Origin of the sequence: Paenibacillus monticola (assembly GCF_009664975.1) — a bacterium.
In the GTDB taxonomy this organism is placed as follows: domain Bacteria; phylum Bacillota; class Bacilli; order Paenibacillales; family Paenibacillaceae; genus Paenibacillus_AQ; species Paenibacillus_AQ monticola.
Genome location: NZ_WJXB01000012.1, coordinates 1 through 115,343 on the forward strand (window position 1 = coordinate 1; position 115,343 = coordinate 115,343).

Consider the following 115,343-nt stretch of genomic DNA (forward strand, 5'->3'; position numbering starts at 1 on the left):
CAGGGAGCATGGAGACCACCAGCCTTTGATTTGATACTTTAAGTATACCGAAAAAGATAGACATTCTCCTCAAAAAAATGAGGAGAATGTCTATTTGAGATCCTGAAGGACTTTTTCAGTGGCCTCGCCTTAAGGGTGGCGTTTTTTTTTGCGATACGCCACCAGAAAAGATCCTCAGTTTCCCGATACTGCTGTGCACCCAAATGCTTCAGAACTTGATGTGAAGCCATATTATCCTTCTCGGTATCGGCAATTATAGATTGTGCTCCGGGATGGCTGAATATCCATTGTATGAGGGTTTGTAGTGCCTCTGTAGCATATCCCTTTCTTCGATATTCTTCATCTACCACGTACCCAACGATGACCTCACCCAACTCATTTGGACCTCCCTTCAGGATGATGAAGCCTATGATACATTGATCTTCTTGATGAATAATTGCCCAATTGGTCAACCACATGTAGTTCTCCTGATCCTGCAGTACTTTGGTATGTCTTACTCTCATTGCATATAACATCTCTTCGTCTAAAGGTGTGCTTATACATCTAAGGCCTAGTTGGCGCTGCAGCTCTTCATAATCATTAACAGCTAGCGAAAGCTCGGTTGCAGTTAACGGCGATAAATCGAGGCGACGGCTCTGTAACTTCATACATTTCCTCCATTTCTGTGTGAAGAAATCCTATTATAATGCCTTCCATATTTTAAACCTATTGGAGGTTTTCGGCAATCCAGAACTTACCGACTTCCCCTAGCACCGTCAGGGCTTCTGTCGCATATGCTGTATTCAGGGCGTTTGAGCAAAGGAGACATGAAGGTGCAGAGTAAAATAACCAAGGTCCTGCAGCACATGGCCCATACGCACGAACAGATGGCACGGATTCTCGACGCTGAACGCCACGTGGCCGTCCGTATGTCGCAAATTGTCCACGATCTGCCAGATGCGGACCCTGATTTTGGTGATTTCAGCGGGTTGGTCGAAAGCTCAAGTCAAGTAAACAAGAATATTATTGCCTACTTGAACGCGCTTGCTGATCTGGAAGAGGCGATGGCTGAAGGGGTAGGAAGAGTCATTAAGGAATTGAACGGACAGGAAGAAGAGTAACGCTAAAGAGCAGGAGGCGGAAGATGAGCAGAGAAAAGGCTTATCTGCAAATGCTGGAGTCGACCGCAACCATCCAGTGGAACATCGCGATGATTCTGGAAGCCAAGGCGGTGGAAGCGGAAAAGGTGAAGCAGTGGACACAGCATCATATCCACGCTAGAGCGTTCGATTCCCATGAAGAGCAACTGAAGGAATCTCTCTCCATTCACGAAGTGATCGTGGAGCTGGTGGAGGGTCTGACTAAGCTGGAGAACGGGCTGTATAGTAATTTAAAAGCAGTGCTGGGCAGCGGTGAGGATGACGGTGGCGGAGAAGGCTTTGGTGGCGGCTCGGGTGATGGATTCGGCTTTGGAGATGACAGTAAATGAGCGGCAATAAGCTAACGGAACATGCAGTTAAGCTGGAGATGATCCGCTCCATAGCCCGCAGTCAGGCCGCTTTGGCAGCTATATTGGAGAGCATCGCCGAGCTTACGGGGCAATCCGAGCTGACGGCTCGCAAGCTAAGTGACAATATTAGAATCCTAAGTCAATATCAGAGCGCCATGTGCCGGATGATGTCCGGTATTTCACTGCATCGGCCGAAACAAGGAATTCCTGCTGCACCATGGCTGAACCATAACATGCGTCAGAGGAAGCTCCAGAGCACACGGAGTACAGGAGGAGTAGAAAAATGAAGAAAATAGGACTGCGTTCGGGCAAAACAACCCGCAGACGCACATTGCTACTGTCGCGGAGGGCTAAAGTCCGTAGAGGCCTTGTCCGTAAAGGTGTTGTCCGTAAAACGCGCAGACGGCTTATCCATAAAGTCGTCCGTTATGGAAAGAGCAAGAAAACTCTGCTGCCGCGCAAGAAAAGAAGAATTCGCCGCCGGGTCATCCGGAGCGTACAAGTGATCCAGCCACCGATCCAGATCATACCCGTTGTTGAGGCGCAACAGGCACCACAGGTTATTCCACTCCCCCCGGATCTTGGCGTCCCTCCGGAAACGCCACCGGGAGACGCCTATCAGCAGGGCTACACCGAAGCCTACAACGTGGGGTTCGACGCCGGTTTCGCCAAGGGTTTCGAGGACGGGAATAAGCTGGAATTGAAGTGAGGCGGACCAGAAGGTAAAGAGAGAGGGAACCCAGGTACGGCAAGCCCAGAGAAGCACTTTTTCTTCCCGGGTTCCCCAACACCACGAATATCTCAGTTTCGAATTTCTTCCCCATATGATAGACTTCATTACAGAATCTTGCGGGGTTCAAATGTCGATATGAAAGTGGGGATTAAGAGTGGGCAATGAGATTCGGAATGCACATAAGGAAGAGATTGCAGAGATTATGGACCTGATTGCCAGATGTGTACAAGTCATGCAGGACGGTGGAAGTGATCAATGGGATGCACTCTATCCAAGCAAAGAGATTATCTCTTTGGATATTGAACGTGGCACTTTATTTGTCTGTGAAGATAATAACGCCGTTGCTGGCATTATTGTGCTCGATGAGAATCAGGCAGAAGAGTATAAGAGTATCCAATGGGTGCAAAATGAAGGGCCCCATCTAATCATGCACCGCTTGGCTGTTGATCCCCAGGTTCAGGGAAAGGGAATTGCCCGGAGGCTGATTATTTTTGCTGAGAATTATGCAGAGCATAACGGGTATAAAAGCATTCGTCTCGATACATATAATAAGAATGCCAGAGCGCTAGGGCTGTATTCCCGTTTGGGCTACGACCGCAGAGGAGAAGTGAATTTCCCGGACCGTGCAGCTAGTTTCCCAGTGTTCGAGAAGGTATTGAATATAGCGAATGGACAAGAACCAGCCTCAAACGAAGTGGGATAATAGAATGATGTCATATTATATTACCTATATAAAGTTTTAATCATATCAAAAATGAATTTTTTGCACTTTTATTGTTTTTGTGTCATTTTAACTAACTTAGGTTGACAATAAAGCTGTCTTTAATTTATGATTAGGTTATTCAGATGGAATTGAATAATCCTTTTTTTCGTATATCCTTAATAATTGGTTTAAGGGTCTCTACCGGAAACCGTAAATTTCTGGCTACGAAAATATGCTCTGGCATATTTTTGTGGCCTTTTTGTGTTACTTGCAGCTGTATGTAAACTGAGCAACGACTAAGGGGGAGTAAGGCTATGGGGAACATACTGATCAAGAATGCGGAGATCGTTACGATGAACAAACAGGAGGAAATTCTGCACGGAGACATAAGAATCAAGGATAGTCTTATTGTAGAGATCGGTACGGGTCTGATCCCTCGGAGTGATGAAGCAATCATCGATGCCACCAATCGCACTGTCATCCCCGGGTTTGTACAGACCCATATTCATTTATGTCAGACGCTTTTCCGTGGCAAGGGGGATGATCTGGAGCTGATGGATTGGCTGCGCAACCGGATCTGGCCACTTGAAGCAGCGCATGATGAAGAGTCGCTTTATTATTCAGCCATGCTTGGCATAGGAGAGCTGATCTCCAGCGGGACGACAACGATTGTTGATATGGAGACGGTGCATCATACGGATTTTGCTTTTCAGGCTATTGCCAAAAGCGGCATCCGGGCCTTATCCGGCAAGGTGATGATGGATCAGAAGGGGGGAGATGTTCCCGCAGCTCTGCAAGAGGATACAAATTCGTCTCTACAAGAGAGCGTAGATCTGCTGGAGAAATGGAACGGGTATGGAGAAGGCCGGATTCAGTACGCGTTCTCACCGCGTTTTGTCATTTCCTGCACAGAACAGCTGCTAATGGAGGTGCGTGATCTGTCGGCGCATTATGGGGTGAAAGTGCATACCCACGCTTCCGAGAATTTGGGGGAAATCGAGATTGTGCAGGCGATGACTGGCATGCGCAATATTGTCTATCTGGATCATTTGGGTCTGGCAAATGATTCTCTGATCCTGGCGCATTGCGTGTGGCTGGATGATGAGGAACGACGGATATTGCGGGATCGGGGTGTACATGTCAGCCATTGTCCCGGCTCCAATCTGAAGCTGGCTTCCGGGATTGCGGATACACCGGGTATGCTGCACGAGCACATCAATTTAAGCCTCGGAGCGGATGGAGCACCCTGCAACAACAATCTGGATATGTTCAACGAGATGAGGCTGGCAGCGATTATTCAGAAGCCGCAACACGGTCCGACCACGATGGATGCCCGCAGTGTATTCCGGATGGCGACCATTGGCGGGGCGAGAGCGGTAGGGATGGAAGACAAGATTGGCAGTATTGAAGTAGGCAAAAAAGCCGACCTGGCCATATTGAATCTGTATAACTTTCACACTTTTCCATCCTATGATGTAGATCCCATCTCCCGCATTGTATATTCAGCTACGCGAGCAGATGTAGAGACGACGATTATCGACGGTGTAATTGTGATGGATAAAGGCCTTATGAAGACAGTGGATAAGGAGATTGTACTGCATGAGGCCAATCGTTCTATAAAGAGACTGCTGCTGCACACTCCCCTGAAGTAATTGCTGGCACGAAATGAAATCCTAGCGATAATACGCTGAGGATTTTTTTGTTTGTTGAATATGCAATATTAATGATAAATATGCATGTGTGAATAGGGTTATTTTTGATAAAGCAGTCAAGTATTGTTATACTAGGAAAATCTGATATTTTAAGAGGTGGAAATATGAACAAGAAAAAATATGGGCCTGTAAGAGCCGCTTTCTATATTGTATTGGGACTTCTGTGTTTAAAGCTGCTGCTGCTGAGATTCCTGTTCTTTGATATGATCGCCTGGGAATGGATTGGAGCGGAGATCGCGCCAGTGCTCCTGTTGATGGGGATCTTGGCTGTCATTACGCCTGCCCGGATCAAAACGGCTGTCTACTGGATCTTTAATGGTGTGCTGTCGCTTTTACTGTTTGCGGCTAGTGTCTACTATAATCACTTTGGCTCAGTGCCGACTTATCAGGCTTTAACAGAGCTTGACCAGGTGTTTCAGGTGAAAGAGAGTGTGAAATCGACGATTCAAAGAATTGATTATCTCTTCTTCGTTGATTTCGTAGCTCTTATCATTGTGCTTGCTGTACGCAGATGGAAGCGAGGACCGGCCGTTTCACGTGAGCGATATCTCTCGCCGCGAGCACGGAGGGCCCATCTAATTGTTATTCTGGTCGCTATTATTGGGGGTTCCTTGCTCTCGGTTTACACGATCCATGCTTCCAAAGGGATTACGAACGAGCTAGTACAAGCGGAAAGCAGTGGATTTCTGAACTATGAGGTAGTGGCGGCGATTAGAGCCAATGAAGACAAAGGTTTGATAGGCACAGGGGATATTAAGGAAACGATAGCGAAGGTTAACGAACTTGAAGCCACGTATTCGTATAGTGCTAAACCAACAGGCACATCCCCGGATTATTTTGGTTCGCAAAAGGGGAAAAATGTAATTGTAATCCAAATGGAAGCCTTTCAGAACTTTCCGTTGCACCAATCGCTCGATGGTCAGGAGCTGACTCCCGTGCTGAATAAGCTTGCCGGGGAGGGTTTTTATTTCCCGCATGTGTTCCAGCAGATTGGTCCCGGCAATACGTCTGACGCTGAATTTATGAGCAATACATCGATTTATCCGATCGCGACGCTGGCTATGTCATCGGGGTTCGGAGACAGAACGCTTCCTAGTCTGCCACGGCTGCTGCAGGATAAAGGTTATGAAGCATATACCTTTCATGTGAATAAGGTGAGCTTCTGGAATCGGAATGAATTATATCCAGCACTTGGTTTCAACGGTTATTATGACAAGGATTATTATGAAAATGATCATTTTAATGCTTTTGGTGCTTCCGACGAGCAGCTGTATATTACAGGTGTGGAGAAACTCGCGGAGCAGCAGAAGAAGGGGAACCCTTTCTATGCACAGATGGTCACAGCATCCAGTCATCATCCTTTTAAAATTCCAGATTCCTTCAAAAAAATTACGATGCCCGATGATTTGAAAGATACCATGCTGGGCGACTATCTGACAGCTATTAATTACACGGACTATGCGATCGGTACGTTAATCGATGGACTGAAGAAAAACGGCCTGTGGGACAATACAGTGCTGGTCATGTACGGTGATCATTTTGGCCTGCAGCCCAAGGATGTTCCGCCAGAGCAGGTGGAGAAAGCGCTTGGTATCCAATATGATGCACGGATTAGCCGCTTTAATATTCCGCTGATCGTTCATGTGCCGGGAATGGTGGAAGGGAAGGTAGTGAACAGAACGGGTGGACAACTGGATGTTCTCCCTACAATTGCGAACCTGTTAGGTGTATCCTTACAAGAGGAAGGTTTTACGGCGTTTGGACACGACCTGCTTAATATTGATCGAAATGTAGTGGGCATGCGCTATTATTCGCCGACGGGTACTTTTTTCAACGATGATATTATGTTCGTGCCCGGCAAAGAGTTCCAGGATGGTGAGGCGGTCTCGCTAACTACACTGGCGCCAGTAGCCGATTTCAGTAAGTATAAAAGTGATTACGATTATATATTGAAGCTAATGAAGTTGTCCGACGAATATGTGAAGCTGCTTCCGCAGCGGTAAGGGGAGAGCATGAAAAGACTGATTAAACCGCAAAATCTCATAGTCCTCGTCGGCTGTGGGCTCATTATTTATCTGCTGTTCTTCCGGCCTTTTATCGGTGTCGCCGATAACGGAGATTTCCTGCGTATGATGAACACGATCGGACTGAATTATTACGATGCGGCTGAGACGTATGCTGACCGTTTTTTCAGCTTCAGCCATTCCCGTTTTTCCTATGAGAACTTATTCAAGGGATTCTATCCTTCCTCACAAATTCTGCTAGTGCTGGTGCCAAGATGGATTGGCGGGTTATTCCATGGCAGCTATTTTGATATCCGTTTGCTGGGAACCGTCTATGCGCTGCTGCTGCTGGCGGCTACCTGGCTGCTCGTTAAGTATAATGCCCGAGGCTCCTATATCACAGGTCTGCTGTTGGGTGCAGTTCTATTATTTGTCTTTTATGATATCGGCTATTTGGCCTATTTCAACTCCCTATTCGGAGAACCCGTGTCTATGGTATTTATGCTGCTGACATTTGCACTGGGCTTGAGACTTACAGGACAGGAGAAGCCGACAACCAAAGGGTTGACGTTGTTTTTCATAGCGGTGCTCTTTCTCATTTGCTCCAAAATTCAGAATGCGCCGATCGGCATTGCTTTTGCTCTGATCTTCCTGCGGTTTGCGACGCTTAAGGGTGTGGGGAATTGGAGAAAGCTGGCGCTACGGTTCGCGGTAGCCGTATGTCTGGTGTCTATTATTATGTATGTGACCGCGCCTAAAGAGCTGAAACATATTAACCTTTATCAGACGGTATTCTTTGGTATTCTGAACGAATCACCGGATGTGCGGGGAGATCTGCAGGATCTGGGGCTGCCGGAGCGGCTGGAGGTTCTGGCGGGAACGAATTATTTTCAGAGTGATACAGTAATCAAGCAAAATGATCCTTCACTAGAGCCGGATTTCTATGAACGGGTTTCACATAAGGACGTGTTGTTCTTCTATTTGAAGCATCCGAGTCGCTTAATCGATAATATGAAATATGCGGCAAGCAATAGCATGTCCATTCGTCCTTATTATCTAGGCAACTATGAGTTGGGGGAGCACAAACCGGAAGGAACATTATCCTATACGTACAGTGCATGGAGCCAGTTTAAAAATAATCATATTCCGCATACACTCGGCTTTTTAGTCATTTTCTACTTGGTGTATTTTGCCGGGGCGCTATTCCAGTATTTCCGCAGCAAAGAGCTTCGCGGACGGATTGCAGGTGAGCTGCTGATGCTGCTCGGACTAATCGGGCTATTCTCCTTCCTGGTACCGATCCTTGGTGACGGTCGAGCCGATATCGGCAAGCATTTATTCTTGTTTAATGTATGCTTTGATATGATGGCTGTGGTTATATTTGGTTGGATTGTACAACAATTGGTTGGAATTGGGAAGCGCAGATCCTAAGAATGATAGGTTTCACAATATCCTTAATTCTTATATCCTTTCGGGTAGTTTTATCAATTGACCACTCTCCAATAATAGAATACAATGTTGTTTGGAACTTTAGTAAATAAATAGAAAATGACTTTAAAAGAGTCTCATTCTATAAGGAGACCGTTATGAGTACTGATGATCATCGGGATAAAATTGAGCAGGCCCGGCGGGAGCTCAATAGATTGGCATTGGAATTTGGAATGAGTGATTCAAGAGTGCTTCGCCAATCTATAAAACTAGATGCTCTCATAAATGAGTATATTGATGTCAGCACAGACAAGGATAGCCAACTGTTTTAGAGAAGGACGTTGTACATAGGTTAATCTAGTATGGCGAGTTAAGGGAACGAACGAGGCCAATAGAATGGAAATGTGAAACAGCCAGTCTCCAGTCACAGGGGACTGGCTGTTTTTCTGACTTTTAGGGTCATAGGAATAGAAATCCTGTCACTCTTCTCCCAGTAACTCGTGCAGCATACTCTCCCGGTTGTTCATGAACGCTTTGGTCACGGTATAATGCTCGGTTTCCTCCAAAGCAACGGAGCGTATGCTCTCTCCCTCCACTAAGAAGATCTCTGCACCGGGGTAGGACATTAGAATGGGTGAATGGGTCGCAATGATAAACTGCGAATGCTGCTGCACGAGCTCATGCATGCGTACGAGTAACGACATTTGCCGCAGAGGGGATAAGGCAGCCTCGGGTTCATCGAGAATGTAGAGGCCACGGCCGCCAAAGCGGTGTAAGAACGTAGCGAAAAAAGATTCTCCATGCGACTGCTCGTGCAGTGATTTGCCGCCATAGGAATCTTTAATACGAGGTGAATCATCATTGGGCTCTGCGTCCAATTGATCAATATATGAGGCTACATTGTAATAGCTCTCCGCACGCAGAAAGAAGCCATCCCTCGGACGTTTAACTCCTCTGGCAATTCTGAAAAACTCATATAACCCCGAATGCGAGGATTTCGTATTAAAGGAGAAATTAAGGGTTCCACCCTCAGGGTTGAACCCCCAGGCGGCAGCGACTCCTTCAAGTAAGGTGGACTTCCCCGTGCCATTCTCTCCTACAAGAAAGGTAACCTGCTGCTCAAAAACAAGCCGCTCCAGAGTACGAACCACAGGCAAATTAAACGGATAATCGTGAAACGAAGGAACCTTATCACGAAGTAGTTCTGCATGGCGCAGGTACAGCATGCTGTTATTCATTGCTTCCTCCTCATACTTTTCGAAGAAATGGATACCGTCCATCAAAGGACGGTGAAGTCGGTTCTTTTTTAATAATAGCAGAATTTGTAAACTTCTTGAAAGAGTTATCTCCTACTTCCAGAATATTAATCCGCTAGACTTCAGTGGATAGATTCTAGAAAGGTTCGGGCAAGCCGGGCGTAAGACAGGGGACATCAGCCAATTTCGGCTGGTTACAGACAGATGTCCATGAGGCGTCCGCTGACTCCGCATATAGTTATACTGTCTTGAGAATATAACGGGGCAGGGTGAAGGCCGTGAGAGTAAAGAAGAGAAAAAAACGTCCGCGGGAATACCGTGACGGTTATCAGGATGGATATCATCTAGGTAGGTGCGAAGCTATACAACGTATGAATTCCACGGACGTGGAGGCATGTCGGTCACTCAAGCTGATGTATGTTCCTCAAGGGTTTGAGGCGATTGATGCAGGTGTAGCAGAGGCTTTGCGGCAGCTAGTAAGCGAGCTTGTAATTAGCACACCGGAAGATATGCTGGAAATTGCAGCGCGGGAATTGCCGGACGCTGTACTGGTGATGAATGGGCTCCATGTATTCCCGGAGAACCATTTAGATCAGATTTCCGAAATGCGCAAGCTGGGGATTAGAACGGCAATCTGGTTTGTGGATGATCCCTATTTTACAGAGTTTACTTCAGTCATTTGCAAGCATTACGATTACGTATTCACGCATGAACTGGGTTGTGTGGATTGGTATCGATCACTTGGAGTGGCGTCCGTTCATTATCTGCCGCTGTGTGTTAATCCCAAAATGTTCTATCCACGCCGCACAGGACCCCAATATAAATACGACATTGTGTTTATCGGAAATGCATTTCGTAACCGGACGGAGCTGTTCGATAAGCTAGCCCCTTTTCTTAGCAGCAAAAAAGTGCTTATCGCCGGAGGATTCTGGGAGCGACTGGCGACCTATGACCAATTGTCACCCTTTATCAGCAACGGCTTTATTCCACCGGAGGAGACAGCAAATTACTATAGTGGGGCCAAGTTAGTCATCAATATTCACCGTCCGTGGGGGGCGGGACAGGATAACCGGAACTCGTTCGATCTTCCTTCGCGTTCCATTAATCCTCGCACTTATGAGATCAGTGCTTGCGGTACCATGCAGCTTACAGATGTCCGTGACGATCTAGGGAACTATTACCGGCCTGGCTATGATCTGGACACCTTTGGCTCGGCAGAGGACCTGCAGTCCAAAATCGAATACTATCTGGAGCATGAAAAAGAGCGCCGTCTGTTTGCTTTACGGGGGTTGCGTACGACGCTGCTGCACCATACTTTTACCGCGCGTCTACCTCATCTGCTGAATGTTATAACTGCGCATGAATGAAATTTAATACGAGATAAAGGAGCGAATACGCATGGAGAACCAATTTATTTTACCTACTCCCCCGCTGCCTCTAACGCCTGCAGAAGAAGAAAAGCTGCGGGGACGGTTAACTGGCTTTAAGGGCGGATATGATGAAGGCTATTTGCGGGGAAGGCTGGCTATTTTGGATGGGCGGCCTGAAGCACCCCTGCCAGTACGTAATATTCACGTCATGTATGTGGCCTCGGGAAAAGGGTATCCCTATTCGCCGCTGGATGATGCTGTTCTCTTTGCCATTCAGAGATTGGCGGCTCAGGTCACGATTACGGATGTGCGTCAGAATTTAGTGGAGCTTGCTGCGGCACAGCGACCAGATTTAGTGCTGGTTCTCGACGGTATGGATTTACCCCTTGAACAAATTACAACATTGCGAGCTGCGGGCATCAAGACAGCAATTTGGCTGACGGATGATCCCTACTATACCGACTTCACTATGAAAATTGTTATGCACTACGATTATGTATTTACACTTGAACGCAATTGTATTGATTTCTACAAGGGGCTGGGCTGTTCCGAAGTGCATTATTTGCCCTTTGCCGCCCATCGGGAGCATTACCGTCCAACCACGACCCGCTCACCTATAAATCGGGATGTCAGCTTTATCGGTTCTGCTTACTGGAATCGGGTAGATTTCTTCCGCGAGATTCTGCCGGAGCTGATGAGCTACAACACAGTAATTAACGGAATTTGGTGGGATCGCTTGCCGGAGGCCCCACTGTATGGCGAACGCATAGAGATTGGCAAGTGGATGTCTCCGCAAGAGACGGCTGTAACCTACAGTGGCTCCAAAATTGTCATTAACCTGCACCGCTCCCATATCGATGAGGTTGTTAACAACAATAGTCTGATGATTCCGGCAGTTTCGCCGAACCCGCGCACCTTTGAAATTGCGGCAAGCGGTACGCTGCAGCTGTGCGATGCGAGAGATGATATGGGTTCCTTCTACAAACTAGGTGAAGAAATTGAGACGTTTGCCAGTCCGAAGGAATTGATGGATAAAATCAGTTACTATCTGACGCATGAGGAGGAACGCCGGGCCATTGTACTGCGTGCCTATGAGCGCACCCTGAAAGATCACACGTATATCAAACGCCTGGATCAAATGTTTTCTATTATTTACGGTTAGTCCAGTTCTGGAGAATGGGCAAAAAAGGAATTGTGCGCTTAACGGGGGACAGGTGTCGTGCCGCATCTGCACACACTCAATATACTGAAGTACAGGTTTCACGGCACTTGCCTGTTCATTCCAAGCCTTCGCAAAACGAAGCGTATGCTTTCGAAGCAAGTTTTACTGCGAAGTAATACAAGTAGACTGGCTTCGCAAAACTAAGCGTATGCTTTCGAAGCAAGTTTTACTGCGGAGTAGCACAGAGTAGGTTGGCTTCGTAAAACTAAGCGTATGCTTTCGAAGCGAGTTTTACTGCGAAGTAACACGAGTAGGTTGGCTTCGTAAAACTTTTAAGGAGGTGAATGGCTGCTCCAGATCCTTGTAAAGGAGCGCCAAGACGCCATGGCCGACAAAGCAACAATTGTCCTCTTTTCCCATGTTTCCAATACACACAGCATTACTGGCGCGGAGAAGCTGCTGCTGTTCTTCGGCCGGGAGCTATCCCTATATTTTAACTGCATTCTTGTGGCTCCGCAGGAAGGCAAGCTGACACGCCAGGCCCGCAAATTCGGCTTAAATATTCAGCTGATGTCAATTCCACTTGTCTATGGAATATACACCCCTTATGCAGGACTGGAGGCGGACGTGCGTAAATTCCAGGAAAGTAAGGAGTATTACGAACTGACAGATTGGCTGGCAGCTTTGCGCCCTGCATTCATTATTACTAGTACCTGTGTGCATTTACTGCCGGCAATAGCGGCAAAGCTGCTGCATATCCCAGTGGTATGGAAAATATCAGAGACAATCACGGAGAATGAGTATACCTCAATAAGTGTGGATTTGATTCATCGCAATAGCGACGAGATTCTTGCTATTTCGCAAACCGCTGCAGCCTGTTTTCCAGAGTATATACGGGAGAGTAAGATTACTCAAATTCCCCCCTCCTGGAATGATCAAGAGATGATGGTTGAGGCATGGAGCAAGCTGCGTGGTGAGCGGCGGCGGGAGCTGAAGGTTCGGCCGGAGGAGCCGCTTATCGGATATATTTCTTCCTTCATCAATAAAGAAAAGGGCTTGGAGCATTTCGTAAAAATGGCAGTTTTTGTGTCAGCCGTTCATCCGAAGTCTAAATTTCTCGTTATCGGTACACCAGGTGACAAGAGTTATTACGAACGCTGTGTGCGTAAGGTGAAGCTGGAAGGACTAACCTCCCGTTTCAAGTTTATTGGATATGAAGAGTGTCTTCCGGCTGCTTATTGTGCCATGGATGTGCTGGTCGTACCCAGCCTCATTCGCGAAGGTTTCGGCATGACTGCCATGGAAGGCATGTCCTTCGGCAAGCCTGTAGTTGCTTATGATTCCGGTGGGCTGCACGAAATTTTGCATACCGTAGGCTGTGGCGATTACCTTGTGCCCACGGAGAATATTGAGATGCTGGCCGAAAGGGTGAATAGTCTGCTGGCCGCACCGGGACTGGCGGCAACCATAGGCGCTCAGGCCCGCGAGTACGTCAATCTTATTTACGGGCCGGCGGCTTACCGGGCCCGCCTGCTTGGGCTGGCGGAGCGGTGGAGCCTCCGCTACTGCACTGCACTGCCGCAGCTTGCGGGTCCCCTCGCAGCGGTGGCAGTGCCAGAGCCGCCCGTTGGCGAAGCCACGGGCGAGAGCAAACCCGCAGCAGTGGCGGTACCACAGCCGCGCAAGGGCAGTTCGCCCCGCGCCGTCCGGCTGCGGCGCGGTAAGCTCCGGCGCGGCAGGCTACGCCGCGCTAAATCTCGGGCGCGCCGGGGCGAGCGCCCGGGAGCCTTGCGCCGCGCTGCCCGCAGGCGGCGCAGGGCAGTTGCGGCCCGGCGGCGGGGCACCGCCGGTGGCAAACGGGCGCGCGGCGGCGTTCGCCGGGGGCGCCGCACCCGAAGCCGCCGCAAGGTGGCTTGAGCTCCGCCGGTCCAGCGGAAGCAATATGAACTTGGCGATGCGTCCGAGTTCAGTCAGTCCTGAGCGTGGGCGGACAATGTACTTTTAAGTGTACCTTCATCAATATAGACACCAATACTCTTACTCAGTTACTCACTATTCTCATAGCGATCCAATGCTCAAACTGGTTACCCGCACCCGCACCCGCACCCGCACCCGCACCCGCACCCGCACCCTTGGTGAGTTAAAACAGGTTCATTACAAATAGCGTAGAAATATGCTGTTAATTAGATCGAAAACACCCTAGTGAGCATTATTAAATGACATTTATGCCTCTAATATTGACATTTATACCGATTAGCGGACAAAAAGCAGGATTTAACAGCATTAAATGCTGCTAAATCAGTCTTGTAACCAAATTTTCGACTATTAACAGCACTAAATGCTGCTAAATTACTGCCTTAAGCCAAATTTTTGTCTAGTATCAGCATATTTTGATATTGTCCAAGTCGGACGACCAAATCGTTTCTTCTCACCACAGCCAGCCCATAAATAACGAAGAGAGGGGAGAGTGAATTCATGAAGATCATGACGATTTTGGGCACAAGGCCCGAAATCATTCGCTTAAGCGTGATCATTCCGCTTCTCGATAAGTATGCAGAGCGCCATGTGCTGGTGCATACAGGACAGAACTTCACTGCTAGTCTCAGCGGCATTTTCTTCGCAGAGCTGGGGCTGCGGGCCCCGGATTATGTGCTGCAGGATAAGCAAGCAGGTCTTGGCGGACAGCTTGCCGCCATGTTCGGCGGCTTGGAAAACATCCTGTTGCAGGAACAGCCGGACAGGGTTCTGCTCTTAGGCGATACGAATAGTGCATTATGCGCGATCTTGGCTGAACGGATGGGTATTCCGGTAGTGCATATGGAAGCGGGCAACCGCTGCTTCGATTTGAAAGTGCCGGAGGAGAAAAACCGCCGTGTCATAGATGCCGTCTCAACCATAAATATGCCGTATACACAGCAAAGCAAAAGACATCTGATCAGCGAGGGTTTTCCAAGTGCACGTATTGTATTAACTGGCAACCCGATTTATGAAGTGATGACTCATTATGAACAGAGAATCGGAGCTTCTGATATTTTGGATCGGCTGAAGCTGTCGCCAAATCAATACTTTCTCGTGACCGCACATCGGGCAGAGAATGTAGATGATCCTAATTCTCTGCAGCAAATTATGTCTGGTTTGAACGCCGTCGCTGAGCATTTTGGAATTCGCCTGATCTGCAGCATACATCCCCGCACTCGCTCCAAGCTTACGGAGCAATCCCACCTTCCTATGCACCCACTTGTTGAGTTTCATGAGCCCTTCGGATTTTTTGATTTTGTCCAATTGGAACAGCAGGCCTTATGTGCCATTTCCGACAGTGGAACGGTTCAGGAGGAGTGCTGTCTGATGGGAGTACCTACCGTGACGATTCGCAGGACGACTGAACGTCCGGAAACGGTGGATTGCGGTAGTAATGTCGTGTCAGGTGTGGAGCAGGATAGCATTCTGCGCTGCGTCAAGTTAATGACGGCGCTGAATCGGAATTGGGAGGCACCGGAAGGGTATCGGACACCGGATGTCTCAATCAAGGTAGTCAAATTTTTGCTTGGAGGGAACCTGCATGTTCAATAATAAACGGATTATGGTCACAGGTGGCACCGGTTCCTGGGGGCATGAACTGATTAGACAGCTACTGCCGCAACAGCCGAAAGAAATTATCATCTTCTCCCGCAGTGAGTCCGCTCAGGTAGCAATGAACCGCGAGTATGAGGATAGCCGCCTCAATTTTATTATTGGGGATATCCGTGACAAAGATGCACTAATTGCAGCATGTCGCGGTGTTGATTATATCTTCCATCTGGCGGCGCTGAAGCATGTTCCTGTCTGCGAAGACCAGCCTTATGAGGCCCTTAAGACAAACGTTGTAGGCACCCAGAATGTTATTGAAGCGGCAATCGTGAATGGTGTGGAGAAAGCCATCTATATTTCTACTGACAAAGCCGCCAACCCGTCCAACTTCTACGGCATGACCAAAGCCATCGGCGAAAAGCTATTCGTATATGCGAACCTGCTCGGTTCCAATACCAAGTTCGTGACGGTGCGCGGCGGTAATGTGCTCGGAACCAACGGCAGTGTCATTCATCTATTTATGAAACAGATCGAGGATAAGGGCCAGGTGCGTATTACCGATATGAAAATGACCCGTTTCTTCTTCACGCTGCGCGATGCGATTACGCTGTTGTTCAAAGCGACAGAGGTCAGTATTGGGGGAGAAATCTTCGTTATGACGATGCCGACCTGTAGGATCATTGATCTGGCTGAAGTGCTGATCAAAGCTTCCGGGAAGCCGAATGTAACGATTCTTGAAGCGGGCATCCGCCCGGGTGAGAAAATTCATGAAATCCTGATGAGTGATTTCGAGAGCCAGACGACGGTCGTTTACGACGATCAGTATCTGGTCATTCTTCCAACGCTGGATATGCCAGAGCTGAAAGCCCACTACAGCGACTATCCTCATGTTTCCTTTAACAGCTTCAGTTCGGAGAATAATCTGATGAATCAGCAAGAGATCAAGAGCATCCTCATCCGGGGAGGTTTTCTGCAATGAAGCTGCTTATTCTCGGCGGAAACGGTATGGCGGGGCATATGCTGGTGGATTATTTTCACCGTCAGGGCAAGCATCACGTCTTCTATACAACCCGGGATAAGCGAGATCTCGGTGGGCTGTATGTAGATGCCGATGATATAGCTGGAGTAGAGAAGCTGGTCGACATCGTCTCCCCCCATTGCATAATCAATGCGATGGGAGTGCTTAACCAATTTGCGGAGTCTGACAAAATAGAGGCGTATCATGTGAATGGCTTCTTTCCTCATCGACTGCGGCGTGCGGCTGACAATATTCATGCCCGGCTCATTCATATTAGTACCGACTGCGTGTTCGAAGGAACACGCGGCGGTTATATGGAAGAGGATATTCCTGATGGAACTTCCGTCTATGCGATTTCCAAGAGTCTTGGGGAGGTAAGACAGCCAGGGCATCTGACCATCCGTACTTCCATTATAGGTCCAGAAATTCGCACGGGTGGGATTGGTCTGATGGATTGGTTTTTGGCGCAGAGAGGGCAAGTATCCGGTTACCGGCGGGTGATGTGGAACGGAGTGACTACCCTGGAGTTAGCCAAAGCTATCGACTCCCTGCTCGATTCCAACGTGTCGGGTCTGATCCATCTGGCGCATCCAATGCCAGTGAGTAAATATGAGCTGCTACAGCATATTCAAGCGATTTTTCATAAAGAAGATGTCACAATCATTCCTGATGACCTGCCTATTCAAGACCGTACACTGGTCAGTACGAGAGAGGATGTTACTATACAGCTGCCAACGTATCCCGAAATGCTTGCAGAACTGGCTGACTGGATGAAGCACTCAGGACAGTCCTCATGAGCGGGCGGAGACTGCTGATTACCGGGGCGGCTGGTTTTACTGGACGTCATGCTGTTAACTATTTTTCAGCTGCGGGTGCCGAAGTTACAGCGGTAGTGCGCTGCGCAACAAACCTCTCTTCCTCTGCCGCCTCTGGAATTTCAGCTGTCTCCGCTGCTTTTCCGGATGACGTGCAGATATATTATTGTGATTTAAGTGACCGACAGGCGGTAAACCAGATGATTAAGGAAATGGCACCGGAGGAAGTGCTTCATCTGGCAGGCAAAAATTCAGTACCGGAGTCATGGAACAATCCATTGCTTTATATGGAGACGAATGTAATAGCCACACTGTACTTACTTGAGGGTATGCGGAGTTTGCCGGCCAGCCGAATTCTGGTGGCTGGCTCCCGCCTGAAGTACAGACCAGGTCTTGCAGCAGGACCGCCGCATCCCTATAGTCTCAGCAAAACGCTGGAGGAGCTAATATCCCTGGCTTGGGGAACCCTGTTTAAACAACAGGTTCTGCTGGCAGAGCCTTGCAACCTGATTGGCCCCGGCCCTTCCACCGGTTTTTGCTCACTATTGGCTCAGCATATTGTACGCAGTGAAGCCGTAGCTAACCCTGACTCTAGCTCTGATTCAGTCACAAGCGATATGTTATCTCCGTTCAGGCTGTCCTCCCGCTCCGCACTACGGGACTTCCTTGATGTTCGCGATTGTATCACAGCTTATGATTATATATTGCGCAAGGGGGAGAACGGAACGATTTATCGAATCGATTCTGGAACACAACGACAGCTGGGCGAAATTGCGGAAAAGCTGCTAAAACAATCAACGGCAACAGTTCCAATGGATTGGGGACAGGACTCTGGCGATCAGCAGGAGGTGAATCCGGTTAAACCTGCTGCTTTGCCATCGGCAACTACACCTGAAGCTGATGTTACTACTCTAGGCTGGAAACCGGAAATCAAACTTACCCAGTCTCTTACTGATATTTTGGAGTATTACCGCGCAAGCAAGGAAGGGAGGCCCATATGACTCCGAAAGTTTCAGTCATTATACCGTTTTACAATTGTCCCTATATCGAACAGGCGCTACAAAGCGTATTTTCTCAATCCAGAAAGGCTCATGAAATTATCGTTGTCGATGATGGATCAACCCTTCATGTTGACCGAATAATGCCTTATCGTTCCCGCATTCATTATTTAGGCAAAAGCAACGGAGGTACTGCCTCTGCACTAAATCACGGCATTACCTTCGCCTCAGGCGATTATATCGTCTGGTTAAGCTCAGACGATATGCTCTATCGTGACAAAATTAATAATCAGCTCCTGTTTATGGAACAGAACCATCTTTTAATTTCCTATACCAACTTCAATTATATTAACGGGCTATCCCAGCTGATTCAGCTTAATGCCGTTGATCCTTTTCCGAATCAGCTGGAGTATCTGCGCAGTTTTCTGTACGGTAATCCCATCAATGGCTGCACAGTTATGATCAAGAAAGAACTATTTGGAGCCATTGGTTTGTTTGACGAGTCACTGCCTTACACGCATGATTATGATTTATGGTTTCGGGCGCTGCTGAATGGTTATCCGCCAGTTTTTCTAAATCAGTCTTTAACCGCCTACAGAAAACATGAAGGTATGGGAACTATTAAGCATTCCGATGCTGTGGCGGCAGAGGCAGCAGCAACCAATAACCGGTACAAACTTCAGCTCAAAGGTCTACTCACCTCCATGGGAGGTTGATGTATTCGCGAGAGCATTATGCCAAATCCTTTCAGGATAGCTTGATCTTAAGAAGGCCATTCTAATGATTGTTACGCTGCACACATAACAACATTAGAGATGGAGGATGAATTCATGTTGCGATCAAAGATCAGCTTGTCAGTTTCAGCCGCATTGCTTCTCGGCATGGTAAGTATTACGGGCTGTGGGACTAACAATGCGGCGAATACTGGTGTTGAGACCAAGAGTGTAAAAGGGATGCACGACGGGCGTATCGGCGTAAATTCCGTTGATGGTGGAATGATTCGGACGAATACCGCGGATAAAATGGAAATGAGTCGAGACTTGGCTGACCGTATAGCGGCAATGCCGGAAGTTCGTTCCGCGAATGTTGTACTGCTTGGCAAAAGCGCTTATGTCGCCGTAACGCTCGATGAAGCAGCAACTGGACCTCATGCCAAGAGTACAACACGTTATAATGCTCGTTCTTATTCCACACCGAATACTTATGGAACTGGTAATGGGCCTACGGGAATGATGTCCGGTACGGGCAGATCAATGACAGGTACAACTCCTGGAACCATGGGTACTACAGGTACAAGGTCTGGAACAACAGATGTTATGGATGGTCGCGGGATGAAGCGTGAAATCGATAGAGGTATAGGCAAAGGAATGGGTACAGGAATGGGTATGGGAACCAGAAGTACCACTCCGGGTTATAACATGACGGCGACTGAAGCCGATACCGTGACCAAGGAAATGAAGGACAAAATTGCTGCTGAGGTCAAGAAACACGCGCCACAGATTAATGCTGTGTACGTCTCAGCTAATGCGGACTTTGTACAACGTGTCAATGTCTATGCGGAAGAGGCCCGCGCGGGTCATCCGCTGACAGGCTTTGCTAAAGAATTCGGTACGATGATCGAACGAATCTTTCCAACGCGCAGTGATAAATAATCAGGCTATAAGATCATTCTATTTAGCTTATTATGTCTGAGAATTATTGGTTGTATTCATATATGGATCAGCAATAAGCGCAGCAACTTCTCCTGGTAATCGGGAGAGTTTGCTGCGCTTTGTTGTTAATTAATAAGTTTTTCCTTAATTTACATCAGTAGTGGTGATTCTGCGGCCACCAATCCATACATTCTGCAGATTAAGTTCAGCATCAAGCAGGAGGATATCGCCACGCTTCCCAGCTTCCAAGGAACCGATACTGTGCTGCATGCCAAGAGATAGAGCTGGAGTTAGACTAGCAGCGCGTGAAGCGTCCTCCAGACTTAGTCCAACTTCTTGAATCAGGTACCGGAAGCCACGAATCATGGTTAGTGTGCTTCCAGCCAGTGCAGCAGGATTATCTCTAAGTGTGGCAATTCCTTCACGGACCACAACAGGTAAATCACCGATCATGTATTCGCCATCACTGAGGCCTGTAGCAGACATGGCATCTGTGATGAGCAATAGATTATTTTCACTCTTGAGGCGAGCCATTATATTAATCGCGGCAGGATGAACATGAATCCCATCAGCGATAATTTCCGCACGTATCCGCTGATCATACATTATAGCGCCTACGGTCCCTGGCTTGCGGTGATGCAGGGGCGTCATGGCATTAAACATATGCACGGATTGATTTAAGCCAGCGTCTGCGGCAGCAATAACTTCCTCATAAGAGGCATCGGTGTGGCCGAGAGCTGCTGTTATGCTGTGTTTGCGAAGCCAGGTAATAGCCTCCAGTGCGCCTTCACGTTCCGGAGCCAAGGTTACTTGCCGGATTAGTCCTGGATATTGCGCTTCCCATTGTTCAAGCCACTCGATGTTGGCAGGGACAATATGCTCAGGATTCTGGGCACCAGACCATTTCGGACTAATGAAGGGTCCTTCCAGATGCAGGCCAGCGATTTGAGCAAAAAGCATATTGCCTGCGGTGCGGAAAGTATTGACCTCTGACAGCACGCGGTCAATTGCGGATTTTGCAGCGGTCATGGTAGTAGCAAGCATGGTGGTTGTCCCATGTGAGCTATGAAACTTGGTAATAGCTTCTAGAGATTCCGCATCACAGTTCATGAAATCGTGGCCAGCTCCACCATGAACATGCACATCTACGAAGCCTGGAATCAATAAACCATCTGTTCCGTGTTGACTAACCGGCCAATGCGCATAACATTCTGGCAGCCAGGCCGCTTCACCGACATAATGAATTTCTTCGGTGGATACCGCGATTACACCCGTTGTAACCAGACCTAGGGGAGTTAGTACTTTACCGAAGAGCAGTTCTCCTGTACCAACGGTAGTTTCTGTGTTTATTTCAGCCATTTTCCTGCACCTTCGTCCAGCAGAACAACTACGTTCGGATGGCTTTGCAGCAAGGAGGCTGGACATTGTGTAGTGATTGGACCTTCCAGCGCATTGCGGACAGCCTCTGCTTTCTCTTCACCGCGCACTAACAATACAATTTGGCGCGCCTTCAGAATGCCGCCAATTCCCATGGTTACGGCTTGGCGAGGAACATCCTCTAGCTTGTCAAAGAAGCGGGCATTTGCTTCCAGTGTTTCTTCCAGCAGATCAACCACATGTGTACCGCTGTTCAGGCTGGCATCCGGTTCATTGAACCCGATGTGGCCATTGCTGCCAATGCCGAGGATTTGCAGATCCACCGGACCATTGTCTTCGAGCATCTTGTCATAAGCGAGACATTCAGCATCCAGATCCGCTGCATTTCCGTTAGGGACATGCGTGCGGGCCAGATCGATATCCACATGGTTGAACAGATGCTCATTCATAAAGCTCCGGTAACTCTGTGGATGGTCCACAGGCAAACCTACATACTCATCAAGATTATAAGAAGCGGCCTTGGAGAAGCTGACCAGCCCTTTATTATGCATTTCAACTAATTTGGCATAGACTCCGACCGGAGAGCTGCCTGTAGCCAGACCTAGCACGGCCTTGGGGTTGCTCTGCAGCAGGCTGACAATAAGGTTGGCGCCTGTCTGTATGAAATCCTCGTCATTGTGGAACTTTAAAATATTCATTAAGATTGACCTCCTCGTTTATGGCGATAATGTTGGACGTTGAGATAAGACTGCTCCAGCTTGGGAATAAAATCTCCAAAACGGGTGCTGACCATTCCTGTAAACAAAATATCAATAATATGCAATTGTGCGATACGTGAGGCCATGTCACCACGCCGCATTCCCTGCTCCAGCGATGAGGAGAACAGCGGGATGTCGGCTAAGGTGGCTAATCTGCTACTGCCGTAGGAAGTTAAGGCGATCGTGCTGGCCCCACTGGCCCCGGCACAGGTTAGCGCATCTATCGTTTCCGGCGTTTCCCCAGAATAAGATACGGCGAACGCGACATCTCCTGCGGAGAGCGTGGAAGCAGAGGTGATCTGCATATGGGAATCGGCAAAAGCGGTACAGTTCACGCCGATGCGGATCAGCTTCTGATAGAAGTCCTGAGCAACAATGGATGAGGTCGCCATCCCGTATAGATCGACCCGCCGTGCCCGGCATAATAAATCCACAGCCGCCTGCAGCCGATCAATATCCAGCAGCGAGGTTGTATCCCGGATAGAAGCCAGATGATTGGCCTGCATGGCCTCCACGATTACCGATAACGGATTCCCGGCCACGATATCCTGATAAGAACCATCTTGTGGTGTTGCATCACTGTGGGCGATTTCGGAGGCTAGCTTTACCTTGAAATCCGGGAAGCCCTTGAAATGGAAGGCTTTGCAAAAGCGTGTGACTGTTGCCGGACTAATGCCGCATTGCTCTGCCAGCTCCGTGATGCCCATATGGACAATTTCGCTAGGAGAGGAAAGAATCCGTTCGGCCAGCTTACGCTCCATCTGGGATAGCTTGGGACTCTCATGCTCTAGGGCATGTAGGATGGGAGACATAAATTCACCTCATATCTTTCGTGAAATGCTGTGATTTGTACGAAATAATTTTCATCTTTTGTTATCATTTAAGGAAAATAATTTTCATATTTAGAATATAGTAAATCCCATGCACATGCAATAGGAAAAATTGCATATAAATGTATGCGTTCTCTTTTTTGTGTTGTTATTTTTATGGGGATATTTAATTTTATTTGAAAGAAATGTCATTTATTAGGGAGATAATAGGAGATAAATACCAAAATATCCATGATAATAGTTGATTTTGGTGAGATATTACTATATTTGCCGAAATCTAATGATTTTATTAAATGATAATAAAAATTTTTTGTAGTAATATCATGCTATTAATTAGTATATATTCCTAAATAATTATTTTTTTCACAGGCCTCGATTATACTTCATCAGCCCGACAGTCATAAGCGAATTTTAAAGTATTGCTAGGAATTCGTAAATGATGCCGGGAAGGTATGAAGGAATTAGGGCCTTTTTTTGATTAAAAAGGGAGGAATTAGATTGTCTCACATGATTGAAATTAGCGGATTAACCAAAGCTTTTGCCAGTGGAAAGGGAATATTTGACTTGAATCTGACAGTTAGGGAAGGAGAAGTCTTTGGATACTTAGGTCCGAACGGCGCGGGGAAATCAACGACTATCCGTCATTTGATGGGGTATATGAAGCCCGATCGGGGCAGCTCCCGCATCGCGGGTAAGGATTGCTGGAATCAAGCGCCTGCCATTCACAGCCGAGTGGGATATCTTCCTGGAGAAATTGCTTTCATGGAAGGGATAGACGGGCTAGAGTTTCTTAACCTCATGAGTGGAATGAGAGGTATGAAAGACAATAAACGCCGGGATGATTTGATAGAACGTTTTCAGTTTGACATCAAGACGCCGATCCGCAAGATGTCAAAGGGAATGAAGCAGAAAGTCGGCATCGTTGCCGCTTTTATGCATGACCCGGATATTCTGATTCTGGATGAGCCTACTTCTGGTCTGGACCCTCTCATGCAGAGACTATTTATTGACCTTATTCTGGAAGAGAAAGCCAGAGGTAAGACAGTTCTTATGTCTTCACATATCTTTCAGGAGGTGGACCGGACCTGTGATCGTGTAGCCATTCTCAAGGAAGGACGATTGATGGCAGAGAAGAACGTCGCCGACCTGGTACTTGTCCAGCGGCGGTTATTCGATGTCGTACTGGCGAGCGAGGAAGCTGCAGCCGCGTTATCCCGTTCAGGCCTTGAGGTCAGCAAGTGTGAAGGGGTGCGGGTGAGGATAGCGGTGCAGGGTGATTATAACCTCTTCCTGCGTGAGTTATCCCAGTACGATGTGTTGAGTCTGGATGTTCATGAATTGGATTTGGAAGAGATTTTTATGCACTATTACGACCGGGAGGAGACCTTGTAATGAACATGGCATTATTAAGAAATATGGCAAAGGTTCACGGCAAGACCTTGGCCAGCTATATTTCAGCGACGGTTCTTTACGAACTGCTAATTATCTGGGTATATCCCTCAATTGCCAATTCCCCTCAGTTAAATGATCTGCTTACGTCAATGCCGGCAGGCTTGATGAAAGCGCTGGGTGTGGAGGGTGGAATTCAAAAGTACAACGATTATCTGTCCGCACAATTTTACGGTACATTGTTTGTCGTGATTTTGATGGTGTATTGCATCATGACTTCGGTCCAAGCCATAGCAAGACTGGTGGATCGCGGCTCCATGGCTTACTTGCTCTCTACACCAGTATCTCGTTCCAAGGTGGCCGTTACCCAGGCTATCGTTCTTGTTTTCGGACTTTTCGCTTTTTCCATCTGCACTACCATTGGAGGTTTGCTTGGAGCACAGTTTCTCATTGATGCACCGGCATATGACAAGGGATTATTCGTACAGGTCAACCTCATCGTATTCTTGCTGTTTACGTTTATTGCTTCGTATTGCTTCCTCATTTCCTGCTTGTGCGACGACGAGAAACGGGCATTAAGCTGGAGTTCTTCTCTAACGGTACTGTTCTATTCACTTGATTTGGTTGGTAAAATGAGCAGCAATCTGACCTGGATGCGTTACCTGAGCCCCTTTTATCTGTTTCGACCGCAGGATATTGTGAAGGGAACGTTCCCAGTCGGTTGGGTATCCCTGGGACTAGGAATCGGCGCACTCCTTATTTTCTGGTTGTCCGTTTCGGTATTCCGGCGGCGGGATTTACCATTATAACCCAAAAATATTTGCAAAGCTCATGGAGGAGTTCTACATATAAATGCAACAGGAGGAATTAATGAATGGCACAGCTGGATAACATTTATGGTTCCATAAATGGATTGGACTGCCTAGAAGTGAAATTACGCGGAGTAGAGGGAGTAGGGGATATAGCCCTTATAGAAACGATGCAGGAACAACAGCTTCCTCCGCTTCATATCCCGGAGGTTCTGGGTTATGATCCCAACCTGCTTTTAGGTGGAGCCGACACTCCACTGGCGGGAGAATCACCCGCCAGTGAGGAGCTTGATATCCTTCCGCCAGCAGTAAGCTATGGCGGTGAGCTTATGGATACTGAAGGCTCCCCGCAGACGCTTGCTGCTGCCCTGTGTCGGGCAAGCCAACTTACAACGGACAGGGGCATTCTGTATTTAATGCCCGATGGTACCGAGCGGCATCAGACGTATGCTGAGCTGTTAGACTGTGCGGAGCGCATCCTGACCGGCTTGCATGCTTTGGGGCTGAAGCCTGGGGATACCGTCCTCTTCCAATTCGAGTTGAACGAAAATTTCATTTCAGCTTTCTGGGCATGCGTGCTGGGCGGCATCCTTCCGACACCCTGTGGTGTTCCGCCAGTCTATGATGAAGGGAACGCCGGTGTGGGCAAGCTGCGAAATGCATGGCAACTGCTGGGACAACCGATTATTTTAACGGATGGGTCTCTGTGCGCGGCGGTGGCGGAGTTGGCAGTACCGTGGCATACGGATCAGCTTCGTGTGGTTGCGCTAGAACCATTGCTAGACTATGAGCCTGATCACCTATGGTATGATGCAAAACCTGAGGATAGAGTTCTTCATCTTTTGACATCCGGAAGTACCGGCATTCCCAAATGCGTGCAGCATCGGCATCGGAGTATTTTGTCCCGGGTGAAGGCCACTGCAGCCCTTCATGGCTTCACCTCTCAGGAGGTATCCCTAAACTGGATGCCGCTAGATCATGTGGGCGGGCTGGTCATGTATCATATCCTGTCTGTATATCTAGCTTGTGAGCAGATTTTGCCCAAAATTGAGCATTTTATAGCCGACCCGACCCTGTGGTTAACCTGGATTGAGCGGTACCGGGCAACGAAGACTTGGGCGCCTAACTTTGCTTTTGCCTTGGTCAATGAGCAGCAGGCCAAGATTCAGGAAGGCAGTTGGGACCTTTCGTCCATGCGCCATATTCTGAACGGTGGGGAGGCAGTCGTTGCTAAGACAGCTCACACCTTTCTACGGATGTTGACCCCACATGGTTTACAGGGGGATGTGATGTTTCCCTCCTTTGGGATGTCCGAGACTTCTTCGGGAATTGTGTTCTCCAAACTGCTTCACGCTGGTAATGAAGACAATGGAATACTTCGTTTTGAGAAAAACTCCATGGGCGGTATACTGCGGCACGCTGGGACGGATTATCCCGGCAGCGTCTCATTTACGGAAGTGGGAGCGCCCATACCTGGTGTGTCCGTCCGTATTGTAGATCTCGCAGGCGAGCAGGTAACCGAGCGGAGAATCGGGCGTGTTCAGGTTGCTGGTCCTACGATTATGGAAGGGTATTACAACAATCCGGAGGCGAATGCCGAGGTATTTACGGATGATGGCTGGTTTGAAACCGGAGATTTGGGCTTCCTGTACGAGGGAAGGCTAACGATAACTGGCCGTCAGAAGGATATGATTATTGTTAACGGCAATAATTTTCACAATTATGAGATTGAGGTCATCCTGGAAGAAGTAGACGGTGTGGAAGTTACCTTCTCCGCGGTTTGTGCAGTTCCAAGGGAAGACGGGAGTGAAGGTCTGGCAGTGTTTTTCACGCCATCTGATACGGATGAAGAAGGGATTATTCGTGTCATCCAAGAGATCCATCAGCATCTGATCCGCAAGCTGGGCATTCGGCCAGATGAGGTGATTCCGGTGGCAAAAGGAGAGTTCCCCAAGACTAACTCGGGGAAGATTCAACGGGCTGAATTTAGTAAACGGCTGGCGAACGGGCAGTATGCAGATATTCGGAAACGGATCGATCTTCTTCTGAGAAATGAGCGGACAATGCCGGACTGGATTTTCGAGCCTTATTGGACGGCAGAGAAGCTTACTATCGAGGATCAGGAGGGTGAAAAATCTGTTAAGGCTCCGCAGCGGCTTATCTTTGTCGATGAGAGAGGGCTGGGAGATTTGCTGGCTCGTGGAGATGCTGACAATCCGGCAGGGCTGAGTATCCTTGTCCGGCCTGGGGAAGCTTTTGCCCGGACAGGAGCGGGGAGGTACACTCTCCATCCGGCCCGAAGGGAAGATTATATCGAGCTGATCAAAGCATTGAAGAGCGAGGAATACCGGGTGGATGAAGTATTCCATCTATGGAGCTACGGTCAGCCAGCCGAATCGTTATGCGCGGTTGAGGAGATTCAGCTGGCGCAAGAGAGAGGCAGCATCAGCCTTTTATTTCTTATTCAAGCCTTGTTGGGTGGGGATTCTTACCCACATTCCATAGCTGTTGTAACTACGGATGGTCAGAAAATATTTTCTGATGAGCTTGTTGCTTTTGAAAAAGCGCCTATGACGGGGTTCATCAAAACGCTCCCCCATGAGCATCCCGATCTGGTTGCGAGACTTATTGATTTCGAATCGCGTGCAGCAGAGTCAGACGTATACCGGAGCCTCGTGCAGGAAATAGCAGGTCCCCGAAAGGATATTGTGGCCTATCGGGAAGGTCAGCGGTATGTACCGGGCCTGAGAAAGACCAATCTACTGGTGGGACAGGAAGAGATTCCTTTCGTGAACGATGGATTGTATCTCATTACTGGCGGTTTAGGGGGTATTGGCTGCGCCGTTGCTTCTTATTTGCTGGAACACTACCAAGCGAAACTGCTGATATTAGGCCGCAGCAATCTTCATCCGGTTTCAGGCGATACGAATACTGGAAGCGCAGAAGACAAACAGGCTGCTTTGCGGGATCTGGAGCGGCTGGCCACCCGAACTGGCGGTTCCGTCCGGTATGAAACAGCGAAGCTTGGAGATCTGGAAATCCTGCGTAATAAGGTTGAAGTGGTTCAACAGGAGTCAGGAACCACACTGGCCGGAGTCATTCATCTTGCCGGAACGATCCAAGAGCAGCTGTTGATGGAACAGACCCGGGAACAACTAGAGGACATGTACGCAGCGAAAGTTTATGGAACCTTTGTCCTGCATCAGCTGTGTGAGAGCTTCGGAGATGTCCTGTTCGTGACTGCTTCATCTGCCCGGACATTGACCGGAGGCATGACTATAGGAGCTTATTGCGCCGCTAATGAGTTCGTACAGAGCATGGCGGTTGCCCATGCAGAGAATTCGCGGGTCAGAACACACTGTTTCTCTTGGAGTCAGTGGGATGGGCTGGGCATGAGCCGCGACCTCATCGTCGGGGATGTGCTGGAGAGTAAAGGCTTCGCTCGGATCAACAAGACAAAAGGCGTCTTCTCACTGATTGCGGGCTTGAGACAGGCTCGACCGCTTCTCTATGTAGGGCTGGACGACTCAAAGGCTGAAATAAGAACCCGGACAGGTCGTTTAGTCGAGACAGAAAAGGTACTTCAGGTATTCTTCACAGGCCAGCGGCGTCTTTCCCGGCCTTACCTTCGCCAAGCGATTGAGACATTTAGAACGGAACACAGACAGGTTGCCGATCTGATTCGCTTCATACACGTTGATGCCATCCCTATGACCGGTGAGGGAACCATCGACAGAAAACAGCTGGCGTTAATGGCTGCTGAAAAAGACAACGCTCATCAGTATACAGCTCCTCGCACGCAGCAGGAATCGGAGTTATCTGTGATCTGGGAGAAGCTACTTGGCGTGGATAAGGTGGGTATAACCGATAATTTCTTTGCATTGGGCGGCCATTCGCTGCGTGCGACGCAGCTGATGTCTCTGCTGCGGGAGGCTTATGGAGTATCCTTGCCGCTAAAGATATTGTTTCTCCATCCGACTGTTGAAAGTCTCGCTGTTGTTATTACAGAACAACGGCAGGATGGTGCTACGGAGCACGGACCAAGGAGACAAGGACGAGTTGGCGACATCTTGCCGATGTCTTTTGCCCAAAAAAGGCAATGGTTTATGGCTCAATGGGAACCGGGTAATCCATTCTATATCAATACGATCACGCTGCAACTTTCTGGGAAGCTGAATAGAGAGGCGCTTCAGCGCAGCTTGCAGATCATTGTTGACCGCCATGAAACCTTGCGTACCATATTTGACATTGTGAAGGAAGAGCCCAGTCAGATCATTCTGCAGGAGGTAAGCGTGGAACTGCCCTATGTAGATTTGAAAGGGTACCCCGAGCCAATAAAGGAAGAACAGGTCAGGAATTTGATCCGCGAAGAAGCACGGACACCTTTCTCGTTAGCTAGTGATCCAATGATCCGGGCCCAACTGCTCCAGCTTGATGAGGAAAGGCATCTTTTGCTCGTTTCCATTCACCATATTGTTTCAGACGGCTGGTCTATTGGCGTCTTTGTGCGGGAGTTATGCGGACACTATGAAAGTCTATCCTCTGGGCGATTACCGGACTCGTCCGAGCTCCCCCTACAATATGCTGACTATACCTTGTGGCAGCAGGAATGGATGAATAACGGCGGGTTAATAGAACAGCTCGCGTATTGGAAGGAACAATATGCTGACGGAGTCCCTGTCCTTGATATGCCGCTTGATTTCCCACGTCCACCTATCCAGCTATATAGAGGGAAGACGAAGGAATACTTATTGTCCGCCTCACTGACTGCGGGGTTGAGCGACCTGTCTCAGCAGGCAGGAGCAACGTTATTCATGACATTGCTGGCCGGATTCTCAGCGCTGATCCACCGCTATACAGGACAGGAGGATTTCGTTCTGGGCTCGGTAATTGCCAACCGCAATTGGGCTGGAATTGAACCGCTTATTGGTTTCTTCGTCAACACACTGGCTCTTCGTATGAATACGGCAGGCGATCCTTCACTAGAAGAATTGCTGCAACGGGTGAAAGAGACAACGCTGGGCGCTTACGACCATCAGGATGTTCCGTTTGAAATGCTGGTGGACGAGCTGCAGGTAGAGCGGGACTTGAGCAGACAGCCCTTATTTCAAGTGTTGTTAGTCTTGCAGAATGCGCCTGTAGAAGCGGTGGGAATGGGCGAGGTTACCATGAATATGCGAATCGAAAACAATGACACTTCTAAATTCGATTTGGCTCTGCATCTCTTTGAGGAGGCTGGAGGTCTGCGTATTTCGCTCGAATACAACACCGATCTGTTCCTGGAGCAAACGGTCGATCAGTTGGTCCATCATTATGAAACACTATTGGCGGGAGCAGTTGCAGCGCCGTATACTCCCTTATCAAAGCTACCTCTTCTGACGGATGAGGAGCAGACATTGCTGTTGGATAGCTGGAGCGGGACGCAGGCCGATTATCCCCGGGACAGCTGCTTGCAAGAGCTCTTTGAACAACAGGTCAAGATGAGCCCGGATGCTTCCGCATTGGTTTACGAAGACGGGTTAAGCGTTATGACCTATCGAGATTTAGCACAGGATTCAGAAATTCTGGCCGGATATCTCCAGACCCTTGGAGTCGGCCCCGGAATCCTGGTCGGTGTACTGCTTGACCGGTCACCGGAGATGATCATCGCAATTGTTGCCATTATTCGGGCAGGCGGCGCTTATGTTCCTATGGATCCTGAGTATCCTAAGGCACGGCTGGACTACATGCTGTGCGATACGGAATCTCACCTAGTTATCACCCAATCTGCCTTTCTTCCATTGCTTGGCGGCATGAAGGCACCTTGTTTTACTATGGACCCTGGATGGAAGGCTCAGACGGAAGGGACCTATGACTTGCGCAGGTCAGTTTCTCTGCCACTTCAGGCAGCGTATGTCAATTATACCTCCGGTTCGACGGGACAACCGAAGGGAGTTCTGATTCCCCATCGTGCCGTAATCCGTTTGGTCAAGGGAACTGCGTATGTTTCCCTCGGTTCGGAGGACACAGCTCTTCAGATTGCCAACTATGCTTTTGATGCGTTCACGTATGAGTTATGGGGTATGCTGCTGAATGGTGGACGTCTCGTATTGACGGACCGCGATACGATTCTTTCCATGGACAAGCTGGCGGAAGCCTTTGATACCTATCGGGTAACTACAGGGTTTCTTACGGTTCCATTATTCAATCGTCTGATGGAGGAGCGCCCAGCGTGTATCCGGCACTGCACGGCTCTACTTGTGGGAGGCGATGCCTTATCCATTTCCCATATTCGCAAAGGTTTGGAGGTTCTGCCCCAAGGGCTGCTGAACGGATACGGCCCTACGGAAAACACAACTTTTTCCTGTGTATATTCAATCGGATCGCTGTCGAAGGATGCGCAATCGGTGCCGATTGGAAAACCGGTGTCCAACTCACGTGCTTACATTCTTGATACATGGCTGACTCCCGTTCCGGCGGGCGTTCCCGGCGAATTGTATGTCGGAGGAGATGGGTTGGCACTCGGTTATATTCATGATGAAGAACGGACACGGCGGATGTTTGTACCCGATCCATTCCACCCCGAGGGAGCGGGACGGATGTACCGGACAGGGGATCGTGCTAAATGGCTGCCGGACGGAACCATTGAGTATCTAGGCAGACTGGACAATCAAGTCAAGATTCGTGGATTCCGTGTAGAAACGGGAGAAGTGGAAGCAGCATTAATGCTCCACCCTGCTGTAAAAGAGTGTGTAGTTGTTCCGCATCTGGCAGATAACGGGATGAAGCAGTTGGCTGCATATCTGGTGACGAATGATAGCGGACAGACGAAAGATTGGCGAATGCATCTGATGGGGCTTCTGCCCGATTATATGATCCCTCGGTATTTTGTAATAGTCGACCAGCTTCCGCTTAACGCTAACGGAAAAATTGATAAGCGGGCTCTACCCGCTCCACTGGCGCCGGAGGTGAAATCGGAGGGAGTTGTTATACAAGCTCGGAATGAGACGGAACAGGCCTTTGTGGAGATCTGGCGTAAACTGCTAGATGTACAGCAAATCGGTGTCAACGACAATTTCTTTGATCTTGGGGGAGACTCCATCGTAGTCATCCAAATGGTGGCGAATGCGGCTCGGGCAGGATACCGGATATCGCCGAAGCAGGTATTCCAGATGCAAACTATTGTGGAACTGGCGGCATGTGCAGAAGAGGTTGTGTCGAAAGTGGAAATGGATCAGGGTCTGGCAAGAGGAGGGGTTCTGCTAACACCGATTCAAAAGTGGTTTTTTGAGCAGGATCTACAAGACAAACATCATTGGAACCTGCCTGCACTTATTCCTTTGGAGAATAAAACGGAGCCGGATGTACTGGCAAAAGCGCTGCAGCATGTCATCCTTCATCACGATGCCTTGCGAATGCGTTATGTACAGTGGGGAGAAGAATGGCAACAAGAATACGGCCCCCCGGCGGAGATGCCGGAAGTTCGGATTATCGATACCCGCACTTTGGATGCGGGGGAACGGGAAACCGTTCTGCTTAGAGAGTCGGAGCATGCGCAGGCCGGATTGTCACTGGAGCTGGGCAAAGTATTGCAAGCTGTCTTTTTCCAGGGAGAGCCGGGTTCGGACGGGTGGCTCTTTCTAGCCGTTCACCACCTTATAGTAGATGGAGTTTCATGGCGAATTATACTTGAAGATCTGTTGCATGCCATAACCCAAATAGGTTTAGGCCAAACTGTTAATTTGCCTGCGAAGACCGCCTCATTTCAGCAGTGGTCCGAGGCCTTGACGGAATACGCCGTGGAAGAAGAAATAGAGTCCCAGTTATCGTACTGGCAGAGTGTGACCCATTCCATGCACACCCTGCCGTTGCCTGAACTGCTTACCCCCCAAACGGAAGACCAGGCAGTGCAATTTAGGACATCATTTTCCAAAACAGAAACCGATCGGCTGCTTACGGCTGCCAACCAGGCATATCACACAGAGATTAACGATCTGCTGCTGGTTGCGCTCTATCGTACCTTGTCTCCCCTGAACGGAGAGTCCGGTCTGGGGTTGACGCTTGAAGGACATGGTCGGGAATATATCGGGGAAGGCTTGGATATCACTCGAACGGTGGGTTGGTTCACGACATCTTATCCCGTGATTCTGCGAACTCCTGCCGAAATTGGCTTGGAAGAACAGATCAAGACTATAAAAGAAACATTGCGCCAGATTCCCGGCAAAGGCTTAGGCTATGGGCTGCTCCGCTATCTCTCGAATGATCCGCAAAAACGTGAGTCTCTGGCAATGGTATCTCCCAAGGTTTCTTTTAACTATCTGGGTCAGCTGGACCGGGGCGGCCAAGCGGCCTTCTTCCTGGCCGATGCAAGAACCGGACATTATCATACCCCAACTGCAAGGCGTGAGCATGCCATTGATATCCATGGCTTTGTGTTATACGGCGAACTTCAAATGGTATTCACCATGCACCGGGAACATGCAGATCGCCCTGAGCTCGCCAGTCTGGCGGAACGCTTCCGCAGTGAGCTGCTTGGAGTTATTGCACACTGTACCGACAATGGAACCAGAGGTTGGACTCCTTCGGATTTCCCGCTCCTGAAGCTAGAACTACAGGACTGTGACAGACTCCCTATGCATACGGAGGACGCTTATCCATTATCCCCCATGCAGCAAGGTATGCTGTTCCACTCGCTATACGAACCGGATTCGAACGCTTACCACGGACAGATTAATCTTACGATTTCTGGTGCGTTGGATTTGGGCCTATACGAGAACGTTTGGAGGATGCTTGTGCAGCGACATCCGATTCTACGGACACGCTTTCTCTGGGAAGGGCTGAGTGATGCGATTCAGATCGTGCTGGATACACAAGACCTTAGCTGTTCTTATGTGGATTTAACCGGCTTAGAGGATATGAAGCAGCAGGAACAACTGGATCAATGGCTACAGGAGGATCGCCATAAGGGCTTTCAGCTGGACCTGGAGGAGCCCTTGATGCGAATCGCCTTTGTTCAGTTGGCTACGGCGAAGACAATCTTCATCTGGAGCTTCCATCATATCCTGCTGGATGGTTGGAGTCTGTTCCAGGTATTTAATGAATCTCTCAATATATACCACTCACTTGCGGAGGGCAGAACTGAGCCTGTCGTTATTAGAACGCCCTACAAGCGCTATATCCAATGGCTGAACCAGCTGGATAAGACACGTGCACAGGCTTTCTGGAGAAGTTACCTGTCCGGTTTCACAGAGGCAACCCTGTTGCCAGGTGGGCAGACATCGACGGGCGCTATAGAAAGCGTTCATACCGTTAGACAAGAGTCGATCAGACTCTCCAGCGAAGAGAGCCGGACGCTGGAAGCAGGGGCACGTCGCCTCAAAGTAACAGTAGGAACTCTCATGCAGACAGCTTGGGGGCTTCTGCTACAGGGGTATTCCGGCCAGAACGATATATTGTTCGGCGTTACGGTATCCGGAAGGCCGGCAGAACTGGAGCATGTGGAGACAATGGTCGGCCTATTTATTAATACACTGCCGCTGCGGATGGACATTCAGGCCGAACAGACGCTGCATGAACTGCTGCTCTCCACTCAGGAAACCTGCGTCGCGCTAAGGGAATTTGAGCACAGCTTGTTGCCGGAGATTCAGCTGGCCAGCCGAATTCCGGCACGAGAAGCCCTCTTTAACAGCATCGTCGTGTTTGAGAACTATCCAGTGGAGAACATGGCGGGAGAGGAACTGACAGTAAGTGGTCTGCAAAGCTATGAGCAGACGAATTATGATTTGTCTCTGGTTGTTGTTCCCGGCGCATGCTACGAGCTGCGCGTCTCCTACTTGCCGCATCGTTATAATCCCGATGCGATAAGAACTTTGATGGGCAGGTTAACAAGCATTCTTCACCGCCTAACGGAGAAACCGGAGGCCCATGTAGCCTCGCTATGGCTATTGGAAGAGGAAGAAGAAATAAAGATGCTTGAACAATGGGTGCAACAAGCTCGGGTTGTTACCCTGTACGAGGATCAGGAAGAGGTCTACGCAGGGGTGAACGATCTCAAGGAAGACACGGAGCTGTATATTCTGGACAGGTACTTGCGTCCCGTTCCCCCGGGAATACCTGGCAACGTATATATCGGTTCACTCCAACTGAAGAGACATTGTGGTTCTTGGAGCGAATGGATGCAGGAACATGCCATTTCGCACCCTTTCGGGGGGCGGACAGGCGGGCTACTCTATCAGACAGGAGATACCGGAGTTTGGCAAGAGGATGGCACAGTGAAACTTTTGGAGTTGGTTTAGCTAAAAGAGAGATAGGGAGAGATGGCGACTGTGGATAAAAAAGAAGCTGCGGAACTGGTAAGACTGAACGGAAAACGGATTGATCTCAAAGAAGTGGAGGCTTCCCTCATGGGGAAGCTTCCGCTTCGCCAGTGTGCCGTAGTAGCAAGTAAACAAGTGGATGGAGCATCCTATTTGCGCGCTTTCGTCGTTATGGATGAACCGCAGGGGCTGAACTCGGTTCTGATGAATTACGAGCTTCCAGAACCTGTAGGCAGCCTTCCCATTATTCCTTTACCAAGCCTTCCCCGCACTGAAGATGGGACCGTGGACAAACGGCAGCTGGCTTTGTATGAATATAGCCTTCCCCAGCAGGCGGAGGTTTGGGAGAACGGGCTGCTCGCAGTCGAGGGTATCGAGGAGGCGGCAGTGATCATTCGGGAGCAGATAGAGCCGGTGAAAACCTACCATATTCTGGACTTGCTGCCCGCAGATTTGGCCGACACCTCCGATGTAAACAGGGATGAGAACCAAATGGAACATTCACATGCTTCATTGGACACTACTTCAGGGGATTCTCAGGTGCCGTGGGCTTTGGCCTACGGAGGAGATCTGGAGGAGCGGTCCGATTGGCCGTGCACTTTGCCAGAGGCACTTCGACGTTCAGTTCTGGAATCGCCAGATAAGGGAATCCTTTATGTTCGGGATGGTCAGCCGGATGAGCTGCAGACTTACCCAGTACTGCTGGCCGATGCCGAAAGAATTCTGGGAGGAATGCGAGCTGCCGGGCTGCAACCGCACGATGTGGTTATCCTTCAATTTGCCGACAACCGAAAATTCATTTCTGCTCTCTGGGCCTGCTTTTTGGGCGGGATCATTCCGACGCCGATTGCAGTGGCACCAGTATACAGCGAAATGAACGGCGCGGTCCGGAAGCTGCAAAGTTCATGGGAACTGCTGGAGCATCCTGCGATTCTCACCGATCAGGATACAGAACCGGCTTTGAGAAATCTGAGTCAGCTGTGGAATACATCCGAACTCTGGATACTAACTAGCGAATCACTAGGCAATCATGACCGGGATAGTGATTGGTATGAATCCTCACCCGAAGACCCCGTCCTCAATCTTCTCTCATCAGGAAGCACCGGAATGCCGAAATGCATCCAGCACCGCCATCGTAGTCTGCTGGCGCGGATGAAAGCTACAGCGGTGTTTAATGATTTTTCCAAAGAAGAGGTTTCGTTAAATTGGATGCCCTTGGATCATGTGGGGGGAGTCGTTATGTTTCATATCCGGGATGTATTTCTGGGATGCCAGCAGATTAAGCCCCATATTGACAGCTTCATCGCCAACCCTCTGATCTGGCTGGATTGGGCCGATAAGTACAAGGCGACATTGACGTGGGCACCCAACTTTGCCTTTGCGCTCGTGAATGAAAGAGGGCGGGAGATCGGAGAAGGGCAATGGGATCTTTCTTCGCTGCGCTACATCATGAATGCGGGTGAAGCGGTTGTTGCCCGGGTAGCCCAACGATTTCTGCGTTTATTACAACCTCACGGCCTAAGCGATACGGCCATGGTACCGGCTTACGGTATGTCTGAAACATCCTCTGCCGTCACGCAGAACAAATCATTCCGCAGCGAGGGTACACAAGGAATAAGAATTGTGGATAAAACTACGCTTAGCGGCGGTCTGAAAGAAGTAGACGATAGTCATCCCAACAAGATTGCCTTCACAGAGGTAGGGGGGCCCATTCCAACAGTATCCATACGGATTGCAGATAACCTGAACCATGTCCTGCGAGAGAATCAAATAGGCCGGTTGCAGGTGAAGGGTCCAACGATTATGGATGGTTATTATCGCAATCCCGAAGCTAACGAGGAAGCCTTTGTTGGAGAGGGTTGGTTCAATACCGGAGATTTGGCATTCCTGCATCAAGGGGTGCTGTGCATCACCGGACGAGAAAAAGATGTAATTATCATCAATGGTGCCAATTACCACAACTACGAAATCGAAGCAGTCGTAGAAGAAATTCCGGGTGTTGAAGTTACCTTCTCAGCAGCCTATGGGATCTTTGATCCGGAATCGGGAAGCGATAGATTGGCCATATTCTTTGTATCGTCAGAAGGCAGCTTGGAGGAACAGATGCCTGTTGTTCAAGCGATCCGGCAGACGATTGTGCGCAGGATTGGCATCCAACCGCAAGTGATTCTGCCTGTCGGTAAATCCGTATTCCCCAAAACAAACAGTGGGAAAATTCAGAGGGCAGAATTGGGCAAAAGGTATTTGTCAGGAGAATTTGCCGAAGTGAGCAAGAAAATGGATATATGGTTGGAGAATGACCGGACACTTCCAGCCTGGTTCTTCGAACCTGTATGGCGGGTAGAGAAGAAGGGTCCTGCCGCTGCTTCTTTTCTGGAAGAGGGGGTGCTGATCTTTGCCGATGAACAGGGTCTTTCCACTGCTCTGTGTGAACGGTTGACAAGGGAAGGCCGTAAGCCTATTCAGATTCAAAAAGGGCAGAAATTTGCGCGAACAGCAGCAGATACATTCACCATCAATCCCGCCAATTCTATTCACTATTCCACCTTGTTAAAAATCATCCGACAGGAAGGCATCGCTGTCAGGGATATTCTCCACGCCTGGACGTATGACGGGCATACGGTACAGAATGAGCAATCACTGGAAGATCGCGAAGAGGCCCAGCGGACGGGTATTCTCTCTTTGTTGCATGTGATACAAGCGGTCTATGGTGAAGAAGCGGATAGTTGCCGCTTGACCCTCGTAACCTCTCAAGCTGGCAGAGTCAAAGAACACGATGTACCCAACCCTGATAAGGCAGCCCTGACCGGACTGCTGAAAACACTGCAGGCAGAGCATGGGAACAGCCGCGTTCTGTATATCGATCTGGAACTTGATGATCCCGATGTAAATGCCGGCAGAGTATATCAGGAAATGCATCTGTCACTTCCCCCTGAACAAGTCGCCTATCGGAATGGAGAACGGCTGGTTCCCTGGCTGCTTGCAGTTGATCCTTTACGAGAAACAGTGGTGGAACAGCCGTTGGAACAAGGAGGTGCATATCTAATCACGGGGGGACTTGGGGGTATAGGATGGGAAGTCGCACGGTTCCTGCTGGTTCATTATCAGGCAAGACTTCTGTTGATTGGCCGTTCCTCCCTGGATTCGGATGCTGCAAGTCAAACAAAAGCCCGGAAGCTTAGCGAATTGGCTACTCTGGGAGAGGTACTGTATCGGCAAGCGGATGTATGCAGTCAAGAAGAGGTGCGGCAAGTGGTTATCGAGGCCGAGGAGCAATGGCAGATTAGCCTCTCTGGTGCCTTTCATCTGGCTGGTGTGGGCAATGTAGAGGAGCATCTGTTGGCGAGTGAACGGTATACTTTGCAAGGAGAAACGGAAGAATCCTTTCTCAGCCAGCTGGAGGCAAAAGTTCTTGGAACACGTTCCTTGTTCACAGTGTTCGCGGATCACCCGGAGGCTCGTCTTGTCTTTTTCTCTTCGGTTAATAGTTACTTTGGAGGAGCGGCCTTTGGCGCTTATTCGGCGGCAAACGCCTATATGGATGCATTTGTTCAATCCATGAGAATAGCGGGGCGGAGTGCCATCGTCATGGACTGGAGCATGTGGCACAACATCGGTATGAGCGAGCAAACGTCCGCTGAAGCTTCAGTGCAAAAGGGCTTTCATGTAATCTCCAAAAGCCGTGGCATTCATTCTCTGCTGCTTGCCATGCGGATGAATCTTCCTCAGCTGTTGATCGGATTGGACGGAGCTAACCGCTGGATTCGTCCACAGGTTGTTCAGGAACGGCTCCCCCGCTGGACTGCAGCAGCTTATTACACAGGCAACCCCTCAGAGAAGGCCTTGAGTGCATTTCGTGAGAGCGGAACGGATTCTTCATTTGAGGGAAGTCTCACACATCTGGAAAGCATGCCCTACACCGCTTTCGGCGAGATTGATCGGGGCAGACTTCCGCTTTTCGATCAACAGGCCAATCGGTTGGAGCCAGTATATCGTGTGCTTTCTACGGAATGGGAGCATTCCCTCGCGCTGATCTGGCAGGAGGTGCTGGAATGCGAAACCGTCAGTGCGGCAGACAATTTCTTTGATCTGGGCGGGCATTCGCTGAAAGCGACCAAAGTCATTTCCCGCATCAATCATCAAATGGGCATGAAAGTACCGCTACAGATCCTCTTCCAGCATTCCACGCTGGGTGAACTGGCGGCGGCACTGGAAGAAATGAGTCCGATGAATCATGTTTCTTCTCCATCTGCCGATTACGGTATCCCGCAGCTGGCGAAACAGGAATATTATGAATTGTCCCATGCCCAGCGCCGCGTATGGTTTCTATGCCAAATGGTGAGTCAACAAGCGGTGTATAACATTTTGGGCAGATGGGAAATACGCGGGCCACTCCTTGTCGATTATCTTCAAGAAGCGTTCCAGATCCTGGTGGAGCGTCATCAGACGCTGCGTAGCACTTTTGTGAATATGGGGGGAAAGCCACTGCAAAGGGTACATGAGCGACTGGAGATTCCTATTTCTGTGGTCGATCTTTCCTTCCTAGCAGTTGCGTCCAGAACTCGGCATCTTGAAGAAACCGTCGATGCTGAAGCAGCGAGACACTATGATTTGGAGCAGGGTCCCCTTATGGCAGTTACTTTGGTTAAGCTGGGAGAAGAGCATTACGAGCTGCTGATCGCCCAGCACCATCTTATCTCCGACGGCTGGTCCCTTAATCTGCTGATCAATGAACTGGGATACTGCTACGAAACTTTGGCCAATCAGCTGCAGCCCTATTTGCTTCCGCTTCCAGTGGAGTGGACGGATTTTGCGGCGTGGCATAATCACCGGGAGGATACTAATGAAACAGAGCAGAACTATTGGCTGAACCATCTGGCTGGAGAGCTGCCTTGCCTTAATCTCCCCGCTGACCATCCGCGAAAGGCGGTCCAGACGTATGACGGGGACACAGAGCAGCTATTCTTGAGAACGGATGTCCTTCAGCGGATGACGAGAATCAATCAACAGTCAGGAACAACAATGCATATGCTAATGCTTGCCGCTGTTAACTGCATGCTGTACAAGCTGACGGGCCAGACCGACCTGATTGTGGGTACGCCCGTGGCCGGACGGGATCACCCAGCTTCCGAGCCGTTGGTCGGCATGTTTGTCAATACGCTGGCACTCCGTACTCGGATCGAAGGTGACCCAACGTTTCAGGAACTACTGGAGCAGGTGAAACAGACAGCCCTGAATGGACAAGCTCATCAACATTATCCGTTCGACAAGCTAGTAGAAGAGTTGGGGACCCCACGAGATCTCAGTCGTCCTCCTGTGTTCCAGGTTATGCTGGGTTATATGAGTTTGCCGCTTGAATTGACACTTGGAAACCTGGAGATTCAGGAGAAAATGGTACAGCACCGTGTGGCGAAATTTGACCTCAGCCTGCATGTATTCGAACGTGGGGATACTACTCAGATTCTTTTTGAATACAATACCGATCTCTTCGACAAATCAACGGTCGTCCGCTGGATGGGTCACCTTCAAACATTACTGGAGCATATCTCTGTTGCCCCTTCGGCCCGCCTGTCTAAGCTCAGCTTAATGACGGATGAAGAGCTGCATCAGGTAGTATATTCGTTCAACCGGACAGAAACCGATTTCCCTCGTGAAGCAGTCATTCATGAATTATTTGCTGAACAGGTCGAGCGCACCCCGAATGCTGTAGCTGTTGTATTTGACGGGCAAACCTTAACCTATGCTGAATTGGACCGGCGAACGACAGTTCTTGCGGGGCAACTTCAGTCAAGAGGCGTAGGTCCAGATGTGCCGGTAGCGGCGCTGTTCGAACGTTCTTTTGAGATGATTATTGGTATTCTTGGAATTATCAAGGCAGGGGGAGCCTACGTTCCTATTGATCCAGAATATCCGCAGGCGCGTATCGCCTATATTCTGGAGGTGGTAGAGAGCCCCTTGCTGCTCACTCACAATAGGCTGCAAGAGTTGGCAGGGGATTATAGTCTTCCCGTATTGTTCGCGGATGCTCCGTGGACTGAACCGACATGCACTTACAACTCCGGCTTAGCGATCCGGAATTCCAACCAATTGGCCTATATCAACTTTACATCGGGATCAACTGGCAAACCCAAGGGTGTGATGATCCCCCACGTTGGAGTCGTTCGACTAGTGAAGAACACGAAATACGCCGATCTAGGCCCCAATGATCGGATGCTGCAGATCGTTAATTATGCCTTTGACGTCTTTTCCTATGAAATTTGGGGAGCGTTGCTTAACGGAGGTTCGTTAGTGATTGTGCCCCGTGAAGCGATTCTCGATATGTCCCTCTTCTCCCGTGCTATGGTTGAACATGGAATTACGACCGGGTTTGTACCCACTGCCTTGTTCAACCGCCTAGTGGAATCCTATCCGGAGAGCCTTTCCGGTGCTCGTGCATTGCTTGTTGGCGGAGAGGCTCTATCTGTCGCCCATACCCGCAAGGCTCTGGAATATTTACCTAAAGGCTTGCTGAACGGATATGGACCGACTGAAAATACGACCTACGCTTGTGTGCACCAGATCACTTCCCTTCCGGAAGATGCTCTGTCCGTTCCCATCGGTCCACCCTTATCGAACTCTACTGCAATCATTAGAGATGGATACGGGAATCCGGTACCGATTGGCGTAACTGGGGAAATCTATATGGGTGGAATGGGCGTAGCGCTTGGCTACTTTAAAGATCCCGAACGAACACAGGAGTGCTTCATACCGAATCCTTACCACGGACTGCCGGGGGAGAAGCTCTATAAATCAGGTGATTTGGGCCGTTGGCTGCCGGATGGCACCATTGAGTATCTTGGCCGCATCGATAACCAGGTGAAGATTCGCGGGTACCGCATTGAATGTGGAGAAATTGAAACGACGATGCTTAATTTCCCAGGGATCAAGCAATGTGTGGTAGTCCCACGTGCAGATGCCAACGGCCATAAGCGGCTCATCGGTTATGTGGTGGCAGCGACAGCGGATCCGCTCCAATGGACAGTATTCCTGCAGAAGACATTGCCCTACTACATGATTCCCGCAGCCTTTGTTCTTATGGAAAGATTGCCGTTGAACAGTAACGGGAAAATTGATAAAGCTGCACTGCCTGAACCAGTGATTCAAGGGGAGAACGATATCCCCTTTACCGAACCGCGCAATGAACGGGAAGAAAAGATTGCGGCGGTATGGAGAGAGGTATTGGGCAGGGAGCGGATCAGCATTCATGATTCCTTTTTCGACTTGGGGGGAGACTCACTGCTGTCCATTCAGGTGGTTTCCCGCTTGAATCAGCAGGGGATAAAAGCGGACCCCAAGCTTGTATTCCAGTATCCGACGATTGCCGAACTTGCGGAGCGGTTAGCTACTCTTCCCGAACAAGAAAGCGGCAAGGTGCTAACTCCACAGGACTATCTGATTGAACTTCGTGCGGGAAGCCCTGAAGGAAGCAGGCTATTCTTTGCACCACCGGCGGGAGGTACTGTAATGGGCTATTTTGAACTCAGCCGGAAGCTGCATGGAATTGGAACAATATACGCTTTGCAATCCCCCGGTTTGTATGAGGGAGAAGAACCCCGATTCCTTAGCTACGAGCAACTGGTTCTGACTTTTTTAAGCTCGATTGAAGACAGTTTCCGGCCGCATCTGGATTATCTAGCGGGACATTCGATGGGAGGGCATATTGCATTTGGGATGTGCCAGGAGCTTGTTCGGCGGGGAACGCCGCCAAAAGGACTAATTATTCTGGATACAACTCCAGCTTTAACGAACGAGGATAGTATACAGGTAGAAATGAGTGAAGAAGAATTAAAGCTGCTCGTTCTGGTTCTGGGGATGGGAAATCTGGTAGGGGTTCCGCAGGAGCGTCTGAAGGGATTGGACTACGAGTCTGCCAAGGCTATCATTTTGGAAGAGGGACGTAAAGATGAAGCAGTCCGCCAGTTTATGAGTGACGGGTATCTGGATAAGTATTTGAAGTTGCAGATGCACAATTTGATTATGTCACGAATTCTGAAACTCCATCCTATGCCTGTTCCCGTTCCTCTATACGTCTATAAGACCGGGGAGCATCCTCCGGAATATGAGGCCATGTTCCAGGATTGGCATCGATATACTACTTCGGAGGTCGCGATTATACCCATGTCTGGTAACCATGTGACTATGATGAGAGATCCGCATGTTCAGAATTTGGCAGAGCATATGAAGAAGGTCTTACAGGGTGCGGTGACTACAGGGACAAAGGAGAGGGTGAACCGTTGAAGACGATGGTCAAACCGTTGACTAAAGGCGGGAAGCAGGACAATCCACTGCTGATTTGTTTTCCTTTTGCAGGTGGGTACTCCGCTTCATTGCGCCCATTGGGTACATTATTAGAAGGAACGTTCCGAGTGCTATGCATCGATCCTCCAGGTCACGCCAATCCGTTGCCGCTTGTGGATGATCTGGAACGATTGGTCGATTTGTATGAGGAAGCCATAGCACCTTATATGCTGCAGCCTTTCTATCTATTCGGGCACAGCATGGGAGGAATGATTGTCTTTCGCTTGACGCAACGATTGGAGTTGAAGGGGATTCGACCGGAAGGAGTAGTGATCTCTGCAGTCTATCCGCCGCACCGGGAACCGGAACGGGTGGGGCATCTAACCGACAAGGCATTCCTTGACTACCTTGTGCGCCTGGGAGGCATACCTCCAGAACTTGCGGAGGAAAGAGAGCTTCTCGAATTTTTTCTCCCGATATTCCGCTCAGATTTCCGGGCGATGGAAACCTTTGTTCCGACTGCACCCGCCAAGCTCCGCTGTCCCGTTCACATTCTTAACGGCAAACAAGATCGCCGTTATTATGAAATGATGCCGGAGTGGGGGAGATGGGCAGAGCAGGCGGAGTTTCATAGCTTTGAGGGTGGTCATATGTTTGTGTTATCCGAGACGGAGCAGGTGTCGGAACTTCTGCAAAAAATGGCTGCTTCCGACCGTTGCGACTGAGAAATCAATATAAGCTTTGTTTTATAGAATTAACTATAAGTTATAGTCAGCCTGTACGTACATGAAGAATAACCCGCCTCAGACGAGGGCGGGTTATTCTTCATGGGTTAGTGATTATCCTTAGTTGGATATTCGTTTCTTACTGCGCTGTGCGAAGAAAATGACTATCTGGCTGTGCTGGTATTTTGCGGTGTTTTATTGCGCAATAGCTCCCAAATAATAAAAGCGAGAACCAGCAACTGAGGCAGCAGCGTTTCCCAGGTTGGGTACAAGCCGAGCCAGCTTACCGAGGGCAATCCTTCCTGTACATGTGCAGGAATCTTACCGGCTACCTGGAGAGAGTGAATACTCTCGCCGAGAAAGCGGAAGACAAGATAATAGATGAGCACTGTAGCTGTGCGGAAGAAAGCGGCAATCGGCAGTCGCGCACTTAAGGCAATGATTGCGTAGCCGATAATCACGAGGATGAAGAGCGCGCTCCCGATGCCAAGCAGTAGCTGGGAAGTGTGTATAGACGGTGCCATGCCTACATAAAAAATAGTGGTTTCCGCACCTTCGCGCAAAATTGCCAAGGCGGCAATGGAGAACAGTGACCAAAGATTACCCTTGGCCAGCGCACCATCCACCTGCCGTCCCACATAGTTATTCCAAGCCGCTGCACTAGACTTGCTGTGCAGCCAGCGCCCGATGGTCAGCATCATAATTACAGCTAACAGTCCTGTAATGCCTTCAATCATTTCCCGGGCTCCCCCGGATGCCGCTCGGGAAATTGTATAGGTGAGCAGAACGGCTAAGGCGATACTACCGATTAGACCAGCAGCAGCACCGGACCAGACCCATTTCTGAGTATTCGCAGTACCGTTGCGCTTCAGATAAGCAAGGAGGGCAGCCAATACAAGAATGGCTTCCAAGCCTTCGCGCAGCAGGATCAGCGCGGCATCCCAAGCATTGTAGCTAGTCTCTCCGGCCAATGGGGTCAGTTCGGAAAGCATATTGTCCATGACTGTCATCGCCTCAGTAAGCTTAGGTGGAGCGGACAGCAGATAGCCGGTTACGGCAGCGCTCTCATTCTCGATATTGTTATAGACCGCTGGTGAAGCAATCTGTACTTGACCCTCGGCAGAAGGCCAGGCGACAATAAACTGCTCCATAATTACCGCGGCTCCGGCGCTGTCTCCGCCCGTAGCTGCGGTGGAGGCTTTCTTCAAGTAGTTAATGAGTCCTTCAATAGATGCTGGTTCACCGGAGGCGTTACCGGTATCGATTGCTTTGCCCTCGCTGTAATCGGCCAGCAGCTGGTACAGCGCTGCGGCCTCCGATTTCGCCGACTCTGCGCGGAGCGGCTCTGCCTGCAGCGCGATGCGCAGCAGGCTCATCTTTGTCTCCAGCAGGCCGTAGACGGCGGAATTATCCCCCCGGATGTCGCGCTCCGCTGGCTTCCAGCCATTGACAATGTCGCGGTAAGCTTCCGCTGCCGTCGTCCAAGCGGCGCTTTGCGCCGCTGCACGCACGCGCTCCGCCGCGGGCAACAGCTTCGCCGCAGCTTCGCGTCCGGCGAGACCCGTGTCACCGCCTTCGCCAGCGGCGGCGGTGATGTACGCGTCCACGGCTCTGGCGAGCGTGGACAACGCGGTCTTGGCGGGCGTGCCGCCGCCCGCCTCAAGGGCCGCCGCCGCATCTGCGAGTGCGGCGTCCACGGCAGCAGCCGGACCGGCGAGTGCCGGGTCCGGCGTGCCCACGTTCGCGGTGCGCCACAGCGCGGCGAACGCTGCAACATCGCCGGCCGCCGCGTCCCAGCGGCTCTGGCCGGCTTCGACGAGCGCGCTGCCGATCGGCGGCAGCAGCTCATCATGCTGCGGCGTTGCACCCGCCGCGGCCAAAGCTGCTGCTGGCTGGCAGAGCAGCAGCACACAGAGGAAGCTGAGCAGCGCGGCTGCCTTCAGCGCCTGCCATTTGTGATGCGTAAGAGAGAACATCGGGATAATCCCCTTTCAATAGTAGACAGTCATAAGAGCAGCTTAAGATCTGCTCCAAATCTTTCTTGTTCGTGCAGCAAGCTGCACTCAGCCTAGCAGAGATTCACCGATAGTTCCGCCTTCGCGAATGCCAGGGAAACAGGCGAATACCGCGCTGCCGGTGTGTACCATATATTCATTCAGCCTGTCATTCTTCGAGAGCCGCTCCTGAATCGATACGAACTGCTTCACCAAATCCCGCTGGAAGCTGATGAATAACAAGCCTGCATCCAGCTGTCCGGTCGTAAGATCCATGCCGCTGGAGTAAGAATAGGAGCGACGCAGCATTTTGACCGTACCATCACCATGCGCCAATGCGGAATGCGAATCGGGTGGGACAATAGGTTTGCCGGAGTGGTCCGTTGCTTTCAGATTCAGATCATCGAATTCGTCTTTGGCTCCTATGGGAGCGCCGCTATGGCGATAACGTCCAAAGGTCGATTCCTGGTCATTCAATGTGGAGCGATCCCAAATCTCGATACGCAGGCGTACGCGGCGTACAGCCATATAAGTGCCGCCATTCATCCAAGCGGGTCCGTCACCGCTGCTGTTCCAGACAATCTTCTGCATCTCAGCGGCATTGGTAACATCGGGATTGCCTGTGCCGTCTTTGAAGCCCAACAGATTGCGTGGTGTTGTTCCCATTGGATCTGCTCCGCCTGTACGCTGAAAGCCTTCCTGCGTCCAGCGCAGAACGGCCGTGCCACGAGCTATTCGCGCCAAATTACGGATGGCGTGGAAGGCAACTTGCAGATCATCGGCGCAGGCTTGAACACATAGATCACCCCCGGACCATTTTGGCTCCAAGTCGTCTCCTTTGAACGCAGGAAGATCAGCTAGCTTTGCCGGACGCTTCGAGGCCAGTCCGAATCTCCCATCGAAAAAGGAAGGGCCCACGCCGAACGTAAGTGTGCAACGTGCTGGCGTCAACCCTGCGGCTTCACCCGTATCGGAAGGTGGCAGATGGGGATTGTCATTTATGTTGCCAATGAGGCTGCCGGAAGTCAGCGCGGCTGCGGCGGTTGTCCATAACTCCAGCAGCTTTTTAACATCTGCCAGTTTGGTCGTAGTCAGATCGAACGACGCAAAATACAGGAAGTTTTGCGATGGAGTAAGAATTCCAGCCTGATGACTTCCGTAGAATGGGATGGTATCCTCTTTCACTTCTGCAGCTGGAACTTGGGCCGCTGCACCGCGTGTTGCCATAATCCCACCTATACCACCACCACCCAACAGCAGACCAAGACCGCCAACACCGGTGAGCCGCAGCATATCGCGGCGGCTCAGTTTTTTACCTAATAAGGGGTCACTCTTCTTCATATCTGTCACACTCCTAGAATAGTTCCCATATTGGACAAGGGCTCAGCCAATGCGTCCAGGTTCTGGCTCAATGTACGAATTTCTTCTTCCTTTAGCGCTTCGTAGGAAACGTACCCATCCCCAGATTTAAAAGGAGCTAGTTCAGCTTGCAAAGCGGCGAACTTTTCGCCGATCGTTTGTTCCAGGGCCGGATCTTTTTTCGCTAATTCTGGCTTTAATAGTTCATATATTTTTTGTGCCCCTTCGACGTTAGCGACGAAATCATACAGGTCCGTATGGGAATAACGCTCTTCTTCGCCAGTTACTTTCGAAGAGGAAACCTCGTTTAACAGTTCAACCGCACCGGTAACGAGCAGATTGGCATCAATCTCAGCAGTCTCGACTTTGGCACGCAGCAGTTGGGCATCCTGTAATAGTCGGTCTGCTACTTCTGAGGTACCTTCAGTTGTTTTGCCCTCCCAGAGTGATTTCTCAATCTTATGGAATCCACGCCAATCCGCTGCATCTACATCATTCTCACGAGCATCAATGTTAGGGTCCAGATCCCCAAGCGCTTCGGCAATCGGCTCAATTCGTTCATAGTACATGCGGGCTGGAGCATACAATGCCTTTGCTTCTTCAAGCTTGCCCGCTTTAACTGCATTCGTAAATGTTTCCGTTTCCTTCACAAACTGATCGCATTGCTCGATTACATAAGCACGGTACTGCTCAATGGCTGATGTGAAATCGACAGCCTTCACGTTAGCAGCGGGTTCAGCAGAAGCCGCGGGCACATTCAATGCCGTATTGTTGCTTGCTGCAGGTGCTTCATTTCCAGAACTTTCGTTATCATTATTGGCACATCCAGCAAACAAAATGGAGACTGCGAGCAAACCTGCAGGAACTGCATATTTCAACTTCAATCCAAACACCCCTTTTTTAAATTTATGTATTTATGTGTTTTACACTATAAATCATCTTATTTCTCGCTGAAACGGATACCATCTCTTAGAGAACAGCACAGCCGTTTCTCCTTGCCTGCAAATGATAATCGTTATCAATCATGCTTGGTTTATCATAAATCCCTACACAAGGACTGTCAATACAAAAATGTGATATTTCTCATAGCTACAATCAAATGCAGAAAAAATCCCCCGACTGAACTTGAGACTACTGCCTCAAATACTGTCGGGAGAGTGATAGTTTTCTTATGGATCAAACAAGCTAAACGGTTAATCGCTCTATAATGCTGTACTCAAGCTTAAGGTGTACAGGAGGTCCACCGTCGCCATTGATCTGGTCATGGATGATCCGAAAGGCACAAGCCCCCATCTCAAAAAGTTGATTATCGATCGTGGTGATCCCAAGCAATCTGCCAATGGGCTGATTATCGAACCCGATTATTGCCAAATCCGCTGGGATACGGAGATTGTGCTTTTGAGCTTCAATGATCAGACCCGCAGCGACATGATCTCCGGAAATAATGATAGCGTCAGGACGTTTGGTCATATTCAGCAAGCGGTGCAATACTGCCGCACCATCCTCCTCAGTTATACAATCAAAGATCATCCATTCCTCTAGAAAAGGAAGCTCTGTTTCTGCTAGGAAGTCCCTGTAGGCAGATTGTCTGATGGAGCTGCTGCTGCCATGCTTTCTCCCCTCACAGTAGCCGATATTGTGATATCCCTTGGCGGCCAAATATTCGAGACCGTGCCGAAAAGCGGAATAATGCTCAATATATACGGAAGAGAAGCGACGTTCACCGCTATCCTGGCAGGTTACAATGGGGCCATATGCTGTATACTCTTCGATGACCTCAGGCTGCAGCGCTGTAGATACAATGATTACCCCATCAATTTCCTTATTACGCAGCATATCCAATACCTTTAGTTCTTCCTCTGGACGGTAATCGGTCTGGCACAGGATCAGCCGGTATTGAGCTAGCAGTGCCTCCCGGGCAAGACCTTCCACAATGACAGAGAAATAAAAAAAATGGATATAGGGCAGAATCACAGCGATAGCCTTTGTGCGGCCGGTAATTAGATGGACCGCATTCATATTGCGAGTATAGTTCAATTGCTCAATAGTGTGCAGTACTGCGGCTCTTTTTTCCTTGCTGACATAAGGATGATTATTAAGTACACGCGATACGGTAGTTATGGAAACGCCAGCGACTCGGGCGATTTCTTTAATGTTAGCCATATGTAGGAGCAGCCTCCATGGAGTGCGAATTGATAATGCTTATATTTTAGCACATTGTCCACATGGCCTTGCGAAAAAAAGACTTGCTGTGAAATCCATTCCATATTTTATACTAGGATTGCAGTAGCCTACCGGACTAAACCAGCGTGACCGCAAGGGCGTGATGGACCGGATAGGTTTCACACGATAAATTATCCTTATATTTCTCGAAAAACGGCTTCGCCGTCCATAAAAGGACAGCGAAGCCGTTTCTGCTTAGTTCCGCTAACGCCCATTTCATACCTGCAACGTCACCATTAACATCCCCATAACATAATATATTTTGACTGTATCCCTTTACCTTGTTATACCAAACAAACCCGAGCAAGGAGGGGTGACACCATTGAAAGGGAACGAACATCACAGCAAATTTCTCTTGACGCATCGTGAACGCGAAGTATTTGAGCTTCTCGTGCAGGACAAAACAACACGCGATATTGCAGGCCTGTTATTCATCAGCGAAAAAACAGTCCGCAACCACATCTCCAACGTCATGCAAAAACTAAACGTAAAAGGCCGTTCGCAAGCGGTTGTCGAGCTGATCAAGCTTGGGGAGCTGAAAATATAGCTGCCGTGCTTTTGCAGTGAAGAATGCGTTTAAGCCTTCTTTTGCCTTAGGGTGAGGGGAGGTTTTTTGTTGTGTGGATGAGTGAAAATTCGAGTCTGAATTTGGTGCGAAATATCGATTTGAATTCAAAATATGATAAAATGAAGTTATCTAAGCGTCAAATAGCTCTCATCTTGGTCAAGGTGTGGGCTATTTGACGCTCACTAAGATAATAAACATGGAGAAGATCGAAATTCCTTGTGAAAATAGAAATTGTTTTTTCGTTTATTAAAACAAGCTGGAATCTTAGTGGCTTTTAGTGGATGGTTATGTTGATAATTACCGTTATAAATGTAGATATCCCTCATCAACAAAGGAGAATTGAAAATGAGAAAACTCGTTCTATTTCTGCACGCATCGCTTGACGGTTTTGTAGAAGGGGCGAATGGTGAAATGGACATTGGCTGGGTTTCCTACGATGCTGATTTGGAAAAACACGCGAAAGAAATTCTGAGTACTACCGACACTGTCATTTGGGGACGTGGGACTTATCAGATGATGCACAGTTACTGGCCATCTGTGCCTTCGAACCCATCAACTTCGCAGCATGAACGGAATCATGCCGAGTGGATCGAAAAGACAGCCAAAATCGTTTTTTCCACGACGCTGGAGAAAGTCGAATGGAACAATTCCAGACTGGTGAAAGAAGATGTCGAGGAAGAGATCAAGAACCTCAAACAGCAGCCAGGCAAGGATATGGTCATCCTCGGCAGTCCAAGGTTCGCACACTACCTTATGCAGCTTGATTTAATAGATGAGTATAAAATTACGGTTTCTCCCGTCCTGATCGGCAGCGGGTTGCCGTTATTCCAAGGTCTCAAGGAGAAGATCAAACTTAAACTTATCGAAAACAAGACATTTGATTCTGGAGCCATAGGCCTCGTTTACCAAACGCTTAGATGACCTTGTCTCCTAAAGTAGATTACGCTAACTCAAGCTTGGGGAGCTGAAAATATAGCTGCCGTGCTTTTGCAATGAAGAATGCGTTTAAGCCTTCTTTTGCCTTAGGGTGAGGGGAGGTTTTTGTTGTGTTGGAACTTGTGGAGATGATGAGCAATTAGTTGGGAAATTATTTTACTTAGGGTAAATGATTTGCATCGTTTCAAAATCAACCTTCAGAGAAGCCATATGGATCTTGAATGGAACCTAATTGCTTTACAGGCAGTGTTTTCCCATAGATGGTTAAGAAATACTCAACTTGCAACTGATTTTTCAGGCGTCGAATTTACGCAAAAAAACAACGACTCTGTAAACTATATCATTGATAGCATAGAAGTCTTTCATGGTATACTTGCACCTCAGTTTCCAAAATCGACCAAAGGAGTTTGTTGCAATGTCGAAATACCGTATATTTGCTTTATTCTTGATCTTGATCATCGTTATAAATCTGGTGGCTGGTACTGCGTTGGCTGCACCGATCAAATCTGTGAACTTGAAATTTACAGAAGTGTCCATATCCTTGATGAAAGGGGAAAAAACCGATCTGAAAACGAAGCTGAAATCGACGGTCAAAGTCCAGTATCTCTTCTCGACCAGTAACGCCAAGATTGCATCGGTAACTCCAGCTGGCATCGTAACCGGTATTGCTCCAGGCAAGGCGACTGTTACCGCTTCGGTTTCTCAGAAAGGGTATAGTGGTAAAGCGAGCATTGTCGTTCAAGTGGTTGCGTCGACAACGAGCGGAGGCAAGACGTCCGTATCCGCTATACCTGTCTTCTACACGGATAAGGTGTTGCTGGACGCCGACATCCGCAAAGGCTTGCAGAATTTATTCAAAAAGGATTACACAAAGCTGACAACCGAGGAAATCGCGCAGCGTGACAAGCTAATGAATATCGATCGTCAGCAGTTGCTAATTGGTCTACAGGCGATCGTCATGAAAGGTGCGCCGTCTTGGTCGACGAGCATGGTTCAGGATTTCGCCGTACATAACTTGGAAGACAATATTAAAGATATCGCGGCATTGTTCTCGAACGCCGGCTCGGACCAAGCTTCGCAACGGGCGTCCTTGGAGTTGCTTAAAGCTTTCAATTCCGATAAAGCGTTGAAAGCTTTCGGCAAATTGCTGATGTCTTCGACGGACGCGAATCTGAGATACAGCCTCGCTTACTTGATTAGTACATATGAAGGAAACTCTGAAGCACTTTCGATTCTGATCAACGCGACGTTTAAGGAAACCGACGACAAAACGTGGACCAACGAAGCCGCTTCTTTAATCTCGGTGGCCGGAACGGATCCCACAATGATTAATATCGTCATACTCACTTACGGACAATTTTCGGATACGAAAAAAACCCAGTTCGCAGGTTTCTTTGGTTACGACGATCCCGCTCGAGCAGAATTGTTCAAGGCCTGGGAAACAACCTTGAACGGTAACCTCCAGTCCTCCGTTGATGAACTGAAAAACGCTTCTAACACGTTATTGAACGATTTGAAGAAATTTCCGCATTTCAAAGGTTAAATGAATGGTTCAATCCTTTTATGAGAAATCGATAGGATAATTGCTGAATTCATTCTGCCAATTACGCATGGTCAAGGCGAGAATTTTATCTAATGGTTTCGCTCCTTTGTTATTAAGGAGCGAAACCATTATTTGTTTAGGGACCAATCCGCTGCTTACACTGCTGCTCTCTGGTGCTGGCATTCACAATGTTCAATTCATTGTAAAGATTCCACTTATCGTTATGCTTTGCGTTGGTATTATTGTGCTGGCCTCTCTGGTATCGATGTTAGTGGCACGGAGGGTCAAGCATATATCAGCATATGGGTTTATTACAGAATAGTTGATGCGATTCGTTTCTCGACGGCGATTTCCAGCACTTCTCAGCACATAGTTTCTCTAAACTAGCATCGAGTAATAACTGATAACATTTTAGGTATCGAAAATAGATGCTTCTGCTAATCCAGGAGCGTCTTTTTTTCTAGGTCGGATTATCTGACAGATCTCTATCAAGAAACTGGATGGAGGAGTGGGGTTATCAAATGGATGTAATAACGTTTTTGTTTACTCACCAAAACAACGGAGTAGTGAGTTAGATCACAATCTAATTTTTATGACATGATAAATTAAAGCTATTAAGGTAATCCAGGAGGATCTGTTATGACAAGATACGAACAACAAAGGCACTTTCTAAAATCTAATTTTCATGAATTTAAACATATAAAAACAGATAAGATCAAAGGACTTGCACAACCCCCAATTGTTAAGCCCGCCCATTCAGAATCACTAATTATTGATTTGCCAAAGGTCAGCAAAGACGTTGTGTGTAAAGAAAACATTTTTGATTGTATAAATCAAAGAAGAAGTACGAGGTTTTATTCTGCGGAAACTTTAAGTCTGGATGAGTTATCCTATTTATTATGGGCTACCCAAGGAATTACGGGTATGAATAAGAACGGACTTACGCTGCGAACTGTACCATGCAGTGGGGCGACACACACATTTGAAACCTATTTAATTATTATGCGAGTAGAAGGCATTCAACGAGGAATCTACAGATACCTTCCTGTCGAACATAAGCTATTATTTATGTTTGAATTAGATGAACTTGAACATAAGATTGATGCTATTACTTTAGATCAGCCATTTGTCCCTAACTTTGCCAAAAAGGCTTCTGTACTGTTTGCATGGAGTACAACACCCTATCGCTCTGAATGGAAGTATGATATTTCAGCTCACAAAAAAATCCTTATCGATGTTGGACATGTATGCCAAAACCTTTATTTATCCAGTGAATCTATCGGTGCAGGTGCTTGCGCAATTGGAATCTATGATCAAAAGTTGATTGATGAGATTTTAGAATTAGACGGTGATGAAGAATTTGTTATCTATCTTGGTGCAGTTGGAAAGAAACGAGAATAGCTGTAAATTCTATTCTGTTTTGCTTAAATAACAAAAAATGCAGAATAGGCAGACTCGAAAGTCTTGAGCGCCCATGTTAACTTCAGCATGACCGAAGTCGAATAATGGCGAACTGTAGATTCACCACCCGTGAAACCACATTCGTCTACAAGTCTTTCGTTGATTCTTGCAGCCGTAAGACGTTTCCATCACTGGACAGGTGCGATCTTTCGGTATCTCAGTATCTTTTAGCATTTTGCGGATAGTCTGACTAATGCGTTTAAGCCTTCTTTTGCCTTAGGGTGAGGGGAGGTTTTTTGTTGTGGAATTCTTTTCGATGTTTCACTTTTACAATAAAAACAAGCGATTGCCTTATGCGACATCGCTTGTTTTGAGGATGTTAAGTTTGTATCTCAGACTTCCATAAGCTGTTCCTCACAGTTAGTTATCCTGACAAGCTCTGATTTGGGATAGCCCAGACGTTTAGTCTTTTCGCAGCACCACCAGCAGGAGCAATGGATTTTTCCTTTGGCAAAGCTGCCGTCGTGTTTGTAGGCCCATCCCCACTGTGCCACCATTCGCTTTTTGCGCTTGATAATTTGCTGTCTGTAGTAACGAATATAGGCTTGATTTCGATTTGTTCGGTAAGGTTTTATAACCATCACGCTCCCTTGGGATAAGGCTCAGCCCGTAGGAGTTCCAAGGGTAAAAGGATTCTACGGGCAGAGCATGATGGAAATCTTCTCTAGATTCAAATGTGTATACACCACCTTGTTCTAATATATCATAAACATTGAGTGGCAAGGAATTGGAAGAACCTTGTGAATATGCCGCAAGAGCAGAATACGCAATCCTACAGAACATTGAGCCCAATAAAGCGTATTTCAAACTACATCTCCTAGTCGTGCAAAAATTAAATATAAAAGAGCTGTTCATGCTTAGGAGTTGATTGCTTTGAAAAACTACTTTCGGGAAAATTGTGTAAGTGTTATCCGCAAAGCCTTGATATGCCTACATTCTCGATGGTCTGGAAGTCGACTTCGACGAATCCCACATGACCAGCGGCTAAGCCTATCTAAGTAGATTTCTGAATACAGTGAGAGCTTAATAGATGACTCCAAAAGCATTGGAGCCTTTGAGGTTGAACAACCTCGGAGGGCTCCTTTTTAATTCCCAATATTTTGAAAGGCTGATATACTGGAGGAGGAAATGAAATGCAAATACTGCTGAGTATGCGTGACGAGCGGACCATTGCCAAAAGGCTTGAGAAATTCAGTCCAGAGCATATTTTGAGAATATAGAGGGTTAGCTCGTACGACAAGGTAAGGGAAGAAAAGACCGGAATATACTTCTATCCGATGCCGCTTATGAGATTATGCGCAAATATATTGAGCAGCAGAAATCTAAAGAATATTAAAGAGAGGAAATACGTGAATGACAATTATATTAGGTAACAAGATTGGAGAAGGCGGCTGCTCAGAAGTATTTGAAATAGGAAACAATCAAATAATTAAACTTGTCAGAGAAAATACAAGTATTGAAACAGCAAGAAGAGAATATCTTAATAACTGTATCGCTTGGCAATGTGGACTCTCTGTTCCGCAACCGTTTGACTTAATAGAAGTGGACGGTAGGCCAGGAATTATAGTTGAACATATTATAGGCGAAACAATTATGGATCGTTTTGTTAAGCATGCTTTCATTAGCAAGACCCATGAAAATAACCAAGACGATATTCGGCAGACAGCCCAACTATTATACAAAGTACACAATACACTATTTGACGGTTATGAATTACCTTCTCAAAGAAGTGTAATTAAATACAATATTATGAGCGTTAATTATCTAAGTGAACACGAGAAAGAGAACGTAATCTCATTAATGGATTCATTGCCATACAAACATTGCATGTGTCATGGCGATCCTAACCCAGGCAATATCATTATTAAGAATGATGGAAAGGCTGTATTGATAGATTGGATGAATGCAACAAACGGGAATCCTGAAGCTGATACATGGATAACACCGATTTGTGCTAGAAAATTATCCGCCGACGCAATATCTGATATAAAGAAGGAAAAACTTGTTCAAGAGATTAGAAGGACTTTAACGGCGAAACAAGCGTAGGTAAGTCAAAAAAGAGACATCAGCTAATAGTATATTTAAATTCGTTATTAATAACCAAAGATCATAAAGGGATAGGTGACAAGACATTAAATTACTTTTTATCTGTAGCCGTAATAAATGGCGTAGCTTAACTGCGGAGAAGATTTTTGATGGATACAATGGCTATGAAGTAAGATCGGCAGGAACGGAAGAAGGAGCAAGAATTAAGGTTACTGAAGGACATATTGGATGGTCGGACTGGATTTTTGTAATGGAGAAGAAGCATACGAGACGGCTTATAGATAAATTTCCAATCAGTCTAAAGAATAAACGATTAATCTGTCTTGATATCCCAGACGATTATCAATTTATGGATGAAGAATTAATAGAAATATTGAAATCAAGAGTATCAGAACATATTGAAGTGCCGGAATAATTAAGTTGGAAATATTCGGGGGAGGTTTACGAAGAGACAGGACTCATTATTAAAGAAATGAAGCTATTGATATATACGAACTTCCTCAAACGCTCTCAAAGACGAATGTACCTGTCTTTGAAGATTTAAGAAGAAGATTAAGTGAAATAAATAAATACACACATACTGTTATTCAAGTGTGAATTGAATTCGATGAAGTAATGAGGGGAGATATCGAATGGAACTTGATATATTCTATCAATCAATTACAGAACAAGAACGTAATACGTTTTCCGAATTAGCTCATGCTGCAATGCTACTCGGATACAAACCCAAGAAGGCAAAAACGCAGGCAGTAAATTATGTATTCGTTAACAACAGAACAAAACACCATATAATGAAGTTTTCTATTGAGAAAGGGAAACCTATTCTAAAATTGAAGTTTTATGCTTCAACAGAATATTCTAACCTCTTTCAAGAGGGAGTTAGAACAACGATTGAAGAATATAATTACAAATATACTGGTTGTTATCATTGCGGCAAATGTACTGATGAACTGAAAGGATATGTATACAAATATAATGATGGACGAACATATTTTAGATGTGGTGGAGAATTGATAAGTTTACCCCCAATAAGTCAAAACGATATACCTGAAATAATAAAACTCTTAGAAAGACAACATGAATATTATTTATACAAAGAGGGCTAACCCATGAAATATAAGATCCTAATGATTTTAACCGTAGTACTAATTGCATGTATCGCAATAATTATCACAATAAGATCAGAGGATATAGAGTTTGATGAAGTAAGAGTGGAAGAATTAGATAACGATATTCAGGACACAATTAAACAAATTAAAGAGCAAAAAACGTATTTCATAATTAAAGATAAGACAATTGTTTTGTATTCAAACCTAAGTAAATCAGGTCTTTATACGTATCCATACGCAGAAATTAAACAAAAGAAGAGTAAATTAATAGTAAATATTAAAAGTCACATGGCAGCAGATGAGCAATATATAAAAGAAATATTGATCATTAGAATAAAAAATTTCAAGCAATTACCTGAAGAGTTTGAAACCACTTTCTTAGATCAAAAAACTGATTATAAAATTATAGATCTGTCTAAATGAGGTCCTGTCGGCCCATGGTTACTAGAAGTTATAGGCAGAGAAGCAGAATCAGGTGACACACCTGCGTAGTTAATGCAAATCAATAATTAGGAGGTCCTAATGAATAATTCGAATATACTTCAAAGCAAAAATGAAGAGACTAATTACATACGGAACAAATTAATTGAGTTCAATTCCAAACATGTTCCAAACGGTCGCTATGAAGAAGTGAATTTGTGTATAAAGAATGATCAAAAAGAAATCATTGCAGGACTAAATAGTGCGGTATGTTGGAACTGGATGGAGATTGATATTTTATGGGTTCACGAAGATTATCGTATACAAGGTCATGGGAAGAAATTACTTGAAGAAGCCGAAAAAATCGCAAGAGAAAAGAACTGTACATTCATCAAATTAAACACATTCAGTTTTCAAGCTCCCGAATTTTATCGAAAATATGGATACAAGATAATTGCAATTATTGAAAATGCTCCACAAGGCAATAAACATTACTACCTGATTAAAGATTTAGTTTAGTTGATTCGAAGAAGGCATTATCATCAAGGTTAGAACTGGCAGACTCTGACGGGTATGCGTAACAGCTACGAGGCTTAAAACACCAGTTTTCAGGAGGGATAAATGAGTATTAAGGATATTACTTACAATATTGACGAGGTAACTTTTCAACTAAAGGAAGATATTGATTTCAGTTGGCTACACAAATTAGGTTATATTTTTGCAGTTTTCGATCAACAAGACTCCGGTAATATTTGTTTTGGAGTGGAGAAAGAAGGACAGAAGAAGTTTATTAAATATGCTGGAACCAGGCCTGTTGATTATCAAGGAGATCCTGCTGAAGCAGTATCGAGACTGAAAGGCGCAATTCCAATTTATTATGAACTCAGACATTCAAGTTTAGTCGAAATCTTGGATCTCCTTTTTATAAATATAAGCACTTATCAAGCAGCAAGGACGAACTAACAGATAAATTAAAAGGCAGTACAATTACTGAAGTATCGCTGTCTGAAACGCAATTCGTTATCAAAATAATGTCAAATAATCAAAGTCATACTTTGATTTTTTATAAGTATAATGATGACCTGCCCCCACATGGTAATGGTTAAGCTAGAAAACCCTCCTTTGATGAAGGTCCTATTGGTAAGTATATATTGTTGTGTAATAAGAATGCATTATTGCATGTATAGTCAAAAATGTCGGAGAGATCCTATAACAACGTATTCACGCAGCTAGCCTGACGGCGCTTGATCTGCACCCATTAAGCCAGTGATGGTTAGTGAATACAACATCGTTATACGAAAGTCTCAAAGGACATTGGAAAATAGGTGATAACTTCATGGAAATCTCAATGAGTCTTGAACCACATGGGTGGTTAGATGTAGTGATTAATTCTAAAGATGGCGAAGAAATCGAGATCCCGGTTTCGTTTTTGACAGACGCTATCTATGATATAGCTAATAAAGTATCTATCTTGAATAATGAGGTAAATGAAGTAATTATTAGTGTGCAGACTGAACCAGGCGAATATCGATTCAGAATTCTAAAAGTTTCGAATACACTTAGTTTGTTTGAGGTGTTTGAAATGAATGATAATTTTAGTTCGGAAATGCTTGAAGAAGGGACTTTGTTAATAACTGAAGAAATAAAAACAATTAGGTTATTGAGAATAATACATAGGGAACTAACCAAAATGAAAGATTTGGGGGCAAAAGAATATAAAGAAAGATGGAATTCAGATTTTCCTATAAGTGCTTATGAAAGAATCACCGATTCAATTTTAAGACTAAAACAATTTGAAGTGAATTCAGAGTAGAGAGAACCTCGTATAACACCATATTCACGCTTCGGGCCATTCGGCCCTCGGTCCGGACCGGAGTTAGAAGTGGGTTAGGGGATGCAATTACAGTAGAGAGGAAGCAGATTCAGCCGGACACACCCGCACCACCTAACCGCATCGCGGCCGCCCTTCGGGCTTAAGGTGGAAGGGACGTCGTGAATACAACAACGTTATCGGAAATTACTGTAAATGATTAAAATCATTATAAAAATAATATGACAAGATTGCTCACTTGATATTTGGAGATGAAGCTAAAATGATATTGGAAACTAGCAGACTTATTATTAGACCATTTGTAATAAATGATCTATCTGAGTTTGAAAAACTGCTAGATATCCCTGAAGTAATTGGTTGGCAAATGCAGAAAAGTAATTCTGAAGGATTTCTTAGCTGGCATATTACAAATTACATAAACATGGATATCATTAATGGCATTGTTTGTTTTGGGATATTTGACAAAGTAAATGGGAATGTTCTTGGATCGGTTGGAGCAGGTGAACACGATGATTTGCATGAGACAGAAATCTTCTATAATTTGCTTCCTGATACCAGAGGAAATGGATTTGCTACAGAAGCTACTAGAGCTGTTACGGAATGGGCTTATAGAGATTACAACATCCCCTATATCATAGGCACAGCCGCTGTTGATAACATTCGTTCTCAAAAAGTTTTAGAGAATTGTGGTTACAAGTTTATCGATATTAAGAAATTATTGGTTCATATAACAAATAAAGAATACGAGTTTAAGTATTATAGACTCTACCATGATAAGTGATGGTGAAGGGATAACAAAGCATTCACGCATCGAGCCAGCATTCGCTGTCCCTTGGTCTACAAGAGGCATTTCGGAGAAGTAGACTCAGCGGACAACCTTGCGAGGCTAAGTCTTCGACCCGGCGCTCCGCGCCTTAAGCCTCTCGGGCTCGTGATGCAACAACGTTAGATGAAATATGACTAGAACGAGGTGAAGACAATAATACATTTTGATCTCATATCTGATATTCATTTAGATTTTTGGGTGGAATATTCAAGTAATCATATAAAACAAAATCAAAGATTAGATAAGTTCGTGCATATAATTCTTCCTGAAGAGCCTTCAGAAGTTTTGGTGATAGCTGGTGATCTAGGTCACTTTAACAAACAAAATTTCATTTTTCTCGAAAAACTCAAGGAACATTATAAGTATATTCTGCTGGTAGCAGGGAATCACGACTACTATTTAGTTACTAAATCAATAAAAAACAAATACAAACGTAACTCAATACGTAGATTTCAAGAAATGAAAATAATGGCAGAACAAATACCTGAAGTATTATTTTTAGATGGGGATACAATTGAAATTGGCGGAATTACTTTTGGTGGTGCTGGAATGTGGTATGACTTTCAATATGGAATACATCAACTAAACATAGATGTTAATAAAATCTATGATAGTTGGAAGTCGATATCAAATGATTCTGTTTTAATAGAGGGATTACCGCGATTGGTTGAAGCAATGTTTTTGCAAGAGTTAACAAAACTCAAGAAGATACTTGATATTTCAGATGTGGTGGTTACTCATATTTCACCCGATTGGTCTAACGTTCCAATAGATAAGATAAATGATATTAGCAACAGCTTTTATTATTTTAACGGTAGAGAGTTATTATATAATCTAAATAGAAAAATCTGGTGTTTTGGTCATATTCATAGAAGAGTGGATTACATAAATGAAGGATGTAGACTTATAAATGCCTCTTTGGGTTATCCAGATGAGAATAATAATATACCGAAGAAGATTATGAGGGTAACTCATTGAAGAGTCATACATCACCTAACACCATATTCGAGCTGCGGGCCATAAGGCCCTTGATCTGCTAGTAGCATATTCGAAGAAGAAGAATCAGGCAGATACATCCATTCCCCAAAGATAAGAGCTATCTAAGGGGAATGGACGTCGCGAATACAACTACGTTAGGTGAAATCATACAAACATAGGAGATGAATATGAAACCACTAAAAAAAAGAAAAAAAGTTACTATTCTATTTGTAATATTTTTAATCTCCATAATTGTTATTTCACTTAATATATACTCAAAACCAGTAAGTGCAGTTCTAGTTGATTATTCAAGATTGAACAAGTTACACCGGATGTTTATATGGAACCAGACTTGCAAGATATAATAAAAGAAGAATTATTAAATTATGTGCAGACTTCGGTGGCTAAAATTTCAGATGTATTTGGTGACAGAGATTCTTATCCATATGTAATATATGTCGAATCGCAAAAATTTATCAGAAAATATGCGGAGAATTCAACAGGGCAAACTTATTATTATCCTTGGAAAAATTATATCGTAATTGGCCCTAGAGGGTTCAATGAGAATGTGATTTCTCATGAATTTACTCATGCAGAACTGAGAGATAGATTACACAATAAAAATAAAGTCCCAGTCTGGTTTGATGAAGGTTTGGCGGCAATGATTGACGGTAGATTTTCAAATAACGAAGCAATATGGAATCATATGACAAATGATGGAAAGTCCCCTATCGATTTCGATCTTTTGGACTCACATAAAGCATTTAATTACGGAACAATAGAGGCAAGTAATAATTACTATTTATCATGTCATGAAGTTACGAGGTGGTTTACAATCGTAGGGAAATCTGGACTCTTAAAATTAATAAATGAATTAAATCATGGAGAAAATTTTAAGGATCAATATAAATTGATAGAATTTGAAAGCAATAAATGATGACTATATGACATCGCCTAATACCATGTTCCCGCTGCGGTGCTAACGCCCCTTGGTCAGCCCGATGATATTCGGAGAAGTGGATTCAGGCAGACATATCCCCCTTAAGATAAGAGCTATCTAAGGGGGATGGACGTCGTGAACACACAAACGTTAGGCGAAACCGTCTAGACACTGAAGAAATAATTAAGAAAGGTGATTAAGATATATGAATGCAGTGCAAAGAAGTAAATGGGAAAAAATAAGATCTAAAGGAAGGAAGTATTTTCTTTTCTATAGGGGGTAATAGGTTGGGGCATACCAACGGCGGTCATATTTATTTTTTTTACTGAATTATTAGAGAATGATCACTCTGTTACCTTCAATCATTCCTTTTATATGTTCTTATAAAAAATTTTAATAATATTTCCTGTTTGTGGTTACTTTTGGGGGCTATGGGTGTGGAATCGGACTGAAAAAAATTATAAAAAAATTTAATCCTTCCAAGAACAATCTTAAGTGATAATTTATGAAACTAACAAAGAAAAAAACTATAAAAGATGATTAAAGGCTAATTATAATTATAGAAATTCGAAGAAGAGGTGACATCGCCTAATAATATATTCACGCTGCGGGCCATTCGGCCCTGGGTCTGCTAGAAGATAATTCGGGAAGATAAATCAAGCAGACAACCCTACGGGTTCGTGAATACAACAACGTTATTTGAAGTACCCTAATTGCGATATATGGAGGATCTGATAGGCATGGGTGCTACATACCAATTAATAAACTTATCAAAGAAAGAAGTTATTAATTACTCTCACCTACCGGCTTCAAAACTAACGGAAATCGTTGGGAATCCAGTCGCTTCCGCGATTACTACCTGGTACTTAATAAATAACATAGGCGATACTATTACATTTCTTTCTGAACTAGATGAATCTCCACAAGACATAGAGCACTATAAAGAAGTAACAGATAGAATAATCAATGATTTAATTCAGAATCAAATTCTAAAAGATGAAGGATTAATGTATGTAGATGAAGATGATCCTAGTATATATATTAGAAATTTAAAGAATATTTGGATTGACTGAGGGCAGGGTACTTCACATAACAATGTATTCATGCAGAGGAGCCTGTAGGCTCCTTGGATTGCCAGAAGGGAAGAAGCCATGAAGCAGATTCAGGCAATCACCCTGCGAGGCTAAGTCTACGACCCAGTCACTTTAGTCCTTTAAGCCTCTCGGGTTCGTGAATACAACAACGTTATAAGTAATCGGCGATGTATAAGAATTCGGGATTATAAGAATTAAGAGATAATTAATGAGAGGGAATTTATCTATATGAGTTTGATAATTAGTGTAATTCCAAAGCAAAGTATATTTATAGATACTAATGTTATGGAAGAGCAGATACTAGCACCACACAATAATTCATTTGGTTTTGAGTCATGCAGAAAAACTTTATGGGGAATTGATTTAATTAGAGAACTTGGATGTGAGAAGATATATTCTTTAAAAAGTATGGATATTTTTGTGTTTGATAGCGAAATAGAAAAACTAAGAAGCGAATTACTTATTTTGTTTGATAATTTAGATATTATAAAGCTACATACAATCTATGATAAAGACTTTATTGAATTTAGAATTAGAAATGCCTTGGAAATGATAAAGGTAATACTTGAAGAAAAAGATAAGGTTGGAATAGCGATTTGGTGAGTATGATTCGAGGAAGTCGCCGACATCGTATAACACCGCATTCACGCATAGGAGCCTGTCGGCTCCTTGTCCGCAAGAAGAATATCGGAGAAGTGAATCAGCGGACAACCCCGCACCGACTAAGCGCATCGCGCCCAGGCCCTTGACCTTTAAGCCAGTGAGGGTTCGTGAATATAACAACGTTATCTGCAATAGGGTATAGCACAATAACAAGGAGATCAGTTACCTATGAAGCTTAAAATTTTGTTTACAATGGCCATAATTATATTTCTTTGCTCCTGTGGGACTAAAGGTGCCACAAATGCCGCAGTTAATGGAAAAGACACTGATATTCCAGAACTAAATATTGTTATTAACAACTACTTTGAAAACTTTGACGATATAAACAATTGGAGTCCATATGCAACAGATGAGTTCGTTAGACGAGTATATTCGTGGTGTTCTAGCGACACCTCAGAAACAAAAAGTATTAAAGAAATGAAATCAATTTATTTTGAAATCAACAAAGATTCATTAAAATTGATCGGATATACAATTGAAGAAGTTCAGAAGGAAAGTTCAGATAAAGTAATAATCTTTGTTACAAGAGAATGGGAAAATGGACAAAAGGATCAAACTTACTATTCCTTCTTAAAAGTAAAGGGAAAATGGAAAGTCGATGACCGATTTTGAAGCTGCTTCAAAGAAGCACCCGACAATAGATAACACAATATTCACGCATCGGGCATTCGCGTGGACAAAGAATGATTGAGGGTAAATTCAGGGTTACAAACAGCTATGAACTACAAGTAGAAGCAATTGAAGAAATATTAAGAAGATATGATGCATGATAAATCAATGATGGCATTAACATCACCTAACATCGCATTCAACGCTGCGGATCGGCAATTCGACCCTTGTTTGCCCAAGCATTTCGAGGAAGTGAATCAGGCAGTAGACGTCCGTGAATGTGGAAACGTCAGACGAAATTGATAAACAATATTGATAAATGAAAGGAAGATAAACAAGATTTGAATATTTTATATTTACTATCAGCCCCTATGCACACAATCCTTTATCTTTTCATTATTATTGTTTGCATTCGATCCATATTTAGAGTAGATCTTTTAAGATGGACAAATCCCAGAATTTCTGCGAGATTACAAATTATTTCAGTATTTATAGGCAGAGTACTATGCTTAACGGCTACTGGAATTTGCATTTGGATTTCCATCCCATATTGGAAAGATGATTTTCTGTTGATAACAAAGAAGTATATCGTAACAGAAAGTTATCCTCTTGCTAAATACAATGAATCTAAAGATTTAAATGAATACGTTGTTTTTAATACTAAGACGTTAACATTTTTATTTGATTCAGAGATGGATATTGGTAAGAAATATGAAATTAAATACTTGCCTAACACTAATATTGAAATATACAGAAGAGAGATCAAATAACGATTGTGCTATTCGAAGATGCCACCAAGAGGGATATCTGAGAAGTAGAGTCAGGCGAAATTGATTCAAAGAGGTGAAGCTTTATGCTTATTGAAGCTGGGTATATTTTAGTTAAGGGTTCGACAGAGATTTCGAACGATTGCAGTTACTTGCCGAACCCATTTTTTTCTGCGAGTGATCACATTTGTGATTTCATACCAGGTTGTTGGGGTCATTCTTGGGTTAACAAGACTGAAAAAGAATATAGTCAAATTAGAAACTTGAATTTAGATAAAAGTACAGTAGAAAAAATTAATAAATGGATTGATTTAGAATTTGAGAAAGGGGAGTTAAGTTGGCTATTTTTATTTAACTCGGTACAATTAGCGAGTCAATTTTATAAGGAATTTATTAATACTTCGAATATAAAATTACTAGGTCTTGGTTTAAATAGATATGATGCAGATGAATTTATAGATGAATACAAGGACTATTATGATAATCAACCGAACTTGGGAAAGCCCGGATTGCTAACGAATGTAATGAAAGGTATTGAAATAGATGATTCTGGCGAATTTCTCGGTCATGAGGTATTAGGTCATGATATGGGGTTCTTTTCTTCATATGCATGTAATGATTTAGGAAAGGATTATATAAATAAATTAAAAATTAATATTAATGCTAATGGATTAATATATGACTATGAAGATGCGAAACAAACTTGCGAATACTGTTATAGCGATGAGTCAGGGGCGGAGCCTGCTTTTTGGCAACCTTGGTCAATATCACAGTACAATTTGTAAGCAACTAGAGGAAGGAATCAACTTCGCCTAACATTGCATTCAACGCTGTGGGCCGCAAACGGCAGCCGGTTCATGGTGGACCTTAAGGCGCTAGGACGTCGTGAATACAGGAACGTTAGCTGAAATTAGTGTAGAGCGTTTAAATACATGAAGGGCGTGAATCGATTGATTACTATTCGAACACAGATTGAGATCTCTGCTCCTATAAACCTTTGCTTTGATTTAGCCAGGGACATAGCTATTCATACTCAGACCGTTTGGAAACATACAAAGGAAATAGCAATTGGAGGGATCACAGCTGGTCCGATAGGTTATGGTCAAACCGTAATTTTCCAAGCAACTCATTTTCGTGTGAGGCAAACACTTACTTCAAAAATAACGAAATATGAAGAACCGTTTATGTTTGTAGATGAAATGCAAAAAGGCGCTTTTAAGACACTCAAACATATTCATGAATTCAAAGAAGTACAAGGAAAGACTTTAATGATCGATACCTTGCATTTTGAATCCCCATTTGGGTTTCTAGGAAAGATCGTTGAGAAGTTAATACTTGAGAGTTATATGAAGAGATTTATAGAATATCGAAATGAGCAATTAAAGAAGATTGCAGAAGAACATGTGAAAGAAGCTCGTGAGAACACTAATTTCTGATTACAACATTTTCACGAATTGGGGCATGCTGACTCCAAAATCTTTGGAGCCTTTAAGGTTGAACAACCTCGAAGGCTCCTTTTTCAATTCCCAATATTTTGAAAGGCTGATATACTGGAGGAGGAAATGAGATGTAAATACAGCTGAGTATACGTGACGAGAGAATCTTACCATGAAGTGAAAATTTGCGGAGACAATGGATTCCTGAAAAATCAATCATATAAAAGGGAGTACCTATTTATGATTATTAAAATGACACATTCAAACATACATGATTATAACAAATCAAACGAGAGCTTCACTGTTACTGGACGAATCATCCCTAAGTATGAAGACGGTATTTGGTCATATACTGAGGAGCTTTTCTCAGAACAATATAATAAGCAGTATGACAAGGAAGACCTCGAAATAAGTTATATAGATGATGAAAACAAAGCCATTTATCTTTATTATTTTGACGACAACTGTATTGGGCAAATAAAGCTTCGTACACATTGGAATGGCTATGCTTTTATAGAAGATATTTCGGTTGCCCAAAAAATGAGGGGCAAGGCTATTGGAGCTACATTATTAAACAAGGCAGCCGAGTGGGCAAAACAGAACAAATTAATAGGTCTTGTGCTTGAAACTCAGGATGTTAATCTTTTAGCTTGCCGATTTTATGCAAAAAACAATTTTATAATTGGTGCGGTGGATACTATGATCTATTCTAACTTCCCAACGGCTAATGAAAAAGCTATTTATTGGTATCAAAAATTTTGCTAGAAGGTTGGCGTGAGTAATACATACCGGGTTCGAAAGAAGCGAATAACTTCGACTAACACCATATTCACGCTGTGGGACTAAGCCTGACGACCCGTTCGACAGTGTGGCATCGGAAAAATTTGAAGAGAACATGAGAATTGCATCATTGAATTCAATTGAGGTTGTAGAAAACTTACTGATTTCACTAAGAAATGAGTCGTATAGTATTTCATAGATTCGGAGAAGTGGTTTCAGGCAGATAACCCTACGGGTTCGTGATTATAAGAACGTTATATGAAAATGTCGGCAAAAGATAAAAACCTCGAGAGTAGGGTAGCTGTGAAGAGTAAATGGCCATACATTTTCAATTTTATCTTGTTGCTGCTACCAACCGTCTTGTTGTTAGTGTTACTAATCTACCTTTTTCCCTATACTGGATTAGGAAGAATTATATCAATTCCAAGTACAATAATTATTAATTCTTTAATCATTTTACTCTGTTTAGTTATTACTAATAAAGTACTATGGATTAAAATCTCAAAGATTTTAATGACGATTGTAATAACGATATGGATAACAATTGCTGGTTACCCGCAAGAGTTTAACCAATCCGTATTAGTACAGAGCAAGAACGCAATTCACGCTATTCAAGCAATTGATAACATTACGAAAGAAGATCTAAATGTGGATGGAAACGTTAATAATCCAAGATATGTAGTAGCCTTGTACAAATATAGAAATGAAATACTCAATGATGGCACATATCAGCTTTATCAGCGAGATAATGTGTATTTTTATAATTATAGTATAAATGATGTAAATGAAATCAGTTCAAAATTGATCGGACATCATAAGGTCATGTGGTGGTATTTAAATGCATTATCGGAACCGGCAGCTTCGACCTTAAGCCTCTTGGGTTCGTGAATGTGGGAACGTTATACGAAATCATTGTATAAGACTCAAACTATAAAGAGACAAGGAGAGTTAACTTGATCCAAATCTTCGATATTAGGAAAAAACCACACTTATTAAAAGATGCTATAGATTACTTTTGGAATCAATGGGGTTCAGATTCGAATTACAACTTTTATCGTGATTGTATGGAAAGAGCGTCTGAAACACAGAGTGTGATATACCTGGATTTTATATAGCAATGGAAGGGAATAAGATCATCGGGTCCTATGCTCTGTTGAGAAGCGAATTAAATAGCAGACAAGACCTTTCTCCTTGGTTGGCTTGTCTTTTTGTTGAACCTGAATATAGGAGGAAGAACATAGGAGTGCAACTCCAGAACCACTCAATAAATCAAGTAAGGCTGAAGGGATATGAAAAACTGTATTTATGTACTGATTTAACTGATTATTATGAGAGAAATAACTGGAACCATATAGGTAAGGGCTACTCAATAGATGATAATGAAACAAGAATATATGAATATCAAATAAGGAACTAACGGCTGTGTAAGAACAACAAAGGAGAGATAATATGACTCATTTTCCTGTATTAGAAACAGAAAGATTGGTGCTAAGACAGCTAACACAAAACGATTCCATAGAAATTTTTCAATACTTCTCTTTGGATGAAGTTACGAAGTTTTATGATTTGGAGAGTTTTACAAATATTGAACAAGCAGAAGAACTAATTCAAAAATGGAATCAAAGATTTGAAAGTAATCAAGCCATTCGCTGGGGAATCACTTTGAAGTCGGAAAACAAGGTAATTGGAACATGTGGATTTCATGGTTGGATGAAAAATCATTATAAAGCGGAAATCGGATATGAATTAACACCAAAATATTGGCGACAAGGTTTTATGACTGAGGTAATTGAAAAGGTTATAGAATATGGATTTAATGATCTTGGATTAAACCGAATTGAAGCATTTGTAGAGCCAGGGAATATGGGATCAAGAAAGGTGCTTGGGAAAATTGAATTCACTGAAGAAGGGACTTTGAAGGAACATTTTTATTGGAGAAATCGGTTTGTGGACACTGTGATATATGCATTACTTAAGAAAGACTATAAAGTGCATTAATTAGTGGGCTTCATTAAAAAGGGGTCACTTCGCCTAACAAGGTATCTACAATGTGGGACATTCGCCTATTGCTGTACCAGAAGAAGTAATACAATCATAAAATTCTAGGGAGGGAATAGACTTGTCAGAAACCGAGAAAGTTCTTACTGGTGGGAATATAAATAAGGTCGTGAAAGTAGGGAATACAGTTCGTCGGGAGGCTAATTCCAATCCTTATGTGTATGAATTGCTAATACACCTTGAAAAGGAAGGTTATCCCTATTCACCTAGATATTTAGGATTGGATGAAAAGAATAGAGAGATTCTATCTTACCTTGAAGGAGTAGTTCCGGGGAATATCTACCCTGAAATTGAAGGATACATGTGGTCGGATGAGGTTTTATACGAACTTGCCAAACTCTTAAGAAGATATCATGACGTAACTGTTGGGTTTATACCTACTTCGAAATCTAAAAATGAATATCCAGTGAGGTCTTTACATGAAGTCGTTTGCCACAATGATGCTGCTTTGTATAACGTTGTGTTTAAAGACAAACTTCCTGTAGGGATCATCGATTTTGACATGGCTGGGCCAGGTCCTCGTATTTGGGACATTGTTTACACTTTATATACATCTGTTCCACTTGCAGAGTTTGAACCAAGTCAAAATAACCACGAAGTTGAAAGATATAACAGAGAGAGTCATGCATCAGTAAGGAAAAGGCGTATAGAACTATTTTTTGATTCCTACGGATTGGATGTTCCAAAAGACCTTAAGGAGTGGGTAATTTCCCGTATTAAATTCATGTGTACTACATTATCTGAACGTGCTGCATCCGGAGATCTCGCATTTATTAAATTAGTTGAGGAAGGTCATCTTACTCATTATGAGAAAGAAATTGAGTTTCTTGAAAAACATTTTGATGACTGGATGTAATAATAGAAGGAATTATATTGTACCTTAAGTGAAATTACCGATGAAGGAGAATTCAATGGAGTTTACATTAATAAAAAAAGAAGATAAGAGGCATGAGAAGAATTAATGGTCAATCTGAACGATCTGGGCAGATTTGGAGAAGTAGATACGGCAAACAACCCTAGCAGGTTCATGAATACCAGAACGTTAGGTGGAATCACTTGAAACACTAAAGAAAGGAGTTTTCAATGAAGTATCCATTAATAGTTTTGGATTTAGATGGAACGCTCCTCAACTCTGATAAACAAATCACGGAGCGTAATTATAACGCTATCATCGCCTGTTCTAAGCAGGGTATAAAATTCATATTTGCAACCGCCCGTCCACCAAGAGCAGTCCGCACGTTTTTACAAGATGAATTGCTGAGTATGGGGTCATTTATTTATTATAATGGTGCTTATATTAGTTGTAACTATACTGGCATTCATCATCATGAACCTATTGAATCGCTCCTCACATCTGAAGTTTTGGATTATTGTTTAAATTGTAATCCGGAACTAGATCTCAGTATAGAAGTGATGGATGAATGGATGAGCTTAAGGGAATATGACTACACAACACTTATGAAAGTTAAAGGAAATCCAATTGTTAAATCATTAGCAGAACTCAAAAGTTATAAAGCAACAAAAATACTTTTCTCTGGAAACATAGATACAAATTCATTTATAGAGAAATTTGAAGCAAAGTTAAACATTTTGGTTACAGACAAAGGAAAACTAGTTCAAATCTCTTCAATTAAGGCATCTAAAGAAAATGCTGTAGCTATTTTATGTAAGAGGCTGAATATCTCTCTTGATAATGTAATGGTATTTGGAGATGATTTTAATGATGTTGGGTTATTTAGGATTTGTGGATGGCCTGTAGCAATGGCTAATGCGATTGAAGAACTGAAAGAACTATCAAAAGATATTTCTGAAACTAATGATAATGATGGAGTGGCAAAAATATTAGAAAAGATTTTGTGAGCAACTCAAGATTATTCAATAGATTTCTATAATAAATTAGGATTGAAATTATTACTAGAAGAGTGGGGGAATTAATAGGTTAAGAACGAAATAACCTGAAAGGATTGATTAAATGCCATCTCATGAATTTATAGTTGGTGAAGAACAAGTTTCATTAGTTGATGTCTCATGGAATGAAAAGAGAGTTGTAATAAATGGACTTGAGGCTACGCCTCAGGCATCAATTGATGATGAACTTATAAATTATTTTAATGATTCATTGGAATGGATTAAATCTAGAGGTCCCAGTGAATCTTTCTCAGGATATGGATTAGACCGATATGGATATACAATTATTCGAGATAAAGAAAGTCTAGTCACTTTTAAGAATATTATTTCTTCTTGGAAGGATCTATTTGATAACGCACCCAAAGATCTTATTATTACTGGGAACTACGGTTGGGAAGCTGGCACTGACGTTGGCCATTATGAAAAGATATCATTTAACAGGATTGAATTAATAGGTTCACTAAACAAATTAATAGAAGTAATAGAAAATGCACTGAAAACAAATCAATGTGTAATACATCTTGGGATTTAATAAAAGATTGATCTTTAAGCATTCCAAAGAAGCAGGTTACTTCGTATAGCAATGTATTCATGCATTGGCAGGCAAGCTGCATGGGTCCCGGAAGTGGATTCGAAGAAGTGATTGCAGGGATACAACCGCACCAACTAACCGCAGCGCGGCCGCCACTTCGTAGCTTTAGGTGATGGGACCTCACTTTGAAATCACAGTAATGAATATTTTTATGAATGTTTATCCAGGAGGTAATAATGACAACATATATTTACTTTGTTAGGCATAGCGAATCATCCAAATCAGAAGGAAATGAACGAACTCGAGGATTAACTGATAAGGGTAAGCTTGATTCCCGTAAAATAACGGAACTATTGAAGAATGAAGAAATTGATACTTTTATTTCAAGTCCTTATAGTCGCGCTATGATGACCATTGAGGAAGTAGCTCAACAAAGTGGTAAAGAGATTTTAGTGTTTGAAGATCTTAGAGAACTTGTATTTTCAAGAGAGGATATGGTTATTCCAGACAAAGAAGTATACTCACTCGTAAATAAAATGTTTATGGACCCAAACTATAAAGAACCTTATGGAGAGTCCATAAATGATTGCCAGCGGCGATCTGTAGCAAGATTGAAAGAAATAATAAAGAACTATAAGGGGCAGAAGATAGCGATAGGAACTCATGGATTGGTCATGACATTAATGATGAGGTATTTTGATGATCAATACGGGTATGAGTTTTTAATGAAAACATCAAAACCAGATGTATATAGGTTGGAGTTTAACGGTGAAGAATTAGTAAATACCCAAAGAATATATAAAAATGTAACTTGGGGGTGATTAAATGGATGAAATAGTCGTTATACATGGACTTAATAATGTACCAGACAATGATTTGGAGTTTGCAGTGATTTTTGCTAGGTATAAGAATCAATGGATTATTAGTCGACAGCAATATAAGAACACATGGGAAGTACAGGGCGGTCATCGGGAGTTAGGGGAGAATATTGAGTTTACAGGAGCAAGAGAATTGTATGAAGAATCTGGTGCCAAACAATTTAGAATTACTCCAATAACTGATTACTCTATGATAATACATGGAGGTAGAAGCTTTGGACGTCTCTTTTATGCGGACGTATATGTGATTTCTGAATTGCCTGGAGGACATGAAATAGAAGAAGTACGATTAGTAGACACATTTCCTGAGAATATGACATATGTACAAGTACACGAATTACTTTTTATGACCATCAAGGATAACAATAAAGATGAAAACAAAAGATGGTACACATATGAAATACATAATAATATAATAACTTTGAGATAACTTGAAGAAGTTGACTATTACAGAGAAATTCACAGTATAAATGAAATGCTGATACCAGGACGTTCTCAGAAATGGCCAAAGAAAATACTTATAAATAAGGGTGAATCATAAAGATAATGTTACTCCCAACTGGTATCACTGGATTCGGATCGCCGAAACGTTCAATAACCTCTATGGAATTTTTGCAACTATGTTTTCATATAAAGATAATCTTTAACTATAAAGATTTTGAACATATGAATACTTATAGTACCAACTACTATGTTGGCAGATTTACCTCAGAGGATAATAAACTATTTATATTTATGAATAAATACTATCCTTATGTAACTACTGCAGACAGCTACGAGTTTGGAAATATAAGTTTTGTTGAGAATTCAGACATCAAATCATGTATCGATAGTTTGGAATATAGATTTGTTGATTCCATAGATGCAGAATACAATATATACAAGTATTTGGAAGTCGAGCAGCTTAATTCATTAATGACTTATGAACAAATAAGCAATTTGCATGAAGATGAACAAAATCAAATGAAGTATTGGAAACCTCAAACAATAAAAGAGATTATTTTTAATAATTGGGATTGAGTGAATAAGTCATTCTCATCTGATAACAACATAAGTACGTCTTCTAAGATCTGAAATAATCGAAAGGGGTAAAAATGAAATTCACCTATACGCTTACCAATATAGGTTGGGGGGATGTTTATCTTAAAATCGGACAAACTGAAATTTATATGGAAACCTCTTATCTATCGGAACCATTAATTGATCTCGTGCGATCAGTAGAATGTCTTATTCCCAGTCTCAATGAACCGGATGAAGCAAGAGATGTCGTTACGTTTGATTGGGACTCTGAACCTGCAATACATAGATGGAGAATTACAAAGGTAGCTAATACGAAAATACGAATTGAAATAAAACTTTTTGAAGATGGAATAAAGACAAACTCAGGAGAATTATTACTAAGTGAAGAATGTGACCTAATGGAATTTATACAAGAACTAGTCGAAGCACTAGAAATGCTCTTAAAGAATCATGGATTAGTTGGATCAATTTCCGACTCACGTAAAAGAGATAAATGAATGGATCGAAAACATAGAGTCAAATTTGAGCGATGAACTAACGTTAATTAAGAAGAGTATTTTATGAGAATTCATATTTCGATGATCAATAGACTAGAAGATACAGGAGGTATCAGAGTGATATGCTTGAAATAGTGGAGCGCTGCAGTACAGACAGGGGAGAAATTCAACTTCAAAGAAGAGGTGAACATTATGAAATCATCTATAATGGTACCTTTCTTATGTCGACTTATAATGGAGAATCTGAGAGATTACTAGTAAAAGCAGCAATGGATCGATGTGATAATGTCAGTAGTGTACTGATTGGGGGTCTAGGCGTAGGGTTCTCATTGGCTGAATCATTACTATATCCCAAAGTTGAAAAAGTTGATGTAGTAGAAATTGAAACTGTTATTATAAAATGGAACAAAGAACATCTTAAAACATTTTCTTCATCTGCACTGGATGATCCGCGGACCCACATAATTAATACAGATCTCATTAAATGGATTTATAGTACAGACAACAAATACGATGTTATTTGTTTGGATATTGATAATGGTCCAGACTGGATTGTATCTAACTCAAACAGTAACTTGTATGCAGATCATGGAATTAATGAGCTTGTAAGATTGTTAAATCCAGGAGGCGTTATTTCGTTTTGGAGTGCTAATGAATCATCAGATTTTCTGGAGAAATTAAAAGAATTATTTGAAACAGTAGAAGTAATCCTAATTCCTCAAAAGTTAGGCGAACCCGATTATGTTTATCTAAGTAAATCTCCTAGAGCGAATCTGGCGCAAAGTTCCACAATTCTTCCTTAGCGGTTAATTAGTAAACATGCTATATTATGACAGAAAGGGTTGAAAGCCCTTACTTATTCAGATACGGGTGATCATTCCATGATCCCATGACGAAGAGAGGAAGAGGCTGCATGCGGCGAATACTATCGAGATTAAAGTTAAATACGCTGCGGAATCAAATGCTGCTCGGTTTTCTCGCTGTTATGCTCATTATCCTGACGTTCGTCGGGGGGATTACGTTCCATTCAGTCTCGACAATGCTTAAGAACAACGCGGAGAAGCATATTCAGCAAACCGCGATTCAGGCCAACGGCCGCCTAGAGGGCATTATTGAACAGATCAATTCTCTGACAACCCTGGTATCGACCAATGAGTATATCCAGCATTTGCTTTTACGTGATATAGAGGGCCAGCCGGCTACCTTTGCGGAGCGGCAGGCGCTACCACCCATCATCAATCTGGTCCAACTGTATACGGACGGCATCAAATCTGTGGAGCTTTATAAGAATGACGGAGCGAGATTGTACCCTCTCGACGGCAGCAGCCTGAGAGATAAGGTGCCAGAGGATTGGATTAAGCTGGCGACAGGGAAGAAAGGGGGCCTCGTCTGGTTCGGCATTGATCCGCTCGATACCACATCGGTTTTGGCAATTCGGCAGATCAGCCTCATCGATCGGCATTTCTCAACAGGAGGGTATTTGCTCATTCGCTCAGACCGCAGCAAGTTTGCGTTGAAAGGCTCCTTGTCTGGAGAGGGAGAAGAGGATGCAGAAACGGTCTTACTCTTAGGTTCTGACGGCCAGTTCATTACGTCCAATGATGACACCATTTCGCAAAAGACAGCGGCCACGCTGTTGGAGGGGGCCAACGATCATGTCGCATCGATCGGCAATCACTCTTTTATCGTCGTCAAACAACGGTCTTCCGTAACTGGATGGACGCTGCTTATACTAACCCCAGTTAACGTTATCACCAAAGGAATATCGGTCTTGCGGACGACCATTGTTGTATCGGCCATCATGGGTACCTTGCTGTTCACCTTGCTCTCTTTTTTCCTGTCTACGCTCATCACCCGGCCTGTGTTCAAGCTGATCAAAGCCATGAGAGATACCCGTCTTGGCATTCTGAAGCCCATCGACAATGTGTCGTTCACTATGGAAATTCAGGAACTGAATTATTCCTATAACAAAATGGTGGATAACATCAACGAACTGATCCAGTTGGTTTATGAGAAAGAGGTATCCCGGAGCCATACGGAGTTAAAAGCACTCCAAGCTCAGATTAATCCGCATTTTCTGTTCAATTCTCTGGATGTTCTGCACTGGTCGTTATTGGAAAAGGATGAAGACCAACTGGCCGGATATGTTGTCGCCATGTCTGATTTATTCCGGTATACCATCACTGGGGCGAGTAAAGGGGGATGGGTGACGCTGCGCGACGAATTGGAGCATGTGAAGCGATATTTGCTTATCATGAAGATGCGATTTGAAGACCGACTGGTTTGGGAAATTGAGGCTCCTCCCGAATTTGGAGAGGTGGAGCTACCTCGACTGTTGCTGCAACCGCTCGTGGAGAATGCTATATTGCATGGAGTCGAGAGCAAGATTGAACCCGGCTTAGTAAAGCTGACGGTCACTCGTGACGGAGAACGGATTGTCATTATGGTGGAAGACGACGGGGTGGGAATGGACGAGGAAAAGCTACGCACCCTTCTGGAAGGGCTGGATAGTGGAAAGGTATCTTCTTCTAAAGATTCTGGTCTTGGAATCGCCAATGTGCAGAAGAGGCTTCAACTATTTTTTTCGGGAAAGAACGAGCAGAGCGCGGTGATGGCTATTGATAGCCGAAAAGGCCAAGGCACTCGTATAAGTATCCAAATTCCTGTCCGAGGAGGCAGAACGCTATGAGGAGCCGAACGATTCTTATCGTCGAAGATGAACCGAGATCGAGAGAAGGAATGAAGAAAATACTTGGGGTATGGGCAGCCGGTCAATATGAGATCCTAACGGCAAGCAATGGGGTGGCCGCTATGCAAATTCTTGAGGAGATTCCCGTGGAACTTATGATAACGGACATCCGCATGCCTGAAATGAGCGGTCTTGCTCTGGTTAGTCAAATGAGGGAGAAAAGGATCCAGCGTCAGCCATCCGTTATTCTCATCTCCGGACATGCTGAGTTCGAGTATGCTCAGCAAGCGATTCATTTATCCGTAGTAGACTATTTGCTCAAGCCGGCTAGCCGGGAAAAGCTGATCGAATCCGTGGAGAATGCCCTGAAGGCAGGCGAAGAGCAGGAAAATATCATCTTCATGCGGAAGATGACCGATCCTCAATTAATGGCCGTTAGGGAAGAAGAAGCCTCATTAAGCGATCCGATTCGCCAGGCGATAGACTATATGGAAATGCATATCATGGAGCCGATCAGCCTGCAGGAAGTCGCCGGACATGTACATCTGAACGGGAGTTATTTCAGCGCACTTTTCAAAGAGCAATGCCAGATGAATTTTAGTGAATACGTTGCTCGCAGAAAATTGCAGAAAGCGAAAGAAATGTTGCTGAAGACGAATCTGCCCATAGCGGAAATAGCAAGTCGCACCGGTTATCAAACCGTCAAATATTTTAACAAGCTGTTCAAGGAGTACGAAGGAATGAGTCCGGGGCGGTATCGAACGATGAGGAACGGAATGGAAGGGCATGTCCAGTAAATGTTCATGGATCTAGTAGACAAATGGAGACACCAAGGTAGAAATCTCTTGGTGTCTTTTTTATGCCATGTACGGAACGAAATCCAAAAATAGTGGAAGTTTCCCTATAAATAGGATCCTTATGTCTGAGAGCCATAGGCATTATACTATGTATGCGGTTACATAAAATCGTGGATTCAATATAAAAAGGGGAGGCAAAGTATGAAAAGTATGAAACGTGTTTTAGCGGGGGTTTCTACGCTGGTCTTGATGTCATCTGCTCTAGCAGCATGTGGAGGCAACTCAAACTCATCTAACGCAAACGCAACTACAGCTCCAGCAGCCACAACAGCAGCAGAGGCTACAACAGCACCAGCAGCCGGAACTGGTGAAAAAGTCACCATCAATCTCTATAGCTTCACGGATGAGATTCCGAACATGACCAAAAAGTATATGGAAGTCCACCCTGAGGCGAATGTAGAGTTCAAAACTACGATTGTCGCAACTACAGATGGAGCCTATCAGCCAGCTCTTGACCAGGCCCTGGCCGCTGGCGGAAAAGATGCACCGGATATATATGCAGCTGAAGGGGCGTTCGTACTCAAATATACACAAGGCGATGCATCCACTTTTGCCGCCAACTATGCTGACCTCGGTCTTGACGACCAACTGGTTAAGGACGCAGGCATTGCTCAATATTCTGTAGATATCGGCAGCAAAGACGGCCAGCTGAAAGGTCTTGGCTATCAGGCAACAGGTGGAGCCTTTATCTATCGCCGCTCGCTTGCCAAGGAAGTATTTGGAACAGATGACCCGGCTGCTATCAAGACTGAAATCGGTCCAGGCTGGGATAAATTCTTCAGTGCAGCTGAAAAGCTGAAAGCTAAAGGATATGCCGCAGTTTCCGGCGACGGCGATGTTTGGCACGCGGTCGAAAACAGTTCTGACAAAGGCTGGATTGTCGATGGCAAGTTGCATATTGATCCGAAGCGTGAAGAATTCCTTGATCTCTCCAAGAAGCTGAAAGACAATGGCTACTACAACGATACGACAGATTGGCAAGAAGCCTGGTTCGCCGATATGAACGGCACTGGCACAAAACCGGTCTTCGGTTTCTTCGGTCCTGCTTGGCTCATTAACTATACGTTTAAGGACCATGCAAAGGATACAGCCGGTGACTGGGCAGTTACTGAGCCGCCAACAGGCTTCTTCTGGGGAGGCACCTGGTTGCTCGCTAACAAAGACGTAACCAAGGACGATGCCAAGAAACAAGCTGTTGCAGACTTCATCAAGTGGGTAACGCTCGATACTTCTGAAACCGGACTCCAGTACAACTGGGCTAACGGAACGATGAAAGATGGCGAGCAAGGTACGAAGGACAGCGTTGCTTCCTCCGTTGTTATGGATAAATCTAATGGCGAAATAGCAATGCTTGGCGGACAGAACATGTTCGACATCTTTGTTCCGGCTAACGCCAACGCTTCCGGCAACAACTTGACCGCATTCGACGAAACGATCAACAAGCTCTGGCGTGATCAAGTACGCGAATATACTGCAGGCAACAAGGACCGTGCTAAAGCGATCGAAACTTTCAAACAGCAAGTCAAAGATCAACTTAATATCGATAGCGAATAAAAAGCAATCGAAGGGGCGGGGGAGTCATCCCGCCCCTTCATATCAACTAAAGAGGTGAGAGCATGCGCCGCAAAGGTGTGAACTACTCTAAATTCGGCTATATTTTTACATTTCCGTTTGTTTTGGCATTTCTGATTTTCTCGTTATATCCTATTTTGTACACCGCATTCATAGGGTTCACCGATTTGCAAGGATTAATACCAAAACCAATACATATTTTGGATAATCCTTTTCAGAACTTCAAAGATCTTATCTTTGATAATGTTTCTTTCAGAAAGTCTCTAATGAACACCGGGTTGCTCTGGATCCTAAACTTCGTTCCCCAGATCCTTCTTGCGCTCTTACTCACTGCATGGTTCACTAACCAGCGTCTTAAAATTAAGGGACAAGGCTTTTTCAAGGTTCTGCTCTATATGCCTAATATTATTACTGCAGGTACAATCGCCTTGCTTTTCAGCACTCTGTTTGGCTATCCAATGGGTCCGGTAAACAGCTTTTTTGAAATGATGGGCTGGTCTGACGCACCGATTTTCTTCCTTCAGGATAAGACAACAGCAAGGGGGATTGTGGCGTTCATCCAGTTCTGGATGTGGTACGGTAACACCATGATCATTCTTATCGCAGGCGTTATGGGTATCAATCCAGCGCTCTTCGAGTCTGCGTCAATTGACGGTGCAAACGGAGTTCAAACCTTCTTCCGTATCACGCTGCCAAGTTTACGTACGATTTTGTTATTCACGCTGATTACATCGATGGTCGGTGGTTTGACCATGTTTGATATTCCGCAGCTCTTCCTTGCAGGCGGACCGGATGACTCTACGCTTACCACGTCCATGTTTATTTATGGGCAAGCCTTTAAGGGAAGCTATTTGTACAATCGTGCTGCAGCGGCGAGCATGATCATGTTCGTGATTTCAGGGATATTGTCTGCATTTGTGTTCTATCTAATGCGTGACCGCGACGCGGCAAAAATGAAAAAAATACTTAAAATGGAGAAAAAATCCGCCAAGAGCAGCCATAAGGGGGGCGTAGCACATGAACAATAATCAAAAAGGCGGAAACGTCACCCGGAGGATCAACAAGACGATTATCTATATCGTCTGCATCTCTCTGGCGGTGCTCAGCATCCTCCCGTTTTGGATCATGTTTATAAACGCCACCCGTTCTACGGCGGAAATTCAAAGCGGTCTCTCACTGCTTCCTTCGTCCCATATGATGACCAACCTGAGGGCGCTGCTCGACAAGAGTTTCGATCCCATTCAAGGGTTCATGAATTCCTTTATTATCTCTGCTTCAGCAACCCTCTTAACGGTCTACTTCTCATCCCTGGCGGCTTACGGGCTGGTGACCTATAGCTGGAAGCTGCGTGGGGCATTCTTTACTTTTATTTTATGCGTGATGATGATTCCTTCCCAGGCAAGTGCAATTGGATTCTATCAGTTCATGTATAAAATACATTGGACCAACAGCTTTCTTCCGTTGATTCTGCCTGCGATTGCAGCGCCGGCGGTAGTGTTCTTTATGCGCCAATATCTGCTGGCAACGCTGTCGATAGAGATCGTGGAAGCAGCACGTGTAGACGGATCCAATGAATTCAAAACATTTAATCGGATCATCTTACCGTTGATGGTTCCGGCAGTGGCGACGCAGGCGATCTTTGCCTTCGTGGGGAACTGGAACAACCTGTTCATGCCGCTGATACTGCTTACACAGAAAGAAAAGTATACGATGCCAATCATGGTCAGCTTGCTGCGCGGGGATATATACAAGTCGGAGTTCGGCTCAATCTATTTAGGACTCGCGCTGACAGCCTTACCGCTGTTCGTGGTTTACTTCCTGTTATCCCGTTATATTATCGCGGGCGTAGCGCTGGGCGGCGTCAAAGAATAACCCCATCAAGCAGGATTAGAAGACGAGACATGGGGATCTATAATACTTAAATAAATGAGTCGTCCTGTAAATACAGGGCGGCTCATTTATTTAGGTGGATTATCTACTCAATAATGCAGTTCAGTTAACGGGAATATTGTTATATAATTACAATAAAAAGGAGTATTAGTATGACCTCAGGCTTCCCATTTATTGAATTCCCCCGGCTTAAGACAGAACGTTGTACATTAAGGAAAGAAGAAGAGAAAGATCGTTATGATATTTATGAGCTTTATTCAAACGAAGACGTTGTGAAATATATGGAGTTTGAACCATTCGTTACTGTTGAGGATGCGGTAAATGAAATGCAATGGTATCAGAAAATTTTCAGGGAACAATCTGGATTACGGTGGATGATTGAGGATAGTGAGTCAAATAAAGTGATTGGGACATGCGGATTTTTGAATTATGAGAAAATACACAATCGTATAGAAATGGGTTATGACTTAACCCCTAAATTTTGGGGTAAGGGTATCATGACAGAGGTAATGAAATGTATTATGGATTTTGGTTTTTTGACTATGAAGCTAAACAAAATTGAGACGAAAGTGGAACCGAAAAATGAGGCGTCGATCCGTTTGATGAATAGGCTTGGTTTCCACAAAGAAGGAGTATTGAGGCAACATGAGTTCGAAAAGGGGAAATATGTTGATCTTGCTATCTTCTCAAAATTGAAAAGTGAGTAATTTAGGTGATATTCAACGCAACTTGAAAGTAGTAATGTGAATTGGAAAGCGATTACAGTAAGTAATAAATAGTAGGATTTGCGATTTATATGAATCGCTTCTAATATGAAATAACAAATCGAGTTTATTTTAATTGGAATATTCATTGTTTTGAACGGATATTTGATAACGAGAAAGAGGATGGGGCAAATTCGTATTTGATAAGACTTGTTTCAACAGAAGAATATTCACTACAAATTGAAGCCCATAAATTATTTTTAGACTGGATAAATGATAAGGGTTCAACAAGACCACACCCTTTATTAGATAAGGAGAACAAAAGATATCATGAAGTAGAGCAGCTTTTAGGAGAATTTGAACATCAATTTTACATTGAACAGTACATTGGAGAATTTATATCAATAGCTAAAGATGACGAGGGAAATGGAAACAAGATACATGACTCCAAATATAAAGTGAAGTGGACAAGGAATGAGAACGTGCTAACGATAAACCAGAAGTGACAGCCTTCTTTTACCTTAGGGTGAGGGGTTTTTTTAATGAATTTCTCGTGTGATCTAAAATAGGCAAAATAAAAGACCGCAGCAGCCGGAATTTCTTCCGGCTTAGGGGCCTTATGTCACAAATCTCTATTTGGTCAAACTGTATCTATAGTTGGAGAGATTAATGGTATTTAACAATCTTATTACGTGCCTCTTCCTCATAGGTAAGCAGGTTAGGCGATTGTGGATTGTGCAAATGACGCTCTACGGTATATTCCATGTTCCGGTACTCTTCATCTCCTGAAGCCATCCAAGGCTGCCAAATTCCTGATACCCAATTTTTAAGTTCTTTAAGTCCTGCTAGCATGTTCTCCATCCTCCTTGGGCGATGAAATATTTGTATCTCAACCACTTTGGCTACGCTTTCATTATAACACGGAAAGTAATATTTAAAAGATATGTCCACCAGGAAAACACAAATTTATTAGTGAACATTATGTGTTAATAGGGTTTTGTACTTACACAGAAGAACAATGTCTCCTGTATAGAGACATTGTTAGGAAACGCTATAAACACTAACAACGATTATGCTAATGCCGTTACAGTATGCTTCAGAAATGATGCATTTACGCCTTATGCACTTAGAAACTTATCAACAATATCTGCATAAGCTTCCGGTTCCTCGATCATAGGTATATGACCTGAATATTGCATTTCAATGAAAGTTGCATTTGGTATTAGCGAAGCACATAATTCTCCCTCAGCTGGAGGATTTAACGCATCATGTTTACCACTAATGACCAGGGTTTCTGCTGTTATATTTTGCAGTTCACTGCGATAGTCAAATCCTTCTAAAGCTTTATTTGCTGCAGCAGTTTGTTCAGGTGTTAATATGCTTTTAAGAAGTTCTGGTTGTTTTAACAATGTTTCATGATTATAGGCCATCTGTTTTAGAAAAAACATTGATTTTTCTTGTTCATCGAATCCGGCAAATTCCTCTGCGTGCTCCGTAATCAATCTTTGTGTCGATGAGGTCAGACCATTTGATTTAGGAACAGTCAGAATTAATTTTGCTATTCTATGGGGGTGTGAGATGGCTACACCTTGCGCAATATAACTTCCCATTGAAACCCCATAAAGATGTGCAGTCTCGAATTTAAGAGTATCCATTAGCGATAGAATATCTTGAACATGATCATTTAATGTATAACTCTCTGGTTTATCCGATTTACCATGTCCTCTACAGTCTAGAGCAACCGTTTTAAAAGTTTTAGAGAGTCTACTGATTTCACCCTTCAATAGAGTGTGGTCGGTGCCAAGTCCGTGTATAAGTATTAAAGGATATCCCTCACCCTGTATTTCAATGTTTAAGTTAATTCCATTTATTTTTCTCATCGTCATTTTTCTATCCTCCTAACTTTATTATAGTCGATTATTAATATTAACATTACTAATTTTCAGATTCAACTTGTGTATAAACCTGTGTTACCAGGCAGGGGAGCGGAGTTTTTTTTGTTGTGTCAGTGGGGTTATGGCTCACGATAAAACTTATATTTGATAATCGTTATCAATGATGATATTATAGTTCACAGGTAAACAATAATTATAAATATTAAACCCAATGTCCTTTCATAGCAAATATATGATTTGTTTATAGGTGAATTAAATAGAGAAGGAGTGAGTGAGAACATGGAGTCCACCCACATGATCAAACAGCTGCTACATGGTCAATATTTAAAGTTCTTGCATCTGCATGAATCCTTTGCCGAAACGGAAAGTGATCACTTTTTCAGCGTAGCTACCCAGGAATCTATTGAGAAGTTCCCCCGGAATATCACTGCGATACATGTGATTGATTGTGTCGGCAGGCATGAACCGATTAACAGCACCGCTATTGCCGAGAAGATGGAATTATCTAAAGCAAGCATTACCAAGATTGGCAACAAGCTGCTTGAGGACGGATTGGTGAAACGAACCCAGATGAATGACAACAAGAAGGAAATTTACTTTCGATTGACCCCGGAGGGGAAAAAAATATTTTATCTGCATGAACAGCTGCATCAGGTTGAGGCCGAGCGTTTCTTCCGTTTTCTGGATAAGTACTCTGACGGTGAATTAAAGGTGATTCAGCATTTCTTGCAGGATTACAGTGTGGATTTGGAATACAGACTAACCGAAGGGGTGGCAATGAAATGAATACCTGTCACGTAGCTTCAGGAGGAGTGATAACCAGTGAGTCTGACAGCGTTGATCAGGGAACGAAGAAGCATCCGGAAGTTCAACGATGTACCCGTATCTCAGGGATTAGTGTTTGAGTTGTTGGAACAAGCGGAACGGCTTTATGATCACGCAGAAAAAGTCTCCTTGCGCTACATCTATGCTGGCACACCGGATTCACGGAACCGGCTGGTAGATTACATGATGGAACCAATGACAGCAAGCAGACTAGGCAAGCTGATACCGGATAAAATGCTGGGAATCTTTAAAAAGAGGTTTGTTGATATTCCCGCCCATGTAATCGTGATTGCAGAGACGGCTCCCGATCGCCGTAGAAGCGATCAAAACTATGCGGATGTCTGCAGTATTATACAGAACTTCCAACTGCTTGGCTGGGAACGGCGGCTGGGCATGCTGTGGGATACGGAATCCATCATTCAGAATGAAATTTTCTTCAAACGTATCGGAATTGGGGAAGGTGAAAGGTTCGTTGGGATTCTTCATATCGGGTACTTCGACAAGACGCCAAAGGGCCGGGCAAGAACCCTTGCTGAGAAGAAATGGACTGTATTTCAAGGATAAATACCTACGATGAAGGGAGCATAGCAGGATGCCATTATCCGATTTCATCATGGACAGCAATACTCCGGTATCTGTTCACAATTACCCAGTTTCACAGCAGCTCGTCCTGGAATTACTGAATCATGCCGTATGGGCGCCGAATGATGGGCTCCGGGAGCCGTGGAGATTCATCTATGTCGATGATCAAAGTGGGAATACAATGCTGGGGCTGCAGGAGTCCGCTCCTGCCCATCTCATTATGGTCATGAAAGAAGATTCGGATCACCACAAGCGGGATGAGGATTTCGCGGCCGTGTGCTGTCTTATTCAGAATTTCCAACTGCTTGCCCGGGAGAAGAAGCTAGGGGTAAGGCGGACGATGCCAGAGTGGATTTATGACCGGGAACGCACTAGACCATTTGGTGTGCAAGAGAAGGAGCGTATCGTTGCTATTCTTGATCTAGGGGCTGTTGAACAGACGCCGACAGCGGCTTCTGCAGCAACATTACCGGAACCGAAATTTGAACTGCTATAGAACTGCAAAATAAAACTATACGAGGAATGGTTTATTGAAGTTGATGCGATTGCAGCTTTCTCATAATTACCTGAGCCTTATAACGCCTGAGATATGGGCGTTATATTTTTTTGTTTTCAATTAAACATCATAACGTTATATTTACTTTGAGATTTATCTGTGTTAACTTAAACATTATAACGTTATAACAAAAAAGGTGAGAACAATGAATGAGAGATTCGTGCTCCGTTACGTAAAACTTATGAGCGGACAAGAGATTGATATCGTCATTGAAAACAAGAAAATTGCCGAAATAACCAAGGCCGGAGAGGGAAGCGGCCAGCAGGAATGGAACGGATCAGGTGCTTATGTATCGAGCGGTTGGATCGACATGCATGTCCATGCCTTTCCTGATTTCGATCCCTATGGCGACGAGATCGATGAAATCGGAGTCAAGCAGGGCGTAACGACCATCGTCGATGCCGGAAGCTGCGGGGCGGATCGTATTGCTGATTTGGTGTATGACAGTTCACGGGCCAAGACCAACGTACTCGCGTTTCTGAACATTTCGCGAATTGGGCTGCTAAGAATCGATGAATTATCCAGGTTGGAATGGATGGATCGGGAGAAGGTCAGACAGTCGGTCCGAGCGTATGGTGATGTTATTGTAGGTTTGAAAGCCCGCATCAGCAGGAGTGTCGTTGGGGAGAATCAAATTGAGCCGTTATGTATCGCACGGGAGCTTTCCCGCGAAACGGGGCTGCCGTTAATGGTTCACATCGGTTCTGCACCACCGGATATTCGGGAGGTAATGCCTCTTTTGGAGCGAAAAGATATAGTTACGCACTATCTCAACGGAAAGGAAAATAATCTGTTCGATGCAGACGGCAAACCTCAACAAGTACTGACCGATGCGATTGAACGGGGAGTTCACCTCGATGTGGGGCATGGAACGGCAAGTTTTTCCTTTAAAGTAGCAGAAGCAGCCAAGCGGCATAACATCGCATTTAATACCATCAGCACCGATATTTATCGGGGAAACCGGCTGAATGGTCCAGTTTATAGTATGGCGAGCGTTCTTTCCAAATTTCTTTGCCTTGGATATTCGCTTGAGGAGATCATTGCTGCAGTCACCACGCACGCGGCTGACTGGTTGGGCAAACCGGAACTGGGCCGAATCCAGGTAGGAGATATTGCCAACCTGACGCTGTTCACTCTCCACAATGAACCGACGGTGCTCACCGATTCTGAAGGTGAGCAGAGAGTGACTGATAGAGTAATCCAAGTAAAAGGAGTGGTGGCAAGTGGGGAATTCATTGAATGCGAAATACGGGCTTAAACGTGTTATTAATGCTAGTGGACGAATGAGTATCCTGGGAGTATCTGCACCGACTGATACGGTGATGGAAGCGATGAAACAAGGCGGACAAAGCTATGTCGAGATTGCGGATTTGGTTGATAAAGCTGGAGATTATACGGCACGTATTCTGGGTTCGGAGGCGGCTCTCGTTGTTAATTCTGCCTCCAGCGGCATTGCACTCAGTGTTGCGGCGCTGGTAACCCAAGGAAACCGCCGCCGCAGCGATCGTCTGCACCAGGAAGAGATACTCCACAATGAAATTATCATCCTGAAGGGTCATAATGTGCATTACGGTGCGCCAGTGGAAACGATGGTATATTTGGGCGGCGGGAAGCTGGTTGAAGCTGGTTATGCCAATGAAGGCCGGGCAGAACATATTGAGGAGGCTATCTCCGACAAAACGGCGGCTATTCTTTATGTGAAATCACATCACGCTGTCCAGAAAAATATGATCTCCGTGGACGAGGCTTGGGAGATTTCCCAGCGTAAGAACATTCCGCTAATTGTGGATGCAGCGGCGGAAGAGGATCTATGGAAATATGTAAAAGTCTCTGATCTCGTGATTTACAGCGGCTCCAAGGCTATTGAAGGTCCGACTTCCGGGATTGTGGCCGGCAAACGGAAATACATTGAATGGGTTAAGGTACAATTGCACGGGATTGGACGGAGTATGAAGGTGGGTAAAGAAACGACCTTTGGTCTACTGCAAGCGCTGGATGAATACAGCGCTAAAGAAGATAAAAGCGAACTGGAAAAAACGTCGCTGCAGGAACTGATGCCGCTGAATGAAATTCCCGGCGTCCGCGTTACGATTGTACAGGATGAAGCAGGCCGTGCGATCTATCGCGGCCGGGTGCAAATCGATCCGCAGCAGGCAGGTATTACTGCTCAAGAAGTTGCGAAAGGACTACAAGAGGGCGTGATTGCCATCTACACGCGGGATTACGGTGTAAGACAGGGCTATTTTGACATTGACCCGCGTCCGCTTCTTGGTGATGATATGCTCGTCATTGCATCAAAAATACATGAATTAACAGGGGAGCGGTAATATGTCACAGATTGCAAAGCATTTTTACAGGGAACGTGTCGCATTAAATGTATTGGCCAAGGATATCGAAAATGCCAAGGAGGTCTATGCAGCGGCGGAAGGATATGTACTGGTTGGCGTTCTTTCCAAGGACTATGCGACGGTGGAAGAAGCCGTGACGGCGATGAAGCAATACGGCAAGGAAATTGATGATGCAGTATCCATTGGCCTCGGTGCTGGCGATTATCGCCAGGCGGCTGTTGTGGCCGAAATTGCGAAGCATTATCCCGGCAGCCATATTAACCAGGCGTTTCCTGCCGTTGGGGTAACACGTGCCAACCTCGGAGATAAGGATAGCTGGATTAACAGTATGGTGTCTCCTTCGGGCCGTGCCGGATATGTGAATATTTCAACGGGTGTGTTCAGTGCTGCGCAGAGCGAGCAAGCGATTATTCCTGTTAAATCGGCAATCGCACTTGTGCGGGACATGGGTGGCAATGCACTCAAGTACTTCCCGATGCAAGGACTGAGCCGTGAAGACGAGTTCCGTGCTGTTGCTAAGGGCTGTGCCGAGGAAGGGTTCGCCTTGGAGCCGACTGGCGGAATTGATATGGAGAATTTCGAGGCCATTCTGCGGATAGCGCTGGAGGCTGGTGTTCCGCAAGTGATCCCACATGTGTATTCTTCGATTATCGACCAGGGTTCAGGAAAAACCAATGTCCAGGATGTGCGCAGGTTGCTGGGAATGATGAAGAAGTTGGCAGATGATTATGCTTAAGCGCATAGCAGCTTTCGGAGAGGTCATGATGCGTCTGCAGGTGCCTGGATATGATTTGCTATCACAGGGGAATACTCTGCACTATTCGTTCTCCGGCACCGGAGTAAATGTCATTTCTGCACTAACGCGCTTCGGGCATTCCGGGCAGCTCATTTCCCGTTTGCCGGCCAATCCGTTGGGAGATGCCGCCGCCGCGTATTTACGAAAGCTGGGAATCGATTCATCCTTCGTTGTTCAAGGCGGGAAATACTTAGGTTTGTATTTTTTGGAGAACGGATTTGGAGCCCGGCCTAGCCGGGTGACCTATTCCAATCGGCTCGAAAGCAGCTTCAATACGGCTCCCGAAGAGACGTATGACTTTGCAGGTATAGCCGGAGCGATCGACGCGGTTCATTTCTGTGGAATTACGCTGGCGATGAATGAAGGCATCCGCCAGCAGATGAAATCTTTGGCCAGAGCGGTTAAACAGCAGGGAGGCTTGGTGATTTTCGACTGCAATTATCGTCCCTCCTTGTGGGGAGAAGACGGCTATGCCAAGGCGAAATCGCATTACGAGGATATGCTGCAGCTGGCCGATATCGTATTGATGAACGAAAGAGACGCACTCTTTATTCTGGGTATGAGCACAACGAAGGAGCAGCGGGAAGAGCAGCTGGTGGAGCTTATTCCGGCTGTTGCGGAGCAATATCAAATTTCGGTAATCGCAGGGACTCACCGCTATATCCATAGCGATAATTCGCACTCCCTGCGCGGTTTTCTGTATAAGAACCAGAGCTTCACATTCTCAGATATGCTGACGTTTTCCGTCTATGATAGAATAGGTGCAGGAGATGCCTTTACGAGCGGGATCGTCCATGGTGAGCTGAAGGGATTCCCTCCGGAGAAGACCGTGCGGTTTGCGGCTGCGGCGGGAATGCTGGCGCATACAGTGTCCGGCGATACCCCTCTGGCATCGGAAGAGGAAATACTCCGGGCTATGACGGAATCCGTAGGCGATGTAGAAAGGTAGTGGAGCAGTCGTGAGTTTGTCCCGCAAAGATAAACCGTTATATTTACAAATTAAAAATATTTTGAAGGATCGGATTCTCTACGGCATTTATCCGCTGGGAACAAATATTCCTTCAGAGCCGCAATTGGAGAAGGAATTCTCCGTCAGTAAAATTACTGTCCGCAACGCCATCCAAGAACTGGCCCAAGAAGGATATGTTGAAAAAGGCAGCGGCAAAGGAACACGGGTGATCAGGAATACGTCCGCTTCCAAACTGTCGAAATGGAAACGATTCACAGAAATCTTGGTGGAAGAAGGCCATCAGATCCAAAAGCAATGGCTGCGTGCAGAAATGATCCAAAATGAGGCTGAAAGCGAACCGTACCGCTTGTTCGGGGAACGTTGTCTGAGTCTTGAGCGCATGTATAGTCTAAATGATATTCCTTACATCCATTACACATATTATTTGACAATGGCCATGGGAGATTTGGAACTGGCGGATTTAAATGCCCAGTCCCTGTACGAATTACTTGAAGAGCAGAATATTCTTTTGGATAGACTTCGGGATGAATTCTCCGTAGCCGTCCCACCGCTGGAGGTGGAGCAGATTCTGAAGCTTGACAAGGGGACGTCTTTACTAAAGCGATCGCGCTATTCCTATGATGAACAGGGGAAAGTAACGGAATTCAGCATAGGATATTACAATACAGAGCTGCAGAGCTATGTGGTGAATTATGATGTGTAATTATTTTGGGAATGATATCCGAATGGACTTGGAATGGAGCTAACGCTTCCAACAAGTCGGTTCGGATTTTTTTCTTCTTGTCTCCAAACCATCGGGATTAATCAGATGATTTCTAAAGTCTATGGGATATTATGAACTCCGGGGGAGGGCTATAATATTCTTATACAAGAAATAAATAGACTTTATATGGGGAGGCATACAGATGAGGATTGCAAGACATGCAGATAATCCGATTGTGGTACCGGGAGTTTATGAATGGCGAAAAGTAACCGTATTCAATCCGGCGGTTATCATCGACAATGGCAAGTTTTATATGATTGAGCGAACTGCAGGTTCACTTACGCCCTGTAAAAATTACCTAGGGCTTTTGGAAAGCGAGGATGGGGTGCATTTCACCCATGTTCAAGATGAGCCGATCGTGACACCTGATATGCTGGGTTTTCCTTATGGAAGCGTACAAGATCCCCGGATCGTAAAAATAGAGGATACTTTTTATTTGAATTATGCATTGAGACCTTGTGCGATGAATTATTATCCGACCGGAGCAGGCGTACCCGCGCGTTCGATTCCTACCTATCCGGACGGTTGGGGAGAGAAGGAGGAGCATTGGCTGACCCGCTCGTCGATCCTGACCTCCAAAAATCTGGTGGATTGGGAGTTTTTGACCGATACGACGCCGCTCGATATCAATGACCGGGACAATATTCTATTCCCTGAGAAAATCAACGGCAAGTTTGTCCTGCTGCGCCGCCCCGAAGAATATGTAGGTGAAGCTTACGGGACGGAGACAGCGGCCATGTGGATTACCTATTCCGATGACCTGATTCATTGGGAAGAACCGAAGCTGCTGGCCAAGGCGGAGAACCTAACCTGGGAATCCAGGAAAATTGGCGGCTCCACGCCTCCCGTTCGAACGGACCGTGGCTGGCTAGTGCTGTATCATGCAGTGGATGAGAATGTGGTTTACCGTGTAGGGGCTATGTTGCTGGATCTGGAGAATCCGGAGAAAGTTATCGCGAGAACGAAAAACTTCATCATGGAACCGGAAACGTATTATGAAAAATTCGGCTTCCAGATTCCAAACGTCATTTTCCCTACAGGAAATGTAGTCAAGGACGGACTGCTGTATATTTATTACGGAGTTGCCGATACGGCGATTGCACTCGCTACGGTACCGCTGGATGAACTGGTCGATTATATTCTGAACGAGCCGCAATAATCAGGATCAATATAAGTCTGCAATTAGAATAACCGCAACATGCGGTTATTCAAAAGAACTACTTTGAAAACGCTTACCTATTTCATCCATCTTTACCGCGACTATCCAAATGTTATTTTATATAACATAATTCAGGTTTTTTTAAGCAATTCATGAATGACTTGGATGAAATCATCTGGAAAAATCGGATATAATCTAACATTCATGGGATATGGATAAAATAATATAACTTTTATAATAAGTAATATAACAGACGATGATAAATAAAAGGTCGTTGCTTGTTATGTTGATGTCTATCTTTTTAAAAATATGAAAAGAGGGTTGATTATGAGCAAAATAAGCAAAGGCAAAAAAACGGTACTACTCAGTCTGGTTGCATTGATGACTCTGTTCACGGCCGCTTGCGGTAATGAGAATGCAGCGGAAAGTAACGGTGAGGGTTCAGAAACAGAAATTATAACCCTCAACATGATGCATCCTTGGACCTCACCGAATGTGGACAATGAAGTCTACAAAGCGCGGATTGCCGAATTTGAGAAACAGAATCCGGACATTGTTATCGAACAGGACGGAGTGCCGGCAGGCCAATATAAGACCAAGCTTCGCACCCTCGCCGCAGCCAATAATTTGTCGGACATCAACGTTGTATGGCCTGGTGCCGATCTGGCACCGCTCGTTTCTGGCGATTTACTGGCGCCGATCAATGACTTGATGGATAACTGGTCCGCCATTCTGCCGGAGAGCGCGCTCGCCGGATTCAACGTTGATGGGAACCAGTATGCAGTACCGACCAAGCAGACCTTCGTAGATATTGTTTACTACAATAAAGAGATGTTTGCTCAGATAGGTTACGATCAATTCCCGGATACCTATGACAAATTTATCGACGCGGTAACCAAGCTGAAAGCAGCGGGTATTACACCGATCTCTCTGGGTAACAAAGAACAATGGCCTCTTCAGTCCTCTTATCTATCCGTTATTGTGGACCGGTATGTCGGCAGTGATTTTCTGTCGGACGTGATTGCGAAAAAAGCGAAATTTACAGATCCTGAATTTGTCAAAGCTATCGCGGTTATTGATAAGTTGAGCAAATTGGGTGCTTTTAATACGGATGCCAACAACATGGACTCTGTGCAAGGCCAGGATTACTTTATTCAAGGAAAAGCGGCGATGCACATTTCATCCTCTACGGTTGACGCCAGAATACGCATTAACAACGAAGAAGGCGACAAGTTTGGTATCGCCCTGTTTCCAAGTGTTGAAGGTGGAAAAGGCGATCCGCTTAAGAGTGCCGGTGTTGTTCAATACGGCATTGCCATCAAGAATGGGCTGGATGAGAAAAAACAGCAGGCAGCCGAGAAATTTATGAAATTCTTCGTTAATGAGGATCTGTACAAAGAATTGATCAGTAACGGGATTGTCGTTCCGGCTACAGTTGATATCCCGGAAGATGCCAGCAAGTATTTGAAGGAAATGCTGGAACTCACAAACAAGGGTACTGCACCGGTGTTTGACAGCGTCATTCCGACACAAGTAGTAGATGTTATGCAAAATGGTCTGCAGGCGCTCACGGTAGGCAGAGGGACGCCTGAAGAATTGGCAGCAGATGTGCAGAAAGCCTTTGATAACATGAATTAATAAGCCATCCTGTCATTCAAATCCGATGTCGTGAGAAAACCCGTACTCCGGGTTTTCTTCATTCATCGGGCGTGAAAGCAGGTACGAATAAAGGAGGAACCCTGATGCAAACGCTAAAAGGAACGAAGCTGGCCATCTTTCTGGGTCTGTTTCCCGCTCTGGTCATCTACTTGGGAATTGCCATTCTTCCGATCGGGTTGTCCTTATACTATTCCGTGATGAACTGGAACGGCATCGGTCCTATGTCATTTGTAGGTATAGACAATTACATTGAAATTTTGGGCGATGACATCTTTTGGTTGTCCGTAAAAAATAACATCATCATTATGGCTACGGGTCTGATGGGTCAAATCCCACTCGGCCTGCTGCTGGCACTCCTGCTCAACCGTGGATTGAAAGGCTCCGCATTCTTTCGAACCATTGGCTTTATGCCAGTAGTCATCTCCTCTGTCATGGTATCTCTGATCTGGGGGATGATCTACAACACGGAATACGGCATGCTGAACAATCTGCTCGGTCTTATCGGTTTGGATAGCTTGCAGCAGAACTGGCTTGGTGATCCGAAGTGGTCGATGATTTCCATCAGTATTGCGTATATCTGGCAAAACTGCGGGCTGTATATGGTTATATTTCTGGCTGCTCTGCAGAACATTCCCGATGAAATCAATGAGGCCGCTGAGCTGGACGGGGCAACCGGATTCAAACGGACCCTGCGGATTACGATACCTATGATTCGGGGCACAATTATGGTAGGCGTTGTATACAGCATCAGTAATTCCTTTCGTGTATTTGACCTCATTCAGATTCTAACGGGTGGCGGTCCGGCACATCAGACAGGAGTCATGACGATCTACATGTACAACAGTGCTTTTATGAATATGCGCTATGGTTACGGAAGTGCGGTTTCCATATTAATATTGCTTGTCAGCTTGATTGTCATCAGTCTTATCAACCGTTTAGGCAAAGAGAAAGATATTTAAGGAGAGGAGGAATACAAGATGAACAGAAAGTCCGGGCTGTTTAAATTTTTGGCATACACATTTCTGAGCCTGCTTGCCATTATTAATATAGTTCCTCTGTTTTGGATGGTGGTGAACTCATTTAAAAAGGAGCAGGAGTATGCTGCAAATCCATTTTCACTGCCAACCAGTCTACACTTCTCCAACTACACCCAGGCGTGGAAGGTTGCCAATATGGATGTCTATTTTTTAAACAGCATTATCGTCACCTTTGTCGCCTTGATTATAACCGTGTTCTTGGGGGCATTGGCTGCTTATTTCCTGTCACGGTTTAAATTTAAAGGACGGGGCTTGATTTACAGCTTGTTCCTGCTCGGCATGCTTGTTCCTATTCATGCTATTTTAATTCCGATCTTTCTGATTATGCAAAAACTGCATTTGATCGACACCTATTGGTCGCTGATCTTACCCTATACGGCATTTCACCTTTCGTTGACGGTATTTATTTTGGAAGGTTTTATGAAGGGATTCCCCAAAGATCTGGAAGAATCAGGGGTTGTGGACGGAGCTGGGGTTTACCGTATTTTCTGGTCTATTATTCTGCCGATCACAAGACCTGCGCTCGCTACAGTAATTATTCTGAACTTCATCTATAATTGGAATGAATACCTGTTCGCACTCGTGCTGATCAGCTCAACTGCACTCAAAACGCTGCCGCTCGGACTTGCCAACTTTGTTGGTGTAGAAACAGCGAGTCTCACTCTGCAAATGGCGGCTCTTACCATCGCCTTGATTCCCATTATTATTTTCTATCTGCTGCTGCAGAAGCAATTGGTCAGCGGTATGACGGCAGGGGCAGTGAAAGGCTAAAGTCAAGGTGCGGGCCGGACGAAGGAGAAGAGATCATGAAGACAAGCTACAGATTTCATCTTAGAAGCTTTGGTCTAAAACAAAAAGCGCTTGTCATTTTTCTGATCTTTGTCATTTTGCCGACCTTTGGCGTGGGTGTGGTCGTACAATATAAATTTAATCAGATCCTAAGAGATCAGTTCATAAATTCGACCAATCGTAATCTGGATAACGTGACCAATCAGCTTGGAGAGCAGACCAAGATGGTGGAGGACATTGCCAACTATCTGATTCTCGATCCGGACATGAGAGCGTTTTTGCGGACATATCCGCTGTTGAACAGTGTGCAAAAGAGTAATCTTAAACGCAATATCGAAGATTTCCTTACGTTTCAGCTCATGTCTAAAGGTTACATCCGGGCGATTGAAATTTCCGGTTATAACGGCAACTCCATTGAGATGGGTGAACCGTTCAGCGGAAATGAAGAGACCTTGGAGCGGCGGGCGATAGAGCGCAAGGGTGGCATATACTGGACCGAGGGCTATGAGCTAAATAGCGATTGGAACGGGGAAGTCAGAATTTTGTCCCTGTTCCGGGTGCTGAATTCTTATGACGAAATCACCAAACCGCTGGGTAGACTGATCGTCCGCCTGGATGAAGCCAGCATCATTAACTTGCTTGAGAAAGGCAGCTTCAAGGATAACGCAGGAAGTGTGTTTATTGTCGGACCCGAAGGACAGGTCATCCTGGGATCGAAGCATAACATGCCTGAAGACTTCAAGCCGGATGCGGCTCTCTTGAGTAAGCTGGTTTCCAGCAAAAGTAATTTTGTTACCTATCCGGTGGAGGGGAAACGGTATTTAACACTGTATAAAGGGATGGAGAACACAGGTTGGAAAGTGATCGCCATGATTCCGGAAGCTAAAGTGGATGAAGAATTCCGTGACGTCAAAATAATCATGGTGGTGATTTTAACGGCAATTCTACTGCTTGGATTAACAGCCTTGTTCGGCTTCCACTATACGATTATTCGTCCAATACTGCGCTTGAAGAAGGAAACCAACCGAGTAGCAAATGGGGATTTCAATGCTCGGGTTCCGGTCGACTCTTATGATGAGATTTCAGAGCTTAACCGCAAATTTAATGAGATGGTATTTACGATTAAACAGCTGATTGATCACAAATACAAGCTGGAACTCAGGGAGCGCGAGTCCGAGCTCAAGCTGATGCAGAACCAGATGGACCCCCATTTTCTATATAATACGCTGGATATGATCCGCTGGACGGCACGTTTGGAGAAGGCCTCTAAGTCAAGTCAATTGATCGAGATGCTGTCCAAATTTTTCCGTTCCAGTGTTAACAATGGCAGTTATCAGACAAAATTGAGCAAGGAACTGGAGTTTGCTCAATCCTATTTGTTTTTGCAGCAGCACCGTCTTGGAGATAAACTGAAGTACTCTCTCTATATGGAAGCAGATATCATGGATGCATTAATACTGAAGACCACGATTCAGCCGCTGGTAGAGAATTTTATCAAGCACGGTCTGGATCGGAAAAAAGGGATAAATGAAATAAAAGTGAGAGGCTACACCTCGGCAGATGAGATTTGGATAGATGTCATCGACAATGGGAAAGGTATGGACCCCGCTAGGGAAGATGAGGTTCGCTCCTCGCTGCAAAGCGGAGAGAAGGGCGGAAACAGGGAGGGTGCCATGATTAACATAAATGATAGACTATCCATTTTTTTCGGACAAGGTTATGGGTTGGAGATCATAAATACTTCGGCTAAAGGAACGTGGGTACGCCTTAAGCTTCCATGTACAAAGGCCGAGAGTCTTGGTGGTGAGCAGCATGAACAGTAACTTAGCCAGGGAAGGCAAGCTCGTAAGGATGTTGATCGTTGATGACGAGCCTGTCATCTGCGAAGGACTTCGCTGCACCATTGACTGGGCTGAATATGGCGTTGAAGTCGTTGGGGAAGCGTATGACGGGAAGGAAGCGTTGCGGCAGGTTGAGGAACATGATGTGGATTTATTGCTCTCGGATATTCGTATGGAGGGTATGGACGGAATGCAATTAGCAGAGCAACTAAAGCATAAATTTCCTAAAGTGCGCGTGATTATGATCAGTGGTTATGAGGATTTCACCTATGCACGTCAGGCTATCCGGCTGGGCGTCAGCGACTATCTGCTCAAACCGGTGGATATCGAGGAACTGGGAACGGTGGTCAAGGGTGTTGTTGATAGTATACGCAAGCAGGAGGAAGAAGGCAGCACACAGGAGATGGAGTTGTGGCTTTCCAATATGGCCCGTCATGGGATTGCCTACGGAGCAGAAGTGCCTGCTTCGCTGCATGGGGCTCAATTCCGCATTTTAGCTACCCAACTGGAAAACTTTCATGAACGATTTGGCGGAATGGCAGCTGAGCAATATAAAGAGATTCAAGATGCATGGATTACTACACTTTCCAGCAGTTTGCAGCTTCACTCCCTTCGCACTGTGTCTGTTTTTGATCACGAGAATTTGCTGATTACGTTGGTGGTGTCAGATGTCTGGCTGGATCACAAGGTTTGGGATGAACTGCTGGCATCGTCGATTCCTTCGCTGCCAGGTGGGGCCAGTCTTTACTGTGGGGCTTCCCGATTCTATACCGACCTCAGTGATACTTCCGACCGCTGTGCTGAAGCGCATGAATTGCTCTTGTATTATGTACTGGAAGGCCTCCCTATTCTGCAGTCGGAGTATAGAGATGTAATAGGAGTAAACCGGACACTGCCGAACTTTGATATTACGGATATGGTGCAGAACTTGGTGTCCAATTTATTCAAACAGAACACGGATGAAGTGCAACTGCTGGTGGAGTCGATGTTCCGCTTTTTTCGGGAAAAAGGCTTTCTGCTCTCAGAGTTATTGAATATCTGTGAAGAGCTGTTTACGCTGTTACGGCAGCGGCTTCGTAAAAGTGGGATGACCGAGCTCGATTACGGACATAAGGTGAAACCGGATCTGAATATCTATAACTCCTATGCTGGGCTAGAGTCGATAATGATGGAGGATATGAAGGAATTGCTGTTGTTGATTGACAAGCAAGGGATCGATAAATCTTATTGGATTATTGAGAAAGCCAAGAAGTATATGACCGATCATTACAGAGCGGATTTGAAGGCCTCTGAGGTAGCGGCTTGGTTGAAGATCACACCAAGTTATTTCAGTAATATTTTCAAGCAGAGTACGGGAAAAGGCTTTACGGAATATATGAATGAGATGCGGATTGATCACGCTAAAGACCTGCTGGCGACTACCCAAGACAAAGTGTTTGAAATAGCAGACAAGGTAGGCTACAAGGAATATAAATATTTCGTATCGGTGTTTAAGTTATATACGGGTATGACACCGAAGGAGTATCGCGGGCTCAGTGCAAGCCAGGAATGCGGACAAGTGAAATAACGAAATGGCTCAAGTTCAGCCATTTAACAGGGGGGAACGTCATGGAAAAATACAAGCAGGCTTTCGTCCCTGTAGAGGAACGAGTGCAGGATTTGCTGACCCGGATGACGCTTCAGGAGAAGGTTGGGCAGCTTAATCAGCGGATGTATGGATGGAATGCCTACGTCCGGGATCATGCCGGAATTACGCTTAGCGATTCCTTCAAAGAGGAGGTCGCCTTTGGCGGTGGAATGGGGGCACTTTACGGCTTGTTCCGCAGCGATCCCTGGTCCGGTATGAATTATGAGAATGGTATTACAGCAGCGGGGAGCGCGAAGGCTGCGAATAAGGTGCAGCGTTATGTCATGGAGAATACTCGACTGGGCGTTCCCGTCTTACTGATAGAGGAATGTCCGCATGGGCATCAGGCGCTGGATGGGACGCTGCTGCCAGTGAATCTGGGGGTAGGTTCTACTTGGAATCCAGCGCTGATGAAACAGGCTTACGCCCATATAGCCGCAGAAATCAGAAGCCGGGGTGCCCATGTAGGGCTCGTATCCGCACTCGATATTCTGCATGATCCCCGTTGGGGGCGTTCCGAAGAATGCTTCAGCGAAGATCCGTATTTGGCCGCCCGGTTTACGGAAGCCGCAGTCCGGGGGATGCAGGGTGATGAACCACACGAACTGGCTTCTCCTAACAAGGTAGCTGTGGTTCTCAAGCATTTATGCGCTCAAGGGGCCGCCCAAGGGGGACGCAATGCGGGACCTGCGGCCATTGGACAACGGGAGCTGCGTGAAATTCATCTTCCGGGAGCCAAGGCCGGTATGGAAGCTGGAGTCGCCGGCTTTATGGCCGCGTATAACGAGCTTGACGGTATTCCCTGTCACGCCAATAAAGAATTGTTAACCGGCATACTTAGGGAAGAGTGGAAGTTTGACGGGATAGTTATGGCTGACGGCTGCGCGATTGATCGGCTGCTGGCGCTTACGGGAAGTTACGAGTCTGCGGCTGCGCTTGCTCTATCTGCTGGTGTGGATATTAGCTTATGGGACACATCCTTTACGACTTTGGAGGAAGCGGTGAAGCAAGGCAAGGTCTCGGAGGTGGAAATCGATCGGGCGGTAAGCCGTGTACTGCGGCTTAAGTTCCGGCTTGGCCTGTTTGAGCATCCCTATGTAGAGGAACTGTCGGCGACTTACGTGGTGGGTCATCCAGACTTCCGGAATATCAACCTCCAGGTGGCACGCGAATCGGTCGTGCTGCTGAAGAACGAGGGGGATTTGCTGCCACTTGAAGCGGGACAGCAGCGGCGGATTGCGGTTATCGGCCCCAATGCGGACCGTCTGTATAACCAGCTTGGCGATTATACGAGTGTCCAGCGCGAAGGGACAGGCACTACGGTTCTGCAGGGGATACGTTTGATAGCACCCGAAGGCGTGACGGTAGTTCATGCCCTGGGCTGCGGCATCCGCGATGAGTCTCCTGCAGGCATCCAGGAAGCGGTTGAAGCCGCAAAAGGGGCGGATGTCGCCGTTCTGGTGCTTGGCGGCAGCAGTGCACGCCAGTTTGGCGGGGAGTTTGACAGCAATGGCGCGGCAATCGTCTCGGAAGGGAACCCATCTGAAATGGATTGCGGCGAAGGCGTTGATCTCGCAGACCTTTCGCTTGGAGGTATTCAGCTACAACTAGTTGAAGCAATTGCGGCAACAGGCACACCTGTTGTGGCCGTCATTATTCAAGGTCGACCGCATGCGCTGACCGGCCTTGATGACCTCTGCGGCGCGGTACTGTGTGCCTGGTATCCAGGGACAGAAGGCGGCAAGGCAATTGGAGAAATCCTGTTCGGCAAAGTTAATCCGAGCGGCAAACTGCCTGTCTCCCTTCCACGTTCTGCGGCGCAGCTTCCTGTCTATTATAACCAGAAGGACCCTGGACGGCCGCGCGTTTATGTCGATATGCCTTCTGCTGCTCTGTATCCTTTTGGTTACGGATTGAGCTATACGGCTTTTAATTATGAGCATATTTCCTTGTCCCAAGACAGTATTTCCGCCTCTGAGCTGGAGCAGGGAACGAAGGTTACCGTTACGGTCGGCGTCAAGAATACGGGCGAACGAAGCGGATTTGAAACAGTCCAGTTGTATATTCAGGCCCGTGAGTCCGGCATTACCCGGCGTTTTGCCGAGCTTAAAGGCTTTTGCAAGCTTGAGCTGCTTCCGGGTGAATATCAAACCGTCAACTTCTACCTGGGCACAGAGGAACTGGCAATCTGGAACCGGGAGATGAACTTTGCGGTAGAGCCCTGCCGCATCGCCGTCCACATTGGTGGGAACTCACGGGATACGGTTGCGACAGAGCTGACGATTTCAGGTGGATATGAATAAGCTGTGGGCTGAATTTTGAGCCAAGCAAATTAATGATCAGGTTAAATGAAACGAGGCAGTACCTCATCTCTTGAGGCTACTGCCTCTTTTTTGACTATAAAACGCACATCGCCAAGTTAGAAGAGCGAATCATATATGATGTACGCAGCTGACTCGAACTATTTCAATTTATAAATATACAAAATATTATGTTTAGTGTAAAATTGCATTACTTGAGACTTACCGGACAAGTTTGAAGGACTATTCACATGTCTATTTGTGAATTTTTGCGCAAAGATATGCGGTTAACTACAGATAAGAATATGGAGGCTGGAGAGATTCATGAAGAGAACATCAATGAAAAAAATACTTATGCTGTTTATGCTGGTGGCTATCATTAGTACCCTTGCAGTTGGTTGCAGTACAGCTAAAAATGCAAATACGGAAGGCACTGGAGATGCGGCAGCCTCCCCGGCGGCAGAAACGCCAACGTTGTCACTGGGATTATTGCCCTCGATTGATGCCATTCCTTTTATAGTTGCTCATTCCCAAGGCTTTGATAAGGAACACGGTGTGAATCTTGCGATTCAGACGTTTAAGAGCGCTAAAGATCGCGATGTGGCATTTCAAGCGGGTAAGGTGGACGGGCTCAGCGCCGATTTGGTCGCAATAGCCATTTATAATGAGGCCGGGCTTGATGTGAAGATTACGAGCACAACTTTTGGTGAATTCGATTTGCTGACTGGCAATGATGAGATCAAGGAAGTGAAGGATCTTAAAGGAAAGTCCGTGATTTTGTCCAAAAATACGTCTACACAATATACGGTAGCCATGATCCTGAAGCAGGCTGGCCTGACGGAAGATGATGTGTTGGTAACAGAGGTACCACAAATCCCGACTCGGCTGGAGCTGCTCAAGAATAACAAGGCCGATGCAGCTATTTTGCCCGAGCCTTTTGTGACTATGGGTAAAGCTGCGGGCCTGCGTGTATTGAGCTCCACTCTAGCGGCTGGCGTGAATCCGTTTGTGCTTGCTTTCCCGCAGAGTGCGATTGATGCCAAAGGACCGGCTATTCAAGCTATGTATGCAGCCTATGATGAAGCGGTTGCTTATATGAAATCCCATGACCAAGCGGAATATATCGATCTGATTATCAAAGAAGTGGGTTATCCCGATACATTAAAAGCTGATATTAAAGTGCCTGATTACCTGCCAGCTAATCAAGTGGATGTGAAACAAGTGGAAGCCGCTTTTGTCTGGGCGCGAGAAGTGGGACTCCTTACTAAAAATATAGCGGCTGAAGATGTGATCTCTGATGTCCAATTCAAGAAATAGCGGACTGAGCATCAAGGATCTTAAAGTGGAGTACAAGGGCGGTCAATTGGCATTAGGGCATGTTGAATTGACGTTGCCGGAACATGGGATTTATACGATTATCGGACCGTCCGGCAGCGGAAAGTCTACGTTATTGCGAGCTATTGCCGGCCTGCTGCCTAGCTATACGGGAGAACTGCTGTTTAACGGAAAATCCGTGCATGCCAAAGAAACGCTGATCGGTCTCGTTCCGCAGAATTACGGATTGTTGCCTTGGAAAACGGTTCAAGCCAACATCGGGATCGCGATGAAGATCAGCCATCCTGAAGGGCTGCATAAACAGGAGCAGGAAGTGCAGATTAAGCATTGGCTTACCTCTATGGGAATCGCTGAATTAGCGGGACGTTATCCACTCTCGCTCAGTGGGGGGCAGCAGCAGAGAGTGGCAATTGCCCGTGCTTTTGCTATCCTGCCGACGATTTTATTGCTGGACGAACCTTTCTCCGCACTCGATGCGATCACGCGGGAAACTCTTCAGGAGCTCTTTTTGGATAATTGGCTGGCGAACCCGGCTACGACGTTATTTGTAACCCATGATGTGGAAGAAGCGATTCTGCTCGGTCAAAAAGTAATCATCATGCCTTCCAACAAGGAAGAAATGCCGGAGATTGTCGATAATCATTCCGTCTTTCAAATGAAGCATGAGCATAAACGGGACAGCGATGAATTCTTTGAGCAGACTAAGGCAATCAGAAAGGTAATGCAGGAGAAATGGTAAACATACGGCGGTTCCATCATCTAGCAAGACTATTATTGGTGTTTCTGTGTATGAATGTGGTCTGGTATATCGCCTATTTGCTGATGAATCATCCCATTCTGCCTAGTCCCTTGGCTGTTTATAATGCAATGGCTCATTTGGAAGCGAAGGATCTTTGGCTTAATATCAGCTACAGTCTGTTTCGTATTTTTGCCGGGGTGATTATCGCGTTAATTGTGGGTCTGCTCATTGGCCTGCTTATGGGACGTTCCCAGGTTTGGAATAAGCTCTTGGACCCGGTAGTTTATCTGACGTATCCTGTGCCCAAGATTGCTTTGCTGCCAGTGGTGATGTTATTCTTCGGACTTGGCGAGGTTTCCAAAATTCTGATGATTATGTTGATCCTGCTCTTTCAAGTCATCATATCCGTCAGAGATGGAGTCAAGGCGATTCCCGACAGCACTTATGATGTCTTAACCAGTATTGGGGCCAGCACCGCCCAGAAATTCTGGAATGTAATGCTGCCCGGCGCGTTGTCCGTGATTCTCAGCACGATCCGGATTTCACTTGGAACAGCGATTTCTGTTCTTTTCTTCACGGAGATTTATGGAACAGAGCACGGCATGGGCTTTTTCATTATGGATGCCTGGTTAAGGCTCGATTACCCGGAGATGTACGCGGGGATTATGCTGTTCAGTCTTGTGGGTTTTGTATTGTTTCTGCTGGTGGATGTGCTCGATTATAAGTTCATGAAGTGGCGGAATTAGTATTAGCCGCTGCACAAAAAGAGTCTACCCTTGTCCTTATTGGATGAAGGTAGGCTTTTTGCATATCAAGTAGACTGTCGTCAGAGGGCTCATTCGGATGAATTGGATGTACATATTTGCTGTGAATAGCAGGCTTGGCTAAATCCTGTACTTTTTACAACATTACTATCGAAAAAAGACTATTAAAGTTGAATTATTGGAGGAAATACAAGATTCCATTTCAAAAGAGACTCTACAGTTGGCTAAAGTTGGATTTGATACAGCATTTACTGACTGAGGAGTAGATAGAACAAATATTGTTGTGTTTTATACAGGAAAGTTTAGAGAGTGACTCTAATATCGCTTGGAATTCCTTGTGATTGGTTTGACTAACCGTCGTTCGTTATAACCTCCATGGCCTCGATCAGCTTCTGCATTTCATTCTCTGTTCCTACAGTAATCCGCAGACAGCGGTTTTACTCCAATATTTACTCATCTAATATCTTACCCCTGCTGTAGAAGATAAGGCACAATGTACTGACGGAATACGTCAACAGGTGCACTGTTCTTACGATGTTTATTTTTGGTGATGACGCAGACGAGCTCATAGGACGGCACAACGATGATAAATTGCCCCCCGAAGCCGCGTGCATAATGATAAACAACCTCGTCTTGGTGCTCTATCCCATTGGAAAAGGAAGAAATCCACCAGTGCCAGCCGTAAAACCCCGTATGCGGTGGATTTACTTCAATAAGCGGAGAAGTGGAATGCTGTACAGTTGCAGAAGAAATGAGCTGATCTCCTTTCCAGCGTCCCTGCTGTAAATAAAGCTGACCAAATGTGCTCATATCCTGCGGTTTGAGATACAGTCCGAAGCCGCCGGTATGAATACCTTGCGGATCGGTATCCCAGCGGTAGTCCGTGATGCCAAGCGGCTGGAACATCTGTTCTTCCGCAAATTCGGCTACCGATTGTCCCGTGGCTTGTCTTAGAATAGCCGATAATAGCTGGGAGTTGCCGGAGTTGTAGACCATTCGTGTCCCTGGTAAATCGGCGAGCGGCTGGGACAGGACAAATTGTACCCAGTCCGCCGTCTTGGTCATGGTAGGGAAAGAATTTTGCCCGCCGAATTCGGTCCAGTTAAAGCCTGAGGACATCGTCAGCAAATGGGCAAGGGTGATCTGACGCTTCCGGATGTCACTATCTTGTCCCAGTTGGGAGAAGAACTCAATAATGGGCGTATGGGGAGGCGGTACAATATGTTGATCTATGGCTATGCTGATCAGTGCTGCGAGTACACTTTTGGTGCATGAATTTATTTTGCTGAGTTCTGCGGCTGTTTGAGGTTCATCGTAATATTCCAGCACTGCTGTACCCTTCTGGGTGATCAGACAGCTGCTTATTTCCAGGTCAGTGAGGCCGCGAATGAGCGGCTGAAGTTCCATGCTATGCATGCTAATCATCTCCTTGCTGCTCAAATTTATCAGATTCATGGATGGAGTTCAAATAGTTCCTTTATAACTTCTTCACATCTTGCCCATTAGTTCTTCACATCTTTGAGTTATGCTGTATCCATAAGAAGGAGGAACGACCATGAAAAAACTAGGGTTAGGTATTGCGGCGTTGGTACTGTTAATGGGTATTGGCACTAGTGTGTATGCGGCGGCAGGTACAGATAAAGGTGAAAGCTTCTTTGAACAGATGCTGCCTTTTGCGAAGCAGATGCATCCCGATTTGACTGTTGCCCAGATCAAGGATATGGCGGATAACTGTCAGAAGAATAATGGAACAGGTATGGGAAGTATGATGAATAGCTCAAACAATCGCAGTAATATGATGAATTTTTAAGGGAAGCCTGATACGATAGACCTCTGAGCTAGTGCTGAGGTCTTTTTTTATAGTTGGGGGATGATGAGTGTGAATACGGCGACCATTCTAATTGTGGATGATGAAAATGATATTCTTCAGGTCATCAAGGCTTATCTGGAGAAAAGCAACTATATTGTGTATGAAGCTGATTCGGGAAAAGGGGCGCTGCAGCTCTTTGAGAATCTCCGGCCCGATCTGGTGGTGCTTGATTTAATGCTGCCGGATATTTCTGGTGAAGAGGTTTGCCGCACCATTCGCAAGAAATCCAACATTCCCATTCTTATGCTAACTGCCAAGAGCAGTGAGGACGATATGGTGAAGGGTCTGCTGATGGGAGCGGATGATTATATTACGAAGCCCTTTAGTCCACGCGAGCTGCTTGTCCGGGTAATCAGTCTGTTGCGAAGAGCACAACTGCAGACGGAGCGGAGAGGCGAGAATACAGTGGTCTTCGGAGGTGGACGCTTGAGCATCGATCCGGAGCTGCATGAGATTTGGGTGGATGGAGAAGCGGTTTCTTTGACACCCATCGAATTTAAGCTGCTGGAGATTCTGTCACGGCATCCCAAACGGGCTTTCAGCCGTCTCGAATTAGTTAATCTGATTCAAGGCGATACCTTTGAAGGGTATGAGCGGACGATTGATGTACACATCAAGAATGTTAGGCAGAAGATAGGAGATGACCCCAAGCGACCTGTATTTATTGCGACAGTGTTTGGTATTGGCTATAAATTTCAGGTGAACGAAGATGTTTAGAGGTGGACTTCGCCAAAAACTGCTTCTATCTCATATGAGTGTAGCCTTATGCTCGCTGCTGGTTGTCATGCTTCTAGTGAACCTAGTGATGAATATCTCGTTCGGCAAATACATCGATAACCAGCAGAGGACAGAAGCTGGTTATCTGCTGGAAGACCTGCAGGTGTCCTACAACCCGGCGAATCCATGGGCAATGAACACACTTATGGGAGTTTCCCATCAAGCTATGCAGCGCAATTATGATATCAGCATCTATGATGTGGATGGCAAGCTGGTGTGGAATGGGGGAATGATGGGCATGTCTATGCCTTCGACAGCGACAGGGACTGTTGCCACCTATCCCGTAATAAAGGATGGGTTAAGAATCGGAACCTTAGAAATGCGCGGCAATGGCGGGGCCATGCAAATGCAAAACCAGAGTTTCCTGCAAATGTTCAACTGGTATTCTTGGGGGGCACTTATTCTGGTGCTTGCTGGGGCGTATCTGTACAGCAGATTTATTGCCCGCGGCATCAGCCGTCCGCTTATTCAGATCAAGGAGATTGCAGTGCGAATGCGGGAAGGCGATTTATCACAAAGAATTACGCTTACGGAAAGAGAAACAGAAGTGGAAGAAGTGGGCCGGGCGCTTAACTTCCTTGCCGATACCTTACAGCAGCAGAAGAGATTGCGGAAGAATCTGACGGCAGATGTAGCCCATGAACTGCGCACTCCATTGACTACCATTCAGAGTCATATCGAAGCCTTTCAGGATGGAGTGTGGGAAGCAACACCCGACAAGCTGCAGGTTTGCCATGATCAAGTGATCCGGCTGGTGCAGCTCATTAGTGATCTGGAGAAATTGAGTGCAGCCGAGAATCCGATGATACAGTTGCGACAGGAGAGTCTTATCCTCAATCATGTGATCCATGATTCTGTGAATTCCATAGCAGCACAGCTAGAAAAGCAGAGCCTTTCATTGACGGTACATGAGGATGCTGAGGTATTTATGACAGGGGATTACGAACGTCTAGTGCAGGTGTTTGTGAATCTGCTGAATAATGCCTACAAATATACCAAGGAAGGCCGGATTGAGGTGTGGATCACCGAAGAACCTTCTGAGATCAAGGTGACCATTACAGATACAGGGCTTGGGATCTCTCCTGAGGAATTGCCGTTTATTTACGAGCGCTTTTACCGCGGTGAGAAGTCGCGCAACCGGAAGACTGGTGGAGCGGGAATTGGTTTGGCTATCGTAAAGGCAATTGTGGAAGCGCATGGAGGCAAGGTTGCGGTTCAGAGTATTCTGGGTAAGGGTTCGGACTTCAGCGTGTATTTCCCTAAATGAGGAGAAAGATAGAGTACTAATAAATTTATATAAGTAGAACTTAAGATTTTGCTGAATCGGCTTTAATCGTAACTGCGGTGAATGTTTGGACTTCCGGCCGCTGTTGTCTCCTGATTTCTTGATTTATTCCGCTTTAGTGGATGAAATCCAGAGACAGCTAATGCTTACGATGCGAGCTTTCCGTAGGAAAGCTTATGGGCGGTCGCTATCGCTCCTGCAGTTCCCAAATCCCCCTCCGTTACTTTTACCTTTTGTTAAGTTTTCTAGTTCAACTTATTAAGCCTTCTTTCGTCCTTTTTTAGGACGGAAGTGGGCTTTTTTTGTTGGCTTAGAGAATTTCCTGTCGTGCATTAATTATGGAAAAATAATGAAATTATCTTTATAATTAGAAGGATATCAGATTAGAGAGGATGAAATCTTTTGAAGAGCAACAGCACTCATGATATTCATCAGACTACCAGAACAGCACTTATTACCACTGTGGCACTTGCCCTGCTTTTACCAGCTGGGTTGGCCGGGGCTAGCTCAAGTACCGCTTCATCAGCTGCCACTTTCGTATCCTTAACAACAAGTAGTGAGCAAACCGCTGCTACAACAGTTAAGGCAGATCCAGCAAAGGTGAAAATTACGAAAGAAGAAGCGATTGCTAAAGTGAAGGAGCTCTTTCCCGCGCTAAAGGAGGCGACTGCTTCCAGTGTAGAGCTAGGCTCTAGCACCAGCTATCCCCCTTTTCCGAATCAAATGGCCTGGACCATTCAGTGGCAATACCGGGTTGGCAATTCGACATATGGATTCAGCAGTACTGTGGATGCAAACAACGGAGATCTAATTAATACCTATATCTCCATCCCTCTGCAGGAGAATGTGTCCTATTATCCGCCTGAAATATCACAGGCGCAGGCATTGAAGAAGGTAGAAGCCTTTATTGTCAAAGCCGTCCCATCCATTAAGAGCAGCGAACTGCAGTTGGATGAGAATAGTCTTTATAATATAAATAATGCTGCACTATTTGGGCCGGTTCAATATAATTTTATTTACAAGTTACTTAAGAATGGTATCCCTTCAGCAGCGGAGGGTCTGCAGGTTACTATAGATGGCAGTGGTAATGTACTGCAATTCTACAAGGTGGCAAATGGGTTTGATTACCCGGCAGCTAAGCCGACTATGACACAGGCAGAAGCGGAGAAGAAGTTCGCAGACAGCTTTGAGGTAGGGCTTTATTACATTCCGATTTACAAGAATGGAACGAGGAACAACTGGATTATAGGCTGGCGTCCAGTGGAGCAAGCACTATATTCTGTAGATGCGATCACTGGAAAAAGAATGAATAGTGAAGGGAACGACTCTACTTTACCAATGACCTATGCCGATGTGCCGCAGAGTAAGAAGTTTCTTCAGTTAAGAAGTGCCAGTACAGAACTTTCCGCAGAGGAAGCGGCTAAGTTGGTGGAGCAGGTCGCCTTTATTCCTGCTGGACGAAAGCTGCTCTCCAAATCGCTAAGTGATGATTACCAGACGCCCGGCAGAAAGATCTGGAGATTGACTTGGTCAGAAGGCGACCATTTCTATGGGGGGACCGCACAATCTACAGCAGAGGTCGATGCGCTCACAGGTCAAATATTATCGTTCCAGGCTGAACAATTGAACTATCCAGAGGTAACCAAACCTCAGCCTGCTCCTACTGGAGGCAAGAAGATTACCCAGGCGGAAGCCAAGCTAAAGAGCTTAGAGCTCGTTAATCTTCTATATGCCAAGGCAAGTAGTGAGCTGAAGCTTGTCCAGTATGGGGGAGATTGGAACGTGGTGCCGGGCGGAACAGGTTACCGGTACCAATTTATCCGTTACTACAAAGGAATCCCGGTAAGTGATGGCAATGTTAATATTACTGTGGATCTTTATGGCAGACTGCAAGACTACAGCACCTACCGAAATACAGGTCTTGAGAAGATAGCCCAAGTACCTGCGGATGCAACAATAACGAAGCAGGAAGCGCTTGCGATTTATCAAAATCAATATAAACCGCAGCTGCAATATACTCAAATAGGCGGATTTACTGTGAATAATACGTATGTGACACCGTCAGTTAAGCTTACCTATACACCCGTTCCAACGGATTCCGGGAAGTCTTTAGAGGTACTGGACGCAGTCACAGGGAAATGGGTATCGTGCTATCCTACCAATGCACTTCAGGGGACTCCAATCACCACGACCGACTTGAAAGGGCATTGGGCAGAAAAAGAACTGTCAGAGCTTGTGAAATATAACGTGCTTACTCCTGAGGCCGACGGCAAAGTGAATCCAGAACAGGAAATAACCGTAGGTGATTGGCTTACCCTAATTGCTAAGGCCTCCACACCGACTTATGCTACCTACTATAATGGCAGTGATCGCAAAGCAGTGGCTGGAGTAAATCTGGAGAATCCGTATTTCGATGCAGTCTACTTTGCTGCAGAGCACGGTTGGATCAGCAAAGATATTGTGTTGCAGACAGAGAGCAAACTTACCCGGGAACAACTTGCTGTCCAGCTGACTTCTTTCTTGAAATACAATAAAATTTCGGCATTCCTGGATAAAGATACAGCAGTGAGCCAATTCAGTGATAGCTCATCCATAATAAATAAGGGAGCAGTAGCCGTTGTTGTGAAACTTGGGTTGCTGCAGGCTGACAATGGTAAATTTAATCCGCAGCAAAGTGTAACAAAAGCGCTGGCCGCGTCTGTCATCATGAAGCTGGTGGAGCTGCAAGGTAAGACCGATCAGACCATCGGGCAATAATTAATCTGCCTAGTTGGAGAGGCCTGCTTCCCGTCTTTATGGCGGGTAAGCAGGCTTTTTTAAACTTAATTACTAAGCTTCCCTCGATCCGTATGGCAAGGACAAATAAGGGTACGGGCTTATTTTCCCTTATGCTATAATTGGCGTAAATCTTTACGGGGAGCGGTTAAAAAATTGAATAAACAATATGAGAATGAGGTTGAGCGATTATTGGATTCCTTGGGAATCTCTCTACCTTTAGTGCAGAAGCTGTTTCCGATTGATGTCATGTTCGCATTAGCCAATACGGAAACCTTTATCTATTATCTGCCGGGTAATGAATTAGATATAAAGATTCAAATCGGGATGCCCATTCCAAGTAGTGGCGGAATCAGGCAGGCACTGGACAGTGGGGAAAATGTCAGCGCAAATATTCCGAAAGAAATTTATGGCCTGCCCTTTAAATCTTCATCCTTGCCTATAAGAGACGATGCTGGAGCGGTTATTGGTGTCTTTACCATAGGAATTAGCCTGAAGAATCAGGAAACCTTAAGTTTCGCGGCCAATTCTCTGGCGAGAACCTCGGAAGAGATCAATGCAACCTCTGAAGAAATAGCGGTTACTGCTTCTGACTTAGCCAATACGATAAGCGACCTCAAGCTCTTGGGCCAAAATGTTGTTCAAGAATTGCGTAAGACGGATGAAATTTTGGATTTTATAAAAAAAGTAGCGGATAACTCCAATTTGCTGGGACTCAATGCCGCCATCGAAGCTGCACATGCCGCCGAGCATGGTCGGGGATTTGGTGTTGTGGCACAGGAGATTCGCAAAATGGCAGTCTCCAGTGCGGAATCCGCTAAGGAGATCGCGAGTATCTTGCTTACAATTAAGAATAACATCAATCGCATTGATGAGACACTATTTGAATGCTTGTCGCAAAGCGAGCGACAGGCCGCATCTACTGAAGAAATATCCGCCTCCATGCAGGAACTGGCTGCTTCTGCAGTTGAAATTGAGAAGATAGCCCGGCTCATATGAATGAAGAAACCGCCCTCTGATTTTAAGTCAGAGGGCGGTTTCTATTGTAATACAAAATACAGGATGCTTTACTTACCTAGTTGTTCATCCACTTCTTTAATTGGATTCTCGTCGACATGCTCTTCAACCACTGTGCTGCTCAGGAACCAGCCAAGCGTTGCAATTAGAACGAGTACGACATAGAAAGTGAGTTTCCACCAAGTGCTATGTGCGAATGATTCGGATAGAACGCCCAGTGAAGGGTGAGCTAGAGTAATAACGGTTAGCTTAATGCCGACCCAACCGACGATAAAGAAGGCTGCCAGTTCAAGACCTGGACGGGAATGAAGCAACTTGACGAAAAAGGAAGCGGCGAACCGCATAATAACCAATCCGATAAATCCACCCGCAAAGATAACAAGGAACTGTCCACCGTCAAGGCCACCGATATTAGGAAGTCCACTTGCCGGAAGCGCAACGGCCAGCGCAACAGCTGCCAGAATGGAATCGACAGCAAAGGCGATGTCAGCAACCTCAACCTTTAATACTGTGAACCAGAAGCTGGATTTCTTTTTGACGACGGCCTGTGTACCACTCTCATTGGCTTCTTCCGTAACTGTCTTCCTGAATATCAGCTTTCGGAAGATATGGTTCAAGGCGATAAATAACAGATAAAGGGCACCGATAGCTTGTACCTGCCAAATATCGACCAGATAAGAGATAATGAAGAGTGAACCGAAACGGAACACAAATGCCCCGGCCAATCCGTAAAAGAGAGCTTTCTTTCTTTCCTCATCAGGAAGGTGCTTAACCATAATTGCCAAGACCAGTGCGTTATCTGCGGCGAGCAACCCCTCAAGTGCTACGAGAACGAGCAAGACCCATCCGTATTCTAAAAACAATCCCAAATCCATTATTAATTCCTCCCTTTCAAATGTAAATATTTTCAAAAATGAAACTTTTTATACCATTATTTATCAAAACTATATAAAAAAGACCTTTACCAAACAGATTAACCTTTGGAATAAAGGTAACCTGATTGGTAAAGGTCTCGCTAACAATAACTAATTGCCAATAAAACCGGGGAATATCCTCATACTCCCGTATTGACGGCTTTATTTAACAGCTACTCCCCTTTACGGGATGTATATTAAATTTTATTAGATACGTAATTGATTTAAAACTATCATATACGACTTGAGAATCGTTGTCAACACCTATGAGAATAAATATCATTAGAAAAACACATGGAATGGAAACGGAAACATGATAAGTGCGAGTTAGATAAGGTGACATCTCATATGACGAAACTGCAAACACAAGGTAAAATAGGGCTTTTTAAGCGTGAAGCTAATTGACGGTACCCCTATTTGAAAATATGATGAAGCTATAAAAGCGAGTTGAGCAAGGTTGTTGTAAGAAAACATGACATACGAATAATTACAATCTTACAAAAGAGTTTTACTGCGAACCGCAATCAAGAAGTAAATGCTCCGTAAAACTTTTAGGAGGTGGGAAAATGAAGCCGTCGCCGTCGTCGTGTATGTCTAATGAAGCAGAGGAGGAGCTTAGCCGCCACCCTTGCTACAGCGAGGAAGCACATCGGTTTTTTGCCAGGATGCACATCCCGGTTGCTCCCGCCTGTAACATCCAGTGCAATTACTGTAACCGCAAATTCGACTGTGTGAATGAAAGTAGGCCGGGTGTGGTCAGTGAGGTACTTACTCCGGAACAAGCGGAGCGCAAGGTTAAAGGGGTAGCAGCTCAATTGATGCAGTTGTCCGTGGTTGGTGTTGCTGGCCCTGGTGATCCGCTGGCTGATCCGGAAAGAACATTTGATACGTTTGAACGTGTGAAGCAGCATGTGCCCGATGTAGCCTTATGCTTAAGCACTAATGGCTTAACGGTTTACCGCCATGTGGATGAAATCGTGAGATTGGGTATCCGCCATGTGACGATCACAATCAACGCTATCGACCCTGATGTCGGCCGTGAGATTTATCCTTGGGTAGTTGATGAGGGTGTGCGGTACGAAGGCAGGGAAGCAGCCGAGCTATTAATTAGCCGCCAGCTTTTGGGTCTTGAATTGTTAGCCAAGCAGGGTATTCTTGTCAAAGTCAATTCCATTATGATTCCAGGGGTCAATGATCATCATCTTCCCGCAGTGTCCAAAAGAGTAAAAGAGCTCGGGGCCACACTGCACAATGTTACACCGTTAATTATCGCTCCAGGCAGCCAGTATGAGAAGGACGGTCGCAAAGCGCCGCGTCCAAAGGAACTGAACAACCTGCAAGAACTGCTCGGCCGTGATGGAATGAAGGTCATGCGCCACTGCCGACAATGTCGGGCCGATGCTATCGGGCTGTTAGGTCAGGATCGCAATCAGGACTTCGGTCTCGATACGATGGAAGCAGATCCAGTCATTAATCATGAAGCTAGAGAATTGTTCCAAGTTGATCTGGATACCAAGATTCGCCAACGTGTAACAGCGAAGCAGGCAAGACTGGGCTCCATAGAAGCAGGAGCGCAAACGATCAGAGTCGCTGTTGCTACAAGAGGCGGAGACAAGGTCAATCAGCATTTTGGCCACGCCACAGAGTTCATGATTTACGATACCGATGGAGCGGAAGTAAAGCTGCTCGGTGTCCGCAAGATACAGGCTTACTGCCACGGCACAGCTGATTGTAATGGTGACAAGGATGCAACGTTGCAGGAGATTGTTTCTATATTAAAAGATTGCCGCATTCTTCTCTGCTCCGGTATTGGTGACGCCCCGCGCGCCAGCTTGAATAAAGTCGGAGTATTGCCTCTAGTTCGCAAAGGTGATGTACAGGAAGCCATTCTCGAAAGTGTGAAGTACAGCTCTTATTTTGAAAATATAAACATTTCGAAGGGATGATAACAATGAGACAAATAGCTTTCTACGGTAAAGGCGGTATCGGTAAATCCACAACTTCCCAGAACACTTTAGCTCAATTGGCTACAAAATTCAATCAAAAAATTATGATCGTAGGTTGTGACCCTAAGGCAGACTCCACACGATTGATCTTGAACACTAAAGCTCAGAACTCGGTGCTTCAGCTGGCCGCAGAAATGGGAACCGTTGAGGATCTGGAACT

At 45.4% G+C, this 115,343-nt stretch carries 104 protein-coding genes and 1 riboswitch (1 of these 105 running past the window's edge); of the genes, 87 read left to right on the forward strand and 17 right to left on the reverse strand.

The annotated features are described in order from the left end of the window. Nucleotides 1-38: 38 nt before the first annotated feature. On the reverse strand, nt 39-647 hold the full coding sequence (locus GJB61_RS23925) for a GNAT family N-acetyltransferase (protein WP_154121556.1): 609 nt from the start codon (nt 645-647) through the stop codon (nt 39-41). 159 nt (nt 648-806) lie between these two features. On the opposite strand from GJB61_RS23925, the gene GJB61_RS23930 reads away from it, so the two are divergent. The 9 genes from GJB61_RS23930 to GJB61_RS23970 all read left to right on the forward strand — a co-directional run bounded on the left by GJB61_RS23930 (nt 807) and on the right by GJB61_RS23970 (nt 8,400). Further along, nucleotides 807-1,100: a nucleoside-diphosphate sugar epimerase gene (locus GJB61_RS23930; RefSeq protein WP_154121557.1), complete on the forward strand. Its 294-nt coding sequence runs from the start codon at nt 807-809 to the stop codon at nt 1,098-1,100. Between the two features lie 23 nt (nt 1,101-1,123). Continuing rightward, complete coding sequence (locus tag GJB61_RS23935; protein WP_154121558.1) at nt 1,124-1,468, forward strand: alpha-helical endospore appendage domain-containing protein; 345 nt, start codon at nt 1,124-1,126, stop codon at nt 1,466-1,468. Next, the gene (locus GJB61_RS23940; RefSeq protein ID WP_154121559.1) at nt 1,465-1,776 is read left to right on the forward strand and encodes a hypothetical protein; all 312 of its coding nucleotides are present in this window, start codon (nt 1,465-1,467) and stop codon (nt 1,774-1,776) included. Before GJB61_RS23935 ends, GJB61_RS23940 begins: the two co-directional genes overlap by 4 nt. After that, entirely contained in the window at nt 1,773-2,198 is a 426-nt protein-coding gene (locus GJB61_RS23945) for a hypothetical protein (protein WP_154121560.1), read from the forward strand. Before GJB61_RS23940 ends, GJB61_RS23945 begins: the two co-directional genes overlap by 4 nt. Before the next feature lie 178 nt (nt 2,199-2,376). Then, a complete protein-coding gene (locus GJB61_RS23950) occupies nt 2,377-2,925 on the forward strand; it encodes a GNAT family N-acetyltransferase (protein ID WP_338116080.1) in 549 nt (182 codons plus the stop codon). Between the two features lie 146 nt (nt 2,926-3,071). After that, nucleotides 3,072-3,170: riboswitch (purine riboswitch) on the forward strand. A gap of 69 nt (nt 3,171-3,239) precedes the next feature. Further along, nucleotides 3,240-4,577: a 5'-deoxyadenosine deaminase gene (locus tag GJB61_RS23955; RefSeq protein ID WP_154121561.1), complete on the forward strand. Its 1,338-nt coding sequence runs from the start codon at nt 3,240-3,242 to the stop codon at nt 4,575-4,577. Nucleotides 4,578-4,741: 164 nt separating this feature from the next. Then, the gene (locus tag GJB61_RS23960) at nt 4,742-6,640 is read left to right on the forward strand and encodes an LTA synthase family protein (protein ID WP_154121562.1); all 1,899 of its coding nucleotides are present in this window, start codon (nt 4,742-4,744) and stop codon (nt 6,638-6,640) included. A 9-nt stretch (nt 6,641-6,649) separates the two neighbouring features. Continuing rightward, nucleotides 6,650-8,071: a glycan biosynthesis hexose transferase WsfD gene (gene wsfD, locus GJB61_RS23965; protein ID WP_154121563.1), complete on the forward strand. Its 1,422-nt coding sequence runs from the start codon at nt 6,650-6,652 to the stop codon at nt 8,069-8,071. A gap of 155 nt (nt 8,072-8,226) precedes the next feature. Continuing rightward, nucleotides 8,227-8,400, forward strand: a complete 174-nt coding sequence (locus tag GJB61_RS23970; RefSeq protein WP_154121564.1) for an aspartyl-phosphate phosphatase Spo0E family protein — start codon at nt 8,227-8,229, stop codon at nt 8,398-8,400. Between the two features lie 147 nt (nt 8,401-8,547). Here the strand turns inward: GJB61_RS23970 and GJB61_RS23975 are convergent, their stop codons facing one another. Continuing rightward, complete coding sequence (locus tag GJB61_RS23975) at nt 8,548-9,306, reverse strand: AAA family ATPase (RefSeq protein WP_154121565.1); 759 nt, start codon at nt 9,304-9,306, stop codon at nt 8,548-8,550. Nucleotides 9,307-9,593: 287 nt separating this feature from the next. Between GJB61_RS23975 and GJB61_RS23980 the strand changes: the two genes are divergently transcribed. The 9 genes from GJB61_RS23980 to GJB61_RS24020 all read left to right on the forward strand — a co-directional run bounded on the left by GJB61_RS23980 (nt 9,594) and on the right by GJB61_RS24020 (nt 19,906). Continuing rightward, on the forward strand, nt 9,594-10,691 hold the full coding sequence (locus GJB61_RS23980; RefSeq protein ID WP_420819768.1) for a CgeB family protein: 1,098 nt from the start codon (nt 9,594-9,596) through the stop codon (nt 10,689-10,691). 31 nt (nt 10,692-10,722) lie between these two features. After that, a complete protein-coding gene (locus GJB61_RS23985) occupies nt 10,723-11,856 on the forward strand; it encodes a CgeB family protein (protein ID WP_154121566.1) in 1,134 nt (377 codons plus the stop codon). Nucleotides 11,857-12,240: 384 nt separating this feature from the next. After that, on the forward strand, nt 12,241-13,773 hold the full coding sequence (locus tag GJB61_RS23990; RefSeq protein ID WP_154121567.1) for a glycosyltransferase family 4 protein: 1,533 nt from the start codon (nt 12,241-12,243) through the stop codon (nt 13,771-13,773). 558 nt (nt 13,774-14,331) lie between these two features. Continuing rightward, nucleotides 14,332-15,426, forward strand: a complete 1,095-nt coding sequence (gene wecB / locus GJB61_RS23995; RefSeq protein WP_154121568.1) for a non-hydrolyzing UDP-N-acetylglucosamine 2-epimerase — start codon at nt 14,332-14,334, stop codon at nt 15,424-15,426. Next, nucleotides 15,416-16,402, forward strand: a complete 987-nt coding sequence (locus GJB61_RS24000; protein ID WP_154121569.1) for a polysaccharide biosynthesis protein — start codon at nt 15,416-15,418, stop codon at nt 16,400-16,402. The genes wecB and GJB61_RS24000 overlap by 11 nt, the downstream gene beginning before the upstream one ends. Then, complete coding sequence (locus tag GJB61_RS24005; RefSeq protein ID WP_154121570.1) at nt 16,399-17,238, forward strand: SDR family oxidoreductase; 840 nt, start codon at nt 16,399-16,401, stop codon at nt 17,236-17,238. Before GJB61_RS24000 ends, GJB61_RS24005 begins: the two co-directional genes overlap by 4 nt. Further along, entirely contained in the window at nt 17,235-18,257 is a 1,023-nt protein-coding gene (locus GJB61_RS24010; RefSeq protein ID WP_154121571.1) for an NAD-dependent epimerase/dehydratase family protein, read from the forward strand. Before GJB61_RS24005 ends, GJB61_RS24010 begins: the two co-directional genes overlap by 4 nt. Further along, nucleotides 18,254-18,970 (forward strand): glycosyltransferase, encoded by a 717-nt coding sequence (locus GJB61_RS24015; RefSeq protein ID WP_154121572.1) that lies wholly within the window; start codon nt 18,254-18,256, stop codon nt 18,968-18,970. Before GJB61_RS24010 ends, GJB61_RS24015 begins: the two co-directional genes overlap by 4 nt. Before the next feature lie 114 nt (nt 18,971-19,084). After that, the gene (locus GJB61_RS24020) at nt 19,085-19,906 is read left to right on the forward strand and encodes a YhcN/YlaJ family sporulation lipoprotein (protein WP_195724453.1); all 822 of its coding nucleotides are present in this window, start codon (nt 19,085-19,087) and stop codon (nt 19,904-19,906) included. A 144-nt stretch (nt 19,907-20,050) separates the two neighbouring features. On the opposite strand, the gene nagA is transcribed toward GJB61_RS24020, so the two are convergent. From nagA to GJB61_RS24035, 3 genes are read right to left on the reverse strand one after another with little or no spacing between them, the layout of a single operon-like run. After that, nucleotides 20,051-21,265 (reverse strand): N-acetylglucosamine-6-phosphate deacetylase, encoded by a 1,215-nt coding sequence (gene nagA / locus GJB61_RS24025; protein WP_154121574.1) that lies wholly within the window; start codon nt 21,263-21,265, stop codon nt 20,051-20,053. Continuing rightward, nucleotides 21,253-21,981 (reverse strand): glucosamine-6-phosphate deaminase, encoded by a 729-nt coding sequence (gene nagB, locus GJB61_RS24030; RefSeq protein ID WP_154121575.1) that lies wholly within the window; start codon nt 21,979-21,981, stop codon nt 21,253-21,255. Before nagB ends, nagA begins: the two co-directional genes overlap by 13 nt. Next, complete coding sequence (locus tag GJB61_RS24035) at nt 21,981-22,853, reverse strand: MurR/RpiR family transcriptional regulator (protein ID WP_154121576.1); 873 nt, start codon at nt 22,851-22,853, stop codon at nt 21,981-21,983. Before GJB61_RS24035 ends, nagB begins: the two co-directional genes overlap by 1 nt. 525 nt (nt 22,854-23,378) lie before the next feature. Here GJB61_RS24035 and GJB61_RS24040 point away from each other — a divergent pair. From GJB61_RS24040 to GJB61_RS24060, 5 genes are all read left to right on the forward strand, one after another. Continuing rightward, nucleotides 23,379-24,263: an ABC transporter ATP-binding protein gene (locus GJB61_RS24040; RefSeq protein ID WP_154121737.1), complete on the forward strand. Its 885-nt coding sequence runs from the start codon at nt 23,379-23,381 to the stop codon at nt 24,261-24,263. Then, a complete protein-coding gene (locus GJB61_RS24045; RefSeq protein ID WP_154121577.1) occupies nt 24,263-25,069 on the forward strand; it encodes an ABC transporter permease subunit in 807 nt (268 codons plus the stop codon). The genes GJB61_RS24040 and GJB61_RS24045 overlap by 1 nt, the downstream gene beginning before the upstream one ends. Before the next feature lie 65 nt (nt 25,070-25,134). Then, on the forward strand, nt 25,135-35,343 hold the full coding sequence (locus GJB61_RS24050; RefSeq protein ID WP_154121578.1) for a non-ribosomal peptide synthetase: 10,209 nt from the start codon (nt 25,135-25,137) through the stop codon (nt 35,341-35,343). 30 nt (nt 35,344-35,373) lie between these two features. Then, nucleotides 35,374-43,641, forward strand: a complete 8,268-nt coding sequence (locus GJB61_RS24055) for a non-ribosomal peptide synthetase (protein ID WP_195724454.1) — start codon at nt 35,374-35,376, stop codon at nt 43,639-43,641. A 5-nt stretch (nt 43,642-43,646) separates the two neighbouring features. Then, nucleotides 43,647-44,366, forward strand: coding sequence for a thioesterase II family protein (locus GJB61_RS24060; RefSeq protein ID WP_154121738.1), 720 nt, complete (start codon nt 43,647-43,649; stop codon nt 44,364-44,366). A 164-nt stretch (nt 44,367-44,530) separates the two neighbouring features. On the opposite strand, the gene GJB61_RS32435 is transcribed toward GJB61_RS24060, so the two are convergent. The 6 genes from GJB61_RS32435 to GJB61_RS31905 form a co-directional block, all read right to left on the reverse strand. Continuing rightward, the gene (locus tag GJB61_RS32435) at nt 44,531-46,105 is read right to left on the reverse strand and encodes an FTR1 family iron permease (RefSeq protein WP_338116082.1); all 1,575 of its coding nucleotides are present in this window, start codon (nt 46,103-46,105) and stop codon (nt 44,531-44,533) included. A gap of 109 nt (nt 46,106-46,214) precedes the next feature. Continuing rightward, nucleotides 46,215-46,361, reverse strand: coding sequence for a hypothetical protein (locus GJB61_RS31900; RefSeq protein ID WP_229522415.1), 147 nt, complete (start codon nt 46,359-46,361; stop codon nt 46,215-46,217). 68 nt (nt 46,362-46,429) lie between these two features. Continuing rightward, entirely contained in the window at nt 46,430-47,701 is a 1,272-nt protein-coding gene (gene efeB, locus GJB61_RS24070) for an iron uptake transporter deferrochelatase/peroxidase subunit (RefSeq protein ID WP_154121581.1), read from the reverse strand. Nucleotides 47,702-47,706: 5 nt separating this feature from the next. After that, nucleotides 47,707-48,603: an iron uptake system protein EfeO gene (gene efeO, locus GJB61_RS24075; protein ID WP_154121582.1), complete on the reverse strand. Its 897-nt coding sequence runs from the start codon at nt 48,601-48,603 to the stop codon at nt 47,707-47,709. A gap of 301 nt (nt 48,604-48,904) precedes the next feature. Then, entirely contained in the window at nt 48,905-49,882 is a 978-nt protein-coding gene (locus tag GJB61_RS24080; RefSeq protein WP_154121583.1) for a LacI family DNA-binding transcriptional regulator, read from the reverse strand. Between the two features lie 136 nt (nt 49,883-50,018). Further along, nucleotides 50,019-50,162: a hypothetical protein gene (locus GJB61_RS31905; RefSeq protein ID WP_229522416.1), complete on the reverse strand. Its 144-nt coding sequence runs from the start codon at nt 50,160-50,162 to the stop codon at nt 50,019-50,021. Nucleotides 50,163-50,264: 102 nt separating this feature from the next. Between GJB61_RS31905 and GJB61_RS24085 the strand changes: the two genes are divergently transcribed. From GJB61_RS24085 to GJB61_RS24095, 3 genes are all read left to right on the forward strand, one after another. Further along, nucleotides 50,265-50,489: a helix-turn-helix domain-containing protein gene (locus tag GJB61_RS24085; protein ID WP_019908812.1), complete on the forward strand. Its 225-nt coding sequence runs from the start codon at nt 50,265-50,267 to the stop codon at nt 50,487-50,489. A 366-nt stretch (nt 50,490-50,855) separates the two neighbouring features. Further along, nucleotides 50,856-51,431 (forward strand): dihydrofolate reductase family protein, encoded by a 576-nt coding sequence (locus tag GJB61_RS24090; protein WP_154121584.1) that lies wholly within the window; start codon nt 50,856-50,858, stop codon nt 51,429-51,431. Nucleotides 51,432-51,861: 430 nt separating this feature from the next. Further along, nucleotides 51,862-52,989: an Ig-like domain-containing protein gene (locus GJB61_RS24095; RefSeq protein ID WP_195724455.1), complete on the forward strand. Its 1,128-nt coding sequence runs from the start codon at nt 51,862-51,864 to the stop codon at nt 52,987-52,989. A gap of 18 nt (nt 52,990-53,007) precedes the next feature. On the opposite strand, the gene GJB61_RS31910 is transcribed toward GJB61_RS24095, so the two are convergent. Then, nucleotides 53,008-53,172 carry a hypothetical protein gene (locus GJB61_RS31910; protein ID WP_229522417.1) on the reverse strand — a complete coding sequence of 55 codons (165 nt, stop codon included), beginning with the start codon at nt 53,170-53,172 and terminating at the stop codon, nt 53,008-53,010. A gap of 456 nt (nt 53,173-53,628) precedes the next feature. Between GJB61_RS31910 and GJB61_RS24100 the strand changes: the two genes are divergently transcribed. Then, a complete protein-coding gene (locus GJB61_RS24100) occupies nt 53,629-54,390 on the forward strand; it encodes a SagB/ThcOx family dehydrogenase (RefSeq protein WP_154121586.1) in 762 nt (253 codons plus the stop codon). 462 nt (nt 54,391-54,852) lie between these two features. On the opposite strand, the gene GJB61_RS24105 is transcribed toward GJB61_RS24100, so the two are convergent. After that, nucleotides 54,853-55,257: a hypothetical protein gene (locus GJB61_RS24105; RefSeq protein WP_154121587.1), complete on the reverse strand. Its 405-nt coding sequence runs from the start codon at nt 55,255-55,257 to the stop codon at nt 54,853-54,855. A gap of 546 nt (nt 55,258-55,803) precedes the next feature. Between GJB61_RS24105 and GJB61_RS24110 the strand changes: the two genes are divergently transcribed. The 35 genes from GJB61_RS24110 (at nt 55,804) to GJB61_RS24275 (ending at nt 83,060) form a co-directional block, all read left to right on the forward strand. After that, nucleotides 55,804-56,496, forward strand: a complete 693-nt coding sequence (locus tag GJB61_RS24110; RefSeq protein WP_154121588.1) for a phosphotransferase — start codon at nt 55,804-55,806, stop codon at nt 56,494-56,496. Between the two features lie 85 nt (nt 56,497-56,581). After that, the gene (locus GJB61_RS31915; protein ID WP_338116106.1) at nt 56,582-56,911 is read left to right on the forward strand and encodes a low molecular weight protein tyrosine phosphatase family protein; all 330 of its coding nucleotides are present in this window, start codon (nt 56,582-56,584) and stop codon (nt 56,909-56,911) included. A gap of 217 nt (nt 56,912-57,128) precedes the next feature. Continuing rightward, nucleotides 57,129-57,602 (forward strand): hypothetical protein, encoded by a 474-nt coding sequence (locus GJB61_RS24120; protein WP_154121589.1) that lies wholly within the window; start codon nt 57,129-57,131, stop codon nt 57,600-57,602. Between the two features lie 3 nt (nt 57,603-57,605). After that, complete coding sequence (locus tag GJB61_RS24125; protein ID WP_154121590.1) at nt 57,606-58,028, forward strand: hypothetical protein; 423 nt, start codon at nt 57,606-57,608, stop codon at nt 58,026-58,028. 99 nt (nt 58,029-58,127) lie between these two features. Then, complete coding sequence (locus GJB61_RS24130; protein ID WP_154121591.1) at nt 58,128-58,544, forward strand: GNAT family N-acetyltransferase; 417 nt, start codon at nt 58,128-58,130, stop codon at nt 58,542-58,544. Nucleotides 58,545-58,646: 102 nt separating this feature from the next. After that, a complete protein-coding gene (locus GJB61_RS24135) occupies nt 58,647-58,988 on the forward strand; it encodes a hypothetical protein (RefSeq protein WP_154121592.1) in 342 nt (113 codons plus the stop codon). A 373-nt stretch (nt 58,989-59,361) separates the two neighbouring features. Continuing rightward, nucleotides 59,362-59,838: a hypothetical protein gene (locus GJB61_RS24140; protein ID WP_154121593.1), complete on the forward strand. Its 477-nt coding sequence runs from the start codon at nt 59,362-59,364 to the stop codon at nt 59,836-59,838. A 256-nt stretch (nt 59,839-60,094) separates the two neighbouring features. After that, nucleotides 60,095-60,637: a GNAT family N-acetyltransferase gene (locus GJB61_RS24145; protein ID WP_229522418.1), complete on the forward strand. Its 543-nt coding sequence runs from the start codon at nt 60,095-60,097 to the stop codon at nt 60,635-60,637. 189 nt (nt 60,638-60,826) lie between these two features. Next, complete coding sequence (locus GJB61_RS24150; RefSeq protein WP_154121595.1) at nt 60,827-61,660, forward strand: metallophosphoesterase; 834 nt, start codon at nt 60,827-60,829, stop codon at nt 61,658-61,660. Nucleotides 61,661-62,000: 340 nt separating this feature from the next. Next, nucleotides 62,001-62,597 (forward strand): hypothetical protein, encoded by a 597-nt coding sequence (locus tag GJB61_RS24155; protein ID WP_154121596.1) that lies wholly within the window; start codon nt 62,001-62,003, stop codon nt 62,595-62,597. Between the two features lie 743 nt (nt 62,598-63,340). Beyond that, entirely contained in the window at nt 63,341-63,673 is a 333-nt protein-coding gene (locus tag GJB61_RS24160; protein WP_154121597.1) for a hypothetical protein, read from the forward strand. 249 nt (nt 63,674-63,922) lie between these two features. Beyond that, nucleotides 63,923-64,297, forward strand: coding sequence for a hypothetical protein (locus GJB61_RS24165; protein WP_154121598.1), 375 nt, complete (start codon nt 63,923-63,925; stop codon nt 64,295-64,297). Nucleotides 64,298-64,525: 228 nt separating this feature from the next. Next, the gene (locus GJB61_RS24170) at nt 64,526-64,969 is read left to right on the forward strand and encodes a hypothetical protein (protein WP_154121599.1); all 444 of its coding nucleotides are present in this window, start codon (nt 64,526-64,528) and stop codon (nt 64,967-64,969) included. Between the two features lie 165 nt (nt 64,970-65,134). Beyond that, nucleotides 65,135-65,269 (forward strand): hypothetical protein, encoded by a 135-nt coding sequence (locus tag GJB61_RS32255; protein WP_267490841.1) that lies wholly within the window; start codon nt 65,135-65,137, stop codon nt 65,267-65,269. 550 nt (nt 65,270-65,819) lie between these two features. Then, nucleotides 65,820-66,518: a hypothetical protein gene (locus tag GJB61_RS24175; protein WP_154121600.1), complete on the forward strand. Its 699-nt coding sequence runs from the start codon at nt 65,820-65,822 to the stop codon at nt 66,516-66,518. Nucleotides 66,519-66,665: 147 nt separating this feature from the next. Continuing rightward, nucleotides 66,666-67,169, forward strand: a complete 504-nt coding sequence (locus GJB61_RS24180; RefSeq protein ID WP_229522419.1) for an SRPBCC family protein — start codon at nt 66,666-66,668, stop codon at nt 67,167-67,169. Nucleotides 67,170-67,409: 240 nt separating this feature from the next. Further along, nucleotides 67,410-67,934: a GNAT family N-acetyltransferase gene (locus tag GJB61_RS24185; RefSeq protein ID WP_154121601.1), complete on the forward strand. Its 525-nt coding sequence runs from the start codon at nt 67,410-67,412 to the stop codon at nt 67,932-67,934. Nucleotides 67,935-68,288: 354 nt separating this feature from the next. Further along, nucleotides 68,289-68,837 carry a hypothetical protein gene (locus GJB61_RS24190; RefSeq protein ID WP_229522420.1) on the forward strand — a complete coding sequence of 183 codons (549 nt, stop codon included), beginning with the start codon at nt 68,289-68,291 and terminating at the stop codon, nt 68,835-68,837. Between the two features lie 229 nt (nt 68,838-69,066). Next, complete coding sequence (locus GJB61_RS31920; RefSeq protein WP_229522421.1) at nt 69,067-69,366, forward strand: GNAT family N-acetyltransferase; 300 nt, start codon at nt 69,067-69,069, stop codon at nt 69,364-69,366. 32 nt (nt 69,367-69,398) lie between these two features. Next, entirely contained in the window at nt 69,399-69,947 is a 549-nt protein-coding gene (locus GJB61_RS24200; protein ID WP_154121603.1) for a GNAT family N-acetyltransferase, read from the forward strand. A 121-nt stretch (nt 69,948-70,068) separates the two neighbouring features. After that, nucleotides 70,069-70,863 carry an aminoglycoside phosphotransferase family protein gene (locus GJB61_RS24205; protein WP_154121604.1) on the forward strand — a complete coding sequence of 265 codons (795 nt, stop codon included), beginning with the start codon at nt 70,069-70,071 and terminating at the stop codon, nt 70,861-70,863. Nucleotides 70,864-71,090: 227 nt separating this feature from the next. Then, a complete protein-coding gene (locus tag GJB61_RS24210) occupies nt 71,091-71,867 on the forward strand; it encodes a Cof-type HAD-IIB family hydrolase (RefSeq protein ID WP_154121605.1) in 777 nt (258 codons plus the stop codon). A 112-nt stretch (nt 71,868-71,979) separates the two neighbouring features. After that, a complete protein-coding gene (locus tag GJB61_RS24215; RefSeq protein WP_154121606.1) occupies nt 71,980-72,447 on the forward strand; it encodes a hypothetical protein in 468 nt (155 codons plus the stop codon). Nucleotides 72,448-72,683: 236 nt separating this feature from the next. Next, a complete protein-coding gene (locus GJB61_RS24220) occupies nt 72,684-73,268 on the forward strand; it encodes a histidine phosphatase family protein (protein WP_154121607.1) in 585 nt (194 codons plus the stop codon). Nucleotides 73,269-73,272: 4 nt separating this feature from the next. Further along, complete coding sequence (locus GJB61_RS24225) at nt 73,273-73,755, forward strand: NUDIX hydrolase (protein ID WP_195724456.1); 483 nt, start codon at nt 73,273-73,275, stop codon at nt 73,753-73,755. A gap of 236 nt (nt 73,756-73,991) precedes the next feature. Beyond that, complete coding sequence (locus tag GJB61_RS24230) at nt 73,992-74,345, forward strand: hypothetical protein (RefSeq protein WP_154121608.1); 354 nt, start codon at nt 73,992-73,994, stop codon at nt 74,343-74,345. 74 nt (nt 74,346-74,419) lie between these two features. Further along, nucleotides 74,420-74,842, forward strand: coding sequence for a hypothetical protein (locus tag GJB61_RS24235; protein WP_154121609.1), 423 nt, complete (start codon nt 74,420-74,422; stop codon nt 74,840-74,842). Nucleotides 74,843-74,964: 122 nt separating this feature from the next. Next, nucleotides 74,965-75,645 carry a spermine/spermidine synthase domain-containing protein gene (locus GJB61_RS24240; protein ID WP_154121610.1) on the forward strand — a complete coding sequence of 227 codons (681 nt, stop codon included), beginning with the start codon at nt 74,965-74,967 and terminating at the stop codon, nt 75,643-75,645. A 110-nt stretch (nt 75,646-75,755) separates the two neighbouring features. Next, complete coding sequence (locus GJB61_RS24245; RefSeq protein WP_154121611.1) at nt 75,756-77,531, forward strand: sensor histidine kinase; 1,776 nt, start codon at nt 75,756-75,758, stop codon at nt 77,529-77,531. Beyond that, entirely contained in the window at nt 77,528-78,328 is an 801-nt protein-coding gene (locus tag GJB61_RS24250) for a response regulator transcription factor (protein ID WP_154121612.1), read from the forward strand. Before GJB61_RS24245 ends, GJB61_RS24250 begins: the two co-directional genes overlap by 4 nt. Before the next feature lie 201 nt (nt 78,329-78,529). Continuing rightward, nucleotides 78,530-79,942, forward strand: coding sequence for an ABC transporter substrate-binding protein (locus GJB61_RS24255; RefSeq protein ID WP_154121613.1), 1,413 nt, complete (start codon nt 78,530-78,532; stop codon nt 79,940-79,942). Between the two features lie 62 nt (nt 79,943-80,004). After that, nucleotides 80,005-80,988 (forward strand): carbohydrate ABC transporter permease, encoded by a 984-nt coding sequence (locus GJB61_RS24260; protein WP_154121614.1) that lies wholly within the window; start codon nt 80,005-80,007, stop codon nt 80,986-80,988. Further along, nucleotides 80,978-81,832 (forward strand): carbohydrate ABC transporter permease, encoded by an 855-nt coding sequence (locus GJB61_RS24265; protein WP_154121615.1) that lies wholly within the window; start codon nt 80,978-80,980, stop codon nt 81,830-81,832. The genes GJB61_RS24260 and GJB61_RS24265 overlap by 11 nt, the downstream gene beginning before the upstream one ends. 170 nt (nt 81,833-82,002) lie before the next feature. Continuing rightward, on the forward strand, nt 82,003-82,557 hold the full coding sequence (locus tag GJB61_RS24270; RefSeq protein WP_154121616.1) for a GNAT family N-acetyltransferase: 555 nt from the start codon (nt 82,003-82,005) through the stop codon (nt 82,555-82,557). Nucleotides 82,558-82,754: 197 nt separating this feature from the next. After that, complete coding sequence (locus GJB61_RS24275) at nt 82,755-83,060, forward strand: hypothetical protein (RefSeq protein WP_154121617.1); 306 nt, start codon at nt 82,755-82,757, stop codon at nt 83,058-83,060. A gap of 160 nt (nt 83,061-83,220) precedes the next feature. Here GJB61_RS24275 and GJB61_RS24280 read toward each other — a convergent pair whose 3' ends face one another. Together GJB61_RS24280 and GJB61_RS24285 are read right to left on the reverse strand one after the other, a co-directional pair. Next, complete coding sequence (locus GJB61_RS24280) at nt 83,221-83,415, reverse strand: hypothetical protein (protein WP_154121618.1); 195 nt, start codon at nt 83,413-83,415, stop codon at nt 83,221-83,223. A 257-nt stretch (nt 83,416-83,672) separates the two neighbouring features. Beyond that, the gene (locus GJB61_RS24285) at nt 83,673-84,440 is read right to left on the reverse strand and encodes an alpha/beta fold hydrolase (protein WP_154121619.1); all 768 of its coding nucleotides are present in this window, start codon (nt 84,438-84,440) and stop codon (nt 83,673-83,675) included. Between the two features lie 288 nt (nt 84,441-84,728). Here GJB61_RS24285 and GJB61_RS24290 point away from each other — a divergent pair, with 288 nt between their 5' ends. The 18 genes from GJB61_RS24290 to GJB61_RS24375 all read left to right on the forward strand — a co-directional run bounded on the left by GJB61_RS24290 (nt 84,729) and on the right by GJB61_RS24375 (nt 104,521). Continuing rightward, entirely contained in the window at nt 84,729-85,235 is a 507-nt protein-coding gene (locus GJB61_RS24290) for a MarR family transcriptional regulator (protein ID WP_154121620.1), read from the forward strand. Between the two features lie 36 nt (nt 85,236-85,271). Beyond that, nucleotides 85,272-85,838, forward strand: a complete 567-nt coding sequence (locus tag GJB61_RS24295) for a nitroreductase family protein (protein ID WP_338116083.1) — start codon at nt 85,272-85,274, stop codon at nt 85,836-85,838. 28 nt (nt 85,839-85,866) lie between these two features. Beyond that, nucleotides 85,867-86,352 carry a nitroreductase family protein gene (locus GJB61_RS24300; RefSeq protein ID WP_154121621.1) on the forward strand — a complete coding sequence of 162 codons (486 nt, stop codon included), beginning with the start codon at nt 85,867-85,869 and terminating at the stop codon, nt 86,350-86,352. A gap of 205 nt (nt 86,353-86,557) precedes the next feature. Beyond that, entirely contained in the window at nt 86,558-87,670 is a 1,113-nt protein-coding gene (locus tag GJB61_RS24305) for an amidohydrolase/deacetylase family metallohydrolase (RefSeq protein ID WP_154121622.1), read from the forward strand. Continuing rightward, complete coding sequence (locus tag GJB61_RS24310; RefSeq protein WP_338116084.1) at nt 87,636-88,739, forward strand: DgaE family pyridoxal phosphate-dependent ammonia lyase; 1,104 nt, start codon at nt 87,636-87,638, stop codon at nt 88,737-88,739. The genes GJB61_RS24305 and GJB61_RS24310 overlap by 35 nt, the downstream gene beginning before the upstream one ends. A gap of 1 nt (nt 88,740) precedes the next feature. Next, nucleotides 88,741-89,496 (forward strand): 2-dehydro-3-deoxy-phosphogluconate aldolase, encoded by a 756-nt coding sequence (gene dagF / locus GJB61_RS24315; protein ID WP_154121623.1) that lies wholly within the window; start codon nt 88,741-88,743, stop codon nt 89,494-89,496. Beyond that, nucleotides 89,489-90,505: a sugar kinase gene (locus GJB61_RS24320; RefSeq protein WP_154121742.1), complete on the forward strand. Its 1,017-nt coding sequence runs from the start codon at nt 89,489-89,491 to the stop codon at nt 90,503-90,505. Before dagF ends, GJB61_RS24320 begins: the two co-directional genes overlap by 8 nt. Nucleotides 90,506-90,515: 10 nt before the next feature. Next, the gene (locus tag GJB61_RS24325; RefSeq protein WP_338116085.1) at nt 90,516-91,229 is read left to right on the forward strand and encodes a GntR family transcriptional regulator; all 714 of its coding nucleotides are present in this window, start codon (nt 90,516-90,518) and stop codon (nt 91,227-91,229) included. 202 nt (nt 91,230-91,431) lie between these two features. After that, nucleotides 91,432-92,448, forward strand: a complete 1,017-nt coding sequence (locus GJB61_RS24330; RefSeq protein ID WP_154121625.1) for a glycoside hydrolase family 130 protein — start codon at nt 91,432-91,434, stop codon at nt 92,446-92,448. 327 nt (nt 92,449-92,775) lie between these two features. Continuing rightward, nucleotides 92,776-94,086 (forward strand): extracellular solute-binding protein, encoded by a 1,311-nt coding sequence (locus GJB61_RS24335; RefSeq protein WP_154121626.1) that lies wholly within the window; start codon nt 92,776-92,778, stop codon nt 94,084-94,086. A 104-nt stretch (nt 94,087-94,190) separates the two neighbouring features. Further along, complete coding sequence (locus GJB61_RS24340) at nt 94,191-95,066, forward strand: carbohydrate ABC transporter permease (RefSeq protein ID WP_154121627.1); 876 nt, start codon at nt 94,191-94,193, stop codon at nt 95,064-95,066. Between the two features lie 18 nt (nt 95,067-95,084). Next, entirely contained in the window at nt 95,085-95,915 is an 831-nt protein-coding gene (locus tag GJB61_RS24345; RefSeq protein WP_154121628.1) for a carbohydrate ABC transporter permease, read from the forward strand. 35 nt (nt 95,916-95,950) lie between these two features. Further along, on the forward strand, nt 95,951-97,756 hold the full coding sequence (locus tag GJB61_RS24350) for a sensor histidine kinase (protein ID WP_154121629.1): 1,806 nt from the start codon (nt 95,951-95,953) through the stop codon (nt 97,754-97,756). Beyond that, nucleotides 97,746-99,341, forward strand: a complete 1,596-nt coding sequence (locus GJB61_RS24355) for a response regulator transcription factor (protein WP_154121630.1) — start codon at nt 97,746-97,748, stop codon at nt 99,339-99,341. Before GJB61_RS24350 ends, GJB61_RS24355 begins: the two co-directional genes overlap by 11 nt. 41 nt (nt 99,342-99,382) lie before the next feature. Beyond that, a complete protein-coding gene (locus GJB61_RS24360; protein ID WP_154121631.1) occupies nt 99,383-101,704 on the forward strand; it encodes a glycoside hydrolase family 3 N-terminal domain-containing protein in 2,322 nt (773 codons plus the stop codon). 321 nt (nt 101,705-102,025) lie between these two features. Then, nucleotides 102,026-103,018 carry an ABC transporter substrate-binding protein gene (locus tag GJB61_RS24365; RefSeq protein WP_195724459.1) on the forward strand — a complete coding sequence of 331 codons (993 nt, stop codon included), beginning with the start codon at nt 102,026-102,028 and terminating at the stop codon, nt 103,016-103,018. Then, entirely contained in the window at nt 102,999-103,775 is a 777-nt protein-coding gene (locus tag GJB61_RS24370; protein ID WP_154121632.1) for an ABC transporter ATP-binding protein, read from the forward strand. Before GJB61_RS24365 ends, GJB61_RS24370 begins: the two co-directional genes overlap by 20 nt. A 50-nt stretch (nt 103,776-103,825) precedes the next feature. Next, nucleotides 103,826-104,521: an ABC transporter permease gene (locus GJB61_RS24375; RefSeq protein WP_229522423.1), complete on the forward strand. Its 696-nt coding sequence runs from the start codon at nt 103,826-103,828 to the stop codon at nt 104,519-104,521. A 483-nt stretch (nt 104,522-105,004) separates the two neighbouring features. Here the strand turns inward: GJB61_RS24375 and GJB61_RS24380 are convergent, their stop codons facing one another. Further along, nucleotides 105,005-105,955: a serine hydrolase domain-containing protein gene (locus GJB61_RS24380; protein ID WP_154121634.1), complete on the reverse strand. Its 951-nt coding sequence runs from the start codon at nt 105,953-105,955 to the stop codon at nt 105,005-105,007. A 139-nt stretch (nt 105,956-106,094) separates the two neighbouring features. On the opposite strand from GJB61_RS24380, the gene GJB61_RS24385 reads away from it, so the two are divergent. The 5 genes from GJB61_RS24385 to GJB61_RS24405 all read left to right on the forward strand — a co-directional run bounded on the left by GJB61_RS24385 (nt 106,095) and on the right by GJB61_RS24405 (nt 112,245). Then, entirely contained in the window at nt 106,095-106,349 is a 255-nt protein-coding gene (locus GJB61_RS24385) for an FAD/FMN-containing dehydrogenase (protein WP_154121635.1), read from the forward strand. A gap of 60 nt (nt 106,350-106,409) precedes the next feature. After that, entirely contained in the window at nt 106,410-107,126 is a 717-nt protein-coding gene (locus GJB61_RS24390) for a response regulator transcription factor (protein WP_195724460.1), read from the forward strand. 34 nt (nt 107,127-107,160) lie between these two features. Then, nucleotides 107,161-108,453, forward strand: a complete 1,293-nt coding sequence (locus GJB61_RS24395) for a sensor histidine kinase (protein WP_229522424.1) — start codon at nt 107,161-107,163, stop codon at nt 108,451-108,453. A gap of 420 nt (nt 108,454-108,873) precedes the next feature. Next, nucleotides 108,874-111,228, forward strand: a complete 2,355-nt coding sequence (locus GJB61_RS24400) for a YcdB/YcdC domain-containing protein (RefSeq protein ID WP_154121637.1) — start codon at nt 108,874-108,876, stop codon at nt 111,226-111,228. Between the two features lie 174 nt (nt 111,229-111,402). After that, nucleotides 111,403-112,245 (forward strand): methyl-accepting chemotaxis protein, encoded by an 843-nt coding sequence (locus GJB61_RS24405; RefSeq protein ID WP_229522425.1) that lies wholly within the window; start codon nt 111,403-111,405, stop codon nt 112,243-112,245. A gap of 68 nt (nt 112,246-112,313) precedes the next feature. On the opposite strand, the gene GJB61_RS24410 is transcribed toward GJB61_RS24405, so the two are convergent. Beyond that, on the reverse strand, nt 112,314-113,138 hold the full coding sequence (locus tag GJB61_RS24410; protein WP_154121638.1) for a TerC family protein: 825 nt from the start codon (nt 113,136-113,138) through the stop codon (nt 112,314-112,316). 629 nt (nt 113,139-113,767) lie between these two features. Between GJB61_RS24410 and nifB the strand changes: the two genes are divergently transcribed. Together nifB and nifH are read left to right on the forward strand one after the other, a co-directional pair. Next, nucleotides 113,768-115,123 (forward strand): nitrogenase cofactor biosynthesis protein NifB, encoded by a 1,356-nt coding sequence (gene nifB, locus GJB61_RS24415; protein WP_229522426.1) that lies wholly within the window; start codon nt 113,768-113,770, stop codon nt 115,121-115,123. Nucleotides 115,124-115,128: 5 nt separating this feature from the next. After that, on the forward strand, nt 115,129-115,343 hold the 5' portion of the coding sequence (nifH, locus tag GJB61_RS24420; RefSeq protein WP_154121640.1) for a nitrogenase iron protein. It continues 652 nt past the right edge of the window; 215 of the gene's 867 nt are visible here — the first part of the coding sequence; the start codon lies at nt 115,129-115,131; its stop codon lies beyond the right edge, outside the window.

Excerpts from the sequence above, each read along its gene's own strand:
- GJB61_RS24395 (WP_229522424.1), top strand. The coding sequence starts at position 107,161 with ATGAGTGTAGCCTTATGCTCGCTGCTGGTTGTCATGCTTCTAGTGAAC.
- GJB61_RS23940 (WP_154121559.1), top strand. The coding sequence starts at position 1,465 with ATGAGCGGCAATAAGCTAACGGAACATGCAGTTAAGCTGGAGATGATC.
- GJB61_RS24035 (WP_154121576.1), bottom strand. The coding sequence starts at position 22,853 with ATGTCTCCCATCCTACATGCCCTAGAGCATGAGAGTCCCAAGCTATCC.
- GJB61_RS23990 (WP_154121567.1), top strand. The coding sequence starts at position 12,241 with ATGGCCGACAAAGCAACAATTGTCCTCTTTTCCCATGTTTCCAATACA.
- GJB61_RS24410 (WP_154121638.1), bottom strand. The coding sequence starts at position 113,138 with ATGGATTTGGGATTGTTTTTAGAATACGGATGGGTCTTGCTCGTTCTC.
- GJB61_RS23955 (WP_154121561.1), top strand. The coding sequence starts at position 3,240 with ATGGGGAACATACTGATCAAGAATGCGGAGATCGTTACGATGAACAAA.
- GJB61_RS23945 (WP_154121560.1), top strand. The coding sequence starts at position 1,773 with ATGAAGAAAATAGGACTGCGTTCGGGCAAAACAACCCGCAGACGCACA.
- wecB (WP_154121568.1), top strand. The coding sequence starts at position 14,332 with ATGAAGATCATGACGATTTTGGGCACAAGGCCCGAAATCATTCGCTTA.
- GJB61_RS23985 (WP_154121566.1), top strand. The coding sequence starts at position 10,723 with ATGGAGAACCAATTTATTTTACCTACTCCCCCGCTGCCTCTAACGCCT.
- GJB61_RS24335 (WP_154121626.1), top strand. The coding sequence starts at position 92,776 with ATGAGCAAAATAAGCAAAGGCAAAAAAACGGTACTACTCAGTCTGGTT.
- GJB61_RS24165 (WP_154121598.1), top strand. The coding sequence starts at position 63,923 with ATGAGTTTGATAATTAGTGTAATTCCAAAGCAAAGTATATTTATAGAT.
- GJB61_RS24305 (WP_154121622.1), top strand. The coding sequence starts at position 86,558 with ATGAATGAGAGATTCGTGCTCCGTTACGTAAAACTTATGAGCGGACAA.
- GJB61_RS24175 (WP_154121600.1), top strand. The coding sequence starts at position 65,820 with ATGCTTATTGAAGCTGGGTATATTTTAGTTAAGGGTTCGACAGAGATT.
- GJB61_RS24300 (WP_154121621.1), top strand. The coding sequence starts at position 85,867 with ATGCCATTATCCGATTTCATCATGGACAGCAATACTCCGGTATCTGTT.
- GJB61_RS24390 (WP_195724460.1), top strand. The coding sequence starts at position 106,410 with ATGATGAGTGTGAATACGGCGACCATTCTAATTGTGGATGATGAAAAT.
- GJB61_RS24255 (WP_154121613.1), top strand. The coding sequence starts at position 78,530 with ATGAAAAGTATGAAACGTGTTTTAGCGGGGGTTTCTACGCTGGTCTTG.
- GJB61_RS24285 (WP_154121619.1), bottom strand. The coding sequence starts at position 84,440 with ATGACGATGAGAAAAATAAATGGAATTAACTTAAACATTGAAATACAG.
- GJB61_RS24250 (WP_154121612.1), top strand. The coding sequence starts at position 77,528 with ATGAGGAGCCGAACGATTCTTATCGTCGAAGATGAACCGAGATCGAGA.
- GJB61_RS24050 (WP_154121578.1), top strand. The coding sequence starts at position 25,135 with ATGGCACAGCTGGATAACATTTATGGTTCCATAAATGGATTGGACTGC.
- GJB61_RS24100 (WP_154121586.1), top strand. The coding sequence starts at position 53,629 with ATGACAAGATACGAACAACAAAGGCACTTTCTAAAATCTAATTTTCAT.
- GJB61_RS31920 (WP_229522421.1), top strand. The coding sequence starts at position 69,067 with ATGGAAGGGAATAAGATCATCGGGTCCTATGCTCTGTTGAGAAGCGAA.
- GJB61_RS24320 (WP_154121742.1), top strand. The coding sequence starts at position 89,489 with ATGCTTAAGCGCATAGCAGCTTTCGGAGAGGTCATGATGCGTCTGCAG.
- GJB61_RS24385 (WP_154121635.1), top strand. The coding sequence starts at position 106,095 with ATGAAAAAACTAGGGTTAGGTATTGCGGCGTTGGTACTGTTAATGGGT.
- GJB61_RS24020 (WP_195724453.1), top strand. The coding sequence starts at position 19,085 with ATGTTGCGATCAAAGATCAGCTTGTCAGTTTCAGCCGCATTGCTTCTC.
- GJB61_RS24360 (WP_154121631.1), top strand. The coding sequence starts at position 99,383 with ATGGAAAAATACAAGCAGGCTTTCGTCCCTGTAGAGGAACGAGTGCAG.
- GJB61_RS24350 (WP_154121629.1), top strand. The coding sequence starts at position 95,951 with ATGAAGACAAGCTACAGATTTCATCTTAGAAGCTTTGGTCTAAAACAA.
- GJB61_RS24235 (WP_154121609.1), top strand. The coding sequence starts at position 74,420 with ATGAAATTCACCTATACGCTTACCAATATAGGTTGGGGGGATGTTTAT.
- GJB61_RS24245 (WP_154121611.1), top strand. The coding sequence starts at position 75,756 with ATGCGGCGAATACTATCGAGATTAAAGTTAAATACGCTGCGGAATCAA.
- nagA (WP_154121574.1), bottom strand. The coding sequence starts at position 21,265 with ATGGCTGAAATAAACACAGAAACTACCGTTGGTACAGGAGAACTGCTC.
- GJB61_RS24375 (WP_229522423.1), top strand. The coding sequence starts at position 103,826 with ATGAATGTGGTCTGGTATATCGCCTATTTGCTGATGAATCATCCCATT.
- GJB61_RS24280 (WP_154121618.1), bottom strand. The coding sequence starts at position 83,415 with ATGGAGAACATGCTAGCAGGACTTAAAGAACTTAAAAATTGGGTATCA.
- GJB61_RS24180 (WP_229522419.1), top strand. The coding sequence starts at position 66,666 with ATGAAGGGCGTGAATCGATTGATTACTATTCGAACACAGATTGAGATC.
- GJB61_RS24090 (WP_154121584.1), top strand. The coding sequence starts at position 50,856 with ATGAGAAAACTCGTTCTATTTCTGCACGCATCGCTTGACGGTTTTGTA.
- GJB61_RS24125 (WP_154121590.1), top strand. The coding sequence starts at position 57,606 with ATGAAATATAAGATCCTAATGATTTTAACCGTAGTACTAATTGCATGT.
- efeB (WP_154121581.1), bottom strand. The coding sequence starts at position 47,701 with ATGAAGAAGAGTGACCCCTTATTAGGTAAAAAACTGAGCCGCCGCGAT.
- GJB61_RS24015 (WP_154121572.1), top strand. The coding sequence starts at position 18,254 with ATGACTCCGAAAGTTTCAGTCATTATACCGTTTTACAATTGTCCCTAT.
- GJB61_RS24160 (WP_154121597.1), top strand. The coding sequence starts at position 63,341 with ATGGGTGCTACATACCAATTAATAAACTTATCAAAGAAAGAAGTTATT.
- GJB61_RS24130 (WP_154121591.1), top strand. The coding sequence starts at position 58,128 with ATGAATAATTCGAATATACTTCAAAGCAAAAATGAAGAGACTAATTAC.
- GJB61_RS24155 (WP_154121596.1), top strand. The coding sequence starts at position 62,001 with ATGGAACCAGACTTGCAAGATATAATAAAAGAAGAATTATTAAATTAT.
- GJB61_RS24215 (WP_154121606.1), top strand. The coding sequence starts at position 71,980 with ATGCCATCTCATGAATTTATAGTTGGTGAAGAACAAGTTTCATTAGTT.
- GJB61_RS24260 (WP_154121614.1), top strand. The coding sequence starts at position 80,005 with ATGCGCCGCAAAGGTGTGAACTACTCTAAATTCGGCTATATTTTTACA.
- GJB61_RS24170 (WP_154121599.1), top strand. The coding sequence starts at position 64,526 with ATGAAGCTTAAAATTTTGTTTACAATGGCCATAATTATATTTCTTTGC.
- GJB61_RS23935 (WP_154121558.1), top strand. The coding sequence starts at position 1,124 with ATGAGCAGAGAAAAGGCTTATCTGCAAATGCTGGAGTCGACCGCAACC.
- GJB61_RS24225 (WP_195724456.1), top strand. The coding sequence starts at position 73,273 with ATGGATGAAATAGTCGTTATACATGGACTTAATAATGTACCAGACAAT.
- GJB61_RS24265 (WP_154121615.1), top strand. The coding sequence starts at position 80,978 with ATGAACAATAATCAAAAAGGCGGAAACGTCACCCGGAGGATCAACAAG.
- GJB61_RS24095 (WP_195724455.1), top strand. The coding sequence starts at position 51,862 with ATGTCGAAATACCGTATATTTGCTTTATTCTTGATCTTGATCATCGTT.
- GJB61_RS24140 (WP_154121593.1), top strand. The coding sequence starts at position 59,362 with ATGGAAATCTCAATGAGTCTTGAACCACATGGGTGGTTAGATGTAGTG.
- GJB61_RS24340 (WP_154121627.1), top strand. The coding sequence starts at position 94,191 with ATGCAAACGCTAAAAGGAACGAAGCTGGCCATCTTTCTGGGTCTGTTT.
- GJB61_RS24200 (WP_154121603.1), top strand. The coding sequence starts at position 69,399 with ATGACTCATTTTCCTGTATTAGAAACAGAAAGATTGGTGCTAAGACAG.
- GJB61_RS31910 (WP_229522417.1), bottom strand. The coding sequence starts at position 53,172 with ATGCCAGCACCAGAGAGCAGCAGTGTAAGCAGCGGATTGGTCCCTAAA.
- GJB61_RS23925 (WP_154121556.1), bottom strand. The coding sequence starts at position 647 with ATGAAGTTACAGAGCCGTCGCCTCGATTTATCGCCGTTAACTGCAACC.
- GJB61_RS24045 (WP_154121577.1), top strand. The coding sequence starts at position 24,263 with ATGAACATGGCATTATTAAGAAATATGGCAAAGGTTCACGGCAAGACC.
- GJB61_RS24185 (WP_154121601.1), top strand. The coding sequence starts at position 67,410 with ATGATTATTAAAATGACACATTCAAACATACATGATTATAACAAATCA.
- nifB (WP_229522426.1), top strand. The coding sequence starts at position 113,768 with ATGTCTAATGAAGCAGAGGAGGAGCTTAGCCGCCACCCTTGCTACAGC.
- GJB61_RS24355 (WP_154121630.1), top strand. The coding sequence starts at position 97,746 with ATGAACAGTAACTTAGCCAGGGAAGGCAAGCTCGTAAGGATGTTGATC.
- GJB61_RS23975 (WP_154121565.1), bottom strand. The coding sequence starts at position 9,306 with ATGAATAACAGCATGCTGTACCTGCGCCATGCAGAACTACTTCGTGAT.
- GJB61_RS24345 (WP_154121628.1), top strand. The coding sequence starts at position 95,085 with ATGAACAGAAAGTCCGGGCTGTTTAAATTTTTGGCATACACATTTCTG.
- GJB61_RS32255 (WP_267490841.1), top strand. The coding sequence starts at position 65,135 with ATGATGGCATTAACATCACCTAACATCGCATTCAACGCTGCGGATCGG.
- wsfD (WP_154121563.1), top strand. The coding sequence starts at position 6,650 with ATGAAAAGACTGATTAAACCGCAAAATCTCATAGTCCTCGTCGGCTGT.
- GJB61_RS24120 (WP_154121589.1), top strand. The coding sequence starts at position 57,129 with ATGGAACTTGATATATTCTATCAATCAATTACAGAACAAGAACGTAAT.
- GJB61_RS24230 (WP_154121608.1), top strand. The coding sequence starts at position 73,992 with ATGAATACTTATAGTACCAACTACTATGTTGGCAGATTTACCTCAGAG.
- GJB61_RS24220 (WP_154121607.1), top strand. The coding sequence starts at position 72,684 with ATGACAACATATATTTACTTTGTTAGGCATAGCGAATCATCCAAATCA.
- GJB61_RS24370 (WP_154121632.1), top strand. The coding sequence starts at position 102,999 with ATGTCCAATTCAAGAAATAGCGGACTGAGCATCAAGGATCTTAAAGTG.
- GJB61_RS24330 (WP_154121625.1), top strand. The coding sequence starts at position 91,432 with ATGAGGATTGCAAGACATGCAGATAATCCGATTGTGGTACCGGGAGTT.
- GJB61_RS24000 (WP_154121569.1), top strand. The coding sequence starts at position 15,416 with ATGTTCAATAATAAACGGATTATGGTCACAGGTGGCACCGGTTCCTGG.
- GJB61_RS24135 (WP_154121592.1), top strand. The coding sequence starts at position 58,647 with ATGAGTATTAAGGATATTACTTACAATATTGACGAGGTAACTTTTCAA.
- GJB61_RS31905 (WP_229522416.1), bottom strand. The coding sequence starts at position 50,162 with ATGAAATGGGCGTTAGCGGAACTAAGCAGAAACGGCTTCGCTGTCCTT.
- dagF (WP_154121623.1), top strand. The coding sequence starts at position 88,741 with ATGTCACAGATTGCAAAGCATTTTTACAGGGAACGTGTCGCATTAAAT.
- GJB61_RS24110 (WP_154121588.1), top strand. The coding sequence starts at position 55,804 with ATGACAATTATATTAGGTAACAAGATTGGAGAAGGCGGCTGCTCAGAA.
- GJB61_RS24040 (WP_154121737.1), top strand. The coding sequence starts at position 23,379 with ATGATTGAAATTAGCGGATTAACCAAAGCTTTTGCCAGTGGAAAGGGA.
- nagB (WP_154121575.1), bottom strand. The coding sequence starts at position 21,981 with ATGAATATTTTAAAGTTCCACAATGACGAGGATTTCATACAGACAGGC.
- GJB61_RS24210 (WP_154121605.1), top strand. The coding sequence starts at position 71,091 with ATGAAGTATCCATTAATAGTTTTGGATTTAGATGGAACGCTCCTCAAC.
- GJB61_RS23970 (WP_154121564.1), top strand. The coding sequence starts at position 8,227 with ATGAGTACTGATGATCATCGGGATAAAATTGAGCAGGCCCGGCGGGAG.
- GJB61_RS23960 (WP_154121562.1), top strand. The coding sequence starts at position 4,742 with ATGAACAAGAAAAAATATGGGCCTGTAAGAGCCGCTTTCTATATTGTA.
- GJB61_RS24380 (WP_154121634.1), bottom strand. The coding sequence starts at position 105,955 with ATGCATAGCATGGAACTTCAGCCGCTCATTCGCGGCCTCACTGACCTG.
- GJB61_RS24240 (WP_154121610.1), top strand. The coding sequence starts at position 74,965 with ATGCTTGAAATAGTGGAGCGCTGCAGTACAGACAGGGGAGAAATTCAA.
- GJB61_RS24290 (WP_154121620.1), top strand. The coding sequence starts at position 84,729 with ATGGAGTCCACCCACATGATCAAACAGCTGCTACATGGTCAATATTTA.
- GJB61_RS24270 (WP_154121616.1), top strand. The coding sequence starts at position 82,003 with ATGACCTCAGGCTTCCCATTTATTGAATTCCCCCGGCTTAAGACAGAA.
- GJB61_RS24080 (WP_154121583.1), bottom strand. The coding sequence starts at position 49,882 with ATGGCTAACATTAAAGAAATCGCCCGAGTCGCTGGCGTTTCCATAACT.
- GJB61_RS24010 (WP_154121571.1), top strand. The coding sequence starts at position 17,235 with ATGAGCGGGCGGAGACTGCTGATTACCGGGGCGGCTGGTTTTACTGGA.
- GJB61_RS24060 (WP_154121738.1), top strand. The coding sequence starts at position 43,647 with ATGGTCAAACCGTTGACTAAAGGCGGGAAGCAGGACAATCCACTGCTG.
- GJB61_RS24005 (WP_154121570.1), top strand. The coding sequence starts at position 16,399 with ATGAAGCTGCTTATTCTCGGCGGAAACGGTATGGCGGGGCATATGCTG.
- GJB61_RS23930 (WP_154121557.1), top strand. The coding sequence starts at position 807 with ATGAAGGTGCAGAGTAAAATAACCAAGGTCCTGCAGCACATGGCCCAT.
- GJB61_RS24365 (WP_195724459.1), top strand. The coding sequence starts at position 102,026 with ATGAAGAGAACATCAATGAAAAAAATACTTATGCTGTTTATGCTGGTG.